This is a genomic window from Algibacter sp. (assembly GCF_029245835.1).
Lineage (GTDB): Bacteria > Bacteroidota > Bacteroidia > Flavobacteriales > Flavobacteriaceae > Algibacter_B.
Genome location: NZ_JAQWOO010000059.1, coordinates 1 through 102102, shown reverse-complemented (window position 1 = coordinate 102102; position 102102 = coordinate 1). Strand labels below are relative to the sequence as shown.

At 33.7% G+C, this 102102-nt stretch carries 79 protein-coding genes, 2 tRNA genes and 3 pseudogenes; 49 read left to right on the top strand and 35 right to left on the bottom strand.

Annotated features, from left to right (window positions below):
- Window positions 1–647: 647 nt before the first annotated feature.
- Complete coding sequence (locus tag P8K68_RS14930; RefSeq protein ID WP_366143741.1) at window positions 648–800, bottom strand: transposase; 153 nt, start codon at window positions 798–800, stop codon at window positions 648–650.
- 369 nt (window positions 801–1169) lie between these two features.
- Between P8K68_RS14930 and P8K68_RS09765 the strand changes: the two are divergent.
- A pseudogene (locus P8K68_RS09765) lies at window positions 1170–1256 on the top strand (hypothetical protein); the annotation flags it as partial.
- Window positions 1257–1320: 64 nt separating this feature from the next.
- Here P8K68_RS09765 and P8K68_RS09760 read toward each other — a convergent pair.
- The 4 genes from P8K68_RS09760 to fbp all read right to left on the bottom strand — a co-directional run bounded on the left by P8K68_RS09760 (window position 1321) and on the right by fbp (window position 5950).
- On the bottom strand, window positions 1321–2367 hold the full coding sequence (locus tag P8K68_RS09760; RefSeq protein ID WP_300250172.1) for a GntR family transcriptional regulator: 1047 nt from the start codon (window positions 2365–2367) through the stop codon (window positions 1321–1323).
- Window positions 2368–2553: 186 nt separating this feature from the next.
- A complete protein-coding gene (locus P8K68_RS14925; protein ID WP_366143742.1) occupies window positions 2554–2712 on the bottom strand; it encodes a hypothetical protein in 159 nt (52 codons plus the stop codon).
- Window positions 2713–3188: 476 nt separating this feature from the next.
- A complete protein-coding gene (locus P8K68_RS09755) occupies window positions 3189–4718 on the bottom strand; it encodes a sulfatase (protein WP_300250169.1) in 1530 nt (509 codons plus the stop codon).
- Window positions 4719–4942: 224 nt separating this feature from the next.
- The gene (gene fbp / locus P8K68_RS09750) at window positions 4943–5950 is read right to left on the bottom strand and encodes a class 1 fructose-bisphosphatase (protein ID WP_300250165.1); all 1008 of its coding nucleotides are present in this window, start codon (window positions 5948–5950) and stop codon (window positions 4943–4945) included.
- Window positions 5951–6526: 576 nt separating this feature from the next.
- Here fbp and P8K68_RS09745 point away from each other — a divergent pair.
- On the top strand, window positions 6527–8977 hold the full coding sequence (locus tag P8K68_RS09745; RefSeq protein ID WP_300250163.1) for a T9SS type A sorting domain-containing protein: 2451 nt from the start codon (window positions 6527–6529) through the stop codon (window positions 8975–8977).
- A 313-nt stretch (window positions 8978–9290) separates the two neighbouring features.
- Here the strand turns inward: P8K68_RS09745 and P8K68_RS09740 are convergent, their stop codons facing one another.
- Window positions 9291–10646, bottom strand: a complete 1356-nt coding sequence (locus P8K68_RS09740; RefSeq protein ID WP_300250160.1) for a transposase — start codon at window positions 10644–10646, stop codon at window positions 9291–9293.
- A gap of 252 nt (window positions 10647–10898) precedes the next feature.
- Window positions 10899–11213, bottom strand: coding sequence for an L-rhamnose mutarotase (rhaM, locus tag P8K68_RS09735; RefSeq protein ID WP_300250156.1), 315 nt, complete (start codon window positions 11211–11213; stop codon window positions 10899–10901).
- A 375-nt stretch (window positions 11214–11588) separates the two neighbouring features.
- On the opposite strand from rhaM, the gene P8K68_RS09730 reads away from it, so the two are divergent.
- The 10 genes from P8K68_RS09730 (at window position 11589) to P8K68_RS09685 (ending at window position 27922) form a co-directional block, all read left to right on the top strand.
- Entirely contained in the window at window positions 11589–12152 is a 564-nt protein-coding gene (locus P8K68_RS09730; RefSeq protein WP_300250149.1) for a hypothetical protein, read from the top strand.
- Window positions 12153–12158: 6 nt separating this feature from the next.
- Entirely contained in the window at window positions 12159–13526 is a 1368-nt protein-coding gene (locus P8K68_RS09725; protein ID WP_300250145.1) for a T9SS type A sorting domain-containing protein, read from the top strand.
- A 173-nt stretch (window positions 13527–13699) separates the two neighbouring features.
- Window positions 13700–16099, top strand: a complete 2400-nt coding sequence (locus P8K68_RS09720) for a T9SS type B sorting domain-containing protein (protein ID WP_300250142.1) — start codon at window positions 13700–13702, stop codon at window positions 16097–16099.
- A gap of 212 nt (window positions 16100–16311) precedes the next feature.
- Window positions 16312–19434, top strand: a complete 3123-nt coding sequence (locus tag P8K68_RS09715) for a TonB-dependent receptor (protein ID WP_300250139.1) — start codon at window positions 16312–16314, stop codon at window positions 19432–19434.
- 31 nt (window positions 19435–19465) lie between these two features.
- Window positions 19466–20971: a RagB/SusD family nutrient uptake outer membrane protein gene (locus P8K68_RS09710; RefSeq protein WP_300250136.1), complete on the top strand. Its 1506-nt coding sequence runs from the start codon at window positions 19466–19468 to the stop codon at window positions 20969–20971.
- A gap of 79 nt (window positions 20972–21050) precedes the next feature.
- Window positions 21051–23822, top strand: a complete 2772-nt coding sequence (locus P8K68_RS09705) for an alpha-L-rhamnosidase (protein ID WP_300250133.1) — start codon at window positions 21051–21053, stop codon at window positions 23820–23822.
- A gap of 8 nt (window positions 23823–23830) precedes the next feature.
- The gene (locus P8K68_RS09700) at window positions 23831–25303 is read left to right on the top strand and encodes a sulfatase (RefSeq protein WP_300250130.1); all 1473 of its coding nucleotides are present in this window, start codon (window positions 23831–23833) and stop codon (window positions 25301–25303) included.
- A gap of 211 nt (window positions 25304–25514) precedes the next feature.
- Window positions 25515–25880 carry a hypothetical protein gene (locus P8K68_RS09695; RefSeq protein ID WP_300250127.1) on the top strand — a complete coding sequence of 122 codons (366 nt, stop codon included), beginning with the start codon at window positions 25515–25517 and terminating at the stop codon, window positions 25878–25880.
- 233 nt (window positions 25881–26113) lie between these two features.
- Window positions 26114–27631, top strand: coding sequence for a T9SS type A sorting domain-containing protein (locus P8K68_RS09690; protein WP_300250121.1), 1518 nt, complete (start codon window positions 26114–26116; stop codon window positions 27629–27631).
- A 144-nt stretch (window positions 27632–27775) separates the two neighbouring features.
- On the top strand, window positions 27776–27922 hold the full coding sequence (locus P8K68_RS09685; RefSeq protein ID WP_300250118.1) for a hypothetical protein: 147 nt from the start codon (window positions 27776–27778) through the stop codon (window positions 27920–27922).
- Between the two features lie 195 nt (window positions 27923–28117).
- On the opposite strand, the gene P8K68_RS09680 is transcribed toward P8K68_RS09685, so the two are convergent.
- Together P8K68_RS09680 and P8K68_RS09675 are read right to left on the bottom strand one after the other, a co-directional pair.
- A complete protein-coding gene (locus P8K68_RS09680) occupies window positions 28118–29818 on the bottom strand; it encodes a sulfatase (RefSeq protein WP_300250116.1) in 1701 nt (566 codons plus the stop codon).
- A 10-nt stretch (window positions 29819–29828) separates the two neighbouring features.
- On the bottom strand, window positions 29829–31361 hold the full coding sequence (locus P8K68_RS09675) for a sulfatase (protein ID WP_300250113.1): 1533 nt from the start codon (window positions 31359–31361) through the stop codon (window positions 29829–29831).
- A 268-nt stretch (window positions 31362–31629) separates the two neighbouring features.
- Here P8K68_RS09675 and P8K68_RS09670 point away from each other — a divergent pair, with 268 nt between their 5' ends.
- The 23 genes and pseudogenes from P8K68_RS09670 (at window position 31630) to P8K68_RS09555 (ending at window position 63313) form a co-directional block, all read left to right on the top strand.
- Window positions 31630–34824 (top strand): T9SS type A sorting domain-containing protein, encoded by a 3195-nt coding sequence (locus P8K68_RS09670; protein ID WP_300250111.1) that lies wholly within the window; start codon window positions 31630–31632, stop codon window positions 34822–34824.
- 49 nt (window positions 34825–34873) lie between these two features.
- Complete coding sequence (locus tag P8K68_RS09665; RefSeq protein WP_300250108.1) at window positions 34874–35773, top strand: TIM barrel protein; 900 nt, start codon at window positions 34874–34876, stop codon at window positions 35771–35773.
- Between the two features lie 149 nt (window positions 35774–35922).
- Entirely contained in the window at window positions 35923–36540 is a 618-nt protein-coding gene (locus tag P8K68_RS09660) for a hypothetical protein (RefSeq protein ID WP_300250100.1), read from the top strand.
- Window positions 36541–36690: 150 nt separating this feature from the next.
- On the top strand, window positions 36691–38796 hold the full coding sequence (locus P8K68_RS09655; RefSeq protein ID WP_300250096.1) for a bifunctional aldolase/short-chain dehydrogenase: 2106 nt from the start codon (window positions 36691–36693) through the stop codon (window positions 38794–38796).
- 94 nt (window positions 38797–38890) lie between these two features.
- Window positions 38891–40171, top strand: a complete 1281-nt coding sequence (locus P8K68_RS09650; RefSeq protein WP_300250094.1) for a sugar isomerase — start codon at window positions 38891–38893, stop codon at window positions 40169–40171.
- Between the two features lie 8 nt (window positions 40172–40179).
- Window positions 40180–41565 (top strand): FGGY family carbohydrate kinase, encoded by a 1386-nt coding sequence (locus P8K68_RS09645; protein ID WP_300250091.1) that lies wholly within the window; start codon window positions 40180–40182, stop codon window positions 41563–41565.
- A gap of 59 nt (window positions 41566–41624) precedes the next feature.
- Complete coding sequence (locus tag P8K68_RS09640) at window positions 41625–42914, top strand: class II aldolase/adducin family protein (RefSeq protein WP_300250086.1); 1290 nt, start codon at window positions 41625–41627, stop codon at window positions 42912–42914.
- A gap of 4 nt (window positions 42915–42918) precedes the next feature.
- Window positions 42919–44067: an alpha-hydroxy acid oxidase gene (locus tag P8K68_RS09635; RefSeq protein WP_300250084.1), complete on the top strand. Its 1149-nt coding sequence runs from the start codon at window positions 42919–42921 to the stop codon at window positions 44065–44067.
- An 80-nt stretch (window positions 44068–44147) separates the two neighbouring features.
- Window positions 44148–45587: an aldehyde dehydrogenase gene (aldA, locus tag P8K68_RS09630; protein WP_300250082.1), complete on the top strand. Its 1440-nt coding sequence runs from the start codon at window positions 44148–44150 to the stop codon at window positions 45585–45587.
- Between the two features lie 198 nt (window positions 45588–45785).
- Entirely contained in the window at window positions 45786–47189 is a 1404-nt protein-coding gene (locus P8K68_RS09625; protein ID WP_300250079.1) for a hypothetical protein, read from the top strand.
- Window positions 47190–47314: 125 nt separating this feature from the next.
- Complete coding sequence (locus P8K68_RS09620; RefSeq protein WP_300250076.1) at window positions 47315–48775, top strand: sulfatase-like hydrolase/transferase; 1461 nt, start codon at window positions 47315–47317, stop codon at window positions 48773–48775.
- Between the two features lie 114 nt (window positions 48776–48889).
- Window positions 48890–49726: a hypothetical protein gene (locus tag P8K68_RS09615; protein ID WP_300250074.1), complete on the top strand. Its 837-nt coding sequence runs from the start codon at window positions 48890–48892 to the stop codon at window positions 49724–49726.
- 111 nt (window positions 49727–49837) lie between these two features.
- Complete coding sequence (locus P8K68_RS09610; protein ID WP_300250072.1) at window positions 49838–53131, top strand: glycosyl hydrolase; 3294 nt, start codon at window positions 49838–49840, stop codon at window positions 53129–53131.
- A gap of 240 nt (window positions 53132–53371) precedes the next feature.
- Window positions 53372–54241: an alpha/beta hydrolase gene (locus tag P8K68_RS09605; RefSeq protein ID WP_300250070.1), complete on the top strand. Its 870-nt coding sequence runs from the start codon at window positions 53372–53374 to the stop codon at window positions 54239–54241.
- Complete coding sequence (locus tag P8K68_RS09600) at window positions 54238–55308, top strand: formylglycine-generating enzyme family protein (RefSeq protein WP_300250067.1); 1071 nt, start codon at window positions 54238–54240, stop codon at window positions 55306–55308. Before P8K68_RS09605 ends, P8K68_RS09600 begins: the two co-directional genes overlap by 4 nt.
- A gap of 393 nt (window positions 55309–55701) precedes the next feature.
- Window positions 55702–56539, top strand: a pseudogene (locus P8K68_RS14920) (DUF932 domain-containing protein).
- 729 nt (window positions 56540–57268) lie between these two features.
- Window positions 57269–57613: a single-stranded DNA-binding protein gene (gene ssb / locus P8K68_RS09585; protein WP_300250057.1), complete on the top strand. Its 345-nt coding sequence runs from the start codon at window positions 57269–57271 to the stop codon at window positions 57611–57613.
- Window positions 57614–57733: 120 nt separating this feature from the next.
- Complete coding sequence (locus P8K68_RS09580; protein WP_300250054.1) at window positions 57734–58186, top strand: JAB domain-containing protein; 453 nt, start codon at window positions 57734–57736, stop codon at window positions 58184–58186.
- Between the two features lie 11 nt (window positions 58187–58197).
- Window positions 58198–58395 (top strand): hypothetical protein, encoded by a 198-nt coding sequence (locus P8K68_RS09575; protein WP_300250051.1) that lies wholly within the window; start codon window positions 58198–58200, stop codon window positions 58393–58395.
- Window positions 58396–58841: 446 nt separating this feature from the next.
- Window positions 58842–59240: a BfmA/BtgA family mobilization protein gene (locus P8K68_RS09570; protein WP_300250048.1), complete on the top strand. Its 399-nt coding sequence runs from the start codon at window positions 58842–58844 to the stop codon at window positions 59238–59240.
- Window positions 59241–59278: 38 nt separating this feature from the next.
- Window positions 59279–60310 carry a MobB family relaxase gene (gene mobB, locus P8K68_RS09565; RefSeq protein WP_300250045.1) on the top strand — a complete coding sequence of 344 codons (1032 nt, stop codon included), beginning with the start codon at window positions 59279–59281 and terminating at the stop codon, window positions 60308–60310.
- A 5-nt stretch (window positions 60311–60315) separates the two neighbouring features.
- Window positions 60316–61899, top strand: coding sequence for a type IV secretion system DNA-binding domain-containing protein (locus tag P8K68_RS09560; RefSeq protein WP_300250042.1), 1584 nt, complete (start codon window positions 60316–60318; stop codon window positions 61897–61899).
- 34 nt (window positions 61900–61933) lie between these two features.
- A complete protein-coding gene (locus P8K68_RS09555) occupies window positions 61934–63313 on the top strand; it encodes an RNA-binding domain-containing protein (RefSeq protein WP_300250039.1) in 1380 nt (459 codons plus the stop codon).
- A gap of 14 nt (window positions 63314–63327) precedes the next feature.
- On the opposite strand, the gene P8K68_RS09550 is transcribed toward P8K68_RS09555, so the two are convergent.
- The 8 genes from P8K68_RS09550 to P8K68_RS09510 all read right to left on the bottom strand — a co-directional run bounded on the left by P8K68_RS09550 (window position 63328) and on the right by P8K68_RS09510 (window position 70574).
- A complete protein-coding gene (locus P8K68_RS09550) occupies window positions 63328–63690 on the bottom strand; it encodes a hypothetical protein (RefSeq protein WP_300250036.1) in 363 nt (120 codons plus the stop codon).
- Between the two features lie 6 nt (window positions 63691–63696).
- Window positions 63697–64533 carry a DUF4138 domain-containing protein gene (locus P8K68_RS09545; protein WP_300250033.1) on the bottom strand — a complete coding sequence of 279 codons (837 nt, stop codon included), beginning with the start codon at window positions 64531–64533 and terminating at the stop codon, window positions 63697–63699.
- 32 nt (window positions 64534–64565) lie between these two features.
- Window positions 64566–65495, bottom strand: a complete 930-nt coding sequence (gene traM / locus P8K68_RS09540; RefSeq protein ID WP_300250029.1) for a conjugative transposon protein TraM — start codon at window positions 65493–65495, stop codon at window positions 64566–64568.
- A gap of 51 nt (window positions 65496–65546) precedes the next feature.
- Window positions 65547–66161, bottom strand: coding sequence for a conjugal transfer protein TraK (locus P8K68_RS09535; protein WP_300250027.1), 615 nt, complete (start codon window positions 66159–66161; stop codon window positions 65547–65549).
- Between the two features lie 11 nt (window positions 66162–66172).
- Window positions 66173–66997 carry a hypothetical protein gene (locus tag P8K68_RS09530; RefSeq protein WP_300250025.1) on the bottom strand — a complete coding sequence of 275 codons (825 nt, stop codon included), beginning with the start codon at window positions 66995–66997 and terminating at the stop codon, window positions 66173–66175.
- Window positions 66997–67572: a conjugal transfer protein gene (locus P8K68_RS09525; RefSeq protein WP_300250023.1), complete on the bottom strand. Its 576-nt coding sequence runs from the start codon at window positions 67570–67572 to the stop codon at window positions 66997–66999. Before P8K68_RS09525 ends, P8K68_RS09530 begins: the two co-directional genes overlap by 1 nt.
- Window positions 67573–67576: 4 nt before the next feature.
- Window positions 67577–69979, bottom strand: a complete 2403-nt coding sequence (locus tag P8K68_RS09520) for a TraG family conjugative transposon ATPase (RefSeq protein WP_300250021.1) — start codon at window positions 69977–69979, stop codon at window positions 67577–67579.
- 307 nt (window positions 69980–70286) lie between these two features.
- A complete protein-coding gene (locus P8K68_RS09510; RefSeq protein WP_073243663.1) occupies window positions 70287–70574 on the bottom strand; it encodes a hypothetical protein in 288 nt (95 codons plus the stop codon).
- 236 nt (window positions 70575–70810) lie between these two features.
- On the opposite strand from P8K68_RS09510, the gene P8K68_RS09505 reads away from it, so the two are divergent.
- Window positions 70811–71395 carry an N-acetylmuramoyl-L-alanine amidase gene (locus tag P8K68_RS09505; RefSeq protein WP_366143739.1) on the top strand — a complete coding sequence of 195 codons (585 nt, stop codon included), beginning with the start codon at window positions 70811–70813 and terminating at the stop codon, window positions 71393–71395.
- Between the two features lie 104 nt (window positions 71396–71499).
- On the opposite strand, the gene P8K68_RS09500 is transcribed toward P8K68_RS09505, so the two are convergent.
- The 5 genes from P8K68_RS09500 to P8K68_RS09480 all read right to left on the bottom strand — a co-directional run bounded on the left by P8K68_RS09500 (window position 71500) and on the right by P8K68_RS09480 (window position 75482).
- Window positions 71500–72162, bottom strand: coding sequence for an ATPase (locus tag P8K68_RS09500; RefSeq protein ID WP_300250014.1), 663 nt, complete (start codon window positions 72160–72162; stop codon window positions 71500–71502).
- The gene (locus P8K68_RS09495; protein ID WP_300250179.1) at window positions 72146–72865 is read right to left on the bottom strand and encodes a hypothetical protein; all 720 of its coding nucleotides are present in this window, start codon (window positions 72863–72865) and stop codon (window positions 72146–72148) included. Before P8K68_RS09495 ends, P8K68_RS09500 begins: the two co-directional genes overlap by 17 nt.
- 3 nt (window positions 72866–72868) lie before the next feature.
- On the bottom strand, window positions 72869–73153 hold the full coding sequence (locus tag P8K68_RS09490; RefSeq protein WP_300250011.1) for a helix-turn-helix domain-containing protein: 285 nt from the start codon (window positions 73151–73153) through the stop codon (window positions 72869–72871).
- Between the two features lie 322 nt (window positions 73154–73475).
- Window positions 73476–74312 carry an RteC domain-containing protein gene (locus P8K68_RS09485; protein ID WP_300250008.1) on the bottom strand — a complete coding sequence of 279 codons (837 nt, stop codon included), beginning with the start codon at window positions 74310–74312 and terminating at the stop codon, window positions 73476–73478.
- Window positions 74313–74564: 252 nt separating this feature from the next.
- Window positions 74565–75482 carry a helix-turn-helix transcriptional regulator gene (locus P8K68_RS09480; RefSeq protein ID WP_300250006.1) on the bottom strand — a complete coding sequence of 306 codons (918 nt, stop codon included), beginning with the start codon at window positions 75480–75482 and terminating at the stop codon, window positions 74565–74567.
- Window positions 75483–75570: 88 nt separating this feature from the next.
- Here P8K68_RS09480 and P8K68_RS09475 point away from each other — a divergent pair, with 88 nt between their 5' ends.
- On the top strand, window positions 75571–76548 hold the full coding sequence (locus P8K68_RS09475) for a D-cysteine desulfhydrase family protein (RefSeq protein ID WP_300250003.1): 978 nt from the start codon (window positions 75571–75573) through the stop codon (window positions 76546–76548).
- A gap of 144 nt (window positions 76549–76692) precedes the next feature.
- On the opposite strand, the gene P8K68_RS09470 is transcribed toward P8K68_RS09475, so the two are convergent.
- A tRNA-Met gene (locus P8K68_RS09470) sits at window positions 76693–76766 on the bottom strand.
- 132 nt (window positions 76767–76898) lie between these two features.
- Between P8K68_RS09470 and P8K68_RS09465 the strand changes: the two genes are divergently transcribed.
- Together P8K68_RS09465 and P8K68_RS09460 are read left to right on the top strand one after the other, a co-directional pair.
- Window positions 76899–77291 (top strand): START-like domain-containing protein, encoded by a 393-nt coding sequence (locus P8K68_RS09465; RefSeq protein WP_300250000.1) that lies wholly within the window; start codon window positions 76899–76901, stop codon window positions 77289–77291.
- A gap of 66 nt (window positions 77292–77357) precedes the next feature.
- Window positions 77358–78200 (top strand): aminotransferase class IV, encoded by an 843-nt coding sequence (locus P8K68_RS09460; protein WP_300249998.1) that lies wholly within the window; start codon window positions 77358–77360, stop codon window positions 78198–78200.
- Here P8K68_RS09460 and P8K68_RS09455 read toward each other — a convergent pair.
- The 5 genes from P8K68_RS09455 to P8K68_RS09435 all read right to left on the bottom strand — a co-directional run bounded on the left by P8K68_RS09455 (window position 78197) and on the right by P8K68_RS09435 (window position 83119).
- Window positions 78197–78757, bottom strand: a complete 561-nt coding sequence (locus P8K68_RS09455; protein ID WP_300249996.1) for a YqgE/AlgH family protein — start codon at window positions 78755–78757, stop codon at window positions 78197–78199. The genes P8K68_RS09460 and P8K68_RS09455 overlap by 4 nt on opposite strands.
- A 121-nt stretch (window positions 78758–78878) precedes the next feature.
- Complete coding sequence (locus P8K68_RS09450; RefSeq protein WP_300249994.1) at window positions 78879–79151, bottom strand: HU family DNA-binding protein; 273 nt, start codon at window positions 79149–79151, stop codon at window positions 78879–78881.
- Window positions 79152–79339: 188 nt separating this feature from the next.
- Complete coding sequence (fmt, locus tag P8K68_RS09445; protein WP_300249991.1) at window positions 79340–80287, bottom strand: methionyl-tRNA formyltransferase; 948 nt, start codon at window positions 80285–80287, stop codon at window positions 79340–79342.
- A gap of 383 nt (window positions 80288–80670) precedes the next feature.
- Window positions 80671–82578 carry a RecQ family ATP-dependent DNA helicase gene (locus P8K68_RS09440; RefSeq protein WP_300249988.1) on the bottom strand — a complete coding sequence of 636 codons (1908 nt, stop codon included), beginning with the start codon at window positions 82576–82578 and terminating at the stop codon, window positions 80671–80673.
- A 1-nt stretch (window position 82579) separates the two neighbouring features.
- Window positions 82580–83119, bottom strand: a complete 540-nt coding sequence (locus P8K68_RS09435) for an ATP-binding protein (protein WP_300249986.1) — start codon at window positions 83117–83119, stop codon at window positions 82580–82582.
- A 337-nt stretch (window positions 83120–83456) separates the two neighbouring features.
- Here P8K68_RS09435 and P8K68_RS09430 point away from each other — a divergent pair, with 337 nt between their 5' ends.
- The 3 genes from P8K68_RS09430 (at window position 83457) to murA (ending at window position 85781) form a co-directional block, all read left to right on the top strand.
- Complete coding sequence (locus P8K68_RS09430) at window positions 83457–83750, top strand: DUF493 family protein (protein ID WP_300249984.1); 294 nt, start codon at window positions 83457–83459, stop codon at window positions 83748–83750.
- 66 nt (window positions 83751–83816) lie between these two features.
- Window positions 83817–84467 carry a DUF4290 domain-containing protein gene (locus P8K68_RS09425; protein WP_300249982.1) on the top strand — a complete coding sequence of 217 codons (651 nt, stop codon included), beginning with the start codon at window positions 83817–83819 and terminating at the stop codon, window positions 84465–84467.
- 6 nt (window positions 84468–84473) lie between these two features.
- The gene (murA, locus tag P8K68_RS09420; RefSeq protein ID WP_300249979.1) at window positions 84474–85781 is read left to right on the top strand and encodes a UDP-N-acetylglucosamine 1-carboxyvinyltransferase; all 1308 of its coding nucleotides are present in this window, start codon (window positions 84474–84476) and stop codon (window positions 85779–85781) included.
- Window positions 85782–85892: 111 nt separating this feature from the next.
- Here the strand turns inward: murA and P8K68_RS09415 are convergent, their stop codons facing one another.
- The 3 genes from P8K68_RS09415 to P8K68_RS09405 all read right to left on the bottom strand — a co-directional run bounded on the left by P8K68_RS09415 (window position 85893) and on the right by P8K68_RS09405 (window position 89458).
- Window positions 85893–86276, bottom strand: coding sequence for a hypothetical protein (locus P8K68_RS09415; RefSeq protein ID WP_300249977.1), 384 nt, complete (start codon window positions 86274–86276; stop codon window positions 85893–85895).
- 102 nt (window positions 86277–86378) lie between these two features.
- Complete coding sequence (locus tag P8K68_RS09410; protein ID WP_300249975.1) at window positions 86379–87017, bottom strand: SGNH/GDSL hydrolase family protein; 639 nt, start codon at window positions 87015–87017, stop codon at window positions 86379–86381.
- Window positions 87018–87229: 212 nt separating this feature from the next.
- Window positions 87230–89458 (bottom strand): M1 family metallopeptidase, encoded by a 2229-nt coding sequence (locus P8K68_RS09405; RefSeq protein ID WP_300249972.1) that lies wholly within the window; start codon window positions 89456–89458, stop codon window positions 87230–87232.
- Window positions 89459–89672: 214 nt separating this feature from the next.
- Between P8K68_RS09405 and P8K68_RS09400 the strand changes: the two genes are divergently transcribed.
- The 3 genes from P8K68_RS09400 to P8K68_RS09390 all read left to right on the top strand — a co-directional run bounded on the left by P8K68_RS09400 (window position 89673) and on the right by P8K68_RS09390 (window position 93985).
- Window positions 89673–90206, top strand: a complete 534-nt coding sequence (locus tag P8K68_RS09400) for an inorganic diphosphatase (protein ID WP_300249969.1) — start codon at window positions 89673–89675, stop codon at window positions 90204–90206.
- Between the two features lie 291 nt (window positions 90207–90497).
- Window positions 90498–92906 carry a sodium-translocating pyrophosphatase gene (locus P8K68_RS09395; protein ID WP_300249966.1) on the top strand — a complete coding sequence of 803 codons (2409 nt, stop codon included), beginning with the start codon at window positions 90498–90500 and terminating at the stop codon, window positions 92904–92906.
- Between the two features lie 83 nt (window positions 92907–92989).
- Window positions 92990–93985 carry a phosphatase domain-containing protein gene (locus P8K68_RS09390; protein ID WP_300249965.1) on the top strand — a complete coding sequence of 332 codons (996 nt, stop codon included), beginning with the start codon at window positions 92990–92992 and terminating at the stop codon, window positions 93983–93985.
- Between the two features lie 90 nt (window positions 93986–94075).
- Here the strand turns inward: P8K68_RS09390 and P8K68_RS09385 are convergent, their stop codons facing one another.
- Both P8K68_RS09385 and P8K68_RS09380 read right to left on the bottom strand, forming a co-directional pair.
- On the bottom strand, window positions 94076–94690 hold the full coding sequence (locus P8K68_RS09385) for a deoxynucleoside kinase (RefSeq protein WP_300249963.1): 615 nt from the start codon (window positions 94688–94690) through the stop codon (window positions 94076–94078).
- A gap of 3 nt (window positions 94691–94693) precedes the next feature.
- Window positions 94694–95473 (bottom strand): hypothetical protein, encoded by a 780-nt coding sequence (locus P8K68_RS09380; protein ID WP_300249961.1) that lies wholly within the window; start codon window positions 95471–95473, stop codon window positions 94694–94696.
- A 247-nt stretch (window positions 95474–95720) separates the two neighbouring features.
- On the opposite strand from P8K68_RS09380, the gene P8K68_RS09375 reads away from it, so the two are divergent.
- From P8K68_RS09375 to P8K68_RS09360, 4 genes are all read left to right on the top strand, one after another.
- Window positions 95721–96581 (top strand): GLPGLI family protein, encoded by an 861-nt coding sequence (locus P8K68_RS09375; protein ID WP_300249958.1) that lies wholly within the window; start codon window positions 95721–95723, stop codon window positions 96579–96581.
- A 112-nt stretch (window positions 96582–96693) separates the two neighbouring features.
- Window positions 96694–97575, top strand: coding sequence for a GLPGLI family protein (locus P8K68_RS09370; RefSeq protein ID WP_300249956.1), 882 nt, complete (start codon window positions 96694–96696; stop codon window positions 97573–97575).
- A 38-nt stretch (window positions 97576–97613) separates the two neighbouring features.
- Entirely contained in the window at window positions 97614–100355 is a 2742-nt protein-coding gene (locus P8K68_RS09365; protein WP_300249954.1) for a TonB-dependent receptor, read from the top strand.
- A gap of 220 nt (window positions 100356–100575) precedes the next feature.
- Window positions 100576–100657: transfer RNA gene (locus P8K68_RS09360), tRNA-Tyr, on the top strand.
- Between the two features lie 318 nt (window positions 100658–100975).
- Here P8K68_RS09360 and P8K68_RS09355 read toward each other — a convergent pair.
- Both P8K68_RS09355 and P8K68_RS09350 read right to left on the bottom strand, forming a co-directional pair.
- Window positions 100976–101599 (bottom strand): tRNA (guanine-N1)-methyltransferase, encoded by a 624-nt coding sequence (locus P8K68_RS09355; protein WP_300249952.1) that lies wholly within the window; start codon window positions 101597–101599, stop codon window positions 100976–100978.
- 160 nt (window positions 101600–101759) lie between these two features.
- Window positions 101760–101966, bottom strand: a pseudogene (locus tag P8K68_RS09350) (glyceraldehyde-3-phosphate dehydrogenase); the annotation flags it as partial.
- Window positions 101967–102102: the final 136 nt, after the last annotated feature.

The window sequence follows — 102102 nt, the reverse complement described above, 5'->3', positions numbered from 1 at the left end:
TTATATGTTGATTAGAGATAGTTAAGAATGAGTTACGTATCTCTTATTATGGATTTAATATAATGAGTTTAATTTGATATGATTTCAGGAATTTTTACTTGGTCATTAAGCTCATAACCCGAAGGTCACTGGTTCGAGTCCTGTTCCCGCTACTAGTAAAATTAAGCCTTTTAGGAAACTGAAAGGCTATTTTTATTTCAATGGGTACAGAATAGGTACAGAATTTTTCTATTTATCTTCGAGTTAATAGTATTTGATTTAGTTTGATTTCGTTTAGTAGTTGATAAGAGATTTTTGTTTCTGAAAATTAAAGTAGATTGGTGGCAAGGATACTTAAATTCTTTTTTCAACATAAAACAGGCTTAAATGATTATTAAGGAAAAATTAAAACCTATATTATGAAGGCATGGTGGAATTGGTAGACACGTTAGACTTAGGATCTAATGCCGCGAGGTGTGGGAGTTCGAGTCTCCCCACCCGTACAAAAAGCTGCCATTTTATATTCAGGTACAACATAGGTACAACATTTTGTAGTTTTTATTGGCTTAATTTAGAATAATTGATTTTAAATATATTTTACATCAAAAGCTATTATTTTCCTATTCACATAATAATTTTTGTTTATTGATGACTTATTTAGAAAATAATTATCTTTTTTGATGCAAGTCTATTTTACGCCAATAATAAATGCTACTCTTATTGACTCCTAATTCTCGAGCTAATTCTAGAACGCTCCTTACTAATTGATTCTCCTTTAAAATCTTGACAATCTGATTCTCGGTAAATTTGGTTTTTTTCATTTAACAGTTTAAAATTTAAAATTAGTAAATTCGAATTTTATGCTGTCCTATTTTTTGGAAGGCTACAGTAAGTCTGAATATTCATTGTTTGTCTAGAAATCTGTTCTCTATTAATGATTTTTTTTCAAATTTCGATTTCAGCTCTTTATTAGATAGCATGAAGAAAGTTAAAAGGAGTTTCAGTAAAGCCTACTTGAAACTTTAACTTTTACCTGAAGATATTGAAAAAATAAAATAACGATATAAAACATTTGAATATGTATATAGTTTTTGGCAAGCGAAACAATCATTGGGAGTGTAGGGGATTAAGTAGACTATCTGAAAAAGGAAAGTATTGATAAAAACTGCCTACTTTAGGAATCATTCTTTAATCAATATCATGATGAGATTAGAGCTGAAGAAGTTAACTCTCAAATAGATGGCAACACTACAAAACTAAATAAGTACTGGCGATAATTAATGAGTGGAAATTCAATTGAAGGAACAAAAAAGAGTGGTAGGAAATTTATTATAATTTTGACTAAATAGAATCCCTATCAATAAAATTAAAAGGGGCTTTTATCAAGCCTTTCTGTTTACTTAATATCTTCTGTGCAGCAACTTCACCCATAAATTTAAAATCGGTAGAGACTACCGTGATTCCTAAAAGATCTTTTAGTGGAGTATCATTATAACTTATGACACCAATTTCCTTTCCTAGTGTAAATTCATCCTCTCTTATTTGTTTAATAAGATTTACTAGATCGGATTCTTCTATAGTCACAAAGAGATCTCCACTTTTTAAAATAGTTTCTTCATAAATACGATCTAAAATTTCAAAATCCAACTTATGCTTAACACAAAACTTTCTAAAACCATGTAATATTCTTTTTGGATAAGGGTATATGGCTCTATCAGGGTAAACTAAAAATATTTTTTTATAATTTTTAATTTTATTCAACCCCTCTTCTAAAGCATTGTAAATATCATTTTCAAAATCTTGATAAACTCCGATAATTTCTTCCTTACCAGGAAACTTTAAATTATCCATGATTATCAATTTATCTTTAGGAATGGAATTAATTACATTCAGTACAGCCTTAGTATAGCTAATATGCTGAAGCTTTTCGGTTTTAAAATGTGGCATGATAACGAAGTAATCATAAGCAGACTTATACTTTTTTATAAGGTTTAAAAAAATCGACTCATCACAATGATATATATGTAAATCTACATGTGCTTTAGGTTTAATACATGATAAAAAAGAATTATATATACTCATTTTATAAGAACTCATTTTATTCACTAAAAATAAAATGTTAATTTTGGATAGCAATTTAGTTCTTGAAATATAATATCCTTTTCCCCTTATTGAAGTAATGATATTTCTTTCTTTTAAAATGTTGTAAGCTTTTTCTACAGTATCTCTTGATAAGTAAAACTCTTCACTAAACTGATTTATTGAAGGTATTTTTTGATCCATTACAAAGTTCCCTACTGATATATTATGAATAATCAAATCGATTATTTGTTGATATTTAGGAACTCTTGAATGTTCCTGAATTTTAATAAACTTAATTATGTCCATTTATATCGATATTTATAAAATGAATACCAAAAAAACGAAAATTTTCTCTTTTCTCAAAGCAAAATAAAAACTATTTGATTTTAGAAAGCTGAATGAATTCCTAAAGTTCATAAGCCATTTCTGTACTACCGCCGAAAATTACAGCTCTTTCATGTAAACTTTTTGGTTCAATATCTAATATTCTTTTTAAACCAAAGACCCAGCATCAACTTGTTTGTTTACTTTTCGCAAAAAATCTTCTATGGTTATATCTGATCCCAAAGGAGTAACCCTTCGGTAAATTAAAAAAATCGTTCCAACGGATACATTTACATCAATGTTTGAAGAACCATCTAAAGGATAAATAACAGGACATATTTGTTCTGATTATTCTTATTATCTATTTTAATGAAATCTTCTTCTTCACTAGTAAATCCAAAGAGAATATTTCAGTTAATAAAAGTAGATTTGAATACTTTATTGATATAAATATCAAGCTTTTGTTGCTCTACACCTTGAATGTTAACATTGCCACTAGCACCAATAATATCCACGAGACCAGCCTTTTTTTACATCATGGTTTGCAATTTTGTTTGCTAAACTTATATTGAATTAATTATTTTTAAAAGTTCTTCCAAAGAATACATAAAGTCTTTATGGTTTTTAATAATAAGTTTTCCAAGTGCGAGCTTATTGCTCATCGTAATTTAATTTGTTCAATTATATGTTTGTTGATTAAAAGTATCTTGAAAATCTTGATTAAACATTTTATAATTAAGGTTAAAGTTTACTGTTTTTAAGGAAAACTTAATATTATAGCTTATAGTTAGGTCATACAATATTTAGTAGCTTGGATATTTTTCAATAGGGAAATCACTTTGTATTCCCATTCTACTTTCCGCATTTGGATTATAATTTGGGTTTTTAATGGGTAATAAACCTCCAATATCAATTATATGATTCTCAATCATTACCTTTAATTTTTCGACTAATTCAGGATATTTATTACTTATATCATTTTTCTCTCCAATATCTTTACTTAAGTCGTACAGCTTAAAACCATTAGTCCTATTTTCTCCTTCACCATATTCCTTTATGAGTTTATAGTTCTCGTACCAAACAGCAGTAGAAGGTACATTATGTGTTACAGGAAAATAGTGTGGAAAATGGCTGTAAATTGCTTTTCTTTCTAGGGGTTTGCTTGATTTTAAATGATTTAAAATGCTAATACCATCGACAATTTGATTTGGGTTTACTTTTGTATTTGTAGCTTCTAATAAAGTAGGATAAAAATCTATACTTTGTATCATTTCATTAGAGGTAGTGTTTGGTTTTATTTTACCATTCCAAACCACAATACATGGCACTCGAACTCCTCCTTCATGAATATTGGCTTTGCCATAACTCAAAGGATAATTATTTGTTGGATATTCTCCATTTACTATATTATACATATTACCACCGTTATCTGAAAAGAAAACAATAATGGTATTTTCCATTATTTTAAGTTCTTCTAATTTGTCCAGCATTCTGCCTAGACTTTCATCCATTTTCTCTATCATCCCGCCCATAATTGGGTTTTTTTGCATTCCTCGAGGATCCTTTTTCTTTTTGTATTTATCAATTAAACTTAAAGGAGCTTGAAAAGGCGCGTGTACTGCAAATTGCCAAAAATTTAAATAAAATGGTTTGTCCTTATGGTTTTCTATGAAAGTAATTGCTTCATCAGTAATACGATCTGTTATATATTCTTTATCTTTTTTATCTGGCAAAGTACTTATATTATATGGGGAAAAGAAATTTGGTGGTCCTGGATGATGCCCACCTCCAATATTAATATCGAACCCTTGGTGTTCTGGCCAATATTCTTCATGACCGAGGTGCCACTTGCCTATATGAGCTGTTGTGTAGCCATTAGTCTTTAAAGCTTCAGGCAATGTAAACTCTTCTAGAGGCATAAATGAACTAGATGTTGGACAAGCTACTTTCATCCAAGGTGCTCCTCTCTTTGCTTCTAAATTTTTATTTGGATTTGGTGGAAGATGACCGGCTGCAGATGTCAAACCATATCGCCCAGGATGAGAACCCGTTAAAATACTTCCTCTTGTAGGAGAGCATAAGGCATTGGCTGCATATGCTCTTGTAAATCGCATTCCCATATTAGCCAATCTATTTATGTTAGGCGTCTCATAATATTCACTGCCATAAACTTCAGAATCCATCCAACCCATGTCGTCAACCATAAAAAATATGATGTTGGGCTTGTCATTTGAATTTGCTGTTTCTTTACCTTTAACATTAGTTCCTTTGCATCCTAACATTAGAAAGTAAACCAATATAAAACTGATTTTTTTAAGAGTTGATTTTGTCATAAATTTTAATTTATAGTTAATCGCTTTTTTTCAATTACTTGATATTAATCTTCTTAAATGCAAAAGCTAATAATTATTAAATAGATAATATGTTGTTTTGTAGCTCATGTATTTAAGTTCTATTCTAAATAGAAAACATTAGTAAAGTCTTAGCTAAGGCAAGATTAGTAACACGGATAATTCCAAAAAGACAGAATTGTTTTTTCATAATATACTTATTTAGATTAATGTATTTCCTCAGATGAGACTATAAATTCTTTAACCATATCAACCATTTCTGCACTTCCGCAAAACATTGGAGTTCTTTCATGAAGGCTTTGAGGGTCAATATCTAAAATCCTTAAGGACCCATTTATAGCTTTCCCTCCAGCTTGTTCTGCAATAAACGCCAGTGGGTTGCATTCATACATCAGTCTTAGTTTTCCTTTAGGATTTTGTATGGTTTTTGGATACATATAGATGCCTCCTTTTAGCATGTTTCTGTGAAAATCTGATACAAAGGAGCCTATATATCTAAATACATTTGGGGATTCTTTTTTTTGGGTTTGAAAGTGTTTGATGTAACTTTTAACTCCTTCTTGGAAATAGGGGAAATTACAATGATTAACAGACATTATGTTTCCAGAAGTAGGGAATTTAATATTGGGGTGTGATAAATAAAACGTTCCTAGAGAAGGGTTAAGTGTAAATCCATTAACCCCAAATCCCGTCGTGTAAACAAGCATAGTTGAAGTACCATAAACAATATATCCCGCTGCTACTTGCTTATTACCTTTTTGTAAAAAATCTTCTGTTTTTACTTTTGATCCCAATGGAGTAGTACGTCTATAAATTGAAAATATAGTTCCCACAGAAACATTAACGTCAATATTTGATGAACCGTCAAGAGGGTCAATTAAAAGAACATATTTATTGTTGTGATTATTTCCCTCAATTTTAATGTAATTTTCTTCCTCTTCGCTTGCAAAGCCACATATAATATCTCTGTTAATCAGTGATTTCTTAAAAACTTCATTAGCATATATATCTAATTTTTGTTGCTCCTCACCTTGAATATTTACGTCTCCCGTTGCTCCAATAATATCAACGAGTCCAGCTTTTTTTACTTCATGATTTACAATTTTACTTGCTAAACGTATAGAGTTTATTAATCTCGAGAGTTCACCTGAAGTGTACTTAAACTGTTTTTCATTTTCTATAATAAATTCTCCAAGTGTTGGCTTGTTGCTCATTATTTATAACTTAAAAAGGTAGTAAGAATTAGAATTTTTTAGCAATTTTAGCGTATAAAGATGATTCGTCCATCCTGTATAATCCTGTATGAACTTTTTTTGCTCACATTTAAATTAGTTGGTACAACCCTTTTTGTAATTTATTAAAGGATTATTTTCATTCAATGACTGATTCTTTTTGAGTCATTGCAATTAAAAATTAGTGTCAATATTTAATCTAATTTGTGCTACGGTGAAGATTACTTAAAACACAGAGCCTTAATAATTAGTTGCAATTTTGAAATTAAGAATATCTGATAGTTAGAAAGATTTTCGACAAATCAGTATATTTTAATAATACTTCAGGAAGAACTATCGGATAGCACAGGAAGTTATTGGTGAATGTTAATCATTCACTTACAGTTAGTTGTGAATTTCATAGAAAAAATTCACATTTCAGCGAATTTTTTATTTAAAGCATGAAAGTACAGGACAATCCTTATTTACAATTCCAATTAATTTGTTAAGATCGATTGCTTATTTTTTGTAAATCAATTTATTGCAAGCGAATTAAAAACTATTAAAAACGAAAATAAGATGAAAACAAAACTACTTAAGATTACGTTGCTATTTTTATGTATTGTCACTGCTGTTGGCAGTGTAAATGCCCAGTCAACAATTTATGTTGATGGTAATCTCGCTACTGGAGCTAACGATGGTTCTTCTTGGGCCAATGCAATTCGTTTAGGGCGTATGGTTCAGTTAGCAATTAATGCGTCTGCCAATGGCGATGAAATTAGGATTGCCAGCGGTACCATTACGGATGACACTTCGATTACAATTAATAAGGCGGTTACTATTACTGGTGGTTATGACCCTAGCTCGGATACACGTACTGGCATTACTACTTTAACGGGAGTTAATACTGCTCGTCGATTAGTGATTAACGGTAGTTTGGCAATCAGTTTAAATTATCTAATAATTGAAAATGGCGGAGGGGCAAATGCAGGAGCAGGTGCATTACTCCAGCCAGGTGCAACACCAATATTCAATGATGTTCAATTTGTAAACAATAGCGGAACTAATGGTGGTGCTGTGAATGTTACAAGTACTGCTTCTGCAACGTTCAGAAATACCGTGTTTTCGGGAAATAGTGCATCAGGCAATGGTGGGGCTGTTTTTGTTAACCCCGCTAATTCTGGAACTATTAGTTTCACCAATACTGTGTTTGTAAATAATTCAGCTACAAGAGGTGGAGGTATAGATAATGTTAGTGGTGCTACACTAAACATTGCGGGCTGTTCTTATTTCGGCAATACAGCAACTAATGGTTCTGGTATGTTTTTAGGAGATGGTTCTGGCGGTAGTAGTTCTGCATTAATTAACAACACCGTATTTTATGGAAACCTTGCAGGTGGTATTCCCCAAGCCTTTAATACTGCTGATTTCACAAAAATCGCAGGCTCCTCTAATATTGCTTCAGATGTTGCTGGTGGTATAAGCGCAAATTCGTCCAGTTTTATTTCATTAACTACAGATCCCTTTGTAGATAGTTCAGATTTAGATGGTGCAGATAATGTATTCGCTACATCAGATGATGGCTTGTTTCCCGATACAGGCACTGCTTTGGTCGATGCAGGAGACAATAGTCTTAACGTAGAACTAACAGATATTACTGGTGCCAATAGGGTAGTAGGAACTATTGATGTTGGTGCCTATGAAGGAGGTACTAATATTTCTCAACCCATAATTTATGTTGATGGCAATCTTACCACTGGAGCCAACGACGGTACCTCTTGGGCCAATGCCTTTCGCATAGGCCGTATGGTTCAGGTAGCAATTAATGCAGCTGCCAATGGCGATGAAATTAGAATTGCCAGCGGCTCTATAACCGATAACAGCCAGATAACCATAAATAAGGCGGTTTCCATTACTGGTGGTTATGACCCTAGCTCAGATACACGTACAGGCATTACTATTTTAACGGGTGCTAATACTGCGCGTCGATTAGTGATTAACGGTAGTTTGGCAATAGACCTAAATTACCTTATCATTGCGAATGGTGGTGGAGGAAATGAAGGAGCAGGAGCGTTACTCCAAGCCAATGCTACACCAACGTTTAATAATGTTCAATTCATCAACAACACCGGATCCAATGGTGGTGCTGTGAGTGTTGCTAGTGGCGCTTCACCCAACTTTACCAATGTTGTGTTTGCGAATAATAGTGCAACAGGCAACGGTGCAGCTGTTTTTGTTAGTGGCACTAATTCAGAAATTATTTCGTTTACAAATGTTTTAATTGCCAATAATTCGGCTTTAAGAGGTGGAGGTATAGATAATCTTAGTAGTGCTACACTTAACATTAAAAATGGCACTTTTTATGGAAATGCAGCAAATAATGGTTCGTCTATGTTCTTGGGAGCAAGTAGTGCTGCAATACTTTATAACACTGTCTTTTATGGTAACCTTGCTGGGGGTAGTCCTCAAGCTTTTAACGCTCAAGATTTCACCATTATTACAGGTTCATCAAACATAGCGTCAGATGTTCAAGCAGGTACGTCTATAAGCGATAATAGTTCAAATTATATTGCTTTAACTGCAGATCCTTTTACAGATAGCTCAGATCTGGATGGTGCAGATAATGTATTTGCTACTGCAGATGATGGCTTGGTTCCTTCTGATGGCGGAGCTCTGGTAGGGGCTGGTGATAATAATTTAGAATCAACTGATATTACAGGAGCAGCTAGAATAACAGGAATAATAGATATTGGGGCATATGAATCACCATATACCTTAAGTACTGAAAATGTTAGTAAAGATGATGTGACAGTTAGATTATACCCAAACCCAGTTATTGATGTTTTGAAAGTGAATGTATTAGGGCGTAATATTTCTAAAATAGAGATATATTCCATTTTGGGGAAACGCGTTTTGAGTATTGATAAAAGACAATCCATTAATGTTTCTTCGCTTACACCAGGGGTTTATATTTCAAAAATTTACGGAGACAATAATACAATAGCTACAAAACGCTTCATAAAGCAGTAATAGGGTACTCAAAAACATAAAAAACACCAAAGGAGCTGCCTGCAAATTAAAGGTGACTCTATTTTTAGAATGAAATTTTTGAATAGATATAAATTGGAGTTGTTCCTGCTAATGTTTTATAGCACTATTATTTATTTCATTTTTTAGGCGCATTCAGAATTTAGCCAAGTTTTAGAATGCAGATCTAAAAAATCCAAGATTTGATTGATTTTCAAGTCTTGGATTTTTATTTTTCAAAATTTTGATTGTATAGTTGGGTTTTGAATTAGGATTGAACGCACTTATCCAATGTTTTTTATAAAATCAATGATTTTTAGGCAGCTATCTGACTTTTGATGTCTTGTATTCTGCGGCCAATGGCTAAAGCATTGGCAGTATGTATTCCAAAAAATATCCAGAGTTTTTCTGTGAGTTTTGTTTTCGCTTTTATCTTCTTAAGATGATAGTGTTCTTTTTCTTTTCCAAAACTACCTTCCAATCTTGTTGCTCGCTCCTTGGTTATTAATGCTTTCAGCTTCTTTTCTTCTTTGTAATCTTTAGGGAGCTTACCTTTGCGCTTAAAGTCGGTTTTGATGTTGTTTTTGGTAACAAAATTTCGGTTCTTATTAGTAGCATAAATAGCATCCGCTCCCAGTATCTTTGTTTTTACTTTAGTAAGTGATTGCGCTTTATAAACAGTACTCTTAAGTCTTGTTCCTTCATTAAAGGCATTAAAACTTAAATGCTCTATAAAATTGATGCCATCTATTTGAAGCTTGTTTACTTTCGCTCCGAATTCCACAGGTTTCACTTCTTTTCCCCTTACAATGGGTCTTAGGTAACCCTTTTGGATACTGACAATCCTGTTTTTAGGAGATACACCAGTATCAAAGTATTCTTGCTGTTGTGTATGTACTTTTTTTATAGTAGCTACTCGTCTATAGTAAGTTGCCCTAAACTTTAAATTATGTGTAGCGCAAAGTTCTTTTTCAAAGGTTATAAGTTTACCTAGTAAGTGCAATAAGGACCTTGTCAATGGTTTTCTTTTTTTATTGGTTTTTCTACGCATTTTACTAAATCCTAAATAACGTTTCTTCCATTTTAAAAATTTAGTGCGCATCATTTTTACACCTACAAGCTTACAGGTTTTTTTGAGCTGCCCATAAAGCCAATCCACGGCTTCCCATAATAATTTTTGTGGAGTGGGATAACGTAGTTCGCTCTCATAACAGGTAGCATCTACTGTAATTTGACCTTTGCTATCTATATGAGGACTCCAGTGATTGTATAAAACTTTTTCTAAAGCATCAATACGGAGTTTATCAGCTAATTCACAGCGAATCTGGCTCACTATTTTATAGTTCGTTAAACGGTGTAGCCCTAAATGGATATCACAGAAAAATTGATAATCAATATTACTATTAAGTTGTTCTATAAGCTTTTTGTCTGAACAACAAGCATAATGTTTCAAGAACATTAAGGCGATGCGCCCTTTTGGGCTGAATAGCATTTTTGAACCCATTGCTTTTTCTGAAACATTTATATTCTCAACTAAAGATTCCCAAGGAATCGCTAGATGGATTTTACCCAAATCACTCTCCAGAAAACGGGTGTAAAAAGCATCAAGATTTTCCGTAGCAGATAAAAATGAAAAACTATGCTGAAACTCACTAATTCTTTGTAAATTCATGTTCAAGGTAATAAGAAAACCCCGTTTTTGGCTCTCTATAGCTGGTTTCGGGGTTTTTGATTACCTTAATTTACAACAAAACCCTTGTATTTGCAAGGGTTATGGGTATTATGAATGTGCCTTTTTATTTATTTATGTAGGTCAATATATGCGCTTTTTAAAAAAACATAAATTTGAATATACTTGCTTTTATTCAACACTATATTATTGTTTCTATTTTATAAATTATTAAGGTTTGTTTAAAATGTAATTCTATTTTAAATAAAAAACACTGATTAAGTTTTTGGATATTGGACTGTTATCTGAATTGGTTTCCATTATATCTTTCATGTATGTCCACCATTTTTGGCAAATTTCGGTTTTGGATATGGCTTGCCATTGTATTTCAGATTCAACCTCTACATAAGCAAATAGTGTGTTATCTTCGTTGTCAAAAAAAATATTATAGTTGTGTACACCGTGGTTTTTTAGAGTAATTATTAAGTCGTTCCAAATGGGATTGTGTCTATTTATGTATTCTACCATTTGATTTGGGTAAAGTTTCATTTTAAATGCCTTTCTTATCATAACTTTTTATTTTTCTGTCGATTTCTTTAAGTATTAATCAGGCACGATTATAGTAACATCTATTGCCTACCAATACCTATCCCTGTAAAAATATATTTTTAAACTGTTCTTTCTGTCTTGTAGTGTACTGTACTCAAATGAAATACAAGAAATGAATTTTTATCTTTTCATTAAAATAAGCAAAAGGCATTGTCCGATAATTGGAACAAAAATCCTCTTTTATAAGAAGCTAAACATAAAATTATTAACGAGCAAAACTCAAAATATCGTTTTTAAATTTGTCTTATTTTAATTATACAGTATAGTGCAGGATAGAGGCTCTAATTTTTCTTTGTATTATTACTTAATTTAAAAACTAAATAAAATTTAATTAAAATGAAAAATGGTAAATTAAAGATTGCTTTATTGGTACTAACTATAACTGTTATGATCAATAGTTTAAATGCTCAACAAGTATATTCGTTTGATAAAGATCTTGAAAATTGGAATTCAAAAACTCCGGCACCACCAGTACCAGTATCTACTGCTATTTCCTGGGAAAAAGGAACGGACAATAATAAAGGTCTTGCAGTCTTACAGCCGAGGGAAAACCCTCAAAATCCTGGAACTACCGCAACTATACATACGGTAGTCTATGCTCCTAGAAACAATGGTGAATTAAAAATAAAGGAGTATAACTATTTAAAAGTTACCTTGAAAAATAAAACAGATGGTAATGTGCTGCAAGTAGGTACTAAACCAGATGCTAAAGGGTCAAAATGGTCGACTCAGAACTTGCGAATTTCTACTCAAGATTCAGAATTTAAAACCTATACTTTTACATTGGATCAGAAATTGAAAGGAGAAAATGTGGATATAAAAATTCTTGTTGCCCAAACTAAGGGGGAATGGACAAAGGATACAAAAGTTTATATAGATAAAATCGAATTCTTAAAATAATATAAAATGAAAAAAAACTACTTTTCTTTGGGTTTATTAATGCTTGTTACAATTTTAAGCGTTAATGCCCAATCTATAATTTATGTAGACGCTAATCTTACTACAGGAGCTAATGATGGTTCTTCTTGGGCAGATGCAATTCGCTTAGGGCGTGTGGTACAAATTGGTATTAATACGGCTACCAATGGCGATGAAATTAGAATTGCAAGTGGCTCTATTACAGATGACACTCAAATTACGGTTAATAAGGCGGTTACCATTACTGGTGGGTATGATCCGGGTTCAGACACACGAACAGGATTCACCACTCTTACGGGTTCTAGTGCTGCAAGACGATTGGTGATCAATGGAAACTTAACAATTGATTTAAATTATCTAATCATTGAAAATGGGGGTACAACAGGTGCTGGTGCATTAATTCAGACTAATGCTTCACCAACATTTAATAATGTTATATTTCAAAACAATGCAGGCACCAATGGTGGGGCAGTAAGTATATCAGCAGGTGCGGCTCCTTCTTTTAAAAATGTCGTATTTTCAGGAAACAGCTCGTCAGGCAACGGTGCGGCTGTTTTTGTTGATGGTACAAATTCAGAAACTATTTCATTTACCAATGTTGTATTTGCCAATAATACTTCCTCATCTAGGGCTGGAGGTATCGATAATCTTAGTAGTGCTACCTTAAATTTAAATTCTTGCACCTTCTATGGTAATACAGCAGTTAATGGTTCTGGTATGTTTCTAGGAAGCTCCAGTACGGCGGTCATAAATAATACCGTTTTTTATGGCAACCTTTCCGGTGGTAATCCGCAAGCCTTTAATGCTCAAGATTTTACTAAAATTTCGGGGTCATCAAACATAGCGTCAGATGCTCAGGCAGGTACGTCTATAAGCGATAATAGTTCAAATTATATTGCTTTAACTGCAGATCCATTTACAGATAGCTCAGATGTAGATGGGGCAGATAATGTATTGGCCACAGCGGATGATGGTTTGTTTCCTGCAGAAAATGGTCAGTTAGTTGGTGCTGGAGACAATAGCCTTAACTCCGAATCAGAAGATATTACTGGAGCAGTTAGGGTTAACGGAACAATAGATGTTGGCGCATATGAGTCTTCATTTTTGTTAAGTATTGATGCTGTATTAGAAAACTCAAAAGTAACTTTGTTTCCAAACCCAGCTAGTAGTGAGTTAAATGTGGAAACAGCAGCTAATATTTCAAAAATAGAGATTTACTCTGTGTTAGGAAAACGAGTATTGAGTACTTCTAAAAGTAAAAGTATAGATGTTTCTTCTTTAGCTCCAGGAGTTTATATTTCTAAAATTACAAGTGATAATGGTTCTGTACTAAGTAAGCGTATCGTTAAGAATTAAAAAAAATGAATATTTAATAATATAGATAAGGCTGTCATTTTATGGCGGCCTTTTTGTTTAAAACAGAAACTTATCAGATTACCTTAAAAGTGCTCTTAATAATATAATCGCCTTTAGTTCTTAATCTATCAATAGTGTTTAATAGAAGTTATAAGACGAAAACTATAAAAAGATTGTGCATAATTTTAGTTATTTTATGTACCTCTCAAGTAAAGGCTCAAACTCCTTTATTCTCTGCAATCCCTGTTAGTGATGAAGGAGTTAACAATAATATTGGAAATGCCAATACAAGTAGAAATGTGGCCATTGATAGTGAGGGTAGTATTTATGTAGTTTATACAGGAAACAAAGGTATAAGAGTTGCCAAAAGCGTGAATAGAGGGCAAAGTTTTTTACCTAGTGTATCTGTAACAACATTTAATGCAGAACCAGAGATTATTATTAATGATCAAGATATAGTTTTCATAGCTTGGGTTGAGTCTGGAAATATTATGCTAAGCAGGAGTGTTGATGGCGGTATATCATATAGCATGCCTGTTATAGTAGGTGCAGGTCTTGTTTCGGTGCATATCGCAGTATTTGAGAATCACATTTATTTGGTTGATAAATTTGGCGAATTTGTATACTTTAATTCAAATAACGGACAAGGAGTTTTTAATGCAACACCGTCTATAAAAAATATCTTTACAGATATTAGGGTAGATCAAAACGGCGTGGTTTATTTACCATCAGACAACCCCATTGTTTCCCTATATAAAAGTATGGATGAAGGGTTTTCGTTTTCTAGGGTAGGTTTACAACCTGCCATATTAACATTATTCTCAAGTTATGCTTTAAGTGTCGGACCCTGTGGTACTTATATTTTTATAGGGGGCAATGGAAGTCTAGGTTATAAAATTGATGTATCTAATGGTTTTACTTCTTCAATTAATTTGGGAAACAATACTTTTACAAATGGAGGAAGAACGCTTTTTGCAGATCATCGAGGCACATTAATAGATGGATATCAAAATAGATTTGGAGAATTAGTAATGAATATTAGTAACGATCAGGGACAAACATTTGGAGCGCCTATTGTAGTAGCTACTGGTGGAAGTCATAATATCGCTAGAAACCATATTACAGAAGATATTGTAGTTGCCTATGAACAAAATGGAGCTATTTATGTTTCTGTTTATGATAACTTACTTAAAAGCATTTATATAAACGCACCTATTCCTTTAGAGGTCTGCATTGGTAAAACATTAACTATTCCTTATGAGTTATCTCCAGGTTTTAGTTCTAGTACTCAATTATCATTTTATATTAGTGACGCTTCAGGAAATTTTGAGAATAAGGTATTGATTGCCTCCGTAATGAGTAATACAAGTGGCAATGTTGACGTGGTTTTACCACTAGATTTATTGCCAGGGGATAAGTATAGGGTTCAAATAGAATCTGAAGCGGATTGCACTCAAAGTAATAGTGTACCTTTAATCGCCAATCCTTTACCATCAGTTCCGTTTTTAAGCCATAATGGACCTATTTGTGAAGGAGAAAATGCTGTTTTTTCCATAATTGCTACTCCCGAAACCGAAATATTTTACACTTTAAATGGTACAGATGCTAACTCAGCTGTTACTGATGCAACGGGAAGTGTATCCATAACTTTAACTAACACAATAACAGACCTTACATTACAATTAAATCAAGCTATTCACCTAACAACAGGATGCAGTAGTAGCCTTAATATTAGTGAAACAGTTATTGTTTATCCACTAGAAGAGGTGATATTTGATTTTTCAAGTGCTATAATGTGTATAAATACTAATGGTTCAGAAGCGATTGATTCCCCTCCTATGTTAGACACTTCGCTAAATAATTATGAGTATAGTTTCAACTGGTATATAGATGGTGTATTACAACCACAATTTCAAAATTTGTCGTCAATAATGCCATCTCGAGGAGGTACTTATCAAGTAGAGTTCACTTCGCTAATAACTAATTGTACTAACGTTAGCCAAATTTTCATAGTTTATGAAAGCACACCTCCGGTTTTAGAAGCCCAAGTTGTTTCTGATGCATTTGCAAATAATCACATAATTGAAGTTAAAGCAAATAATACAGCATCTTATAATGCTATTTCAGAATATGAATTTAGTCTAAACAATGGCAATTGGGTTTTGGGTAACGGTAGTCGTGGAGGAGCTTATAATTTTGTTTTTGATCAAGATGTAAAACTAGGTGTTAACCTTATAAAAGTTAGAGATGTAAACGGATGTGGTATATCTGAAATTGAAATAATTGTTATGGATTATCCTCATTATTTTACACCTAATGGAGATGGTATACATGATACGTGGAATATAACGGCACCTAAATGGCCAACTAATTATTTGGCCACATCTAAAATATATGTTTACGATAGGTATGGTAAACTCTTGAAGCAATTATATCCTAACAATGCAGGGTGGAATGGCACCTATAATGGGTATAAAATGCCTGCTAATGATTATTGGTTTGAAGTGTTTTTTGTGGATCCTGTAGATAATAATGAAAGGCGTTTTCGTGCACATTTTACCTTAAAACGTTAATCTTATATAAAGTGTCTTTCAATTAATTTTATTATAGTTATAATTTTTTAGAAAATTAATTGATTCTATTTTTATAAGTACGGAGATGTTTTATCATTGATTCCAAACAAAATGTTACTAATACAGTATAGTGCAGGATACAAGTTTGAATTAATCTGTTTAAAATTGTGTATTGGAACAAAAAAATTCAAACTCAATTAAACTAAATTATTATGGAGCAGACATTTGGTCTTAAAAAATTAAGGAAACTATTAATAGTTACTTTTAGTATTTTATCTATTACAGCTTTTGCACAACAAAGTGGTATTAGTGGTACAGTAACTTCTCAATCAGGTCTCCCTTTACCTGGTGTTAACATTTTGCAAAAGGGTACAGGAAATGGTGTGGTGACCGATTTTGATGGAAAATATCAAATTAAATTAGTCTCAGGAAGCCGTACACTTGTTTTTTCTTACCTAGGCTTTGTTACCCAAGAAGTTGCTATTGGTGATAATATAACTTTAAATATAACATTGGAGGAAGATACTCAAAAATTGGATGAGGTTGTTGTTGTTGGGTATGGTACTCAAAAGCGTTCGGATCTTGTTGGATCGGTGGGATCAGTTAAGGGGGATGACCTTGCTGTTACACCTGTTCCAACTTTTGATCAAGCGCTCCAGGGAAGGTCTGCGGGGTTGCAAATTACTAGTGCATCAGCTGAACCAGGAGGAGAAGTCAATATTAGAATTAGAGGAAATAATTCAATTTTAGGAGATAATGCACCATTGGTAGTAATTGATGGTTACCCCATGCCTGTTGATACAGAAGCTTCATCGGCAGGTGCCGGTGATGGTAACCAAACAGGCTCCAACATTTTAAGTTATTTAAATCCCTCTGAAATAGAATCTGTAGAAATTCTAAAAGATGCCTCTGCAACAGCGATTTACGGATCTCGTGGAGCAAATGGCGTTATTATGGTAACTACCAAAAAAGGAAGTTACATGCAAAAAACAAAAATAAATTTTAGAACCGAAACGGGTTTCAATGAAGTGTCAGACTTTCCAGAATTTGTTGATGGGCCGACCTACGCACAATGGAGAAATGATATAGCTGTAGCAGAAGGTAATAACCCACCTTATGACGGCAATGAAAGGCCTTTAGCTGAAGATGCTCCTACAACAGATTGGGTTGATAGAATTTTAAGAACTGGGGTGAATAAAAACTATCTGCTTTCAGTGCGTGGTGGTGGTAATAGATCTCGATACTTTTTGTCAGGTAACTATGTTCAGAACGAAGGAATTCTTAAAGGGACAGATTTTTCAAGAGGAAACCTAAGACTTAATATCGATAATAATTTAACTGAAAGATTGAGTACAAGTACCTCAATAACTTATGTGATTACTAAGAGTAACAGATCAGGCGAGGGCTCTGGAGCAATTATTAACTCCGGTTCAATATTTAGAGCTTATACAAACAATCCAGCAGCCACTCCAGATGACCCAATTGACCAAGGAGACGGTCTGAATAATTTTTTCAATGATCCACTTAGAGAGTTGGAAGACACAAGAAATGAAACGTATAATAAAACTTTAATATTAAATCTTTTAACAAAATATAATATTGCTGATGGTTTAGATTTCAATTTAACAACTGGAACGAATAGTTTAAATAGTAGGAGAGAATTGTTTTTCCCTAGAACAACTCGTTTAGGGAATTTATATGGATCTCGTGCAGTTTATAATACTAGAAGCACTAAAAATTACCTAATAGAATCTTATTTAACTTACGTTAAAACACTCGCTAAAAAACACAATATAAATGCAGCTGGTGGTTATTCATGGCAGATTAATGATTCACGCTTATTAAATACTCGAGTTGAAAACTTTCCAGTAGATGTTTTGGAAACGGATAATATTGGTCTAGGTTTAAGTCCTGCCATACCAACAAGCGCAAGAATTGAAAGAATTCTTAAGTCTTATTATTTAAGACTAAACTATAATTTTGACGATAAATATTATTTGTCTCTAACAGGAAGAGCAGATGGCTCAAGTGTATTTGCACAAAATCAAAAATGGGGTTATTTTCCTTCTGTAGGATTGGGTTGGACAGTTTCTAACGAATCGTTTATGGAAAATGCTAATTGGTTATCTAATTTGAAGTTAAGAGCAAGTTATGGTATTACAGGGTCTCAGTCTATACAGCCTTTACAATCTCTAACGCTACTTGGTACTTCAAATGCAACTATTGGAGATATATTATATTCTGGTTTGGCGCCTACTCGATTAGGGAATCCTGATTTGGAGTGGGAAAAAACCACCCAATACAATGCTGGAATAGATTTAGGATTTCTAAAGAACAGGTTTACCGCCAGTGTAGACTATTACGAAAAGACAACAGATGATTTGTTGCTTAATTTTCCTTTGCCAAACTCTGCTGGTTTATCATCCATTGTAGCTAATGCGGGAAGTATGGAAAATAAAGGGTTTGAGGTTACAATAGGTGGTTATATTATTGACACAAATAAATTCAAATGGAATACTAATATCAATTGGAGTAATAACAAAACAAAAGTTTTAAGTTTAGGGTCTACCGATGCTGATATATTTGGTCCGGCACCAGCAGTTAACATTGTAAACCAACCCTCTAATGTGATGCGTGTAGGCGAGCCCTTTTCTGCACTATATGGTTACAGAGTAATTGGGTTATTACAAGAAAGTGATTTTGATACTAACGGAGATCCTTTAGAAGGAGTTGCAGTTTTAGGAGTTAATCCAATGCCAGGTCAATACAGATATGCAGATTTAGATGGAGATGGTGTCATCTCAGCATCTGATCGGGATATAATTGGCGACCCAAATCCAGATTTTATTTTTGGTTGGAACAATGATTTTAGATATAAGCGGTTATCATTGAGTGTATTTATTCAAGGCTCAATAGGTAATGATTTAATGAATATTGACAGAATGTTCTTTGGTTCGGGTAGGTACGTGAATAATGTCTATCAAGACTGGTTTGCTAATCGTTGGACTCCTACTAATCCAACAACGAATACGAGATATGTAGATAATGGAAATATTCAAGATTTTATGCAACCCAATTCGGCGGTTGTTGAGGACGGTTCTTATGTTCGTTTAAAAAATGTGTCTTTGAGCTATCAAATTAATACAAAAGATATTAAGCTAATAAATGCCATGAGAGTTTACGCTACGGCAACCAATTTGTTCACAATAACCGATTATTCGGGTCCAGATCCAGAGGTTAACATAAGAGGTGGAAATAATTTAGCTCAAGGTATTGACTTCGCTTCATATCCTAGAGCCAAAACTTTTACGCTTGGAGTTGGTATTCAATTTTAAGTGAATTCCTAAAACAGTTAAAAATATAAAAATGAAAACTTTAAAATATCTAATTTTATTAACAGTATTAGTGTTTTCCTGTTCCGATTTAGATGAGCAGGTATATTCTGAAATTAGTCCGTCAAATTTTTATCAAAACGCAGATGAAGCAAATGCGGGAGTGATTTCAATCTATAATTCATATAGTCGATCAGTAGGATTATTTGATTTTGGATTGGCATCAATGGTTATTATGCCTTCACCAAATATGGTTGCTAGGGTACCATGGAGAGCTTATTGGGGGACCTATGTTTTAACATCAGCAGAACCCATTTCTTTGCCTCGTGTTTGGAATAGTTTTTATCAAGCCATTTTTAGGGCCAATGTGGTTATTAAAGAGTTGGAAGGTAGAACATTTAATGAAGATGAGGAAGAAGCCCGTCTTGCACTGATTGGTGAGGCTAAATGGCTAAGAGCATGGTCTTATTTTAATTTGGTTCAATTATTTGGTGGTGTGCCAATGCCTCTTGAGCCTACAACCAGTATTGATGGAGCAAAATTACCACGAACTGACATAACTGCTGTTTATGATCAAATTATTTTAGACTTGCAAGATGCAGAGGCCATGTTACCTGAAGAAAAGAGAACGGGGGAGGATATTGGTAGACCTTTTGCTGCTACTGCAAAATTTTTGTTGTCAAAAGTTTACCTAACTATGTCTGGAAAGCCATTGCAAGATGCTTCAAAATTGAGCTTAGCACAATCTAAACTACAAGAATTGATTAACTTAGAAGGAACCTCAGAAGGTTTTGTTTTATTGAATAGTTATGAAGACGCTATAAGAACAGATAACAACGCAGAGCGTATTTTTGCTGTGCAACAAACACAGTCTTTTGAAGATCAGGGTACAGCGTTTTCTCATGTTTGGGGAGGAAGGTTTAGATTTAGTGCTGGTGTAGGCCAATTTCATGGAGGTTTGTCTCAAGATTTTTATGATTCTTTTGAACCAAATGACCTAAGGAGGGATGTTACTATGGCATACACGTACACGGATTACAGAAACGGAAATACTTTAACATATGGTACTAATCCTTACCAACCACGTTTTGGCATTGCTCAAAACAAGTATGTCGATTTTGACCAAACCTGTTGCGATGGTGATCCAGATATGATTGTTTACAGATATTCCGATGCTTTGTTAATGGCTGCTGAAATTGAAAATGCCATAAATGGTCCCACAGCAGTGGCATATGAGTACTTAAATAGAGTGAGGTTTAGAGCTAATGCTTCGGATGCTCCATCGAATATGACTCAAGAAGAATTTACTGAGTTTATTTATGAAGAACGCTTTAAAGAACTGTCGTTTGAGTTTCATGAAGTTTATGACATTCGAAGATTTGGGAAAGTTGAGGAGGCTCTCGCAAATCATCCTGAAAATATAAGATGGAATCCTGCCAACACGGCTTACCAATCATATTTTGATTTGTGGCCTATTCCACTAGATGAAATTAATGCTAATCCTAACATTGGGCAACAAAACCAAAATCCAGGGTGGTAGAGCAGTATTTAATTTGTTTTTTAGTTAAAAATAAAGAGACTACCAATGGTAGTCTCTTTAAATATTAAATAAAAGTGATATGAAAATAAAAATTCTTCTCTCGTTATTTCTTTTTGTCTATATATCCTTTTTAGGAGCCCAAAATGTAGTCAAAACATCACTAAGAGTTAAAGATTTAACGGTGGAATACAAAATAAATCCAGAAGGTTTAGATATTGCTAAACCTAGATTTGCTTGGATTCTCGAGGCAGAGGGTAAAGGCAGATTTCAAACAACTTATCAAATATTAGTTGCATCTAGTGAAAAAAAATTAAACTCCCTAATAGGCGATATATGGGACTCAGGAAAAGTATCATCTGGTAAAACTAATCAAATAGAATATCAAGGAAAACCTTTGGAGTCTAATACTACTTATTATTGGAAAGTTAAAGTTTGGGACGAAAATGGAGAGGTTAGTAGATGGAGTTCAAATGCTCATTGGTCTATGGGACTGTTAAAGTTTCATGATTGGAAGGGGCTTTTTATTAGCCATGATGTTGGCTATGATAAAACGGATAAATACGACAGTCTTTATTTGCCTCCGGCTAGATACTTACGAAAATCATTTACTATAAATAAAAAAATAAAAAGAGCTAAGGTATTCTCTACTGCTATGGGACTCTATGAAATGCATCTCAATGGAAATAAGGTTGGAGAAGATTTGTTTTTGCCAGGTTGGACAGATTATGATGAAAGATTATATTATCAAACCTATGACATTACTAATCAACTTATCGAAGGAGAAAATGCCATTGGAGCAATTATTGCTGATGGTTGGTATGCCGGTTATATTGGTTATGCGCTTTTGGTAAGAATTGATAAGGTTAGGGAGTTTTATGGTGTAAATCCCTCTTTTATGTGCCAAATAGTAATTGATTATGAGGATGGGACAAAAGAAATAATACCAACAGATTTATCTTGGAAAGTGAATACAGGCCCCATAATAGAGGCTGATATTTTAATGGGTGAATCTTATGATGCCCGTTTGGAACATAAAAATTGGACTTTCTCCAATTTTGATGATTCCAATTGGCACAAACCCAAAGTATATACATATCCAAATGGAAGGTTTGGCGTTCATCCTGGAAACTTTGTTCATAAAGTGGAGACCTTAAAATCTAAAAGGATTACTGAGCCGCAAAAAGGAGTTTATGTTTTTGATTTAGGAAAGAATATCGCTGGAATTGTAAAACTTAAAGTTGAAGGGCCAAAAGGCACAAAAATAAAACTAAGATATGGTGAAATTTTAAAAAGGGATGGGAATGTACAAACTGAAAACCTACGTTTGGCAAGAGCCACCGATACTTATATTTTAAAAGGCGAAGGTGTTGAAACTTGGCAACCAAAATTTACCTATCATGGATTTCAATTTGTTGAAGTTACAGGGTTACCAGAAAAACCATCCATAGATGCTATAACGGGCATTGCACTTAGTTCGGTAAACACCAATAAAAGTACATTCAATTGTAGTAATGAATTAAATAATACTTTATATAAAAATATTCAAACTACCCAAAAGGCTAATTATTTTGAAGTACCAACAGATTGTCCGCAAAGAGATGAACGTTTAGGATGGACGGGAGATGCTCATACATTCATGAGATCGGCCACATACATGGCTGATGTAGCTCCATTTATGACGAAGTATCTCAAAGATTTAGATGATGCACAAAGATGGTATGGGGCATATCCAAATTTTGCTCCTTTCCCATATTCAAGGCCTCATCAATATTCGCCAGCGTGGATGGATGCGGGCATTATCATTCCATACAATATGTACAAGGTATATAATGATACTCGAATATTGGAGCAATTATATTCCGGAATGGAGAAATTTATGGATTTTCAAGCGGAAGCGAGTACTAATTTCTTAAGGCCTCCAGCAGGAAATAACTGGGGCGATTGGCTGTCTGTTAATGAAGATACAAGTCATGAGTATGTTGCGGCTGCTTTTTATGGTTTTGATGCAAAATTGATGATTGAAATAGCTGAAGCTTTAAATAAAATTAATGATGTTGCTAAATACACTGCACTTTATGAAAATATAAAAAAGGCATTTGTTAAAAAGTACATTCTCGATAATGGTTTTACAACTGAGGACACACAAACTACCTATGCTCTAGCTTTGTATTTTGATTTATATCCAAACCAAGAAATTGCTCAAAAAGGAGCTGATCGTTTAGCTGAAAAAATAAAAGATAATGGCTACACATTTTCGACTGGTTTTGTGGGAACCAAGCATATTATGCCAAGTCTTTCAAAGTATGGTTATCATGATTTAGCCTTTAAATTGTTTAAACAAACCAAATATCCAAGCTGGGGGTTTTCTATTGAAAATGGTAGTACATCTATTTGGGAACGCTGGAACAGCTATACAAAAGACGAAGATCAAAATTCAAATATTAATGCAGCAATGAATTCATTTAGTCATTATGCATTTGGTTCTGTTGCAGAATGGATGTTTATGTATGCCGTTGGTATAGATACAGAAGATGCAGGATATAAAAATATCATTATTAAGCCCGCAATAACTAAAGAAATGGATTTTATAGAAGGTAGTTATAAATGTATTAACGGATTAATAAAGTCTTCATGGAAGTGGAAAAAAAATACGGTAGTAATGGATGTTACAATTCCAGCAAACACTAAGGCTAAGATATATGTACCCACTACGAGTATTAAAAATTTAAAAGTCAATAATCAAAAACTAGATAAACAAAGCGATGTGAGCCTTTTGCAATATAAAGATGAATTAGCATGTATTCAAGTTGGTTCGGGAAAATACTCATTTAGTGCTATTAATAAAAAGTAACATATACTATGTATGTAAGAAATATATTTCTTTTATTGATGCTTACGCTGCTTTCATGTGGTAAGGAAATAAGTAAAAAAGATAAAAAACCAAATCTACTTATTGTGCTTTCAGATCAGCATTCATATGATATGCTTGGGGTTTATGGCAATACACAAATACTAACTCCTAATTTAGACATGTTCGCTTCTGAAGGTATTCGCTTTGATAATGCTTATGTAAATCAACCTGTTTGTACACCGTTTAGAGGTATGCTCATGAGCGGTATGCATCCTCTTAAAAATGGTGCTTTCATAAATGATACACCCTTAATTCCCAATAAACAATTACTTGGAGAAGTCCTAAAGGAGCAGGGCTATCAAACAGCATATATTGGTAAATGGCATTTGTTAGGAGGTGATAGGGATAGACCTATACCAAGAGGAGACTTGAGGTATGGTTTTGAAACCGTATTAACAAATAATTGTCATGTAGATTTTAGGCCAGGAAAAGCATTTTATTGGAGCTCAAATGATGAAAAGGAATATTTTGATGAGTGGGAAGTCTATGGACAAACAAAACAAGCTCTGCAATATTTGGACACTATAGATAGTAACAGACCGTTTGCTCTAATTATATCATGGCACCCACCACACGATTGGGGTCTATTTGAAGGGGAAGACGGTAAGATGCACTTTCGTTATGATACCATAGATGAGCTTATGGCATTATATAACAGAGATTCTATTCAAGTTCGCCCTGGTTCAGAATCTACTCCCGACCACACGCGAATGTACCATGGGCATATGGCAATGGTTAGCGGTGTAGATAAGGCTTTTGGAATGCTAATGAACAAAATAAAGGAAAAGGGTATAGAGGATAATACACTAACAATATTCACTGCAGACCACGGTGATATGCTAGAATCTCATGGGGCACTAAAACCAAAACAATATGTTCATGATTATTCCAGTAAAGTGCCATTTATAATCAAGTATCCAAAAAAAATAAAGACTCCTGGCGCGACAAAACTTCTTTTTAGTGCCTTAGATATTATGCCAACAACTTTAGGTTTATTGGATATTAATACAAAAGAAGATTATGATGGTAACGATTTATCAAATGCGATTTTAAACGGTAATGATGAGGCAGTACCATTTATTCCTATGTGGGTTTATTCAAGATATAATCAAAATGAAACGGCATGGAGGGGTGTTATAACTAAAGAATTTGCTTTCTCGATAAGCCAATTTGAAAATGATACCACTAATATAGACAACGTTTTATATGATAGGGTTAAGGATCCGTTACAACTAAATAATCTCTTCTTTAAGCCCGAATATAAAACTCAAAAAGAAAGTTTGAAGAATTTAACCTATAGTTGGATGGATAAATACACCGATCATTTTTTTGATCTAGATTTCTTTATGAAGGATCAGCCCAAAGAATCTTGGCAGTATAATTATTCTATATTACCTTACCAACATTTACAAGATGAGTAGTACACCAAAGGATAGTTTCAGTAAGTTTAAGTTCTACATTTAGCAAACTAAACTGCATACAATGTGAAAAGGTACTATTTTTTTATATTCTGTTCTTACAGATATAATTTTTGCCAACACGATGTCGCTATTTCTATTTTTGGGATAGAAAAAGTTGATGTTAATTAAAATCTTATGCTAAAGGTTAAATTGATCTAAAATGAAATATACATTGCCTGCTTTGTTATTCTCTATTTTTTTTGTTTCGTCGATGTTGTCTCAAGAAATTGAATTGGGTATACATCGCTCTAATTTTATTTGGTTAGAGCAAGATAAAGTGGAGGAAATTAATGATGGAATTAAAAATATTGATCCAGATTTAATTAGAATATCTGCGGTTAAAGGGAGAGGAACCATTGAGCGCGTGCTGGAACATATCAGTTATGCAAATGAGATAGGACCCTCTCCATCCAAGTTGTTATTGTTCATAACTATCTTTAGCATTGTACCCCCTGCCTCAAATAGAGAAGGGTATATGTCTGTGCAGTCTACTGGAATATTTACCCATTCATTTTGTTCTACCGTTCCTGTAGAATAATTTCCAAGCACAGTATAAGTAACAAGTTAAAGTCTATTCAGGTCACAACTTTCCTGTATGTGAAATCGAGTAAACGCGAAGCATGATTGTGCATGATGCGATAGTAATTTCATTACTTTAATTTTATCAAAAATTTAGAATCTAAAATCTAAGTCTATTGAGCGTTTAATGATTAAAAATTAACGGTTAAAATTACTTATGAAACTAAAAAAAATATTTTAATTTATGAATCTATGAAAAGAGTTTTGGTGTTTTTTGCTGTATTTATAAGTTTATCATCAAGTCTTAACTTATATGCGCAGACTCCATTTATTGTTGCAAAAGAAAGTGATCCAGCTATAACAACCCATGAAATTACGTCAGGGGGAGTAACATTGGGGATTACAGATAAGGGCGGAGGTATGATAAATAAATTTGAGTTACCTGGATATGGCGATTTGATGGGGCCAGAATCGGACAAATATGGAAGAGGAGGGCAAACAGCTATACGTAGTTTTGCGCATAGTGGTAAATACAACCCAACACAAGCTGGATTGACAGATAATGCTGGTACGCAATGTAATATTACCGCAACTTCTAATAAATTAATTATAGACGAGCGTCCTTGTTGCCTTTGGAGGGCCGATGGGAGTTATGACTTTATAGAATGGGAAAACCTTGCTAGTGATAATTATTCGACCGATGGAGGAAGCAGTGGTTATAATAGTGATGTTGACAGCATCGATGAGAGCAGTCTTTCGGGTATGCAAGCTGCCGAAATAACGAGCGAGTTTGACTTTTATGGCTTTTATGAAAACTGTAAAGATATAAACGGTGTTGATATTCCATGTTTTTATAGCTACTACGAATTTTCTTATGACCGATACCCAGGTCATTGTATTAGTCAGTTTTCAGAAAACTCACCCGTATATAACCAAAATTTTATACAAGATGATATTTCTAATCTAAACCCAAATGGCACACATCAAGGTACAGATATGGATATGAATTTCCTGACACATTGGAGCACTATACGTTTTGATAACGTTTTATTTCCTGCACAATACCGCCATTATGTTGATGCCGCAGGGAATTGGATAACAGAAGCTAGAAATTCTGTTTTAACTGATGAAATACACTTAAATAACACCAATATTTATCCAATGATGATTATCAGCAATAATCAAAATATAAATCAAGGAGTTGCAATTGGCGTTTTTCAGCCTAATTCGGAAATTGTATCTCAACAAACTGTAGGAGGCACTTATACAGATGATAGACGAGTTGTTGCTTGGGTTCAAGATGACCCTTCTCGTACCCCTACAATGATGAAATTGGGGTTTGGAGGTAGAACTTCTGGTTTACTTAACCGAAATCGTACCCCAAATAATGACCCTGAAACTTGGAGAGGTGAAATGTATTATTTGGTAGGTACTCCTGAGGAAATTTATGCGAATACACTTAGGTTGACAGATGTTACTCTCTCAATCGAAACAAATACAATGAAGAATTATAGACCTTCAATAAAGGTTTTTCCCAACCCTGTTGAAAGTGGTAAAATTAATGTTAAAATTCACGATATAACTGGTAAATTAACTATTACTGTTTTTTCAACTGTTGGAAATACACTTATAAAACAAAATGTAAACATGCTTGGGGAAAATTCGCAAACACATACTTTAAACGTAAACCAACTTCAATCAGGTGTTTATCTTATTAAAATAGTAAGTAATTCTGGGGTTGTAGCTTGCCAAAAATTCATAAAATCATAAGTACGCTTTCCTAAGGAATAGAAATTCACTTGTTACAACATCCACCTAAACTCCATTTTTGCCCTTCAGGAACAAAAACGGCGTTTAGCTTAAGCAATGGAGGAACTCTGTTGTTGATGGTTTAGATGAAACTAACCTTGTTGTATGCAGTTAACTGAAATTACTGGTGAATTTGATTTTTATGCCGTTTATAAAGATTATATGGGGATGGATAGAGTAAATATGCCTTGTTTTTATAATTTTAATGAGTACTTTTTTGGGATCTCTAGGGCATTGTTTAAACAAATTTAGGAAGGCGGATTGAAAAAAAAACACTATTATTATTTCGAAAAATAATATACCAAGTGCTTTGTATATACAGGGTATTAAATTAGATAAAACACTACTCAACAATTTAAATTTATCATAAATTAGATTAAAACCATTTTGATAAATGGAAAATACTTAAGAAGTTGGTATGGTGTTGAAAACTACTCAATCAACTAATTATTCAATTTTAGTTTTATATTTAGTAAATAAATCAACAAACGGTTCATTTCTAGCTTCTTGTGTTGCATTATAATTTGGATTAATTGAAGGCCAGTATCGCTGATCTACATTTTCAACCAACCATGTCATTAAATTATTAAAGAGTTTGTCCTTTACCATAGGTTTCACTAGACTCAAATCATTTTTTTCGTAGGGATCTTTTTCAATATCATACAATCGAAGCCTTCCATACCAATCAAAGATAAGTTTATAATTATCCTCTCTAATAGCGGAGTGAGGCGTTAACGGTAGGGGTTCCAGAGGGTTATTATAAATAACGTTAAACGGATAGTGCCAATAATGAGTGTTTTTTGAATAGCTAGAATTCATATTTTCTATATCATCAAGCAAGCCCATAAGACTCTCTCCATCCAAGTTGTTATTGTTTATAACTTCTTTAGCATTATATCCTGCTGCCTCAAGTAAGGAAGGGTAAATATCCGTGCAGTCCACCGGAATATTTACCCATTCATTTTGTTTTATCTTTCCTCTCCATCTAAATACTAAAGGAACCCTAATACCTCCTTCAGTGAGACAAGCCTTGCCTCCTAAAAAGGGACTATTATCTGTGCCGTCACCTTTCGGGGTAATTTTGGAATCTATACCTCCATTATCAGACATGAAAACAACTAATGTATTTTCCTCAATATTCAATTCAGCCAATTTGTCGAGAACCTTACCTACCGAGCGATCTAAACTTTTGATCATTGCTGCATATACAGGGTCTTTATGGTTGTTCCATCCTTTTGTGGGTTTTTTATCGAAGTGATCTATTTCTTCCTTAATTCCTTGATATGGTGTATGAATGGCGAAGTGCGAAAAATAGAGGAAGAACGGTTTAGTTCTATCTTTAGCCTGTTCGGTAATAAAATCTAAAGCTTGTTCTGTTAAATCATCTGTCAGATAGTTTTCTCCTGAAGAATTACCGGCGTCGCCAATATCATACATCTGATTAGTTAATTTAGGAAATTGATTGTTTTGCTCTGCGTTCCATAAAGATTTCCAGTTGTAATATGGAGAACCTCCAGCATCAAACCATGCTATGGGTTCAAACCCTAGATCTTCTGGTTGATAACCCTTTACCCCAAATCCGCCAACATGCCACTTACCAATAAAACCAGATTGATAATCTTGTAAAGCCTCTGCTATAGATAGTTCCTTCTTCCCATTATCATATGTTTGACCTGTCGGTATTGCTGAATTTGAAATACCATTGATTAAGGATTGTTCAATTTTGATATCATCTTTATGCTCAAAAACGTCATGGATGTAATAACCAGGTGGCGGAGTTTCCTGCTGATTGAGGTATGTTTTTCTAGGTGGCATAGCTGTTGTAAAACCTAATCTACCAGCATACTTACCTGTTAATATGCTTGCTCTTGTTGGTGAGCATAATTGATTGGCATAGGCTTGAGAAAAGGAAACCCCTTCTGTCATAAGTTTGTCTATATTAGGGGTTTCGTAATACATGCTATTTTTAGTTGTGTTGGAAAACCTTTTGGCATAGCCTTGACTATCCATAATACCGAAATCATCAGCCAAAATAAAAATGATATTTGGTCGATCAGAAATATGACTCTCGAGTTGGCTTTTCTTAGGGTTTTTGCATGAAAACAAAACAGTAAATAGAATTAAACGAAAGGTGTACTTTTTTAACATGTTTTTTTATTTAGTTCTTAGGTATTATATCTTTAAATGATTGCCTTCCAGTAAGCATGTCATCAAAACTAGGATGCCTTGACCATTCTTTTCTTCTGGAGACATCGAAGCTTTCATTTTTCATTGGTAATGCAGCATTAATATCTGTTCGCCAATTTTTCAAAAGGGTATATAGTTCTTTTACGGTTTCAGATTCTTGGTCTACTAAGTTGTTAGATTCTCCAATATCATTTTCAAGATCATACAATTCTATACTGTCATCTTGAAATGAATGTATCAGTTTCCAGTTTCCCTTTCTTATCGTTCCAGCAGGGGCATCATGATGGTAAACGGGATAGTGCCAGTACAGCACACGCTCTTCACTGATATTATTCTTTTTCATTAATACGGGAACAATACTTTTTCCATCTATAATTTGGTTAGTTGATTTTGCTTCTGCTATTTCCAAAAAAGTTGGAAAAAAGTCAATGCCGCTAACTAGTGCTTTAGATGTACTTCCTGGTTCAATTTTATCTGGCCATTTTATAATAAGAGGTTCTCTAATACCACCTTCATAAACGGTGCCTTTCTCTTTTTTTAAAGGCTTATTTGATGTTGCCACGTACCGTAAAGTGTCGTTTTGATAATAGTGTAAATTACGTTGTGCTATTAATGGGATCTCATCATATCGCTTTACCAATCCACCATTATCTGAAAAAAACACAACTACTGTATTTTTACTTAAGTCCAGTGATTCCAGTTTATCCATTATTTTACCCACACTAGTATCCACGTTTTCAACCATAGCGGCATAAACAGCATTAGATGGGTATTCATTGGTCTTTGGTTTGTTTAAGTATTTTTTGATAAGGGAATCTTGGGCTTCTAACTGTACATGGACATCGTAATGTGATAAAAACAAAAAGAAAGGGTTGTTTTTGTTCTTTTCAATAAAGTTTAAGCTTAAATTGGTTAATGCCTCCGATAAAACCGTTCCTTCCGGATAATTGGTTGCCGGGTTCATTTTTTCATTATAATCAAAAAAACCACCACCGTTGTAAACAACACTTTCATCATACCCTTGATTTCTAGGATGGTGTTTTTCAGTAAAACCTAAATGCCATTTACCAAAATATCCCGTTCTGTAACCTTCATCTTGAAGGGCTTCACCAATAGTTTTATAATCTAGAGGCAAGAATTGTGTTCTGTTTATTGGTACTGTTAGTAATTCATAAGGTCGCCAATGTCCAGGGATAAAATCATTAATGCCAATTCGAGCGGGATATTGTCCAGTTTGAATGCTTGCTCTAGAGGGTGAACATACGGGGTTGGCAGCATAAGCATTATAGAATTGCATGCCTTCCATGGCTAATTTGTTGATATTTGTGGCTTCATTAAAAGTATTGCCATAACTTGGCAAATCAGACCATCCTAAATCATCAGCCAAAATAAAAACAATATTTGGTCTTGTGTTATCCTTTCCTCCCTTTTTTTTCTTACAACTTGATAGTATAAGGCTGGATAATAATATTAATGTTACAGTCCTAAAAATTCGTTTTTGCATATGTGGGGGTAGGCTTTATTATTATACATAATAATTTGAATAAGGAGCAAGTTATAGTCTATTCAAGTTACAACTATCCTGCACTATACTGTATGTGAAATCGAGTAAACGCGAAGCATGATTGTGCATGATGCGATAGTAATTTCATTACTTTAATTTTGTCTAAAATTTAGAAGCTAAAATCTAAGTCTATTGAGCGTTTAATGATTAAAAATTAACGATTAAAATTACTTATGAAACTAAAAAAAATATTTTAATTTATGAATCTATGAAAAAAGCTATTTTGTTTTTTGGATTATTAATTGTCCATGGGTTAACTTTTTCACAAGAGGATCATGTATGGTCATTTGATTGCGATTCATCTGGGTGGGGAGAAGTTGATAATGTCAATTCCTTTAAAATTACATATGAGTTTCAAAATGCTTCAATAAATTCTTCACACCTTAAATTAGTTCATGATTTTAATGATAATTTTAGTTGGTTGTTTGGCCCCACAAACGAGAACATAGATGCAGACACTTATAAATATGTTCATTTTTCTCTTTCAGTTGAAAATGCAAATATTCCAGTAAACGGTATCAACGCGCTTTTTGTTTGGGATACAAGTGCTGATGGTCAAATTAACGATATTAGATCCAAATCTTTTAAAATATATAACGGCCAAACAAATTACACGATAGATTTAAGTCAAGAAGTAGATTGGTCTGGTACAGTAAATATTAATAGGATGCATCTTCCCAATGGTGGTCAAACAGCAAGTGGTTACACACCTGTATCGGCTGTGTACAGATTAGATTGGGTGGCATTATCATCAAATTCAACACCAACAGTACCATCTCAAGACACTGATTCATCGTGTACTCCAGTTACGCCAATTCTTTCAAATGATATAGAATCAGTAATTTTTGGAAATAGAGTATCCATCAAATCTTCATATACAGGATCTAAAGTTGATGCGACATTTAAATTGTGGCCCCAAGGAACCAACGACACGATTGTCACAAATCAACGTATAGATAATGGAGGTGTTTTTTATATGAGTCAAAAGGAATTAAATACAAGTACAACGTACAATTATCTTGTAACCTTAGAAAATCCTGCGGGAAGAGATGTGTCCTCTGTGAACCAGTTTACTACCGAAAGTCAAACTGCAGAATCCTACCCTACTGATGTATGGATGACTCCTACTCCTTTTGATCTCATCCAAAATGCAAATGATGATTTACTAGATAACAATACTTGGCCTCAATCTGCATCTATGGCCAATGTATATAAAATTCATGGCGCTACTTTTAGAGCTTCAACAGCACCTGAGTTTTTTGCGTATGACTTTTCAAAGTTAATCTACACATGTAATAAATTTAAAATGCGAATTGCCCTTGAAAGTGTGATAAGTGGTAATAATTCTGGAGAAAAATATGCTGAAAGCATTGTTGAGAGAGTTGACCAAGTTAATGACATTGGAGGTAAAATTGAATTCTTAACTTGGGATGGAATGATGTTTCGTTGTTTTTATGATTCTGCTAAGAACACAAACTTTAGGACACCAGAAGAAGGATTAGAAGAAGTTGCAGTGGCAACTGAAATCGTTAAACAAAGATACCCGGGTTTTGAAATAATACCTTTACCCAATTTACCCAATTGGGATATAAGGGACAGTAATGGTGATATTGTGCCGCACAATGGTGGTGGTTGGGCAGCAAAAACTGGAGTGATTAGTTGGGATTATTTATGTGATATTTATTTGAGTAAAATAGCAACTAGAGGAATTAGTATTAGCCATATAGAAATCGATCATCCATACTATTATTACACTAAAAACGGAACCGATCTTGGCAATAATCGTTTAAATGCCATTAAAGATTATTGTACTACAAATGGTTTAGAATTATCTGTAATAGTGAACCAAAGTACAGGCGGTGTGGGTTTTCCAGGTAATAGCCAAGAAACTCAAGATGCTTTGTTTAAGGAAGGATGTGTAGATTACATTCGCACACTTAGAAGTACAGGAATTAATCCTACAAGAATAGACATTGAATCTTGGTACGAGTTTCCTCAATACCTTGTTCCTGAAACGCAAGAAAATAGTTTTACTAATGTAATAAAAGAAGTTGGTCAAATATTTAATGCCGATAATTTAGTATTCTACGTAGATGGTACTCTTACAACGGGAGCCAATGATGGAAGTACTTGGGAAAATGCATTCCGCTCCGGACGCATGGTACAATTAGCCATTAATGCTGCTTCCAACGGCGATGAAATTAGAATTGCAAGTGGCTCTATTACAGATGACACTCAAATTACGGTTAATAAATCTGTAACTATTACAGGGGGTTACGATCCGGGTTCAGACACACGAACAGGATTCACCACATTAACGGGAGTTAATACTGAACGTAGATTGGTAATCAATGGTAACTTAACAATTGATTTAAATTATCTAATCATTGAAAATGGAGGTAATACAAAAGGTGCTGGTGCATTAATTCAGGCTAATGCTTCGCCAATATTTAATAATGTTCAATTTATAAATAACATTGCTACTAATAATGGAGGTGCAATTAGCATACCAAGTGATGCTTCTGCAATATTTAAGAATGTTGTGTTTTCCGGGAATAATGCTAATAATGGGGCAGCAGTTCATGTAAATGGAAATAATTCAGAGCTAATCACATTTACCAATGTTGTATTTGCCAATAATACTTCCTCATCAAGAGGTGGAGGTATCGATAACTTTAGTAGTGCTACCTTAAATTTAAATTCTTGCACCTTCTATGGTAATACAGCAGTTAATGGTTCTGGTATGTTTCTAGGAAGCTCCAGTACGGCGGTCATAAATAATACCGTTTTTTATGGCAACCTTGCTAATGGTAACCCGCAAGCCTTTAACGCTCAAGATTTTACTAAAATATCGGGGTCATCAAACATAGCGTCAGATACACAGGCAGGTACGTCTATAAGCGATAATAGTTCAAATTATATTGCTTTAACTTCAGATCCTTTTACAGATAGCTCAGATGTAGATGGGGCAGATAATGTATTTGCTACATCAGATGACGGTTTGTTTCCTGCAGAAAATGGTCAGTTAGTTGGCGCTGGTGATGGTACTTATAACTCAGAATCAGTTGATGTTATTGGTGGAGTAAGAATTGTAGAAATCATTGATATAGGGGCTTATGAATCTTCAGAAACCTTGAATGTTGAAAATTTAAATGAAGAAAGCTTTACCACTATCATATATCCAAATCCTGTGAAGGCTGAATTAAATATAAAAATTCAAAGTAATACTAATAACCTAAAAATTGAAATTAACGATATCACTGGTAAGATTGTTTTTAAAGGAAGTTATAATGATATGAAAAACATTAAGTTACCCTTAGGGAGACTGTCAAATGGCTTGTATTTATTAAGCATTACTTCTGAGAACCTAAAGCAATCACATAAGTTTTTGGTTGATCACTAAAATTATTACTCATATAGCTTAGTTAATAAAATTCCTAGAATACCTTACAATGAAAAAAGTACTTTTACTATTATCCTTTGTTTTAACATATATAACTTTTGCTCAAGGAATTGATAGCTCCTTGTATGTATACGATTTTGAGCTAAGCGATATGTCAATTATTGAGCGTGTAAACTTTCTCCAGCAGAAGGGTTTTGAAGGAGTTACATTCAGGGTACAGAATTCTTCTCATATCAATAAACTTAAGTCATATTTGAATACGGAGGCGGTTAAATCTGGGGAGTTTTCAGTTCCTATAATCTACATACAGTATGAGTTTGGGCGAAGAGATGAATTAGATCCAATTTGGAAAGAAGTTCTTTCCTTGGCACCCAAATTACCTATTTGGGTCATTGTTAGAAATAACGATAATTTAGCAACAAAAGATAGAACGGTTGACCTATTCAAAAACATGTGTGCTGAAGCCCAGAAATCTGGAAGCAATATTGTTATTTATCCACACGATAATACCTTTATAGAAAGTATTGAAGATGCATTGCCATATATCAATGAAGTAAATGCCTCAAATTTAAAATTAAGTTTTCATTTATGTCACGAATTAAGGGCTGGAAATGGTAATCGACTTTTGGATGTTGCTTTAAGCGCATTACCGTACTTAACCTATGCGACAATTTCGGGTTCCAATATATCGGTTAAAGATAATTCTAAGGATTGGTCAGATACGATTAAACCATTAGATGAAGGGGATTATCTCGTTGAGGAATTTGTATCCGTACTTCAGAAGATTAAATTTAAAGGTAAAACCATTCTTCATACGTTCGGAATTAAAAATAACAAAAATCATTTAGACAGATCATTGAAGAAATGGAAGAAGATGATCCAATCAACGTACCAAGATTTAAACACTAATCTAAATTCAATTTTGGACGCACCCGAAAATGCCTATTAGGACGAAGCATCAAATTCATGGTTTATTTCTAGTTTAGGGGAGAAAAGGTAACTATTGCAAGAGATGGTTACGGTTGGATAACAAAACTCGATGAGAACAGAAATGTTATTGCTAACAGATGGGTTGAAGGATTAGATGCACCTACTGGAATGGCGTCTTATAATGGATATTTATATGTGGCAGACCGTGGAGTTTTAGTAAAAATAAATATAGCTAAAGGAAAGATTGTTGAGAAAATTACATTGCCGGGTTCAAGATTTCCGAATTATGTAGCTACAGCAAATAATGGGGATGTTTACGTGTCAGATACGTATGAAAATACAATTTATAAAGTAACAGAAAACGGTAAAGTAAATGTGTTTGTAAAAGATGAAAGATTAGAATGTCCAAATGGCTTATGGGTTAGTGGAGGAAAACTTATTGTTGCTACGTGGGGGCCAATGACCAACGAGGCTACATTTGAAACAAGTAAAAAAGGTACACTTAAATGGATTGATAGAAAAACGAGAAAAATTCATACGGTTGGTAAAGGAGAACCCATTGCAAATTTTGATGGTGTTGTGCAATATGGAGATTTTTATTATGCTACAGATTGGACAGGAGGGAGGTTATTAAAAATTTCACTAAAAGGAGAGGTGGTATCTGAAATTGTTACAGGATTTAGTCAATTTGCAGATTTGGGAATCGATATTCAAAAAGGGATAATCGTAATTCCGGAGATGAGTAAAAATCGCATAATAACTGTTAGCTTAAAAGAATTGAAGTAATCCATATGATAACTTAAATTATTTTTTTTTATAATTTATACGTTTTATCTCTAAAAAAGCACTTAAAAGAAGTTTATTACAGTACAGTACAGGATGCCAACTATGCATGTTTCAAATAAATTTGTTTCAAGTTATTAAAATAAATATTTTATGGAAAAAGCGATAAAAAAATTCAATCATGTTGATTATTTATGGGAAGAGGATAAGGCACTAAAGCTTGGTAATGATCAAGTGAAACTTTTTTTATATCGTTCTAATATACTAGGAGCGGACTTAAGAATTACAAATTATGGTGGTGGGAATACCAGTTGTAAAACTATAGAAAAAGACCCTTTGACAAATGAAGACGTCGAGGTAATGTGGGTAAAAGGTTCTGGTGGGGATATAGGTACATTAACACGTTCAGGTATTGCAGGATTGTACACACAAAGATTGCGCAATCTTAAAAATGTTTATCAAGGGTTGCATGATGAAGACAGAATGGTTGGGTTGTTTAATCACTGTATTTATGATTTAGATAGTAAAGCACCGTCAATAGATACCCCTTTGCATGGGTTATTACCTTTTGCACATATAGATCATTTGCACCCTGACGCCCTTATAGCTGTTGCGGCAGCTAAGGATAGTGAAAAAGTTACCAAAGAAATTTGGGGAGATTCTATGGGTTGGGTGCCTTGGCAAAAACCAGGTTTCGATTTAGCATTACAGTTAGAAAAATGTTTAGCAGATAATCCAGGAATTAGAGGTATTGTATTAGGTAGTCATGGTTTGTTTACTTGGGGAGATACTTCTTACGAATGTTACATGAATAGTTTAGAAGTTATCGAAATGGCTTCAGAATATATTGAAACTAAAATTAAAGAACAAGGTGAAGTTTTTGGAGGTCAAAAAGTTGAAAGCCTACCTAAAGAAGAGCGTATTGAAAAAGCAGCTCAGTTAATGCCTTTATTAAGAGGTTTAGCATCATCTGAAAACAGAATGATTGGTCATTTTACAGATACAGATGTTGTAATGCAATATATTAATAGCAATGATTTGGCAAGATTGGCACCTATGGGAACATCTTGCCCAGATCACTTCTTAAGAACCAAGATTCAGCCGTTAGTATTAGATCTTGATAAAAATGAAGATTTATCAGATGCTGATGCTGTATTAAAAAAGTTAAAACCTGCTTTTGAGGCGTATCGTCAAGAATATCTGGATTACTATAATACCTGTAAAAGAGACAATAGTCCTGCAGTTAGAGATGCAAATCCGGTAATAATAATTTACCCAGGAGTGGGTATGTTTAGTTTTGCTAAAAACAAGCAAACTACTCGTGTAGCAAGTGAATTTTATATTAACGCAATTAATGTCATGCGTGGAGCTGAAGCTATTACAGAGTATACTTCTCTACCAAGACAGGAAGCATTTGATATTGAGTACTGGTTACTGGAAGAAGCTAAGTTGCAACGTATGCCAAAAGAAAAACCATTATCTCGTAAAGTAGCAGTTGTTACTGGTGCTGGTGGAGGAATTGGTAAAGCTATTGCCGATAAATTAGCTGCTGAAGGTGCTAATGTGGTATTGACAGATATTAATGAAGAAGCTTTAATAGAGGCAAACGCTACTTATCAAAGAGATGTATCTACTTATGCTGTTTGTGATGTAACAAATACGGTATCTATAGAGGGTGCTTATAAGAAAGCAGTTTTAGAATTTGGAGGTGTAGATATTATTGTTCATAGCGCAGGTTTAGCAATTTCGAAGCCTTTATCAGATACAACAGATAAAGACTGGAATATTTTGCAAAACATACTGGTAAAAGGTCAGTTTGATTTAGCTAAGCAATTTGCAGGAATCGTTCGTAAACAAGGTTTAGGAGGAGATTTTATCGCTATTGCAAGTAAAAACGGATTAGTTGCTGGCCCAAATAATGTTGCCTATGGTACTGCTAAAGCAGCACAACAACATATGGTGCGTTTATTAGCGGCAGAATTAGCTAAGGATAAGGTAAGAGTAAATACAGTAAATCCTGATGGAGTTATTGTTGGAAGTAAAATTTGGGAAGGAGCTTGGGCAGAAGGTAGAGCAAAGGCCAATGGAATAACTGTTGAAGAATTACCAGCATTTTATGCAAAAAGGAACTTGCTTCATGAAATAATTACACCAGAAGATATTGCCAATGGTGTTTTCTCTTTAGTAGGAATTTTAGATAAGTCAACAGGAAATATAATAAATGTTGATGGGGGTATGGCTAATGCCTTTGTCAGATAAAATTTAAATAGTTAGTTTTAGTTTAGTAGAAAAGAAAACTCCCATGAAATATACATATTTTATAGAGTTTTCTTATTCGTTAAATATTTCAATTATGAAAATAGAGAAAGAAAAAATCTTAGATTTAAATAAAAAAGGATTAGAAAGTCATAAAGAGAGTTTTGATTTTTTATCGAACAAATTATCCAAAAATGGTTGTGACGTCAACACAATTATTTCAAGATTGAGCCAATTTCAAGTGGCCGTTCCCAGTTGGGCACTTGGAGCTGGGGGAACTCGTTTCGGGCGTTTTGGGTTTTACGGAGAACCTACAAATCTTGAACAAAAAATAGATGATATAGGTATTTTGCATAGTCTAACACAAACTGCTGGAGCAGTATCTTTACATATTCCATGGGATATTCCATCAGATTATAATGCCATCAAAGAAAAGGCAGATGCTTTACATATAAAGTTTGATGCTGTAAATTCTAACACATTTCAAGATCAAAAGGATGCGCCAGAGAGCTATAAATACGGTTCTTTGAGTAATACAAGTAAAGCTGTACGTGAACAAGCTATTCAGCATAACTTAGATGTTATTAAAATAGGAGACAAACTAGGTTCAAAAGCTTTAACCGTTTGGTTGGCGGATGGTTCTTGCTTTCCTGGACAAAATAATTTCCAAACAGCTTTTCAGAACACACAAGATAGTTTAATAGATATTTATAAAGGATTACCTGATGACTGGAAGTTGTTGGTAGAGTATAAACCTTATGAACCAAACTTTTATAGTACGGTAATTCAGGATTGGGGCGCATCTTTGATGTTGGCTAATGGTTGCGGAGATAAAGCTTATACCTTAGTAGATTTAGGACATCACTTACCAAACTCAAATATTGAGCAAATTGTATCAATTTTACAGTTAAAAGGTAAGTTGGGAGGTTTCCACTTTAATGATAGTAAGTATGGAGATGATGATTTAACCGTAGGAAGTATCAAGCCTTACGCCTTATTCTTAATCTTTAATGAGTTGGTGTATGGTATGAAAAACAACCCTCAAAACCCTGATTTGGCTTGGATGATTGATGCTAGCCATAATGTAAAAGATCCACTAGAAGATTTGATACAATCACTAGAAGCAATTCAGGAAGCTTACGCAAAAGCGCTGTTGATTGATCAGAAAGCTTTAAAAACAGCACAATTAGACAACGACGTGGTAAAATGTCAGGAAATTTTACAGGGTGCTTATAGAACGGACGTCAGACCGTTGTTAGAAAAGTCACGTCTAGACACAGGAGGTGCATTAAGCCCAATAAATGTATACCGTGAGCTAAATGTTAGGGATACTTTAATTTTAGAGCGTGGTAAATATACTGTAGCAACTGGTTTATAATTATAATAATGAATCAAAAAGTAAAAAAAGTAACTGCGGTATTTGACATCGGGAAAACGAATAAAAAGTTCTTTCTATTCGATAAAAACTTAAATGAAGTACATAAAGAGTATACATCCTTTGAGGAAATAGAAGATGAAGATAAATATCCCACTGAAAACCTTCCGTCTTTAAAAAAATGGTTAAAACAAGTTTTTGATGGTATTCTGGAAAAAAAGGAATTTAAAGTTGAAGCTATTAACTTTTCAACATATGGAGCCAGTTTGGTACATATAGATGAAAATGGAAACCCTTTAACTCCTTTATATAACTACGCAAAGCCATTACCTGAAGCCATTATACAATCATTTTTTAAAAAGTATGGACCTAAAGAAGCATTTTTGAAATCTACTGGATGTGTTGATTTAAGCATGCTTAACTCAGGACTTCAGCTATATTGGTTAAAACATACCAAACCAGAGATTTATGCTAAGATCAAGTGGTCTCTGCATTTGCCGCAGTATTTAAGCTATGTATTCACGGGGATTCCGATTAGTGAGTATACCAGCATTGGCTGCCATACCGCCCTTTGGGATTTTAACAAAAAGGATTATCACGATTGGGTTTACAAAGAAGAAATAGATAGGATATTGCCTCCTATTGTTTCAACCGAAACCAGCATAAATATGAACTATAATGGCAATAGGATAAAAATCGGTGTTGGTATTCATGATAGTTCAGCAGCTTTATTGCCTTATATCAGAAGTATAAAGAAAAAGTTTGTATTGGTATCTACTGGTACATGGAGTATTGTATTTAACCCATTTGCGGCAGACCAGTTTGAAGGTAAGGCATTTAGTAGTGATACAATTAATTATATGCGCATTAATGGGAAGCCTGTAATGGCAACACGTGTTTTCCTAGGTAATGAATACAAATTACAGGTTGAGAAGCTGAACAAATACTTTAATGTTAATGATGAGTATCATCGAAATGTTAGTTTTAATTACGATACTTACCTCGAGATTATTCGTGATTTTAAGTATTGTTTTAAATGGGAAAGCATTGTGGATGATAACATGCCTGAAAAAACAAATTTTTCCTTTGACAAGTACGAACATGCTTATCATCAGTTAATGACAGAGCTTGTTATTATTCAAATTAAATATATTAGAGAGGCATTGGGTGAAAATAGAATTGCCCGTATATATGTAGATGGTGGTTTCAGTAATAACGATATTTATATCAAGTTGCTTTCACATAAATTCAATCATAAACGCTTAAGTACAACAGATGCATCGCTTGGCTCAGCATTAGGAGCAGCTATTTCAATTTCGGATAAAAAGTTAAATTCAAAATTTTTAAAACGAAATTATGCTCTTAAAAAGCATGTGCCTTTTATAGTTAATGGTTAATCTGTACGGATAAAGCAAAACAAAATTAACTTCACAGTCAATTTCCAAATTTATATATTATGGCTAAAAACATAAAATTCATTCACCCAAGAGATCAAATCACAGAAATTATTAGTAGAGTTTATAAAAGAGGTATGACAACCACTTCAGGGGGGAATATTTCTATTATGGATGATCAAGGAGATATTTGGGTAACACCTTCAGCAATTGATAAAGGCTCTTTAAGAGCATCCGATATTATATGTGTAAAACAAGATGGTACTATAATTGGAAAGCACAAACCTTCTTCTGAGTTTCCGTTTCATAAGGCCATTTATGAATCTAGACCAGATATTAAATCTGTCATTCATGCCCATCCACCAGCATTGGTTTCGTTCAGTATTGTGCGGCAAATACCTATCACAAATATTATTTCACAAGCTAAGCATATTTGCGGACCAATAGGATATGCAAAGTATAGACTTCCAGGTAGTGAAGATCTTGGAGATGTAATTGCAGATGAATTCAAAAAGGGATATAAGGCAGTAATTATGGAAAATCATGGTACTGTTTTAGGGGGTAGTGATTTAACAGATGCATACGAACGTTTTGAAGCTCTAGAATTTTGCGCTAGGACGATTATTTACGGAGCTCAGATTGGAACACCAAAATATTTGACTGATCAACAAATTGATGAATTTGAATCACAAGCTACAGGCACTTTGCCAGAAATAGAAACTACTCATTATGCTTCTGATGAAGTAGAAAAACGCTTAGAAATTTGCAAAATAGTAAAGCGCTCTTGTCAGCAGGGGTTAATGATTGGTTCTTATGGGACTGTATCAATGCGTTGGAAAGGTAATGACTTTTTAATTACACCAACTAATGTTAACAGATGGGATTTAGATTTGGAAGATATTGTTCAAATTAAAAACGGTCAAAGAGAGTCAGGTAAAATTCCAAGTAGAGCTACATGGATACATCAAGAGATATACAATAGAAACCCAGATGTAAACTCCATAATAATGACACAATCGCCTTATCTTATGGCGTTTGGTGTTACAGGAGAATACTTGAATGTTAGAACCATACCGGAAAGCTGGATTTTTTTGCAGGATATAAACTTTGTTGAGTATGGTAGTCATTTTAGAAAAAATAATAATTCAGATATCGTAGATAACTGTCCTACCGCTTTAATTATTGAAAATGATTCTGTAATTATTACAGGAGATAAGTTACTGCAAACTTTTGATTATCTAGAAGTGGCTGAATTTAGTGCTAAATCTATAGTTATGGGAAATTCACTTGGAGAAATGGTGCCTATAAATGACGAGCAAGTAGAAGATTTAAGAAAGAAATTTTTAGCATAAAAACATGGCAATAAGTTTTGATACACGTTATCCCTCAATGGACGATTTAAGGGCTAAAGCAAAAAAGAAAATACCAAAATTTGCCTTTGAGTATCTTGATGGTGGGTGCAATGAAGATGTTAATCTTGTTCGAAATACAGCAGAGCTAAGAGAAGTACAACTTAAACCTAACTACCTAAGAGAACATCATGGCTCATCATTAAAAACCAAGCTATTTGGAGTTGAGTATGATGCCCCATTTGGGATCGCACCAGTAGGTTTACAGGGACTTATGTGGCCCAATTCACCTGAGATTTTAGCAAAAGCAGCTTTCGAACACAACGTACCTTTTATTTTAAGTACGGTAACAACTACTAGTATTGAACGTGCAAGTGAGTTGACCGAGGGTAACGCTTGGTTTCAACTTTATCATCCAACTGATAATAAGTTACGAGATGATATCATTAATCGGGCAGCGGTTGCTGAATGCCCTGTATTAGTAATTCTCTGCGATGTTCCTACATTTGGATTTAGGCCGAGAGATATAAGAAACGGATTGGCAATGCCTCCAAAAATGAATTTAAGTAATATTTTACAGGTTTTTGGTAGACCTCACTGGGCCATAGAAACACTTAAGCATGGGATACCAACTTTTGAAGTACTTAAACCTTATATGCCTAAGGGATTAGATTTAAAACAACTGGGTAAATTTATGGATCAAACCTTTAGTGGAAGGTTAAATGCTGAGAAAATAAAACCTATACGTGATATGTGGAAAGGTAAATTAGTTCTTAAAGGCGTAGCCTCAGAGTTTGACACTGAAGAGGCTATACGTTTAGGATTAGATGGTATTATAGTATCTAATCATGGAGGGCGCCAATTAGATGCTGGTCAATCAACCGTTAAACCTTTGGCAACTATTGCTGAAAAATATGGAAACCAAATTGAAGTGATGATGGATAGTGGAGTGCGCTCAGGACCTGATGTAGCTCGAGCTATGGCAAGTGGAGCAAAATTTACTTTCATGGGACGTTCTTTTATGTATGGTGTTTCTGCTCTTGGAAAAAAAGGAGGGAACCATACAATTTCATTATTAAAAACAGAATTGCAACAAGTTATGGAGCAACTGTGTTGTGAGAAGACTTCAGATTTTACTAATCACCTAATAAAGTAAAAAGAGAAACAGTTAATAACTAGCTGAAATTGTATTTTTAGGTATAACCAAAGTTAAACCAAACTAAACTTATAAATATTATGAAACATTATAAACAATACATCAACGGAAGGTTTGTTGAGTCAAAAGCTACTTCGGTCATTGAGATTTTGAATCCCTGTACAGAAGAAGTTATAAGTACTATATCAACTGGAACGTTAGAAGATGCGAATAATGCATTGGAAGCTGCGCAAGCCTCACAACCAGCGTGGGAAGCTCTACCAGCAATTCAAAGAGCGGCATATTTACATAAAATGGCCGATGTTATTAGAGAAAATAGAGTTTTTCTAGCTGAAACATTGTCTCGAGAACAAGCCAAAGTTATTGGTTTAGCACAAATTGAAATTGACTTTACAGCTGATTATTTTGATTACAATGCAGGTTGGGCACGTAGAATAGAAGGAGAGATTATTCAAAGTGATAGAGAAAAAGAACATATCTATTTGCACAAAGTACCAATTGGGGTAGCAGTAGGTATCTGTCCTTGGAATTTCCCGTTTTTTGTTATGGCACGTAAAGTTGCGGCATCATTAATAACTGGGAATACATGTGTTATAAAACCAAGCTCAGAAGCGCCAAATACAATTATGGAATTTGCTAATCTCATTCAAAAAATCGAATTACCAGCTGGGGTTTTAAATTTTGTTTGCGGAGCAGGACGAACGGTGGGAAATGCACTTTCTAAAAGTCCTATTACAGGTATTATCAGTTTAACAGGTAGTGTTGGTGCAGGACAAAAAGTAATTAGTGCAGCTGCTGAAAATATCACAAAAGTGTCTTTAGAATTAGGAGGAAAGGCACCTGCCATTGTTTGTGCCGATGCTAATATGGAGTTGGCCGTTAATTCTGTGGTGTCCTCTAAAGTTATTTTTAGTGGACAAGTTTGTAACTGTGCAGAACGTGTATATGTAGAGGATAGCATTTACGATGAATTTGTAGATAAGCTAACTAAGAAGATGAGGGAAGTTAAAATTGAAGAGGCTTTAACAGGGACTGATGCTGATATGAGTAGTTTGGTTTCAAAAGATCAATTGAATAAGATTTCCGAAATGGTTGAGTTTGCTAAGAAAGAAGGTGCAGAGGTGCTTGTTGGTGGTGGACAACCAGATAAATTTGATAGAGGTTATTTTTATGAACCAACTGTAATAACGGGTTGTAGTCAGGATAGCCAAATTATTCAAGAAGAAGTTTTTGGTCCTGTATTACCAGTGATGAAGTTTAATACTTTAGAAGAAGCCATTTCGATGTCAAATGATACAGAGTTTGGTTTAACATCTTCGATATTTTCAGAAAACTTTAATAACATTATGAAAGCTACAAGCGGTCTTCATTTTGGAGAAACTTATGTAAATAGAGAACATTTTGAAGCTATTCAAGGATTTCATGCCGGATGGAAAAAGTCTGGTATAGGAGGCGCAGATGGTAAATATGGTATGGAGGAATATTTACACACTAAAGTGGTATACGCAAAATACTATTAAGAATCTTTAAAGTTGTAAATCTTGGTTTTTTCTAACATTTCTTCCGAGTAGGTATTGTACTGTTTAACTGAATTTTGATTATGGTCATATTTTTCATGTGCGGGATGGTACAGGACGGAAAAACCTAATACGAAGGTTATTTTCGTAATTGTAGTTTTAAGTAAATATAACATTAGTAACTAAAAACAATAAAAGTTCATGAGTCAATACAATATAGAAGATGATATTGAAGATTTAGCTGGTGGGGAGTTTGAAAGAACCCCAGTGACACAGTCAAAACTTAAAGGTTGGAAAAGTTTTATTGGCATGTATGCTGGTGAGCATGCTGCTGGGACAGAATTTATGATTGGTCCATTGTTCCTGACGGCAGGTGTAAGTGCTTTTGATTTGATTGTAGGCCTCTTAATAGGAAACTTGTTAGCGGTGCTTAGTTGGCGTTTTTTAACAGCAGAAATAGCAGTAAAAAATAGATTAACCCTTTATTATCAATTAGAAAAAATTTGTGGTAAAAAATTGGTGACTGGTTATAATTTGGCTAATGGTATATTGTTTTGTTTTTTGGCTGGAGCAATGGTTACCGTATCTGCCACAGCAGTAGGTATTCCGTTTGATATGCCAATGCCTAAACTAACTGATACAATGCCTAATGGCATCACTTGGATTATTATAGTAATTTTAATCGGTGCGGTAATTTCTGTTATAGCTGCTCGTGGTTATGATACAGTAACTAAAGCAGCCAACTGGATGTCCCCATTTATTGTTTTAGCTTTTGTTGTCGCTGGTATTGTGGCATTAATTCAATTAGATGTTGCTAGTTTTTCAGATTTCTGGGAAATCTGGGGAGAAGGCGGTAAACCTTTTCCAGGGCAAACAAAGTTTACGTTTTGGCATGTTGTTATTTGGTCATGGTTTGCCAATGCAGCCATGCATGTAGGAATGTCAGATTTATCAGTTTTCCGATTTGCAAAGGAAGCCAAATCTGGCTGGACAACGGCAGCAGGAATGTACGTAGGGCATTACATGGCATGGATTGCTGCAGCATTATTATATGCAGTATATTTAAAATCACCAGAAGCTCAGGTTTTTTTAGTTAATGGTGATGCCCCACCAGTTGCTCCTGGACCTTTAGCAAATAATGCTATTGGTATTTTTGGTATTATTGCCGTGGTATTGGCTGGTTGGACAACAGCCAACCCTACTATTTATAGAGCTGGTTTGGCATTTCAAGCAATTCTGCCAAAATTATCAACCTTTAAGGTCACAATTTTAGCAGGTTCTATTGCAACCATAGCTGGTTTATTTCCTGCTTTCGCAATGAAACTGTTAGGGTTTGTAGCTTTGTATGGATTTATTTTAGCCCCTTTTGGAGCAATAATTGTATTCGAACATTTTTATCATAAAAAAGCTGGGATAATTAAAAACTATGCAGAAACAGCAAACATTTCATTTAATAAATCTGTATTCTTAGCATGGGCAATAAGCTTTGGTCTTTTTTATTTTATTTCAGTTCAATTTGACGTTTTTTTGTCTTTTGTTACACTACCGGCTTGGTTGTTATGTGGAATACTTTTCTTAGTTTTTAGTAGATATTTTCAGAAATAGTTTTGTTTAAGAATATTTTGAGCAGTTTTATACAGTACTGAACAGGATAGCAAGGTTCAGTTAATTCAATACCTTGCCAACAAGTTTATTATGAGTCAGTATATTCATTTAATAAAATCATACCAATGAAGAAGATTCTTAGATTCAAGGTTTATGCAATACTTTTATTTTGTTTAGCAGAAAGTCAAACATTTATTGCTCAAACAAACCAGAATAAAAAAAAACCCAACATAATTGTCATTTTTACTGATGACCATGGTTATGCAGATCTTGGTGTACAAGGACAGCTTGACGATATAAAGACTCCTCATATTGATGCTATGGCTGAGGCCGGAGTACGAATGACTTCTGGTTACATAACTGCTCCACAATGCACTCCTTCGAGAGCAGGATTGCTCACGGGAAGATACCAACAACGATTCGGATTGGATGAAAACGGTACAATACCATTACCTCTCGATGAGGTTCTTATCCCAACAAGATTAAAAGAAGCAGGATATATAACAGGAATGACAGGTAAATGGCATTTAGAACCAAATCATATTGAAAAGGATTGGATCAAGGAGAATATGCCAGAATTGGCAGGAAAAAAATTAAATCCAAGAGACATTCCTTTCTCAAAAAAGCTAGCTTATATGCCTTCTGAAAGAGGTTTTGATGATTGTTTTCAAGGTGAAATGATTCGTTATTGGGTTAATTATGATTTGAAAGGAAATTCTATTGAAAAGCAACATTTTATTGATAAACGTTTTAGGCTTGATGTTCAAACAGAGGCTGCATTGACGTTCATTGATAGGAATTACGAAACCCCCTTCTTTTTCTATTTGTCTTATTTTGGTCCACATGTACCACTTGAAGCTACCAAGAAATATTTAGATCGATTTCCTGGTGATATGCCTGAAAGAAGACGACACGCTTTGGCAATGTTATCCGCAATTGATGACGGTGTTGGTGCCATTCGTTCTTCCCTTGAAAAGTATGGTATTTTAGATGATACAATAATATTTTTTATTAGCGATAATGGGGCTCCTCTTAAAATCAAGAAAGAAGATTTGCCAATTAGCTTCAAGGGAGGGGCTTGGGATGGTTCTTTAAATGACCCATATATTGGTGAGAAAGGAATGTTGTCTGAAGGTGGTATTAGAATACCATATATCATTTCATGGCCTAAAAGGTTACCTAAAGGTAAAATCTATGACCGTCCTGTTTCGTCACTTGATGTAGCGGCAACTTCTATCGCTGTAGCAGGATTATCCAAATCAAAACAGCTTGATGGTGTGAATATAATTCCATTTCTTGAGGGTAAAAAAACTGGAGATCCTCATGAAGCACTTTATTGGAGATTTTGGAATCAAGGAGCTATTCGTGAGGGTAATATGAAGTATCTTAAAGCAGGTGAAAGAGAGTTTCTTTTCGACGTGTCAGGTGATTTACACGAAAGTAAAAACCTAATTAATAAATATCCTAAATTGGTTTCAAAGATGAGAGCTAAGCTAGAAAAATGGGCCAATGGATTACAAAAACCCGGTCTTAGAAATGAGCAAGGCAGAGAACGAAGATGGTATAATTATTATTTTAAAAAGTAAAAAAGCATGAATAAAAAAGCAAAACATTCATTAATTCTTTTTGTGTTGATAAGTCTAACATACAGTTGCAAGTCCCAAAAAGTTGAAAGCTTTAAGAATGACAAAACTCTTGAGATGAGGAACAATTCGTTGCTCATTAAATTAGATTTGACTCGTGGAGGTGCTATCTCATTTATTTCTAAAACCGATGAAAAAAGGAATTTGGTGAACATTCATGATGAAGGGAGGTACATTCAGCAATCATATTATGCAGGTAAGCGTTTAGATAGACAGGATGAAGGGCAAAGTCCGCGGTGGTCACCGTGGACATGGAATCCTATTCAGGTTGGTGATGCCTATTTTAATCGAGCCCAAATATTGGCATCTGAGATAAAAGGAAATACGGTTTATACTCAATGTATTCCAATGCTTTGGGATATGAATAACAAACCGGCAGAAGCAATTATGGAACAATGGACCACATTAGAAGACAATGTGATAAAGGTTAAAAATAAACTAACCTGTCAGCGAACGGATACCTTATATGGTGAAGGTATGAAAAGGTCACAAGAATTACCTGCTGTATATCCAATTTCAAGTCTAAGCGAATTATATAGTTATGTGGGAGAGAAGCCATTTACCAAAGGGCCCATGAAAAAATTAGAAGTTAAATTTTTACAAAACGGTTTTTGGGGTAGATATCAAAATGGTGAAATAACAGAAAGCTGGATGGCTTTTGTAGATCAAAATAATTGGGGAATGGCTGTATACTCTCCATCAACACAAAGTTTTTTAGCCGGAATGTCCGGTCGACCTGGAGGTGAAGCTGAAAGTGGTTCTACTTCCTATATTGCTCCAGTAAAGAAAGTAGCACTTTACAAGAATTCTGTATTTGAATATGAATATTATATAATTATTGGGCAATTGGAGGAAATGAGAGAAACAATATATGATATCCAATCAAAAAACTAAAAATAGTTTAACATGTCAATGGGATGTCAAATATTTCAAATGATATATTGTTATGCTTAAGATTAAGCAAAATTATAATTTAAATACCCTAATCTTATTTTGAAAATAGATATGAGTAAAACGAAACAAACATATAGTGTCATACTCCTAATAATTTTATGTGTGACCTTTTCCTGTACTGCCCCTAATATATCTAAAACCACAATATCTGTAGAGGATTTACGTCAAAGTTTTCAAAACTCACCGGACTCGATTCAGACGGCAGTCTATTGGTATTGGATTTCAGATAATATTTCTAAAGAAGGGATTGTAAAGGATTTGCAAGCAATGAAGAAGGCTGGTATAAATAGAGCCTTCATTGGTAATATAGGCTTGGATAATGTGCCCTATGGAAAGGTGAAGATGCTAAGTGATGAATGGTGGGATTGTATCCATTTGGCATTAAAAACAGCTACTGAACTTGATATAGAAATTGGTGTATTCAACTCGCCAGGTTGGAGTCAATCAGGAGGACCTTGGATTAAGGCCAAGAATAGTATGCGCTATTTAGCATCCTCCGAAACTTATGTTGAAGGACCAATGACCTTTTCCAAGAAAAAATTAGAGCAACCTAATGACTTATTTGAGGACGTTGAGGTAATTGCATTTCCTATGCCTAAGAATTATAAGTCTAAATTAGATCCAAGTAAGATAACCACAAGATCGAATCAAGAGGTTCAGAATCTAAATTTATTATTTGATGGTAAAAAAGATAAGCCGGTATATTTTTCAAGTTCAACAGATTTTATTCTTGATGTAAATTACGAAGAACAATATACAGCTAGAAGTATAAGTCTTGATTATCCCAAAAGTCCAATATATGCTAAGGTTCAATTGCAGTTTAAAGGAGAAAATGGAGCCTACAAAACACATCATGAATTTGAAATGGATCGTTCCAGATTTGCCCTTGATGTTGGATTCAATGTTCAAGCTCCATTACAAATTTCCTTTGCTCCAATTGAATCAAAAAATTTTCGATTAAAGTTTACATTTCTTAAACATAAAGATTGGCCTTCTCCAGGTATTAATAAAAATCCGGGACTCACCGAAATTACTATCTCTTCCCAGCCATTACTAGGAAATTATGCTGAAAAGTCACTGGCAAAAATGCATCCAACACCATTACCTAAATTCGATGATTACAATTGGGATGATCAAGTTGAACCGGAAGAGATGTCTATGATTGTATCCCCCAAGGAGGTAATAAATTTATCTGATAAGCTTGAGGCCGATGGAACTCTAAATTGGGAAGTTCCACCTGGAAAATGGATTATTTTGAGAACTGGAATGACACCTACAGGTATTAAGAATGGTCCGGCATCTCCAGAAGCAACAGGATATGAAGTTGACAAAATTAGCAAAGCACATGTCGAGCAACATTTTTATGGGCATATAGGAGAAATATTAAAGCGTATTCCAGAAGAAGATCGTAAAACATTTAAGGTGGTCGTTCAAGATAGCTATGAAAAGGGAGGTCAAAACATGACAGATACTTTTCTGGAAGATTTTGAGAAGGCATATGGCTACGATCCTGTGCCATTCCTTCCAACGTTCAATGGTATTGTTGTTAAGAGTCAACTCGCTTCGGACCGTTTTCTATGGGATGTCAGAAGAATGGTGGCAGATAAGGTAGCTTATGAATACGTTGGTGGGTTGAAACAAGTAAGTAATAAACATGGCTTAACAACTTGGCTTGAAAATTACGGTCACTGGGGCTTTCCAGGAGAATTTTTACTGTATGGTAGTCAATCTGATGAAATATCCGGAGAATTTTGGAGCGAGGGTTCATTAGGTGATATTGAAAATCGTGCAGCTATTTCTTGTGGTCATATTTATGGAAAATCAAAAATTTGGGCAGAATCATTTACTTGTGGAAAAAGACCTTTTAGCAGAACTCCTGCGATGCTTAAAGCTAGAGGAGATCGATTTTTTGCAGAAGGAATCAACAGTACCTTATTACACGTGTATATTCATCAGCCCTATGAAGAGAAAAATCCGGGAGTAAATGCATGGTTTGGTAATCCATTTAATCGAAAGAATACATGGTTTGAACATATGGATATTTTTACAGATTATCTAAAACGTACTAACTTGATGTTACAGCAGGGATTGAATGTGGCCGACATCGCTTATTTCATTGGCGAAAACACACCCATAATGACTGGCGTGACAAATCCTGAATTACCCATTGGATATGAATTTGACTTTATAAATGCTGATGTGATCTTGAATGATATGACCATTAATAACGGACTTTTTACCCTTCCGAATGGAACACAATACAAGGTTTTGATTCTTCCTGAATTAGATACAATGAGTCCAGAATTACTGTCCAAGATTAAAGCTTTAGTAGAAGAAGGTGGAATTATTCTTGGCTCCCCTCCTCTACGTTCTCCAAGTAATAGAAATCAACCTGAAGCGGATAATGTTTTGAAACAAACAGCATCTCAATTATGGGGAGAAGTTGATGGAAAGAACGTGACCTCAAGAAAACTTGGTAAAGGGTTAGTATTGCAAGGATTAAATTTGGAAGAGGTGTTTACAAAAATCAAGTTATTGCCTGATTGCAAGCTACCAGAAGACAACTCTATTCATTACGGTCACAGGAAATCGGATAATACAGATATTTATTTTCTGTCTAATCAAACAAATTCTAAACAAATCATAAATCCAGAATTTAGAGTAACTAACATGATACCTGAGTTATGGCAAGCCAATACAGGTGAAATTAGAGAGCTTAATGATTACAACAGTACGGAAAGATTTACAAGCGTTCCGTTGAAATTAGAACCTTACGAGAGTGTATTTATAGTCTTCTCTAAAGACCGTCAAAACCTAACGTCAAAAGCAAGTCTAGTTTCTAATTATCCAATTCCAAAGACTACAATAGATATTTCCTCAAATTGGGAGGTAGAATTTGATAGTTTGAGGAGAGGTCCAAAAGGATCAATAAAATTGGATAGTTTAGTTGATTGGACTTCTTTCAATGATAAAAGAATAAAGTATTATTCTGGGAAAGCTGTTTATACTAAAACATTTAATACAGATAATATTTCTAAAACTAATCAAGTAGTATTGGATTTAGGCAGTCTATCTGCAATAGCCAGAGTTTACCTTAACGGAAAAGAAGTTGGAGGAATTTGGACTGCCCCCTATAGTATTAATATTACAAATTTTATAATTTCAGGAAAGAACGAACTAAAGGTAGAAGTCATTAATAACTGGATGAATCGATTGATTGGTGACGCATCATTGCCTAAATCTAAGCGGCAAACATGGTGTACTTATAATCCATATAAAGATGAAAGTGAGTTACAATCCTCAGGATTATTAGGTCCTATAACCATTGAAATTATAGAATGGTAAGTGGTTTTAAAATAAATAATATAAAGCTTGATTTAAAATATCCTAATTGTTTCATGTAATTTTAAAGTAGTAATTATAACTGGTTGTATAATGTTGTTTATTAATTCTTAGTATGATAATTAAAGAAAAGCTGAATTAGTTTTTTAAAGTTTAAAACTTGATGTTCCTTATTGTTTTAATGTTGAATACTTTCATTTGTTGCTAAATATTGAACTAAAAGGATGCTAAATGGATTATGCTATGAAAATAAATATTTTAAAATATAATATAATACTAGCAATATTCTTAATTGTTACATCTTGTTCTGATGAAGGTGATTTATCAAATAACATCAACGAGAATGAGTTGCTTAATTATAGGGAGTTGTTAAATGTGTCTTATGGTGCAGGTACTAATCAAACATACGATATTTATCTTCCAGAAGGCAGGAATGAGGACACCAAAGTAATGATATTAGTTCATGGAGGTGGCTGGAATTCTGGTGACAAAAGTAGCATGTCATCATTAATTAATCTTTATAAAATTGATTTTCCAGAGGTAGCTCTTGTAAATATTAATTATAGATTATCCGATGAGGATAATCCACCCTATCCAATGCAAATAAATGATATAACAACAATTGTAGAAGATTTAAAATCAAAGAAAGATGACTATGTGATTTCTGATGAGTATGGGTTTATTGGTGTTAGTGCTGGTGGTCATTTGTCACTTTTATGGAGTTATAGTTTTGATATTGATAATAATGTAAAAATGGTAGCCTCTATAGTTGGACCAACGAATTTTAGAGATCCTGCGTATTTGAATAATACTAATCCATTGCTACAAGAACTGTTAGATTCTTATGGTGTGAATACTACAATATCTTTTTTAGAGGAAGTAAGCCCTGTTCATCAAGCTAAATCAACTTCACCACCAACAATTCATTTTTATGGAGGTCAGGACCCTTTAATACCAGTTAGCCAAGGAACTAGTTTAAGAGATAAATTAAATTCCCTTAATGTAGTTAATGATTACACACTTTATCCCAATGCTGGTCATGGTTGGATAGGAACAGAATTACTAGATACTTGGAGCAAAATAAAGGCCTTTACTGAAACTCAACTATTATGAAATGGATTACTAGATATAACCTAATGTGTATTTTAACACTTTTCATAGTAAGTTGTAAAGATACTAGTACCAAAATAAATCAAGATAATCCACATGCTAAAGCTCCAGAAGGCATGGTTTGGATACCTGGAGGGGTATTTGAACAAGGAGCAACAAGTAATGATAATATGGCAATGCATCATGAAAAACCAAAGCATACAGTTAAAGTAGATGGGTTTTTTATGGATGTAATGGAGGTTACTAATAAACAGTTTGCAAAATTCGTAGAAGAGACCGGTTATATTACTACCGCAGAAAGAGCTATAGATTGGGAAGATATGAAATTGCAAGTTCCAGGGGGAACACCAAAACCACATGACTCCATATTACAACCTGGTTCTTTAACTTTTAAAAAAACAAAATCAACTGTTCCTAACCTTTATGATTTCTCACAATGGTGGCATTGGACCATAGGAGCAAATTGGAAAAACCCTAGCGGTAAAGGAAGTACTATAATTAATAAAGATAACTACCCTGTTGTTCATGTTTCATTTGAAGATGCCCAAGCTTACTGTCAATGGGCAGGTAGAAGGTTACCTACAGAGGCTGAATGGGAATATGCAGCTAGAGGCGGCGTACATAATACAATTTACTTTTGGGGAAATAATAAGGATGTGCTTCATAAAAATGCAAACACTTGGGAAGGTGAATTTCCTGTAAAGAACTTAAAGCTAGATGGCTATGAAAGATTAGCTCCTGTTGGTTCATATAGCCCAAACAAGTATGGATTATATGATATTTCTGGAAATGTTTGGGAATGGACCAGTGATTGGTACAATCTAAATTATTACCAACAGCTTTTTAATAGTAATACTCTAGTTGTTAACCCAAGGGGAGCAACAGAACATTATAATCCTAATAATCCCTACAATATGGAAAAGGTTATTAAAGGAGGTTCTTTTTTATGCAGTGACTCCTATTGTGCAAGTTATAGGGCTTCTGCACGTATGGCCACTAGTATGGATTCTTCTATGGAACATTTAGGGTTTAGAACGGCTGTAACCCCAGATATGTTTAAAGCTAAATAGGTGTGAAAGCCCCTCAGCTTATTTCCGTGCACTTTGTTGCACTACATTTCAGAAAAGAATTTCATAAAAAAAGATTTAGACACAAACCTTAAGTTCTAGATGTTCACCAAACTTATTACTGCCCGATACCGAAACTATGGTTGAAGGAACACTACTTTACCAATATAAATTTTGAAATAGTGGCGGCTTAATACGAGAGAGATTTATATCAATATTGGTACGAAGATAAACTCGTTAAATACACCCATCAAAAGACTACGGCATAAAGCCGCCGCTTTCGCTACTACTCATTTATTCCGTTTCCTTTTGAGCTGAGATTTTAACTACCGTTTGGGGTACAGCTCAAATATTGTTTAACCTGCCTGTCGGCAGACAGGTCTAAATTCAAAAACTATGTATTTACAAAATTTACAACAGGATGAAATCTTTGTTCCATCAGAAATGAAATCTTTAAAATCCCGTACACAAATGGAATCGCGACGTGGACTCGAAAACGCAATAATTTCCAATGGCAAAATTGTCAATGTGGTATCGAACAGCTACGGCCATATTCCAAATCAATTATTCTTCAAGAAAGCTGAAGAAATGTTATCCGACGCACAACTGAACTATCACAAACGCACCATCAATAAGAATGATAGGTCTTTCATTACAGACTTCATTATTGACGATAAAAGTCAATTCTCTGTTAAAAATGAAGAGGATTTGATACCTGCCTATGCTTCGGTTTAAAAACTCTTATGATGGTAGCGAAAAGACCTCTGGATAATTTGGTTTTTACAGAAAAGTATGTTCCAACGGTTTGCACGTTTCTCAGGCAGAAATTGAGTTTTCCATTAAGCACAGTAAGAATAATACACACTTTATTATGCCAAGGTTGAACAACTTGTTTGACAAGTTTTTGGATAATGAGTTCTATACCATTACCAAAAAATTTGATAAGATGAAAGAATTTAAAATTATCGATACGCAAGAGTTCGTAAAGGCCATTCTTGACAGAACGAAACTGTTTAGATATGAGTGTAGTGATAAGAATAGGGACCCTTCAAAAAAGTCTCGTGAGGTCATTGAGATTTTGAACTACGAAGCCTTGTTGCTCAATGAAGAACCGAATCTTTGGTTGGGCTACAATGCATTTAATTCTGTACTTCATAATGTCTTAAAGAAAGGCTTTGGCCAACAAGAACGGTTGGATAAAAAACTGTTTGATGTAGTCTATGCCCTGGCATAGATTAAAAAGGTTTGTCCAGTACCTTAAACTGGATTTTATACTATTACAAATCCGTATAACCAATACCCCTCAGCACATTCCCCCTGCATTTCGCGAAAAGCTACATTACGGAAAATGAGCTTCACTACACAGGTCTTGGACACAATCCCAATTTCAGCTTTCCATTCCGTTAACCCTTCCCGCTTCTCTGGAAAGGAACACTACTTTCCAGAGCCAAAATTGTGAATTAAGTCCGCTTTTCTAATCGGAAAGCCATCACTTTGGTTTTCTTAACAGAATTTACGGTAAGCCCTTCTTGAGTGCTTCCTCGAAAATTCTTAAAAACTAAACCGCTGTCTTACACATTTTAAGGGGTTTATAATGGATAAAGCCTTTATTGTTTTTCGGGTCGTCGAAAAACAGGCACGACATAACCAATTCTAATTTAACCATAGCTACTTATTTCGCTTAACTGCCGGTACGCTCAAACGCAACTGCGTTTAAAAGAATTGCTAATGCCCTTATGGAACTTGTCAAGACTATACAGAGTTTTAATGAAAAATAAGGTTTCTACTTCCTTGAAATTCCAAGGAATTTAATACGTCGCAAACACACCTGATTTTACCCTAAAAGTCTTGACAAAACCCACTCTATCCATTGTGCGGTGCACGAAAGAAAAGAACAAACACCCCTTAAAATTTAATCTGTTTTAAATCAATAGGGGAAATATAAATCTTTAAATCTTTTACTATGAGTACTATTAAAAATCACGTACAGTTAATTGGAAACGTTGGACAAGAACCAACAATCACGAACCTTGAAAGCGGTAAGAAAGTAGCCCGTTTTTCATTAGCCACAAACGAGTATTACAAAGACAGTAAAGGCGAAAAGCAAACAGATACTAATTGGCATACAATTGTAGCCTGGGGCAAAACTGCTGAAGTCGTAGAAAAGTATGTTGAAAAAGGAAAAGAAGTTGGAATATCGGGAAAACTAAAAACTAGGAGCTACACAACAGATGACAATGAACAACGCTATGTTACCGAAGTTGTAGCCGATGAAATCCTTTTACTTGGAAGTAAAGGTGATAAGTAAACCTAAAAAGAAAGAGGGCGTAACCGTCGAAAGATGCGCCCTCTTTTTCATTATTCACATTTTAAATACTATAAACAATGAAATCGAAGATTCACGATTTCAAACATAAAATAATAAGCAATGAGTAAAGCACAAGTTAACGAAATAAAAATAAGCTACAAAGGTGGACTGAAATCTTCTAAGTGGCAGAAAATAGGAAATTCTAAAGATGCAGCTGAACTACTTTTTGAAGATTGGGATAAAGATACCATTGCATTACAAGAAACATTTAAGGTAGTATTGTTGAACAATAGTAATAAAGTTAAAGGGGTTTATCAACTCTCGCAGGGTGGTATTACGGGTACATTAATTGACCTTCGTATTTTATTTGCAGTCATTCTAAAGTCCTTGTCGGTAGCCATTATTTTAACGCACAATCATCCTAGCGGGAAATTGATACCTAGCGAAGCTGATAAAACGCTAACAGACAAGATTAAAAAGGCATCAAAACTATTTGATATTACTATTCTTGACCATTTGATTTTTGCACCCGATGGCGATTACTATAGTTTTTCTGATAATGGAATTTTGTAAAATAAATAGCTATGGTATATCTCAATTTTACAGACTTGAGCGAAGAGGCTCAAAACCGACTTTTAGAAAATTCTAAAAAAGATGTAGAACGAAAATTTGGGGATGCCATCCGCAAATACGTAAGAGAAAATTATACCTGTTTTGAAACGATGATTGAAGAAGAAGCAATACGGAATTTATATTCTTATAAATTCGTTTTTAACATATGATATGATTTTTAAAATTGATAAGTATGCACCTCTGAATTTTTAGAGGTGTTTTTGTATGCAATTGATATCCAATTCAAGAAAAAAATGTATCTTTACATTGCTAAAATTCAGCGCACAAATTAAAGTAAGGTTATCCACTTTTTGACTTTCGCCGATACCCTTACACATCGAAATTAAACATACTGGAAAATCATTTTCCTTCAAAATGGCCATCGGCTTTTTAGCCGGATTGTATGGATTTTTGTCCCGCTTGCGGGACGAAAAGGAATAGCAAGAGGGTAACGGGCTGCGCCGCGTTACGTATTCTATTTTCATTTTAATCTATTGATTTTTAAGCGCTTAAAAATAAAGTAGATATAAAAAATCCATCGATTTGCGTCAAATGGTCTTGAAACACCAGTAAACAGGGATGGATTTACGTCAAATCTTTAAAAAAGCGAAAGGAAATGGATTCATTCATCACTATCAGGTTCAAAAGGAAAACTGCCAAAAGGTTTCAGGAATTTTCCAAGAAGCACTTCAAAACGCACACGGAAGCAATGGAAAATATCCTTGATTTTTTCCTTTACAATGAGATATCCCCAAGGGAAAAATTGGGACCAACTGGACGTACTATCGAAGCTAAGTTACTCAAAAGAATCAATGCAGTTATCGCCATAATGCGAGACGTGGAAAAGACCCAAACCAAACCTACGGTTGCAATGTTGCAATCCCTTTTTGTAATGGACGAACCCAAAAATAAACCGCTCATTTTGGAAAAAAAATATGCTGAGGAAAAAAAAGAAGTACGCTTTCGCGAAATCGAGTCTGCGAGATTCACGACCAAAGGGAGAGCGAAGCGGTAAAAGCGAAACATCAACAATGAACTTTAAAAATTTAGCTTATGTACATCACAATCACACCTCAAAAAATGGGCGGTAACTTTTCCAAAAGTTCAGCAGATTTTGTGGGCTATTTAGAGAAAGAAAATCAAGGTTTGGAACATCAGGATATGGAACATTTTTTCAATCAATATGGCGATGAGATTTCAACCGAGGAAGTCATTAGGGGAATAGATGGGAACACCGCAAAATTGGAAAAACACGAACCAAGATTCTATTCAATTACCGTGAGTCCTTCAAAATATGAATTGCGAAAACTTCAGAACAGTAGTGAAGATTTAAAGAGATATACTCGCGAGTTGATGAAGGATTATATGGCTTCATTTAATAGGGAAATCAAAGGACGACCTATCAGTATCGACGACATAAATTATTATGCGAAAGTCGAACACCAACGCACATTTAAGGGGACGGATTTTCAGGTAAAAGAGAATCAACCTTTCGCCACAAGAATACTGCAACTCAAAACTGATATCCGAAATATTCAAGAAGGACGAGCTGAAGGAAATATCAAAAAGATGAAAAAGGAAATCGCTAAACTGGAAGGACAAGCACCACATCAACAAAATGGAAAACGGATTGTCCAGGGAATGGCGAAAGATGGAAATCAAAGTCATATCCACATCATCGTGAGCCGTAAGGATGTGTCCAATAGATTCAGTTTGTCACCTGGAAGCAAATACAAAGCTTCCAATGTGAAGTTGAATGGGGAAACCGTAAAACGGGGTTTTGATCGAGACAAATTTTTTGAAAAAGCAGAAAAAACCTTTGACAAGACTTTTGGCTACAAACGCAACTTTGCCGAGACCTACAAAGCGAGAAAAGATTTTATAAAAAATCCCAGTCTCTATTTTGCCACCTTAATGAAATTACCAGCAAATGAAAAGGCATTGGCTTTCAAAATGATTACAAAAACGGGATTGCCGATAGTGCCAAGTATTCCAGTTAGTCAAACACAAATCGCAATTCGTGTTTTCAAACGATTAAGACGAGGCGCTGAAGTGGCCATAAAATCAAGTTCAATAGGAATATAGTGGGTATGCAAATAGACAATCTTATAACGATACTTTCAATCATTGGTTTGACCAGTACTGTTTTCTATGCGATGTTTCGAGTAAGCAAATATGCGTTCTTATTAAATATCACTATGCTTTCATTTCTTGTATTCTATATTTCTGAAGAAAACGAATTAGTATCCATATTGCTGTATCTGGTATGTCCTCTAATGCTAATTAATATAGGATTGTATGTTTTTCTGCATAAAACTGAAAACGCACAAAATGGAAATACTAAATATCAGGTCAGTTTTTCTACGAATAAAGGAAATTTCAAATTAGATAATATTAAACGTGGCGCGTCCGTCATCGGATCCGCCGGAAGCGGAAAAACCGAAAGTGTTATTTATGGATTTCTAAAACATTTCCGGAAAGAGAGTTTTTGCGGAATCATTCACGACTATAAGGACTTTGAGCTGACCGAAATGGCATATCCATTGTTTAAGGAAAGTGATATTCCGTTTAAGGTTATTTCCTTCAATAAAATCATCCATCGGGTAAATCCTATTGCACCACGTTATTTAGAGAACGAGGAAAGCGTAAATGAAGTTTCAAGAGTGCTTATTGAAAACCTTTTGGAACAAAGGGAAAGTGGAACAACTGGAACAACTAAATTCTTTAATGATGCCGCTGAAGGTTTAATTGGTGGTTTGATTTGGAAACTGAAAACCGACTATCCTAAATATTGTACTCTTCCACATTTGATAGCTATTTATCAATTATTGGACACAGATAGCCTTATTCAGTTTTTGGAAACCAACACCACATCGAGAGCGATGGCAGATGCTTTTATTAGTGGTAAGGATTCGGACAGACAGACGGCAGGTGTTAAGAGTACATTGGCAAATGCCCTGAAACGAATTAGCACACAGCGTATTTTTATGACCTTATCCGCAGATGAAGTGCCATTGAATATTAATAACGTAAATAATCCTTCAATCATTTCGGTAGTAAACAATCCAAAATATGAAACATCTTATTCACCAGTAATTGCTACTATTATTCACACGATTACTAAACAAATGAGCGTGCGAAATTCTAAATCTTCATTTTTGTTGTTGGAAGAAGCACCAACAATTCGATTATTGAATATGCATAGAATTCCTGCAACATTAAGGAGTTACGACATTGCCACCATTTATGTAATGCAGGATAAAATTCAGAACGATATGATGTATGGAGATAAGGCAAGCAAAGCCATTTTAAGTAATCTTTCCTATCAGTTTTTTGGAAAGGTAAACGACCCTGATACGGCTAAATATTATGAACGCTTTTTTGAAATCATTAAAGACCCTACTAAAAGTATAAGTCGTGGGCATAATCTTGATTTTGATACACGAATTACAACTGGAGAAAAGGAAATTCCAAAAATTAGAGCAGATGTTTTCTTTAGGTTAAAACAAGGCGAGTTTATTACCTATGCAGATGGAAAGGATAAGAAAGTTCAGTTTAAATTGGCAAATATTCAAAGGGAATTGCCGAGGGTGTCAAAACCGTTTTCTCAATCTGATTTAGAAGCTAATTTTGAGAGAGTTTATGATGAGGCAAGGTCGATTTTTAAAAATTAAATATCATTATCTTTACTGTCCATTTTATTTCTTAATGACCGAAACAAACCGCATAGAATACAAACGAGAACTGTCCGATGGACTTGAAAAAGAGGTTATTGCTTTTTTAAACTATCGTGAAGGTGGCATTATCTATATCGGTATTGATAAAGAAGGGAACACTTATGGTTTGGCAGATGCTGATGGCGACCAGTTGAAAATTAAGGACAGGCTAAAGAATAATATCCGTCCTTCAGCACTTGGTTTGTTCGATATTGTGAGTGAGCAAAAGGACGGCAAGGACATCCTAAAAATCATTGTGGCCAGCGGTCCAGAAAAACCATATCATCTTAAAAAATATGGGATGAGTGAAAAGGGTTGTTTCATTCGTTTGGGTTCAGCAGCTGAACCAATGCCACAAAAAATGATTGACGAACTCTTTGCTAAACGTACCAGAAATTCTATAAGTAAAATTAAAGCTGCCAGACAAGATTTAAGCTTTAGCCAGTTAAAAATTTACTACGAGGAATCTGGATATTCACTTGGCAAAGCATTTGCAAAGAACCTGGAACTATTGACCGAAGATGGTGCATTTAATTATGCCGCCTATCTTTTGGCAGATAAAAACAATACCTCTATCAAGGTTGCTAAGTATTCCGGGACAACTAGAACAGACTTGATAGAAAGTAACGAATATGGTCACGAATGTTTGGTAAAAGCTACTAGACAGGTAATTGATAAAATTGCCGTAGAAAATAGAACTACAACAAGGATTACATCGAAAGAAAGACAACAGGCTAGTCTCTGGAATCCTATTGCATTAAGAGAGGCTATCATCAATGCCTTTGTGCATAATGATTATACAAATGAGATTACCCCAAAGTTTGAAATCTTTGCGGATAGAATTGAAATCACATCGGCAGGTAGTTTACCTGAAGGGTTGAGTAAGCAAGAATTTTTCGAAGGCTTTTCAGTTCCACGCAATAAGGAACTAATGCGTATTTTTAAAGATTTAGAATTAGTAGAACAATTAGGTTCTGGCATCCCTCGTATTTTGGGACATTATGGAAAAGAAAGTTTTAGTTTTTCCGATAATTTTCTAAGAATGACTTTTGCTGTTCAAAAAGACACCAATGAAACTTCTGTTAAAGTTGATGATATAGAAGATAATCAAGAAGGTGGTGTAATAGGTGGTGCAATAGGTGGTGCAATAGGTGGTGCAATTGATGCAACTGAAGCTCTAACTAAAAGACAAAAAGAAGTACTTAAACTAATTGCTGCTAATCCTTCAATAACATATAATGAGATAGCTGAAGCTTTAAGTATTAACGAATCTGCTGTAGGAAAACATATTACGGCTATCAAGAATAAAGGATTTTTAGTACGCCACGGAGATACTAGAGGTTATTGGGAAATTAACCTTGAGAAAAATTAAATTAAAACTTCTTTTTAAAAAGGCCCTTTTTCCCTCGGACCTTTATTGGTAACTTTCCATTGACCGTTTTCTTTAGTCAGTTTAAAAATGCCTGTTTTCCCATCGTAGGTAGTACTGTATTTTATCCAAGCAAGTTCACCATCAAAAACTTCGTCTAAAATTTCTACTTCGATGTCTTTGTCGGAATCTGGCAGCATATTTTGAACGGTAATCAAACTGGCATAGCCTTCTGCAGTGGTATGCTTTTTAAGAGCTGATTCATCTTTAGAGAAAAAACTTTCCGCAACTGCCTTGCCAGTTTCAGAAGGGGATTTTGTTTTGCTTTCTGAACAAGAAAGGAACAACAATAGGAGTGAGTAAATGACTAATTTTTTCATAACATTCTAATTTGGGTTATTGATATAATTATGTGATATTTTCATTTCTATATTGCGTTCACCGTTCTTTTCGTTTAATTCCAAAATTGCTCTGCGGTTATTGGACAATGAAAATTTAGGCAGTACATAAACAAACCGTACCATTTCACTTTCTCCAATTTTCGAAGGCAGTTTATGTTTGTATATAGGATTTTGGTACAGGCGTTGCAAAGATTTCATTTTTCCTTTCTGTCGTGTTTCAATCGACATGTTTAAGAAATTTAAATCATAATCCAAGGTAGATCTATTCTCAATTCGGATAACGAAATAGAGTTCTTCCTTATCAAAAACAACATTTTCAATCCTTAAAATAACACCATTATTTCGTCTTATATACCTACCAAGATATTGTCTTCTATCAAGAAGATAAGAACAGAATTTTTGATGATAATAAGTGTTGTTATCAATACTTTCTTGATTAGATTCGGAAACAATCGAATCGGTTACAATTGGTTTTTCATTCCCAATACTATTTGATAATGGAATGAAATAATTGAGCTTTGACAGCTGCTTTTTATATCTTACAATATACGAAAAAATTGCGCCATTTCTATTGACTACCAGTAGATTACTTTCTTTCCCAGGCTTCGCCTGAAGTAATCCGAAATACTGTTCTTTTTCACGATTGTAGGTAAAGACAAAATTATCTGAACCGGTTATACCCTGTCGTATGGGTTCTGGGAAAAATAGCGCGACATTTTTAGTGTCGTTTGCGTAAATGGTATCGAGTACGTGTGTTGCTTGAGCGTTAGCTTTCGCCAAAGCGGTAATAATTATTGCTGAAATAATGATATGTTTTTTCATAAGAGTGCGTTTTTAAATGCCCATTATGGGCCTCATAGTTTTGGTTTCAGAATTAATTTGTAGTTGTTAAGTACGGTTACCTTCACACTTCGATTACGACGTCTAAATACCTGTGTAATTCCGCCAACTTGTGGAACGGTTGGAATGTTGATATCGCCTATAACATCATCTAGTACTTCTGTGGTAGCTTCTGCCCTGAAATTGTTTTGCACATAGATACCTTCGCTACCATCCAATAAATCGAAAGCTTTAAGTTTGGTGGGATGATGTTGTACGTTTTTAATCTCGATTAAAGCACGATTGGGCTGAAAACTTATAAACCCAAAAACCGGTGTGTTCTTTGGCATCAGCTTACCGTTGATAGTTGCTGATTTAGTAAGGCGCATTCGTAATCGGGTATTTGCTTTGACAACCTGGTCACCATCTACAACCACATAAATAATTGCATCTGTATTGCCTATAATCGAAATTTCATTCGGTTTAGGCGAAGCAGCAAAGAACAGTTGGTGTTCCAGCCCCAATTCTTTAGCTTCAATTTTTTGTTCTCGCCTTATTTCGGCAGAATCAATTTGCTGGGTATTGTTTTGAGTAACTTTCTTTTGCCCAAGGTTTCGATACTTCTTTTCAGAGTATTGAATCTTACCAGCATCATAAATACTATCTACAATGCGTTCTTTTTCCCGTTCTGGAAGGTCTGGGTCATAAAAGCCCAAGGAATCAATCAGTTTTTCGTCATAGATGCTTGGTGCATTATTTTCTCGCACTTCTTTCAAATCATTTATGGCATCCAGTTTTGAATCATACTCTTTTTGGTTTTCATCCAAATCGGGTATCAAGGTTTGTTCAAGGTTTTCTTTATCACTTTCGTCATCGCCCATAACCATTATAGAATAGGATATCAGAAATATGAAAATCACAGCCAATACAGCTGCAAATACAATTTTATTTTTTTCTACTTTCATAATCGTGGTTTTTTAAATGCCGACTACCTGCGCGACGGCAGGCGGGTCGGCTCAATTTTCATCGTTTATTTTTTTTAAGGTGTTCTCGAAATAGTTTGTAATCAACAATCCGTGCGGATTGTTTGGAAAGTTTCTTTCAACTGGAATTAAATTTCCACTAGAAACAAGTTCGTAGGTATCTATGATTGAACCTCTATTGATTTCAAAAATGGTAACAGTTCTAAAGACGTAAGTTCCGTTTTGTTCTTCGATTTGTGAATCAATACTCAGTACTTTCTGAACTAGCGAGTATTGCAGCAATCGGTTATAGACACCATCCGCTTTTTTCTGTCGATATAGATTGTCCACAGAACTATTGCCCAACCAAAGTGCCTTTTCCAGATTACGCTCATAATTACTGGCATCGATATTATAGAAGTAGTTGTGGAACAGGTCTAGATGAGCTAATGCTTCTACCTTGAAATTTTCTTTTTGGGTTACGAGCTTTAGGGGAATAATACTGCCGTCGGTATTAATGGCAAAAGCACTATTAAGAGCTTCTTTATTCGTCTTAAATGCCATCCAAAGTGAAAAGGTGCTGGATAGCATTGCAAAAATGATAACTGCCAACACGATAAACCTGTTTAATTTTAAGATTGCGTAGATGTTTTTGTAAGAGGTTTTCATTTTTATTGGAATTAACTGGTAAACAATCTGAGGGTAAATGATGTGGCTCGTTTGTATAATTTGAATTTTAGAAAAACAATGAAACCAACTGACCCAAGTTGAACCACAGGTGCAAAAAAGCCTTGACCAACATCTGTCCCAAAAAGGTTTGTCCAGAAGTTCGTATTGATTTCAGTATAGAGCGCATTTACAAATACATTGACCAAAAAGAAGGCTGGTACTAACATATAAACAGCAGCGTACAATTTGAAAAATGTATAGGCAAGCGAACGGAATTTTTCAAAAACCGCCAGACTTATTACGAGCGGAAAAAAAGCTTGCATTATACCTAATAGAAAATAGCGTTCAGCAAGAAATAGTGGGTAGATAAACAAATCTAAAATCCAAAGAAAAAGACTTATGATAAATGCAAATATTTTGAAACCGTAAAGGGGTGTGACCAAGGCTTCGTATAACAGCGTCATTGCCGCTTGTACTACTTCTATAATGCTTACATCTTCCTCAATAGGAATATCCTGCATTTGCAAAGGCAATAAAGCGGGTGCTGTACCACGATATTGCGCTTCAATAGAAACCAAGATGCTATCGAAAAAGCCCAGGACCTGTGTTGAAAATATGACCAGAAGAACGACTGCAAAGTTCTTGGTCAATTCCCCTGGGCTTAATCCCCAAGTGTAACCGTCTTTGTCCGCAATGCCATCATTGTATTTTTTTAGGATATTGACCAGAAAGAACAAAACGGCAAGCGTTTTCATTCCTGCAATGGTGTATTGCGAAAAGTCACTAGCCTGTATAGTCTGAAAGACTGTATCTACATATTCAAGCCCAAAACTCATTAGTAATTCGTTTCTCGGTTATTTACTTTGTCCTGCATTTTTCTGAAGGAAATGATATCACGATAGCGCTTGGTTTTGGTAGTGATGTTAGAAACCATCTGCTTAGATTCCTGTTCTTTTTGTTTTAGGACTTCAGCACGTTCGGCATCTGACATTTTTAGATTATCGCTGGATAAAATTTCACCCATAAAATCAACTGTGTCCAAAGAATTTTGGACTATGGCATCGAATGATTCCGCAACCCGTGTAACTTCCTCGGGCTTGATGTAAGGCGAGTTTAAAATATCCTGTAAATCATTTTGCATTACATTGATAAGGCGTTGGTTGTTCCGTGCAATTTCCTGAACTGCCCTAAGTTGTTGTACTACGCTAGATACTTTCTCGATACTTTCTTTTGCATCTTTCAAGAACTTTACGGACTTGATAAGTTGTGAGGTCTGTTTTGCCGATTCTACAAGTGACTTTACCAAGCTGATAAAGTTGGTATTGTCATAAACTGGCATTCCCTGGCACGCAGCGCGTGCAGGCAATAAAAAAGTGAATATGATTGCGATAATTAAGATTTTAGATTTCATAATATTATGTTTTAGATGTGAATTCTTTAATTGCCAATTCCATATCGTTGGTCTTTTCATAAATGGCCATTATGGCCTCGTTTTCCTGCCCATCGGTTAAGTATGCTGCGTACACTTCTTTAGGAACTTCTAGCCTAAAAATGTTGCTTTCCTTTCCTATTTTGATGAACATTTCGGTGTACTTCCTTGGTCCGGAAAGATTGTTTTTGATGGATTTTAATTGGTTTAAATCGTGGCTGGATAGGTTGAGTCTTTTAACCAATTCATCATAGCCTTTTTCATTGTTTAGGCTATAAATGACCTGTGTATTTTCTAATATGCTTGCCGATGTTGAATTGTTGGGAAGCTGGTTTATAGATTGAAGAATAATACCAATCGCACCATTCTGTTTACGAATCGCTTGATAGTAGAATTCAACACTTTCCAGTACGTTTTCGAACTTCAGTTGCTTTGCAAACTCATCGAAAAGGATAATGCCTTTTTCAGCTCTGTTTTTCCATATCGTTCTTTGGATGGCTGACTTAATCAGCTTCAACATAACGGACAGGATTTCCTTATTGTCCTTTACTTCATCCAGCTCAAAAACAATCAATCGTTTATCCTCAATTTTATAGGTCTGGTCTTCACTTACTTCAAAAAGGAAGCTGTATAGACCATCGCCGACATATTCGGACATTACGTGCAAGAAGCTTGTAATATTGAAGTAGTCGGGATGGATTTTTAAGGTGTCCAGAAGGTCTTCCTGATTCCTTTCTATAAAGTTGTAGAAACCATCTAAAGAATGATTTTCTGAAGTATTGTTGTAATAATGGCGCAATATCTTTTTAACTGAAACCGATTGTGCTTTGGTAACTTTTAAATCTGAAGCGAAAAGTTCAAACAAGAAAACGGACAAGTCTTCCAAACGTTCTGGTGTTAGGTCATTTGCATCACTTATATAAAAAGGATTGATACCCAAGTTTTTGCCACTTTCATAACGAAGGACAGTATATTTTTCGGGATATAGTTTGGCAAATTTTGTGTACGAACCACCCAAATCAATGATGACTAGGCGGACACCACTTTCAAAATACTGGCGTAGAATGTTGTTTGCTAAAAAGGACTTGCCTTCGCCAGTAGGTGCAAAAATGGCAAAGTTTCTTGCCTTAATGCGTTTCTTGCGTTCGTCCCAAACATCCTTTAGAACAGGAACGTTATGCTCTCTGTCATTAAAGATGATTCCCGTAGCATCCGAATTGTAATTGGTGTTATTAATAAACAGGCAAAGTGCGTGTTTTAAATCTGTTACATACAAATCGCTATTTGAAAAATTAGAAGAAAAACAGCAATAACTATTTAGTATATAGTTCTTCCGTTCCTCACCTCTAGGATAGTATGGAATGATATCCAGTTCCTTAAATTCGGTCTTTATTTTAGAACCGATTCTACTTAAGTTTTCTGGGTTCTTATCCCAGTAGACTATATTTAAATGACCACGAATAATACGGGCATTATCATCCGCATTGATTTGGTCTAGTATGTGCTGAATTTTCCCAAGCACTACTTTGTTCTGAGAACCGAAGTTTGAGCTTTTGTTGAGTTCCTCAACTTTCTTATCGAGTAGCTTGCGCCACTTCTGTTTGTCATCCAAATACAAGATTTGATTGACAATATGATTTTCATTAAGCGTAAGCCCTAAGCCATCAATAAACCCTTGATGAAATACAAAATCGTCAGAAGTGAATTTCTCATTGGTTTTGCTACTCTGCACACTTTCGCCAAAGCACAGTTCGCTATTGATAGCTAGGGCATCAAAATGGTTTTCGCCAACATTGACGCTTTTTTTATCTAATATGATATCAGTATCAAATCCATCATTAAATCCATTGAAATAGCCATTGGTTAACTGTTGTATGTCGCGAGCGTTGAGCGAAACAAAGGTCATTTTACGGCTATTGTTTATAAAGGAAACGGAATCACTAACAGCACCGATGAAGCCCTTAACGTTGTCATCTAATTGTTGAGTAATCCCTTTGGAAACTTTACGGAAAGGGTTGACATATTTTGAATTGTTCAGAGCTTTGTTCTTTGTGAGCGTAAAGAACAAAAAGCAACGATGTTCCATATAATCACGTCCTTTGAATTGGTCGTGTGTCGCTTTTTCTAAAAACGTTGTATTTGGAAGTGCTTCTGAAGTGTATGTTTTTTTAAGATATATATCCTGTTTTTGTACTACCGTTCCAATAGGCAATGATTTCAAGGCCTGAAACCAAGCACCGTGTATATCTTCAAAGTCTTTTTCAGATAACGAATAAATTTCTGGTAGCGTTCCTTCATAGCACAGTACGACATTGGCATTATTAGCAAATATGATATTGTCTTGAATATCGACAATAGGTTGATATGCTGAAAGATTAATCTTGTTCATAATAGAAGCCAGAGTTTCTTTTGTTACTTATTATTCTTGGGAAGGGGTTTGCCATCTGAAAAATTTGTGGGTTATGTGTTATTCTCGTTAAGGCTACGTAGAGAGCAGCATTAAAAACGAGTATGCCGATTATTATCCCGAAGCTGAAAGAGAAGATAATGATGAGCAGCGAAGCCAAAATAGAAACCATCATTAACGCAAACAGGGAAATAGGCAGCACAAAAATGACCGCCCTTTTCCTAATGTTTTTATAGACCTCGTATTTCTTCATACAGCTATTCTAATAAAGCCCTCGATGAGGGTTCATTTATACTACGATTCCTATTAAGTATGTGAAGATGCCGACAACTGCGCCAGCAATCAAAACAAACACAAGCACTCTAGTAATTCCTTTTTTAAGGTCTGCGTTTTCCCCAAAGAAATGTCCTGCATTAAACAAGAAACCAACAAGAAAAATGACACCAAGTAAAATTGGAAATATGGTACGTATGGTATCGCCCACATCGTTAACGGAATCTTCAATTCCCCCAATTTGAGCAAAAAGTGATGTTGAGAGCAACGATAAAAAAGTTGCTAAATAGATTGATTTTTTCATAATAAAAGGGTTTAATTTTTTATTCATTTTCTCTTTCTGAAATTTACATATATTTGTACATAAATAACTTAAAATCAAATATTTGTGAAAAAAATATTATTTGAAATCAATTGAATTTAATTGCTATTATTTGGCATCAAATTCTATTAGTTTTTGAAGGGAAATTGTTGATAACCTGAAAATTGAAAATGAAAAAAGCGCTCAAAAACGTCAGTTTTGTCTTTTTGCTTCTAAAAATGTGTATCGTTTTGGGACAAGAAAAGAGTGCTCAAAAACGAATTGTAATTGACGTTGGACATGGGGGAAAAGATGCTGGTGCGATAGGCATAAATAAAATCCAAGAAAAAGATGTTGTATTGGATATTGCAAATGCCATTTTGAAGCTAAATAATGAATTGGATAAACCTTTGGATATTTATTTAACCAGGTATAGTGATACACTCATTTCACTATCGGATAGAACCAAGCTGGCCAAAGCTCTAAAAGTTGATTTGTTTGTCTCTTTACATTGTAATCATTCTGATAATCCAGATGCAAGAGGGATAGAAGTTTATGCTTCACACAAGGAAACAAATTATTCTAAAGAATCTATTTATATGGGTTATCAAATTGAAAAGATGATTTGCAAAGCCATAGGATATGAAAGTAGAGGCGTGAAGTTTGCAAACTTTCAGGTACTTCAAGAAACAGTAAGCCAGTGCAGTTCCATACTATTAGAACTAGGCTTCTTATCCAATATAGATGAAAACGCCTATTTGTCAAGTTCAGCAAATATAAAATTGATGGCATCGGTCATTTTATTATCGATACAAAAGCAATAATATTATGAAAGATATTTTTTTAGAATTAACCAAAAGTTTAAAGGAGATAGCAATACAATATATTTCAGAACTGATTTTAATATATAAATCATTTAGAAGTTAGATTACTTTCGCTTATCTCCAGCCCCTTTATCAAAAGCAATAAGATTAAACAATTCTCGCATCCGGCTACGGACACGGTTGCCGTAGCGTTCTTCCAATTCCTCGGCATTTAGGTTGGTGGTTGCGTGCGTTTTAATTTTATGTTTGGTTTGCATGTACAGCTCATAGCGAGATAGTAACACTTCTCCCATTACGTTCAAATCTTTACCGTAAAACCTACCAGCAGGTTCAACACCCAAATCATCAAAACAGTAAAATTTGGTATTGCCATATTCCTCAATGGTTTTGAATCCAAGATGGTTGAAGCTAAAAGTTACATTGCGACAAGGAATCATTTCATAAGGACGTTGCATTGGTACGATATGTCTCATTAATTTCATTAAGCTTGTTTTACCGCAGCCTACTGGTCCAGAAAGTAGAATGCCTTTGTTGATATCTATTCCGTAGCTTTTACAATTTTCTTTATCCTTGATGAAGTAGGAACAGAGCTTCAATAAAATGTCTTTGTCTTCATCGTAAATTCTAAATTTTTTGCCGAATAGAAGTTTACCTTTAGCATTCAGATAAATTAGAATTTTTGGAAAATCGTAGAGTACACTTTTGCCATCAAATTTTCCGAGCGAATATTCCACGCCACCTTCGGTTATTTTAGAGGGGTTGTCCATAGTCTTTGTTTTTAGTGGTTCGCAAGTTGTCCTGTCTTTGGGACGGTTCTTTTTTGTTTGAAGAGTTTTCTTGATCGAATATTTCGGTTCTGTCCATCCAGTTTGTAGCTAAAGCACGCCAATCTCGTATCGGTTTTCCGTCACTTGTTTGCCATTCTCGTTCTTGGTAATACTCGAAGAACTTTTTTCCTTCATCAGCATTAAAACCTTTTTCTTCAAAAAATAAAACAACGGCCTGCCTGCCCTTTGGCTGTTTTATATAGTTTTCTTGTTTGATATTGTTTGTATTAGATACCAATGCTTGTCCACTGGTGGGACGGTGTAGGTACACTACCTGTTCACTTCTGGGACGGTACTGTTCCGCAAGCTGTTCTAATACGGGATTGTACTGTCCCGTTACAGGTTCATCACTTGTACTGATAATGGACATCTTGATTTTGCTGCCTTTATATGGATTATTGGATGGAAAATAGGATAGGTAGAACCATGAGTCTAAATCTGTAACACATCGGTGGTAAGTGGATTTTGAGCCTATCTTAGCACAACGCATTAAATCTCTACGGTTTACATAAAATTCATTTGCAAAGCGGCTGCTGTTCCATTCTTGAAACAATGCCATATACAAACTAATATGTGTAGGATTAAGGCGGTCATCAAAATAGAACTTTTCAAAAGCCGCGTTAAGTAGCTTTATATAGTTCATCATCTAAGAGTTTAACCCGTGCTGCACTCGGTTGCCAGTCATTATATTTTGAATTTCTTCCGCATCGTAATAGATAATGCCACCTACCTTAGTGTAGGGTAATGTACCGTTGATACGAAGATTTTGTAAAGTGCCCGGACTCACTTGAAGCAAGTCCATAACTTCTGAAGATTTCAAATACCTTTTGAGTTTTCCAGTTGTTTGTTTGGATAGCAGTTTTTTAATGTCATCGAGCAATTCCATTTTGAATTCCCGAAGGTCGTCTGTTGTAATAATATTTGCCGGCATAATAGAACGGTTTTATGGAAAGGGACTATCGCTTTGCTGTCAATTAATTTGATAGTCCCTGACCTGATTTGACTTTCGTTCTACAAATTTGAATAGCTTTAATGGATTTTATTCCCCAGTACAACCGTACTACGGTCAAAATTTAACATTTTGAAATTCGATGTGTTTTAAGGCTGTTTAGAGGATGTTCTTTTAATAACATATGCTTAAATGGCACTAAATTTTATTGAAAACTGCCCTAAAATATAATTACCGTAGGTTAACCGTAGTACGGTTATATTTTAACAGTTAAAAAAAGCGATTGAATAAAACGTATTAGCGATTATTCCTCACTTTTATTCATTTCGGAAAGAAGGGAAGCTGTCAGCTGGTCAAGGAATAGTGTACGACTATTCTTCCTGTTCTTGATGTCTTGAAAGGTTTTATAGATTTCCTTTGGGGTAAAGTCAAATACCTCTTGTAATATCTTGGATATTTTTGTAATACTTTGACCATTCTGTTTTGCTAACCCATTAGCACATAAGGCGTAGAGTAGTTCTACCCAATCCGTATTTGTGAATGGCCAAGGGATTTTTTCTGTTGGTTGTATGTTCATATTTTTACTATTAAGGCTATTTTTTACGTAATGCTGCTTTTGGTCCATATAGCCTACAAGGGAAAGATAAGCTTTAAACTTGCCTAAAAGCATATCCCTTGGGGTACAAAAATCTGGGTCTTGAAAATAGAATTTTGAAGTAGTAATATGATAGGTGTCCAGATGGTCCCTGGTATAATAAGCTTTGTCGAAGTGGGATGCACCAGAATTTACATATTGTCCAAAATCAAGATTATAAAGGAAGAAGCGGTTTAATTTGTTGATTTTCTTTTTTATAAATTTCAATTGTTCAGCCCTATCCACTTTTGGAAATTGAATTTCAAACGAACGTACTTCAGAATAATAAATAAGTTGAGAAAAAGGAACTTGCTTTATTCTTTTGAAAAAATCTACTTCATCTTGAATTGATTCGAATTCATGGGCTACAATAATTTTCTTAAATTCACTAAGAAGGTTTCTGCAGATAATTATGGATTTGATTGAACGATCAATTATTCCAGCAGAACTATACTTGATGTCTTCTAATTGCTTAATTAGCTCATTATTTTTCTTTTCAAATTCCATCCAACCTAATAATTAGGAAATAGAAATTACCCTTAAGAATTTGAAATTGATGGCGGTTGTTTGGTTGAAAAGATGAGAGAAAAAGTATTAGGGTTCAATCAATTTTTCTTTAGAGGCTTACTATTTCTAATGAAACTTAAATATGGTGAATAATGATGAGTAACAAAAATATAAACTGTGTAGATAGTGTGTATATTCACTGTGAACTTTTATTCACAAATAAAAAAGTTGAAATTGGTGGTTATTGAATAGTTATTCTTTAAACTTATCTATAAACTCATCTTTATTAGAGACATTAGATTTTGTAAAAATATTGGAAGCATGTTTTCTAACAGTGCCATAGGAGATAAACATATTACTAGAGATGTCTTTGTAATTTTTTCTTTTAAGTATTTGAATAGCAATTTCATTTTCTCTATTAGTGAAATTATATTCTCTTCCAATGTTTCGTTTCAAAATATACGTGTTTTTTAATCTATATGAGTAGCTGTTTATTTCCATTATAGTAACGAAAAAGAATGCCATTGTTACCAAGGGTTGAGTGATAGGTTGAAAATCTCCAAAATAGGTAAGTAGTGGTAATAGGATTATTGAGAAAATAGAGGAGAGTCCCAAATATGTCTGAATTTTAAAATAACGTTGTCTTTTAACCTCCTTTTTTATGGTCATAAAGAAATAGATTAGAAACGTTATTGAGAGGAATGTTGGAAATACTAGAAAAAGACTTCTTGCAAAATTTAATGATTCAGTGAAGTAATAGGGTAAAACAAAAAGAAATACAAAAGTGAATGAAAGTATCCATATTAGGTTTTTTATTTTGAAGAATTTATTTGGAGTTATGATGTTAAATTCTTGGTATAAGTACCAAACCAAATAGACACACATTACTATAGAGATGCTATAAGTTGTAATATATTGGATGAAAATTGGTCCTGGTAAAGATGTGTTAGGGAGCAAACCATTCAATAAATTGTAAAGCAGAAAAAGTACAGCTAAAATTAAATATCTGTATGTGGTCTTATTGGTTTTATTTTTACTGAATGCTATTCTAACGGATTGAAAAATTATGATTATTCCGATTACAATACAAATGAAAAGCACTATCCAGTGCATTGAAGACGAATACTCAAATACTGGAGTAAAATGATATGTTTTTTCTTGGGGCGGCATATAAGTATTTGAATAACAAAATATTATAATGCATTTTTATTACTTCTAAAGATACTATATATTAGTATGAATTAAAAATTAGTAAAAAATGCTACCAGAAAAATATACCCTTGGATTTTTCCCTACACCGCTAGAAAGGTTGGGGAATTTATCAAAAATGTATCCAGATTATAATCTGTTTATTAAGCGAGATGATAATACAGGTTTAGCATCTGGAGGTAATAAAACAAGGAAGCTACAATATTTTATTCATGATGTGTTGGAAAAAGGTTCTGATACAGTTATAACAGCTGGAGCACAGCAATCTAATCATTGTAGGCAAACAGCAGCTGCATGTGCTAAAGCTGGTATAGAGTGCCATTTGCTTTTGGGAGGAAACCAACCTAAGAACTATGATGGCAACTTATTATTATCTCATTTGTTGGGAGCAAATATTCACTTTACAGGAGACAATAGAAAAGGAGAGGATTTAGAATTGCTAAAACATAAGTTAAACAAAAAAGGGAAAAAAGTTTATGATATTCCATATGGTGGATCTAACTTATTGGGAGCATTTGGTTTTGTGGAAGCGATGAAAGAGCTGAAGGAGCAATTGACTGATATGAATTTGAAAATGGATTATATTTTCTTCGCTTCTAGTTCTGGAGGGACTCAAGCGGGACTAAAACTTGGTATTGATTTATATGAATTAGATATTAGTTTAATGCCTATAAGTATTGATAAATTGGGATATGGAGACAAGACTTTGGATGAAGCTGTACTTGAACTACTTTTGGAAGGGCAAAGGTTATTTAGATTAAAAAAGGAGTACTCAATTAAGGATGCTACGTTGATTAGGGGCTATGATTCTAAAGGCTATGGTATAGTAACTACATATGAGTTAAAAGCAATAAAAACCTTGGCACAATCAGAAGGTATTTTGCTCGACCCCGTTTATTCTGGTAGAGCATTTTATGGTATGCTAGACCATCTTAATAATAGTAAATTAAATAAAAACACAAATGTTTTGTTTTGGCATACAGGGGGATTGCCAGCAAATTTCTATTATTCTAAAGAATTAACATAAGAAAATAACAGGGTTTCATAGAATTTAATGTTATATGATTTAATATGGAATATGTAATTAAAAAAGAACCGTTTGTTGTACCTATGTTGTACCTGAAATAAAAAACCCAAGATTCATATCTTGGGTTTTCCCTTGGTTTCTGTGTAGCGAGAGGGGGGCACGATCCCCCGACCTCCGAGTTATGAATCCGACGCTCTAACCAGCTGAGCTACCTCGCCATAATTTAAGGCTGCAAATATAAAAACAATATTGTTGTATGCAAATAGAAGTAGAGGAAAATATTATTAAAAATTTTAGTAGAACTTATCAATTAATGTATATATTGAGCATCATAAATTTTAAACACGCATATGGACGATAAAGTTAAATTTGAAATAGAATTTCCTATTCATGCTTCGCCACAATTATTATATCAATATATATCAACACCATCGGGTTTATCTGAATGGTTTTCGGATAATGTAAATTCTCGGGGAGAGTTATTCACCTTTATTTGGGACGATAGTGAAGAACAAGCTAAGTTACTTAATAAGAAAACCGGAGAACGCGTAAAATTTAGATGGCTTGAAGATGAAGAAGATGGATTAACTTGTTTTTTTGAAATTAGAATCCAAGTGGATGAAATTACTAAAGATGTATCATTAATGGTTACGGATTTTGCAGAAGATGATGAGGTTGATGAAGCAAAAATGTTATGGACTAATCAAATTTCTAGTTTAAAGCAAGTATTGGGTTCTGCCTAACTCTAAATAGTATATTTTCAATTATATTTGTCCCGCTTTTCAAACAAATGATAGCGGGATTTTTTTATGATAAATTTTAACGGCACACTTTTAGAAAATAATACTATTTTATCAACTCAAAATAGAGGATACGCTTATGGTGATGGTCTATTTGAAACCATAAAGGTTGTTAGTGGTAAATTACTTTTTTGGGAAGACCATTATTTTAGATTAATGGCTTCTATGCGTATTATGCGTATGGAAATACCCATGAATTTTACTATGGAATTCTTGGAAGACCAAATTCATAAAACCTTACAGGCTAATAAAACACTCAAAAAATCATCAAGAGTTAAATTACAAGTTCATAGAAACGAAGGTGGTTTTTACACACCAACAACAAACGCTATTAGTTTCGTGATTTCAGTACAACCTATTTCTGATGATTTTTATTTATTAAATGAAGATTTTTATGAAGTAGATTTGTTTAAAGATTATTATGTGTCTCCTAGCTTACTATCAACTTTAAAAACAAATAATAAGGCTTTAAATGTTGTTGGAAGTATTTATGCCAAAGAGAATAATCTGAATAATTGCTTGTTGCTTAATACAAACAAGCATGTTGTTGAAGCGCTTAATGGTAATATGTTTTTAGTAAAAGGATATACGATTAAAACAGCTCCATTGACTGATGGTTGCTTAAAAGGCGTTATGCGTACACAACTTATAAACATCATTAAAGTATTACCAGAATATGAGTTGGTTGAAGACTCAATATCTCCGTTTGAAATTCAAAAAGCAGACGAAATGTTTATTACTAATGTGATTACTGGTATACAACCTGTAAGTAAGTATAGGAAAAAGATTTTTGGAAATGAAGTGTCTAAATTATTGCTTCAAAAACTGAACGTAAAAATAAGGTTGGCTTAGTTGTAACTTGGATTTTCTGGTGCGTTAGACCAAATGCTGTATTCTCCACCAAATTCTAGCATTTTTTCCTTCCAAAACGTCTCATAATCCTTTTCAATGATATTTTTTTTATAAACATTTTCAGTCACTACCCAGGCATTGGATTTAAGTTCATTTTCTAATTGGCTAGACTCCCAACCTGAATAACCTAAGAAAAATTTAATATCATTTTCTTTTATAGTATCATCTTTTATAAGCTCTGCAACTTTAGAAAAATCGCCACCCCAAAAAATACCTAAAGAGATTTCAATACTGTTAGGGATTAATTGTGGGATTTTATGTATAAAATATAAGTTGTCTTGTTCTACAGGTCCGCCGTTGTAAACTTTAAATTTGGCTTCAACCTCGGGGATTAAATCATTTATGTTGTACTCTAGGGGTTTATTAAGTATAAAACCAATAGAACCTTCTTCTGAATGGTCTGCAAGAAGTACAATGGAGCGGTTAAAAGAAACGTCGCCAATAATTGCAGGCTCAGCAATTAATAAATCTCCTTTTTTGGGTTTTGTTGTAACCATATTTTGAGCAATTAATAACTAAATCTAATATTTATTTATTTAAAATGCAACTCTTAAAGCGATATATAAAAAAAAGCCTCCATTATTATGGAAGCTTTTAATATTTTAAAGGCGTAAATAATTAGTTTACTGCACTTGATAAATCAGATCCAGCTTTAAACTTTACTACGTTTTTAGCTTTGATTTTGATAGTAGCTCCAGTTTGTGGGTTTCTTCCGTCTCTTGCAGCTCTTTTAGAAACTGACCAAGAACCAAAACCTACTAAAGAAACTCTGTTTCCTTTTTGTAAAGCACCTTCAATTTCAATTAAAGCACATTCTAATGCTTTTTTTGCTGCTGCTTTAGTAATTCCAGCATGTTCTGCCATTGCGTCAATTAAATCTGTTTTGTTCATAATATAAAATTTAGTAATTAATAAATCGGTTAAACATTTTTGTTAAATCCTTTACAAATTTATACGGATTATGCAACCACGCAAGTAATGGCAAGGGAAAAACCCTGTTTTGTTGATAACTTACGGCATTTGTTAATAAAGAAAGTGCTTTTTATCGATATTTTGATAGTATCAATAGGCATAAGGGTTTAGAGCATTTTAGCATTATTACTAAAAGTATAGCCATTTAAAAGTGATTTTATATCCATAGCACGCTTTCCTGGGAGCTTAATTTCTTTAATAATCAGGTAACCTTCTGCTACCGCTACCTTTAAATCTTTTTTTGATGCTATAATAGTTCCTGAATCAAAAGCATGGTTTTCAAATTCCTTTTCAGCTTTGTATATTTTTACATCTAGTTTCTCTTCATCATTTATTAAGGTGCACCAAGCCGCAGGGTATGGCGATAGGCCACGTATGTGATTATAGATGTTGTCTATGGAATCCTTCCAGTTAATTTTACAATTATCTTTATTTAGCTTATAAGCTGTTTTTATATTTTTAGTGTCTTTTTGTGGTATTGTTTTTACTTTATTATGTTCTATGGCATGTACGGTTTTTAAAACTAATTCACTGCCACTATCCATTAACTTATCATGCAGACTTCCAGCATTTTCATGAGATTCAATATCAATTTCTTTTTGAAAAATCATATCGCCAGTATCAATTTTTTCATCAATAAAGAAGGTGGAAACACCAGTTTTCGTTTCGCCATTTATAACAGCCCAGTTTATGGGCGCTGCACCACGGTAATTTGGTAATAAAGAGGCGTGTAAATTAAACGTACCATATTCTGGCATTTGCCAAACCACTTTTGGAAGCATTCTAAAAGCTACCACAATTTGAAGGTTTGCACCAAGTGCTTTTAGTTCCTCAAGGAAACTTTCGTTTTTTAAATTTGTAGGCTGAAGGATTGTTAATTTTTTAGATTGCGCATATTTTTTCACAGCACTTTCATTCAGTTTTCTTCCGCGTCCTGCAGGTTTGTCTGGTGCGGTAATAACACCAACTATATTATAGTTATGCTCAACTAATATTTTTAATGTGGCAACAGCAAAATCTGGTGTGCCCATAAATACAATGCTTAATTTTTTCATCTCTTTTTTATTTTTTTAATTTGGGCGTTACCCGAAAAGGGTCGGGCTTTACGTTGCAAGTCCTCGCACTTCCTTCGTCAGGCTGTGGGCTTTCCTCTGCAATCCCTAACGCATCTGTTTGTTAACTTCTGTTTTTAATTAGAATAATTATATTTTTGGAGAGGTTCGTTTAATGTTTTTACGGATATGAAATTGTATTATTACTGAAACAAATTCAGTACAGATGTTTTATATCCAACGTTAAACGAAGGTACCAGAAATTTTATACAAAGTCAAGTAGCGCACTAAATTACTGCCCAGTTTATAGAAGGTGATCCTTTAGTTATATTTTTTTCGTTTTTACTTTTTTTTTCTTTTTTTTTGTCAAATGCCCATTATGGACTTTATAAATGACTTAATTTATAGGTGTTTGTTTGAGTAATACTTATAATTTGGTGCTCTAATAATAGTTTTAAAACGGTTTTCATGTCCTGTTCTTCGCAATCTAAATGCGATAATAAAACTCTAGAAGATTGATCTCCGTTTTCTAATAATTCTATAATTTGATTTCTAATACTTTTTAAATCTTGTGGTTTCTTTTTTTGTTCTTTTGAATTTAAACAAACAGAACAAATCCCACAAGGTTCAGGATTTTTTTCTCCAAAATAGGCGAGGAGTTGCATGCTTTTACAAACCGAGTCATTTTCGGTATAATCAAGCATGGCTTTAACTTGTTGTTGTTTTAGTTTGTTTTGTTGTTCTATTATTTTTGCGATTCTATTTATTGTTTTATCATCTTCTCTAGGTTCAATAAAAGTAACTTGTGCATCTGTTTTTGCTAAATTTAGACTAATAACTTTGTCTTCTTCTAGTTGTTGAAGTGTTTTAATTAGTACAGGTTCTGAAACCGATGCTTTTTTAGTAATTTTTGATAAATCAATTTTAGTAATATGATCGAAAACACCACCATAAAGTCGCAAGATTGATTTTACGATAATACCATAATTTTGATGGGTTTCAAGGTAATTGAAAAGCGATTTGTTTGATGTTATAAATTGAATAGTTACTTTGTTTTTGAATTGTTTTGATAAGGTGATAATACTATTTCTGTCTAACAATAAAATAGCGTTATAGCATAATATAGAACTAAAATTATAGGTTTTACAGAAGGTATTAAAGTCAAAATTGAAAGTTAAATACTCTCCTTCACCATAAGAAATTTGAAAATAGTTACACAACTTTCTATACACTTGTTTCACTAAATTGACTGTAGGTAAAACACTTAAAAATTGATTTTTAATTAAAGATTCGTCACTTTTATTTTTTAATATAATGGCAAATGCCTTTTCGCCATTTCTTCCAACTCTTCCGGCTTCTTGAAAATAACTCTCAATACTTTCGGGCAAATTTAAATGAATAACCGTTTTTACATCAGGTTTATCAATACCCATACCAAAAGCATTTGTAGCTACCATAACTTGGTTTTGGTTGTGCAACCAAGCGGTCATGTTTTTATCTTTTTCAATATTTGAAAGCCCACCGTGGTAATAAGTTGCAGTAATATTTTTTGAATTTAAAAACGCACTAATGTCTAAGGTTAGTTTTCTGTTTCTTACATATATGATTGAAGATTCGGCGTTTTTTTTCAAAATAGTTTCAAGACGATAATATTTATCGTTTTCATGAAATACCATATAGGCTAAATTTGGCCTTACAAAAGATTTCCTGAAAATTTTTGGATTTATAAAATCGAGTTCTTTAACAATATCTTGAACTACATCTGGTTTTGCTGAAGCAGTAAGCGCTACCACATTAACGCTAGGTTGTAATTGCCGTAATAGTGTTATGTTTTTATAAGCGGGTCTGAAATCACTTCCCCATTGCGAAATACAGTGTGCTTCGTCTACAGCAATAAGATTTACGTGCATTTGCCTGATGCGACTTTGTACTAATTCCTGTTGTAAACGTTCTGGTGAGAGGTATAAAAACTTGTAGTTTCCGTAAATACAATTATCTAATAAGGTGTCTAAATCCTTATAGCTTATACCACTTGTAATAGACATGGCTTTAATACCTTTGTTATTTAGGGCTTGCACTTGGTCTTTCATTAGTGCAATAAGTGGCGATATAACGATGCATATGCCTTTTTTTGCTAAAGCCGGTATTTGAAAACAGAGCGATTTTCCGCCACCTGTTGGTAGTAAAACAAAGGTATCTTCCCCATCAATAACAGCGTTGATTATGGCTTTTTGTTCGGGTCTGAAACTGGTGAATTTCCAATAACGCTCTAATATATTAATAGGATGTTCCATATTAGATACATAATGTTTTTAGAATAAAATCTGTTCTGTTTTCAACAGTATCAAAAGGGACATCAACTAAATTATAATTGTAAGATTGGTAGGTATCTATTAAATGATTGTGAATTTTTAGGGCTTGATCAAAGTTTTCGTAACGTTCATTATCACTAGTATAAATGGCTTTCCAGGGTTTTAAAACAAATATAGAATCGTATGTTGATTTTTTGCAGGCTTCAATAAAATCATCAGGATAGGAATCTCCAATATAATCCATGTATGCTAATACATCTGGAATACCTCTATCGAAAAAAACGGTTTTATTTTTATAACTATCGGCATTAATAAATTGTTTTTGTCTGCCTTTTAAAAGCAGTTCGCTAAATACTAAAGGGTTGTTTAAAAATAGCTGATCTATACCTTGTTTTTTTGCATCTAAAGTGATTTGACGCGAAATTTCTTCAAGACAGGTGTAACCTCTTTTAATGAGTTCATTAATTAATGTAGATTTTCCTGTACCTGGGCCACCAGTAATGACTATCTTTTTAGTGTTCAATGATGTTATATTTGACGTAAAAATCGGAATTAAAATGATGAAATAAAAGGAGAAACCTAACTATTACAAAAGGGCTATACATTTAGTTGACTCTTTTTGTTGGCTGATGCATGCGCTAGGGATTGCAGTGGCATCCTTTTTGTGAAGCTTTTAAAAGGTATAATTTTTAATGAAACACCATTTTAGTTGATTAAAGAGATTCCGAAACTAGTTTGGGACTGCTTTGCAGAAAGATATAACGGAAAGCCCGACCCTTTTTAGGGTAGCGCCCAAATAATTAATAGTTTAATTTTAAAATGTATTTTGGTACCGTATATTTGCACTTTATTTTATATTTATGAGCACACCTCCAAATTCTGAAGAATTCTATAAAAAATTGAAATCACAGTTGCATGATACTGCGCTTTGGCCAACAGCATATTTATATAAATTTATTGTGCTTTCTGATAAAGAAAAGATAAAACTAATTGAGGATATTTTTAATCATTTAGGTGCTGTTATTGAGACTAAAGCATCTAAAAACGGCAAATATACCAGTGTGTCTATTAACGTTAGAATGAAAAACCCAGACGCTGTAGTTGAAAAGTATAAGGAAGTTGCAGAAAAAGTTGAAGGGGTTATAAGTCTTTAATTATTTTTTGTATTTTGCGCATGCACAATAACTACGTGCAACAACAATTAACTCTACACATTTATTTTGATAGATAATTTAGAATACAACACAGAGCGTGAACATTTAATCATTCCAGAGTACGGACGCCATATTCAAAAAATGATTAATCATGCTAAAACACAAGAAACAAAAGAGGAACGCAATAAGGTAGCTAAAGCCATAATTTCTGTAATGGGTAATATGCAACCACACTTAAGAGATGTTCCTGATTTTCAGCATAAACTTTGGGATCAACTTTTTATAATGGCTAATTTTGAATTGGATGTAGATTCGCCTTACGAGAAGCCAACAAAAGAGGTGTTTGAAGAACGTCCAGAAGTATTAGAGTATCCGCAAAATTTTCCAAAATATCGTTTTTACGGAAACAATATTAAGACTATGATTGATGTTGCTAACACTTGGGAAGAAGGCGAGCTTAAAGAAGCGCTTACTTATACCATAGCCAACCACATGAAAAAGTGTTTTTTAAATTGGAATAAAGATACGGTTGAGGATGCTGTTATTTTTGATCACCTTTTTGAACTTTCAGGAGGTAAAATTAATTTGAAAGACTCTACAGAAGCTTTGTCTGAATCATCAAGTTTGTTGCGTACAAAAGGGAAATATTCTGGTAGCAGTAGCAAAAAACCGCACCACAAAAAGAGTTCTAGTAACCGCCAAAGAAAACGCTACTAATCAAACATGGGAACATTTAAAATTGAAGGTGGTCACCAATTAAAAGGGAAAATACAACCCCAAGGTGCCAAAAACGAAGCATTACAAATTTTATGTGCCGTTTTACTAACTCCAGAGCTTGTTACTATAAATAATATACCAGATATTGTTGATGTAAATAAACTTATTAGTTTACTAAAAAAACTTGGAGTAAAGGTTGAAAAACTTGGTATTGGCTCTTATAGTTTTAAAGCAGATAATGTAAATTTAAAATATTTAGAGTCTGATCAATTTAAAATTGATGGGCGTGGTTTACGTGGTTCTATAATGATTGTTGGTCCGCTTTTAGGGCGCTTTGGGAAAGGGTATATACCTAAACCTGGAGGCGATAAAATTGGCCGTCGTCGTTTAGATACGCATTTTGAAGGTCTTATAAAATTAGGAGCAAAATTTAGATATAGTAGAGAAGACCAGTTTTATGGTGTTGAAGCCGATAAACTAAAAGGTACATACATGTTGCTTGAAGAAGCATCGGTAACAGGAACAGCAAATATTTTGATGGCTGCTGTTTTAGCTGAAGGACAAACTACTATTTACAATGCCGCTTGCGAACCTTATTTACAGCAATTATGTAAAATGCTTAATAGAATGGGCGCCAAAATTAGTGGTGTAGGTTCTAATATGTTAATTATTGATGGTGTAGAGCATTTAGGTGGAACAGAACATAGAATGCTTCCTGATATGATTGAAATAGGGAGTTGGATTGGTCTTGCTGCCATGACTAAAAGTGAACTAACCATAACTAATGTATCGTGGGATGATTTAGGATTGATTCCAGAAACGTTTAGAAAATTAGGGATTACTGTTGAAAAGCAAGGGGATGATATTCATATTCCTGCACATACCGATGGCTATGAAATACAAAGTTTTATTGATGGTTCTATTTTAACGATCTCTGATGCACCTTGGCCAGGATTTACTCCAGATTTGTTAAGCATTATTCTTGTTGTAGCAACGCAAGCTAGAGGAAGTGTTTTAATTCATCAAAAAATGTTTGAAAGCCGTTTGTTCTTTGTGGATAAACTCATAGATATGGGAGCAAAGATCATACTTTGCGATCCACATCGTGCTACAGTTATTGGTCATGATTTTAAATCTACGCTTAAAGCAACTACAATGACTTCTCCAGATATTCGTGCTGGTGTTTCATTATTAATTGCTGCGCTATCAGCAAAAGGAACATCAACAATCCAGAATATAGAGCAGATAGATCGTGGTTATGAACATATTGATGTGCGTTTACGAGCTATAGGCGCTAGGATTGAGCGTATATAATTTTGTTGTGTTTTAAAATTTGATGTTATAATTGAAATGAAATAATAACAAGTATCTTTTTTAGGTTTAATAAAAACTTGTTTTTTTGATTACTTTGAAGACATGTTTGCGCTATTTTATTTTTATCATTTCTAATTCTAAATCTTCTAATTGAATGTCATTACTTTTAGAAATGCACTTATAGCCGTCATTAAAAGTTTCATAAATATAAATCTCAAACACATGTCCAATAGCATGTTTCATATTATTTTTTGAAACACTTTTGCAAGTTAATTTTAAGTTACAATCAGATTTCCATTCAACTTGACTGGTTATTTCTGTTCCTGTTTTACTGTTAATTTCGACTTGAACAGAATCTGTTCTTGAAATGGTCCATGCTGCGTATTTAGGATTAGAATATTTAAATTTTCCTGTTTTAAAATCCTTGCAGGAACTATTTTGGCAGAAAACAGTTAGGGTAACTAAAAGTGAAATAACCGTTAGGTAGGTTTTCATTTTTTTAAGGAATAGGTTGGTTACTATCAAAGATAGCTTTTTTTTACTATATAAAAATATAAATATAAATATAAAATATATTTTTGTAATCAAAATCGTATATTATCCCTCTTGCCTTAAATGTTTCAATACATTATTTAAAATAATTTTAGCAGCAACTTCGCTTCCTTTTTTTGATGGATGAAAATTATCAACACCATAATAGTCAAACTTTTTTGACGACTCAAAATAATGTTTCCAATGCTTTCCAACAGGACATAAAATGGCATCATTTTCTACAGCAGCTATTTCATAATTTTTTATCACATCATCAAAAGTGTCATAGTTTTGTAATGATGGCCAAACCATAAAATAGGCTAGTAGCGCTTTATTTTCTTTACAAATAGCATTATATTTTTTACCATAATCAATTAATATTTGTCTTCCCTTAGATTGCGATGAAGGCCCTTGCTGAATTATTACAACGTCATATTTTTTACTTCTTATAAGATTTTGGACTTCCCCTTTTTTCCAATGGTCAGAAATGGCATAGTTAGGTAATGTAATCATTTCGGTTTCAATATTATAACCCGAATATTTTGCTTTTGTTTTTATTATTAAAGGTAGATTATTAGTGGAAGTTAAACTATTACCGATGAATAATAGGTTGTAAGTCTCTTTATTTATCTGTCCTTCGGCATGAAACACAAAGGACAAAACAAAAGTGATTAAAATAAAATATTTAGATACCGTATGAACCATATTGCTAAAAATTGATTTTAGATTCTTAAATAAATACATAAACTTTATTTATGTATTTCATAAAAAATATAAATAAAAATATATTAATAATACGTACTATATTTGCTTAAGGAAATATAAAAAAGTTTAGTTAAAATTTAGTTTAGTTTAGTTTAGTTAGTTTGAATTTAGTTTAATAAAATCCGTGACTTATCACGGATTTTATTTTTTAGTTATTTTTTGTTTTTTTTGTCTTTGAAATTTTCAAAATCTGATTTTAAATCTTCTTTGGGAAAGCTATTGTTTTTCATATTGGTATCAGCAAATTCAAAATTAGGATCTAAATTTATTTTGCTAACTTCCTTTTCTTTAATGAAAGTTTTCTGAATTTTATATTCATTTCGTCTCCATATATCTGCTGGTAAAGTATCTATTTCTGAGCTGCCATCTGTAAAAATCCATTCAATGCTAACGGGCATTACGAGTCCGCCTAAATTTTTAATAGTAACTTCATAAATGTTTTTTCCAGATAATTGTTTACGTATTTCAGGTTCATCAATTCTGGATAAAAACTGCCCATAAGCATCGTCTGGAGTAGAAGTCATAGTAATTATTTCTGGGCCATTTGAAAAATCGTTAGCTTCTGTTCCAGCAGTATAATTATTCGCAGTAATTTTTATTTTTTTAGTACTTTTTTGATCTTCAATATTCGAATTCTTTTCAAAAACTTTAAACCACTTTACGCTACTTAATTCCATATCTACATTATCAGTAGTAAAAAACCAACCTCTGTAAAACCAATCTAAATCTGTTGCTGTAGCATCTTCTAGTGTTCTAAATAAATCACCTGGATTTGGGTGTTTATATTTCCAACGGTTAGCATATTCTTTAAAGGCTTCATCAAAGAGTTCTTTTCCAACAACAGAGTTTCTTAGAATTTGCAAGCCAACTGTTGGTTTTAAATAGAAATTGGCACCAAATTGCGACATGAGTTCATTATCAGAATTTGTCATTATTGGTCTTAATATGTTTTTGTCACCACTCATAAAAGGGACAATACTTTTTGGAGTTACGCTATTAAAATCTGGGTAGCGTTCTGCAATTGTTCTTTGATGCAGGAAGGTGTTTAAGCCCTCATCCATCCACATCCATTTACGTTCATCAGAGCTTACAATCATAGGAAACCAATTGTGTCCAACTTCATGAATTATAGTACCTATCATCCCTTGTTTTGCCGCATCACTTATTTTTCCATTAATAGGTCTTCCACCATTAAAACTAATCATAGGAAACTCCATTCCAATATTTGAAGTATTAACAGAAATACAAACAGGGTAAGGGTAATCAAAGGTAGCTTCAGAGTATACTTCGAGAGCGTGCATTATCGCTTTTGTAGATGATTCTTGCCATACCGGTAAGCCTTCTTTTGGATAGAAAGACATTGCCATAACCGTATTTGTTGATAATTTTACAGCTTGTGCATCCCAAATAAATTTTCTTGAAGAAGCAAATGCAAAATCTCTAACATTTTTAGCATTAAATTTCCATGTTTTTTGTTTTGTAGATTTTTGTTTTTCGTTAGCTTCAGCTTCATCTTTTGTAATAATCATTATAGGTTTATCAAAGGATTTTTTCGCTTGTTCTAATCTTTTACGTTGTGTTTTTGTTAATACAGATTCTTCATTTTGAAGGGTTCCTGTAGATGCAACAATATGATCTTCTGGCACCGTTATTTCAACCTCATAATCTCCAAATTCTAGGGCAAACTCTCCTAGTTTTTGAAATTGTTGGTTTTGCCAACCTTCTGTATCATTATAAACAGCCATTCTGGGAAACCAATGCGCAATAAGGTAAACGGTATTATCATCTTCTGGAAAATATTCATATCCTTCTCTTGATAATAAGTACATACTCCTGTCAGTAATAGGATAAGACCAAGCAATAGAAAGTTTAGTAGATTCACCAGATTTTAAAAGTGTATTTAATTTAACCTTCATCATGGTGTTATTAACCACGGTTTTTATGTTTTTACCATTTTCATCTTTTACATGTTTTATTGAGTATCCTGCAGGGAAATCAATAGTTCTGGTAAGAAACTGCATGTTTCTTGAGGTCATAGAATCTTTCATTTTATTATTGATGCTACCAAAATCTTCATTTTCTTTTTTGTTTACATTCTGTTCAAGCTGAATCCATAAGTAGCTTAAATCGTCGGGTGAATTATTGAAATAAGTAATCACTTCTTCTCCAAAGAGGGTGTTTGTTTTTTCGTTAAGAACTGCTTTTATTTTATAATCTGCACGCTGTTGCCAATACGCCTTTGTAGGAGCGCCACTAGCATTTCTATAAGAGTTAGGAGGTGCAATCATGTTGTCTATAGGCTCAAATTTTCCTTGCCAAGGTTGGTTTTGAGCGTTGATATTAAAAAAGAATAAGAAAAGTAAGAATGTTAACGTACGCATGATTCTATATTTATCTAAGTTAGTCCTGCACAATATAACAAATATTGAGTCGAGATTTTATGAATTATTGAATATGATTATGTTAAAATTATACTTATGAAAAAATATATTTAAGCTTGATGTAATTGTTGCTAAAGGCCAAAGTGTTCAGTACATTTGCATTCTTAATATTAAATTGAATAACCTTGTTATAGGGTTTTTAAAATATATTTATATGAGTGATAAAAAGAAAAAAGTGGTGTCTTTTGATGTCTTAATTGAAATACCAAAAGGAAGTAGAAATAAATATGAGTACGATTTTACGTTGCATAAAATTAGGTTTGATAGAACCCTGTTTTCTTCAATGATGTATCCAGGAGACTACGGTTTTATTCCTGAAACTTTAGCACTAGATCAGGATCCATTAGATATTTTGGTATTATCTACTGAGCCGTCTTACCCTATGGTTGTAATGGAAGTAAGACCAATTGGTGTGTTTCATATGACAGATGAAAAAGGACCAGATGAGAAAATTATTTGTGTACCAGTATCAGATCCTGTTTGGAGTAAAAGAAGTGATATTGCCGATTTAAATCCACATAGATTAAAAGAGATTGAGCACTTTTTTCAAGTATATAAAGATTTAGAGAAGAAAAAAGTTGATACAGGTGGTTGGGGAAATGCTGAAGAAGCTATTAAAATTTACCATGAATGTGTTGCGCGTTATGATAATAGTGACCATAAAAAGAAGCGAACTTTTACTATATAATTCCGCTCTTAAATAGAATGAAAAAACATCTTAATACATATTAAGATGTTTTTTTTTTGTCTGATTTTGAAATTTAATGTATTGTTTTCAACTATTAAAACATTGGTTTAGTATGTTAAAATTCAATAGTACATCCTAAAAAAACTAACAGATGTCATAGTATTCAGAATATTATAATTTAATGGCTTATTAAATATATAATCTTTAGTATATATAGGCTTTTTTTATCACTTATATTTTCATATTTTCGTCGAGTTAAAAAAAAATAATTAATTTAAAACTGACTAACTAATGGAATTAATAGTAAAATTTTTACCTCTTTTTGGAGTTGTAGCTTTGATTTTCGTTTTTCTTAAAAGCGGATGGGTTTCTAAACAAGACGTTGGTAATGAAAAAATGTCACGTATAGCTAAAAATATAGCAGATGGTGCTATGGCTTTTTTGAAAGCTGAATACAAGGTTTTAGCAATTTTTGTAGCTGCAGTAGCAGTCTTATTGTATTTTAAAGGTGTATCAGAAGTAGGCTCTAGTGGTATGGTAGCTGTATCATTTATTGTAGGCGCCATTTGTTCTGCTTTAGCAGGATTCATTGGAATGAAAGTAGCAACCAAAGCAAATGTTAGAACTACGGAAGCTGCAAGAACATCACTTGGGCGTGCATTAGAAGTGGCGTTCGCTGGTGGTGCAGTAATGGGCTTAGGTGTTGTAGGTTTAGGTATTTTAGGATTAAGTGGTTTATTTATGCTATACCAAGGTATATGGCCTGGAGCTGAAAATTTAGGAATGGTATTAAATGTACTTTCAGGATTTTCTTTAGGTGCTTCATCGATAGCTTTATTTGCAAGAGTTGGTGGTGGTATTTACACAAAAGCAGCAGATGTTGGTGCCGATTTAGTTGGTAAGGTTGAAGCTGGTATTCCAGAAGATCATCCTTTAAACCCTGCAACTATTGCTGATAACGTTGGTGATAATGTTGGAGATGTGGCTGGTATGGGAGCCGATTTATTTGAATCTTATGTAGGTTCTATTATAGGTACCATGGTATTAGGTGCTTTTATTTTAACACCAGATTTTAGTGGTTTAGGAGCTGTTTACTTGCCTTTAGTGCTTGGCGCTGTAGGTATCATCATGTCAATCTTAGGAACTTTCTTTGTTAAAGTAAAAGATGGTGGAAATCCACAAACCGCATTAAACATTGGAGAATTTGGTTCTGCAGGTTTAATGGTTGTGGCATCTTATTTCATAATAAATGCATTAATTCCAGAATCTGTTGAAGGTTTACCTTTCGGAGCAATGGGGGTATTTTGGGCAACCATTGCTGGATTAGTCGCTGGTTTAGGTGTTGGTAAAATAACAGAGTACTACACAGCTACAGGAAAAAAGCCTGTAATGTCTATTGTAGCGCAATCAGAAACTGGAGCGGCTACAAATATTATTGCTGGTTTAGGTGTTGGTATGATGTCAACAATGATTCCTATTCTTCTAATTGCTGCTGCTATTATGGTATCACATCATTTTGCAGGGTTATATGGTATTGCTATTGCAGCGGTAGGAATGTTAGCAAATACAGGGATTCAGTTAGCAGTTGATGCATACGGACCAATTTGTGATAACGCAGGAGGTATTGCTGAAATGGCAGAATTACCAAGTGAAGTTAGAGAACGTACTGATAAATTAGATGCTGTTGGTAATACAACTGCAGCAGTTGGAAAAGGATTTGCTATTGCTTCTGCAGCGTTAACCGCTTTAGCATTATTTGCAGCTTTTATGAAAACAGCAGGTGTTACTGCTATTGATGTTTCTCAGCCTAAAATTATGGCTGGACTATTAGTTGGTGGTATGTTACCATTTGTATTCTCAGCGTTGTCAATGAATGCTGTTGGTCGTGCGGCCATGGCAATGATTGAAGAAGTAAGACGTCAGTTTAGAGATATTCCAAAATTAAAAGCGGCTTTAGAAGTTATGAGAGCTGTTGACTCTGATATGACTAAAGCGACAAAAGAGCAAAGAGCAATTTTTGATGCAGCTGATGGTGTAGCAGATTATGGAAAATGTATTGATATTTCAACTAAAGCGTCTATTAAAGAAATGGTATTACCAGGTTTATTAGCTATTGCTGTTCCTGTTGCCGTTGGTTTTTTAGGTGGTGCTGAAATGTTAGGAGGGCTTCTTGCAGGTGTTACTACTTGTGGTGTGCTTATGGCTATCTTCCAGTCTAATGCTGGTGGTGCTTGGGATAATGCAAAGAAAACTATTGAAGAACAAGGTAAAAAAGGAACTGATGCCCATAAAGCAGCAGTTGTTGGAGATACTGTAGGAGATCCTTTCAAAGATACTTCAGGGCCTTCTTTAAATATTTTATTAAAATTAATGTCGGTTGTAGCATTAGTAATTGCTCCAAGTATTGCAATATCTGCGGATGATGTAACTGCATATGCGAACAATACAAATGTTGCAGAACAAGTTGAAGTTTCAAAAGAAGTTAAAGTTGAAATGATAAAAAATGATGATGGAACTACCAAAGCAATAGTTACTACAGTAACCACTAAAAATGAAGAATCATCTACAGCTTATGAAACTTTCGAAGGAACTGACGCTGAAGTTAAATCTAGTATTAATGCTTTAAAAGATAATGGTAAAGACATTATAGTTGAAAGTAAAAAGATCGTAAAACAGATTGAGGAAGAAATTGTAAACTAGTTTCTCTTATCTTTTTCTAAGAATAAAAAAAACCACGCAGTAAGCGTGGTTTTTTTGTATTTTTAAACGGAATTGAAACACTTATGTTTAAGAAAGACCCACTTCAAATTATTGCTTTTCAAACTTACGGTACATCTAACCATTTTTATATACGTGGTCGTGCTTTGGAAGATGAAACTATTAATTTAGAGCAAAAGGGTTTGTTTGGTTTGCTTATTAATTCATGGAAACGCTTTGAGAGTGATGAAATTAAACATACCGAACTCAAGATTACGTTGCCTAACGGAATGGTTATAAACACTGTTTCAGATAATCAAGGTTATTTTAAGGTTGATGAATATGTTGATGGATTGAGTACATTAGCTAATGATGAAGGTTGGCTTAACTTTGAAATTGCTTATAATGATGTTAATATCAAACGCAGTATTCAAAACTCAAATCGATTTCCAGGCAAATTATTAATACCGAGTACTCAAGCTCAATTTGGAGTAATAAGCGACATTGATGATACCATTATTCATACGGGTGTAGTATCAATGCTAAAATGGAAAGTATTGCTCAATAGTATTTTTAAAAGTGCTGCTAGTCGAATCCCATTAGAAGGCGCAGCAGCGTTTTATCATAAATTACAACTGGGCAAATCCGGAGAAAACACTAATCCGATTTTTTACGTGAGCCATAGTCCTTGGAATTTATACCGCTATCTGGATTTTTTTTTAAAACAGAATAGTTTTCCCAAAGGGCCTATCTTACTGAGAAGTTTTAAGGATATATTTAAAAGGAAATCTGGTAATCGTCCACAAAAACATATAGAAATTGTAAATATTTTAAAAACCTATCCAAAGTTAAAGTTCATTTTGATTGGTGATAGTGGTGAGAATGATGCCGATATTTATATGGATGTTGCAAATGAATTTCCATCTCAAGTTGCTGCAATTTATTTGCGCAGTGTTAAGCATAAAAAGAAAATGCTACGTATAACATCGCTTTTTAAAGACTATAAACAAATACCTGTTTTGTTAGTTGAAACTAGTAGTCAAGCAATTACTCACGCAAGAAAACATGGGTTTATATCTTAGTAGGTATTCTACGAATAAAGAATTGATTGCATATAATATCATTAGGAATTTCAGTGGAAAGCTCGACCCTTTAGGGTAACTCTCAAAACTCTAGAAAAGTCCGTTTATTTCCGCATCAATGGTGTTTATTACGTTACCTAGATCTTCAGGGTTATCTACAAAATTTAAATTATCTACGTCAATAATTAGTAGTTTTCCTTTATCATAGCCATGTATCCAAGCTTCATAACGTTCATTCAACCTACTTAAATAATCAATACTAATAGAATTTTCATAATCACGCCCTCGTTTATGAATTTGAGATACCAGATTAGGAATTGAGCTTCGAAGGTAGATTAAAACATCTGGACCTTGAACAAGAGATTCCATTAAATCGAAAAGGGATTTATAGTTTTCAAAATCGCGATTTGTCATTAAACCCATAGCGTGCAAGTTAGGAGCGAAAATGTTTGCGTCTTCATAAATGGTTCTATCTTGAATAATGTCTTTTCCACTCTGACGAATTTGTAGTACTTGGCGAAATCTGCTATTTAAGAAGTATACTTGTAAGTTGAAACTCCAGCGTTCCATTTGATTATAAAAATCATCTAAATATGGATTGTCTACAACATCTTCTAATTGCGCTTCCCATCTATAATGTTTGGCTAATAATTTTGTCAGGGTTGTTTTTCCAGCACCAATATTTCCGGCAATAGCAATATGCATAGTTTACTTAATTTTTAATTCAAATTTTTCTAAGATTTCGCTGTTGTAAATATACAAGGTTTCGTTGGTTACAAAAAACTGATTTATCAACAAATTTGGAGTTATAATGGGTAATATTTTTTCTTGATTTCGCTTCAATAAGAATAAGGTGTTACCTTTTTTTAAGATAACGTTTTCATTGCTTTCAACTAAAGCGGTATAACCGTCGTTTTTTACTTTTTTCAATAGACTTCCAAAATAATTATATATATACAAAAAGTTTTCTGTAAGTAAATAGCAGTAGTTGTAATTACTTTTTAAATCGAGAACGCCACTTTGTACTGGTACTGTTTGTGCCCGTATAGTTTGGGATTTATAGTCGAACAATTCTAGTTTTTGAAAGTCTTGATTAAAAATCCAAATGGTGTTATCATGACCTGTTGAAATATGCGAAACGTTTTTATAATCAGTAAGTGTATTGAAGTCTATTTTAAATACTTCTGCTAATCGATTATCAAGTATAATTACGGTATTAAAATCTTTGTAAAACAGATTGATTTTTAGCGGATTAAAAGTGTTTGCTGAATGTAATGTGCCTAATTGTAAATTGTTATAAGTGATGGTTTTGTTTTCAGTTTTTTTATATATTACATCATTAGTTAAGTAATATGTTGTGCCAAAATTATCTATAGATATTAGCTTTTCGGCGTTTAAATTTGATTTATTAATGAGTTTTGCTACAATAGATTCTTGTGCGAATATTGAAACCGAAAAGAAAAGAAAGATGTAATACGTATATTTCATTGCGGTTTGAAAAGTACAAAAATCAAACCACTTTTTGCAAATTAACTTAAGGCCGTAATCTCGAATATTTATAATTCAATATTATTATTATTATTATTATTATTTGTTTTAGACTTTTTTCTGATTTTAGTAGTATATGCATCCAAGTACGAGTCATGCCAAGAATTAAGGATAATTTTCTTTATTTAGAGATAACAAAATATAATGTTTAATTATTCATTATATTTGTTAAACAAAACACTTTACAATGAAAACTATTATAATCAAATTTGCTTTTTTATGTTTCATCATATTAGCATCATTCTCATCACAGGCACAAGATTTTCAAGGTAAAGCATATTACTTTTCAAAATCAACATTAGAGCTAGGAGCTTGGGGTGCTAAACTAAGTGCTCAACAAAAGAAACAAGTAGCTGAACGTTTAAAAAATAGATTGGAAAAGACATATATACTAACCTTTAATATAGAGGAATCTGTATTTAAGGAAGATGAAAAATTAGATGCCATATCGGGAGCGACTGATTCTTGGGGCAAGAATTTCACACCAGGTCTTCAATATAAAAATGTAAAAACAAATACATTATTACAAGAACAAGAGTTTTATGGTAAGAAATTTTTAATTAAAGATAAAATTCAGGCTTTACAGTGGGTTATGGGCTCTGAAACAAAGACCATAGGACAATATACCTGTTTTAAAGCGGTAAGTGTAATACCTAGTTCTGAACTAAATTGGTGGGCTTTTTCTTGGGATAAGCTCAGAAAAAGTGAAAAAACAAAGCAAGTAGATTCAACGAATAGCATGGTTAATAAACCTAATATTGAAGCGCAGATAGATACTATAGAAATGACACAAATAGAAGCTTGGTATACACCGCAGATACCTGTAAGTCATGGCCCTTTGGAATATTGGGGATTACCAGGCTTAATTTTAGAAGTGAGTGTAGGCGATACTGTAATGCTATGTTCTAAGGTTATTATTAACCCAAAAGAGAAAACAAAAATTGAAGCTCCAAACAAAGGTAAAGAAGTTTCCAAAACGGAATACCAAAATACGATCATGAATAAAATGCAAGAGTTCAGAGATAACCGAGGGAGAAGAAGACGTTGATAGTTCATTTTTTGTAAAAAGTAAATAACCATTTTAACTAAAAATTAACGAATTAGTTTTAAACTTAAAGTTAATAATTTAGTCTAAATGCACATATTACATTTTTATAATTATGAAATTAATACCTTATAAATTATCAATTCTTTGTTTTGTTCTACTCATTTCTTCCTCAGCAAATACCCAGGAATTTCAAGGAAAAGCATATTATTTCTCAAAAACTACTATGGACATGAGTCGTTTTAATCGAGGAGGTCAAATGAGCGAACAACAAAAAAAACAGATAGAAGCACGTATGAAATCTTGGTTAGAAAAGACATACATTTTAACCTTTGATAAAGAAGAGTCTATATTTAAAGAAGATGAAAAATTGTCATCACCAGTAAATGGAAGAGGCTCTAGTTTTTTTGGTAGCAGTTTTTCGCCAGGGGCACAGTATAAAAATATAAAATCGCGTACGTTTATTCAAGATCAAGAGTTTTTTGGAAAGCAATTTTTAATTAAAGAAGACATGCAACCTTTGGAATGGAAGATGGGAACTGAAACCAAACAAATAGGGCAATATATGTGTTTTAAGGCTACAGCTAAAAAGGTTTCTACAGAGATTGATATGTCACCTCCAAAACGAGGAAATAATAAAAGAAACTCAGATTCTTTTAATGTTAAAGATTCTACTAATCTAAAAGAAATAATCAAAGAAGATGAAACGCCTAAAATGGTAGATGTTATTGCTTGGTATACGCCACAAATACCTGTAAGCCAAGGGCCATCAGAGTATTGGGGTTTACCAGGTTTAATATTAGAAGTAAGTGCTGGTAATACCGTAATGCTTTGTTCTAAAATTGTAATAAATCCGAAAGAAAAAACTGAAATCGAAGCACCAAAAAAAGGTCAAGTTGTAACTAAACGCGAATACAACGAAATCATTACCAAAAAAATGGAAGAGTTTAGGGGAAATCGAGGAAGAAGTGGAGGAAGACCAGGAGGAGGTAGATAAATAAAAAGATTTTTAATAAAAATAGAACTAACCAAATAATGATAAACAAATTAATTTTCGTTACCCTACTTTTTGCAATCAACATCACATTTTCACAAGTTAAATTTCAAGGTATTGTAAAAGATAGTATTGGAGACGCTCTTGAGTTAGCAAATGTTATTGCTATTAATCAAGACACTAAAACATTACAATCTTACGGCATTACCAATCAAGATGGGCGTTACAGATTGAATTTGTCAAAAAACACATCTTATAGTATACAAGTAAGTTATATTGGTATGAAAACGTTTACTGAAACGCTATCAACAAAAGAAGAGGATATTATAAAAGATATTGTTTTAGAAGCCGATAACGTATTAGATGCTGTAGAATTAACCTATGAAATGCCCGTTACAGTAAAAGGCGATACATTAGTATATAACGCAGATTCTTTTAAAAATGGAACCGAACGAAAACTTGAAGATGTTCTGGAAAAATTACCTGGAGTTGAGATAAATGATGATGGACAAGTTGAAGTAGAAGGAAAAGTTGTAAATAAATTGATGGTAAACGGAAAGGATTTTTTTGATGGTGATACCAAGTTAGGCATAAAAAATATTCCTTCAAATGCGGTTGATAAGATTCAAGTATTAAGAAATTATTCTGAAGTTGGCCAATTAAGTGGTGTTACTAACAATCAAGATAATGTTGCATTAAATATAAAACTTAAAGAAGGAAAGGAAAACTTTTGGTTCGGTAATGTAACTGCTGGTAGTGGTGCGTCTCCAGATAATGAACTCTATTTGTTACAGCCCAAATTATTTTATTACAGTCCAAAATTCAGTTTAAATTTTATTGGAGATTTAAATAATACTGGCGAATTAGCATTAACTCGAAGAGATCTAAGAGGTTTTGGTGGCGGTTTTAGAGCCCCTAGCCGAAGCAGTGGTACAAGTATTAATTTGGGAGATAACGGTCTTGATTTTCTAACCACACAAAACAATGCCCTAGAAATTGAAAATAAACTTGCCGCTACAAACTTTAGTTACTCACCTAGTCAAGGTTTAGATATTAGTGGTTTTGCAATCTATAATAGTAGTAGAATTTTATCTAAAGAAGTTCGTTTTGTTCAATATACAGATTCAGATATTGGTATTCCAGATGAAGCTACCGAGCAAAATAGTAAAGAGCGTTCTAATCAAGGCTTATTAAAACTAAGTGCTGCATATAAGCCTAATATTAACAATCAATTGGATTATGATATTTTAGGACGTTTCTCAAAAGATGTACAAACTCAAAGTCTTTTTTCGTCTGTTTTAGGGAGTACAGAACAGTCAGATGAAGTTACCCCTTTTAGTATCAATCAAAATATAAATTATTATTACACCCTTAATGAAACAAATATTTTTGCTTTTGAAGCCCAACATTTAATAAAAAATGAAGATCCGTTTTACAATGCCTTATTAGTGAATGATCCTGATAATAACGATGAGTTAAATCCAAATGATAGGGATGGGTTTGATACTACAGCTGAAGCGATTGGATTTGTAACGACTTTAGATAATTATGATATAGGTCAAAACAGACGTATAAAATCCAATCAAATAGATGCTAAGTTGGATTATTATAACATCCTTAATGCTAAAAGTAACATAAACATCACACTAGGAATTATTTTGAGCCGTCAAGAATTTAACTCTAATATTTTTCAATTTTTAGATGATGATTCTCAATTTGAACCTACACCAACATTTAATGATGGTCGCGCAACAAACGATACTGAATATAATTTTAGTGATGTGTATTTAGGCACACATTATACTCTAAAATTAGGCATATTTACATTTACACCAGGATTTTCTTTACATGCCTACGGAAATAAAAACAGTCAGTTTGGAGATACGTTTGAAGATAATTTTTTTAGATTTTTACCAGATTTTGAAACCCGCATTCAGTTTAAAAAGAGTGAAAGTTTAACGCTTCGATACCAAATGCGAAACCAATTTACAGATGTTACACGATTAGCACAGGGTTTGGTGTTTAATAACTTCAATAGTATTCAATTTGGTGAGCCAGACCTGCAAAATGCTTTATCACATAATGTGAGTTTATTTTATAGGAGTTTTAATCTTTTTAATTATACTAACGTTTTTGCGCGTTTATCATATAATAAAAATATAGATCAGATACGAGGGTTAACTAATTTTGAAAACGTGATTAGAACAATCACATTTTTCAACTCTAATTTTGCAGATGAAAGTGTTTCAGCAAACGGACGTATACAGCGTACTTTTGGGAAATTAAGAGCAGGACTTTCTACTAATTTTAACTATAGTAAAATTAATCAGTTTATTCAAAACAGACAATCCTTAAATGAACGCTTTACACAAACCTACACACCAGAATTACGTACCAATTTTAGGGAAGCGCCAAATGTAAGATTAAGATATCGCTATAGTATTTCAGATAATAATCAAGGCTCTAATTCCACAAAGTTTGTTACCAATGCACCATCTATAGATTTTGATGCTTACATCTGGAAATCATTAACGTTTCAAACAGATTATACCTATACCAATCAAGATGATGGTGTGAATCCATCACAATCTTTTGAAACATGGGATGCCTCATTATCGTATAGAAAAGATGAAGACTCTAAATGGGAATATGAAGTTAAAGCCACTAACTTATTAGATATCGATTCAAGAATAAGAAATAGTGCTAATAATTTATCTGTAATTAATTCTGAGACCTTTATACAACCACGATTTATTTCGTTTAGAGTACGTTATGAGATATAGGTATAAAAAGTTAAAGATACACCCCTAAAGTCCCCTCAAGTGGGCAACTTATTAAGTTTAATATTACTATTGTTACCTCGAGGGGATTTTAGGTGTATAAAATTATTAAACGCTTTCAGATACTAAAACAAGGCTTCATTACAAATAATAATTTTTATACTAAATTTTCATATTTCCTTTTGCAGAATTAAGAAACAATAATATATTTGCGGTCAGTTTTGGGGAGATACTCAAGCGGCCAACGAGGGCAGACTGTAAATCTGCTGACTACGTCTTCGCAGGTTCGAATCCTGCTCTCCCCACTTAACTCGAAAAGTCTGCTTTGGCAGACTTTTTTTGTTTTCAAAAAAGACAAAACTTGTTTTAGGCTTTTCTGAAAACAAAAAATGTGTAGCTGTGATAACAGCGTTACTTTTCATTTTCACGAGAGGGGAATTAGGATATTTAATCCTGCTCTCCCCACGGATAAATAGAAAAAGCAAGCTAAATAAAAAGCTTGCTTTTTTGTTTAGTTGGTTTTTCTATTTTCAAAACGTAGTTTTTCAGGACGGTACATCGTCATAAAAAAATCTGTAACGTGCAATTACAGATTTTTATATGGATACAGAAAAAACAGTATGTTATCCTTTTTTCTGTTTGTTAATTTCATCTTGTAATTGGCGTCTTACTTTTTGCTCACGCTCTAAAGCTGTTCTTCGGTGCTCGTCAAATTCTTCTTCAATTTTAGCTAAATTATGATTGGCTTCTCTTGTTATGGCATTACTATTTTTAAACTTGTAAATAAAGAAAAGAAGTAGTGCTAATAGGCCCCCAATAATAGCCCACATAAGCACATTATAATTAGTTTTGCTCATTTGCATACCAAATAAAGCCATGTTGTTTTTCTCGGAATTCGTTTTATCTAATTCTACTTTAGTATTAGAAAGATTAGATTTTAAATCTGCTATTTCTTTTGCTTGATTTTTAACTACAGCCTGTGTTTCAGCCAAATTTTTATGAACCGTATTTAAAGAATCTTTAGTATGTGCTCTTAAAGCTAGAAACATACTGCGTTTTACTGCTTCATAAGGTTGTCCGTTTGTACCTTTAAAATTCCCTGATTTTCTAAGAATATATTCAAATTGATTATCAATAGAACTTTCGTATAACGATAAAGTATCGTCGTTGTCTTTTGTTTGAGAAAATGAGGTTACGCTAATTAAACAAGTAAATACTATAAAAAATAATGATTTGATAGGATTCATTTTTAAATGGATTTATTGGTTGTAATTGGTTTGCGAATTTATAAAATATTGTTTATTAATTGATTATAAATCATAAAAAAGCCTCATTCGATAGAGGCTAATTTATATACGATTCAAAATTGAATTTAGATTTTGAGAGTAAGTTTTAATTAAATGTATTTCAATAATACGTATAACGTCTTACTTTAGCTATATATTTTGCAAGCCTAATAACTTGATGACTGTATCCATATTCGTTATCGTACCAAATATACAATAAGACGTTTTTTCCATCTTTTCGAACTATAGTGGCTTTGCTATCATAAATTGAAGGAGCAGAACATCCAACAATATCACTAGATACCAATTCGTCACTTAACACATATTTTCACTAGTGTCCACTAAAAATTAAACAAAGTTCTTTGAAATTATTGTAAGTCTGTATTTTAAGTCTCATTTTGAAGCGTGACGATTTGAAATGAATATTATGTTCGTAATTCAAAATTACGAAAATGAATCAAGGC

Bases quoted from the DNA above. Each gene is read 5' to 3' on its own strand.
- aldA (WP_300250082.1), top strand. From the start codon at position 44,148: ATGAAACATTATAAACAATACATCAACGGAAGGTTTGTTGAGTCAAAA.
- P8K68_RS09400 (WP_300249969.1), top strand. From the start codon at position 89,673: ATGAGTGATAAAAAGAAAAAAGTGGTGTCTTTTGATGTCTTAATTGAA.
- P8K68_RS09430 (WP_300249984.1), top strand. From the start codon at position 83,457: ATGAGCACACCTCCAAATTCTGAAGAATTCTATAAAAAATTGAAATCA.
- P8K68_RS09610 (WP_300250072.1), top strand. From the start codon at position 49,838: ATGAGTAAAACGAAACAAACATATAGTGTCATACTCCTAATAATTTTA.
- P8K68_RS09640 (WP_300250086.1), top strand. From the start codon at position 41,625: ATGGCTAAAAACATAAAATTCATTCACCCAAGAGATCAAATCACAGAA.
- P8K68_RS09510 (WP_073243663.1), bottom strand. From the start codon at position 70,574: ATGAAAAAATCAATCTATTTAGCAACTTTTTTATCGTTGCTCTCAACA.
- P8K68_RS09450 (WP_300249994.1), bottom strand. From the start codon at position 79,151: ATGAACAAAACAGATTTAATTGACGCAATGGCAGAACATGCTGGAATT.
- P8K68_RS09355 (WP_300249952.1), bottom strand. From the start codon at position 101,599: ATGAATCCTATCAAATCATTATTTTTTATAGTATTTACTTGTTTAATT.
- P8K68_RS09390 (WP_300249965.1), top strand. From the start codon at position 92,990: ATGTTTAAGAAAGACCCACTTCAAATTATTGCTTTTCAAACTTACGGT.
- P8K68_RS09555 (WP_300250039.1), top strand. From the start codon at position 61,934: ATGACCGAAACAAACCGCATAGAATACAAACGAGAACTGTCCGATGGA.
- P8K68_RS09530 (WP_300250025.1), bottom strand. From the start codon at position 66,997: ATGAGTTTTGGGCTTGAATATGTAGATACAGTCTTTCAGACTATACAG.
- P8K68_RS09605 (WP_300250070.1), top strand. From the start codon at position 53,372: ATGAAAATAAATATTTTAAAATATAATATAATACTAGCAATATTCTTA.
- P8K68_RS09405 (WP_300249972.1), bottom strand. From the start codon at position 89,458: ATGCGTACGTTAACATTCTTACTTTTCTTATTCTTTTTTAATATCAAC.
- P8K68_RS09710 (WP_300250136.1), top strand. From the start codon at position 19,466: ATGAAAACTTTAAAATATCTAATTTTATTAACAGTATTAGTGTTTTCC.
- P8K68_RS09645 (WP_300250091.1), top strand. From the start codon at position 40,180: ATGAATCAAAAAGTAAAAAAAGTAACTGCGGTATTTGACATCGGGAAA.
- P8K68_RS09730 (WP_300250149.1), top strand. From the start codon at position 11,589: ATGAAAAATGGTAAATTAAAGATTGCTTTATTGGTACTAACTATAACT.
- P8K68_RS09685 (WP_300250118.1), top strand. From the start codon at position 27,776: ATGCAGTTAACTGAAATTACTGGTGAATTTGATTTTTATGCCGTTTAT.
- P8K68_RS09675 (WP_300250113.1), bottom strand. From the start codon at position 31,361: ATGCAAAAACGAATTTTTAGGACTGTAACATTAATATTATTATCCAGC.
- P8K68_RS09370 (WP_300249956.1), top strand. From the start codon at position 96,694: ATGAAATTAATACCTTATAAATTATCAATTCTTTGTTTTGTTCTACTC.
- fbp (WP_300250165.1), bottom strand. From the start codon at position 5,950: ATGAGCAACAAGCCAACACTTGGAGAATTTATTATAGAAAATGAAAAA.
- P8K68_RS09490 (WP_300250011.1), bottom strand. From the start codon at position 73,153: ATGCCGGCAAATATTATTACAACAGACGACCTTCGGGAATTCAAAATG.
- P8K68_RS09760 (WP_300250172.1), bottom strand. From the start codon at position 2,367: ATGGACATAATTAAGTTTATTAAAATTCAGGAACATTCAAGAGTTCCT.
- P8K68_RS09635 (WP_300250084.1), top strand. From the start codon at position 42,919: ATGGCAATAAGTTTTGATACACGTTATCCCTCAATGGACGATTTAAGG.
- P8K68_RS09440 (WP_300249988.1), bottom strand. From the start codon at position 82,578: ATGGAACATCCTATTAATATATTAGAGCGTTATTGGAAATTCACCAGT.
- P8K68_RS09475 (WP_300250003.1), top strand. From the start codon at position 75,571: ATGCTACCAGAAAAATATACCCTTGGATTTTTCCCTACACCGCTAGAA.
- P8K68_RS09365 (WP_300249954.1), top strand. From the start codon at position 97,614: ATGATAAACAAATTAATTTTCGTTACCCTACTTTTTGCAATCAACATC.
- P8K68_RS09680 (WP_300250116.1), bottom strand. From the start codon at position 29,818: ATGTTAAAAAAGTACACCTTTCGTTTAATTCTATTTACTGTTTTGTTT.
- murA (WP_300249979.1), top strand. From the start codon at position 84,474: ATGGGAACATTTAAAATTGAAGGTGGTCACCAATTAAAAGGGAAAATA.
- P8K68_RS09550 (WP_300250036.1), bottom strand. From the start codon at position 63,690: ATGAAAAAATTAGTCATTTACTCACTCCTATTGTTGTTCCTTTCTTGT.
- P8K68_RS09650 (WP_300250094.1), top strand. From the start codon at position 38,891: ATGAAAATAGAGAAAGAAAAAATCTTAGATTTAAATAAAAAAGGATTA.
- P8K68_RS09705 (WP_300250133.1), top strand. From the start codon at position 21,051: ATGAAAATAAAAATTCTTCTCTCGTTATTTCTTTTTGTCTATATATCC.
- P8K68_RS09465 (WP_300250000.1), top strand. From the start codon at position 76,899: ATGGACGATAAAGTTAAATTTGAAATAGAATTTCCTATTCATGCTTCG.
- P8K68_RS09495 (WP_300250179.1), bottom strand. From the start codon at position 72,865: ATGAACTATATAAAGCTACTTAACGCGGCTTTTGAAAAGTTCTATTTT.
- mobB (WP_300250045.1), top strand. From the start codon at position 59,279: ATGTACATCACAATCACACCTCAAAAAATGGGCGGTAACTTTTCCAAA.
- P8K68_RS09690 (WP_300250121.1), top strand. From the start codon at position 26,114: ATGAAAAGAGTTTTGGTGTTTTTTGCTGTATTTATAAGTTTATCATCA.
- P8K68_RS09570 (WP_300250048.1), top strand. From the start codon at position 58,842: ATGGATTCATTCATCACTATCAGGTTCAAAAGGAAAACTGCCAAAAGG.
- traM (WP_300250029.1), bottom strand. From the start codon at position 65,495: ATGAAAGTAGAAAAAAATAAAATTGTATTTGCAGCTGTATTGGCTGTG.
- P8K68_RS09485 (WP_300250008.1), bottom strand. From the start codon at position 74,312: ATGGAATTTGAAAAGAAAAATAATGAGCTAATTAAGCAATTAGAAGAC.
- P8K68_RS09665 (WP_300250108.1), top strand. From the start codon at position 34,874: ATGAAAAAAGTACTTTTACTATTATCCTTTGTTTTAACATATATAACT.
- P8K68_RS09480 (WP_300250006.1), bottom strand. From the start codon at position 75,482: ATGCCGCCCCAAGAAAAAACATATCATTTTACTCCAGTATTTGAGTAT.
- P8K68_RS09755 (WP_300250169.1), bottom strand. From the start codon at position 4,718: ATGACAAAATCAACTCTTAAAAAAATCAGTTTTATATTGGTTTACTTT.
- rhaM (WP_300250156.1), bottom strand. From the start codon at position 11,213: ATGATAAGAAAGGCATTTAAAATGAAACTTTACCCAAATCAAATGGTA.
- P8K68_RS09620 (WP_300250076.1), top strand. From the start codon at position 47,315: ATGAAGAAGATTCTTAGATTCAAGGTTTATGCAATACTTTTATTTTGT.
- P8K68_RS09745 (WP_300250163.1), top strand. From the start codon at position 6,527: ATGAAAACAAAACTACTTAAGATTACGTTGCTATTTTTATGTATTGTC.
- P8K68_RS09700 (WP_300250130.1), top strand. From the start codon at position 23,831: ATGTATGTAAGAAATATATTTCTTTTATTGATGCTTACGCTGCTTTCA.
- P8K68_RS09575 (WP_300250051.1), top strand. From the start codon at position 58,198: ATGGTATATCTCAATTTTACAGACTTGAGCGAAGAGGCTCAAAACCGA.
- P8K68_RS09655 (WP_300250096.1), top strand. From the start codon at position 36,691: ATGGAAAAAGCGATAAAAAAATTCAATCATGTTGATTATTTATGGGAA.
- P8K68_RS09660 (WP_300250100.1), top strand. From the start codon at position 35,923: ATGGCGTCTTATAATGGATATTTATATGTGGCAGACCGTGGAGTTTTA.
- P8K68_RS09580 (WP_300250054.1), top strand. From the start codon at position 57,734: ATGAGTAAAGCACAAGTTAACGAAATAAAAATAAGCTACAAAGGTGGA.
- P8K68_RS09715 (WP_300250139.1), top strand. From the start codon at position 16,312: ATGGAGCAGACATTTGGTCTTAAAAAATTAAGGAAACTATTAATAGTT.
- P8K68_RS09535 (WP_300250027.1), bottom strand. From the start codon at position 66,161: ATGAAAACCTCTTACAAAAACATCTACGCAATCTTAAAATTAAACAGG.
- P8K68_RS09460 (WP_300249998.1), top strand. From the start codon at position 77,358: ATGATAAATTTTAACGGCACACTTTTAGAAAATAATACTATTTTATCA.
- P8K68_RS09740 (WP_300250160.1), bottom strand. From the start codon at position 10,646: ATGAATTTACAAAGAATTAGTGAGTTTCAGCATAGTTTTTCATTTTTA.
- P8K68_RS09545 (WP_300250033.1), bottom strand. From the start codon at position 64,533: ATGAAAAAACATATCATTATTTCAGCAATAATTATTACCGCTTTGGCG.
- P8K68_RS09505 (WP_366143739.1), top strand. From the start codon at position 70,811: ATGTGTATCGTTTTGGGACAAGAAAAGAGTGCTCAAAAACGAATTGTA.
- P8K68_RS09725 (WP_300250145.1), top strand. From the start codon at position 12,159: ATGAAAAAAAACTACTTTTCTTTGGGTTTATTAATGCTTGTTACAATT.
- P8K68_RS09525 (WP_300250023.1), bottom strand. From the start codon at position 67,572: ATGAAATCTAAAATCTTAATTATCGCAATCATATTCACTTTTTTATTG.
- ssb (WP_300250057.1), top strand. From the start codon at position 57,269: ATGAGTACTATTAAAAATCACGTACAGTTAATTGGAAACGTTGGACAA.
- P8K68_RS09600 (WP_300250067.1), top strand. From the start codon at position 54,238: ATGAAATGGATTACTAGATATAACCTAATGTGTATTTTAACACTTTTC.
- P8K68_RS09380 (WP_300249961.1), bottom strand. From the start codon at position 95,473: ATGAAATATACGTATTACATCTTTCTTTTCTTTTCGGTTTCAATATTC.
- P8K68_RS09625 (WP_300250079.1), top strand. From the start codon at position 45,786: ATGAGTCAATACAATATAGAAGATGATATTGAAGATTTAGCTGGTGGG.
- fmt (WP_300249991.1), bottom strand. From the start codon at position 80,287: ATGAAAAAATTAAGCATTGTATTTATGGGCACACCAGATTTTGCTGTT.
- P8K68_RS09500 (WP_300250014.1), bottom strand. From the start codon at position 72,162: ATGGACAACCCCTCTAAAATAACCGAAGGTGGCGTGGAATATTCGCTC.
- P8K68_RS09385 (WP_300249963.1), bottom strand. From the start codon at position 94,690: ATGCATATTGCTATTGCCGGAAATATTGGTGCTGGAAAAACAACCCTG.
- P8K68_RS09615 (WP_300250074.1), top strand. From the start codon at position 48,890: ATGAGGAACAATTCGTTGCTCATTAAATTAGATTTGACTCGTGGAGGT.
- P8K68_RS09455 (WP_300249996.1), bottom strand. From the start codon at position 78,757: ATGGTTACAACAAAACCCAAAAAAGGAGATTTATTAATTGCTGAGCCT.
- P8K68_RS09410 (WP_300249975.1), bottom strand. From the start codon at position 87,017: ATGGTTCATACGGTATCTAAATATTTTATTTTAATCACTTTTGTTTTG.
- P8K68_RS09415 (WP_300249977.1), bottom strand. From the start codon at position 86,276: ATGAAAACCTACCTAACGGTTATTTCACTTTTAGTTACCCTAACTGTT.
- P8K68_RS09520 (WP_300250021.1), bottom strand. From the start codon at position 69,979: ATGAACAAGATTAATCTTTCAGCATATCAACCTATTGTCGATATTCAA.
- P8K68_RS09375 (WP_300249958.1), top strand. From the start codon at position 95,721: ATGAAAACTATTATAATCAAATTTGCTTTTTTATGTTTCATCATATTA.
- P8K68_RS09395 (WP_300249966.1), top strand. From the start codon at position 90,498: ATGGAATTAATAGTAAAATTTTTACCTCTTTTTGGAGTTGTAGCTTTG.
- P8K68_RS09670 (WP_300250111.1), top strand. From the start codon at position 31,630: ATGAAAAAAGCTATTTTGTTTTTTGGATTATTAATTGTCCATGGGTTA.
- P8K68_RS09560 (WP_300250042.1), top strand. From the start codon at position 60,316: ATGCAAATAGACAATCTTATAACGATACTTTCAATCATTGGTTTGACC.
- P8K68_RS14930 (WP_366143741.1), bottom strand. From the start codon at position 800: ATGAAAAAAACCAAATTTACCGAGAATCAGATTGTCAAGATTTTAAAG.